Genomic DNA, 115,343 nt, shown 5'->3' on the forward strand with positions numbered 1-115,343 from the left:
AGGAAAAACAAAAATAAAATGAGCATCCTGGAAATTTTGTAAAACATTCAAACACCCTCTTTCTTAAAAAAGAACCTATCAATTTCTGTATGCTCGTATCCAGAAAACATACTCAAAACTACCGCCAACCACTTTAATGTTTTCGAACTTAGCTATTTTTTCAAGCGCCAAATTATTAACCTCATATCTCGGTGTTATGACGATATCATATCCTTCTTCCTCAGCTCTGAAACCTACCTCATATCTTCCAGCAATGGATTCATCTACATACCCGGCAGAATGTATGTTTTCCATCTTCAGTGTAGAAATCTTATGTCCACCACTTATGTACCTTCGCACAGCCTTTTCAACTAACTTCAATTCATTGTAGATCTCTTCAGCATCAGGATCCTCATCCAGATCTACTTTTGTTTCAGATCCATCTTCAGTTTTGTCAAATACTAATATAGGTATCAACGTACTATCGGTACTCTCCTTCTGAGTTTTCAGATTATCTTGTCCAAGATTATCCAATTTTGAATCTTGTTCTGGTAACATTTTGGAAGATGGATTTTCATCATCTAAAGCCACTGTGGTTTTATCATCTACGCTTTCTTCATTCTTTTGACTGGCTTCTAACATTTTTTGTTCATTTAGAGAATCCTGAACTTTCAATTCTTCACCTTTACTCTGTGAATAGTCCCATGTAATTTCCCTTCTTGAGTTGAGCGATATAAGGATAACTAAAAATATCAACACCGCAATCAGCACAATCTTTCCAAGTTCGCTCACAAAACCCCCCCTTTAAATATAAGCTAAACATTCAAAAATCTTATCTTGGCGTTGTTTCTCTCTTAACCACTAAGAAAGAAACTATCAGGAAGCCACACGTTAATGTTGTGATGACAGCTGAATTTTTCAGAAACATTTGCATATTTACGCTTCCTGCACCGAAAAGTTGTTCAAGCCTTAGTAGGTACACCGAATTGTATATAGGCACAAAATTCAACATATTTCTCACAAATCTTGGCAGTGAACTTATTGATGTAAGTATACCACTCGAAAAGATTAGGAGAATGCTGAGTGCTGTTCCAAGAAGGTTTGAAATTAGGTAATTCCTGGAGAGGCTTGAGACAAAAATACCGAGCGCGGAGTGAAAGAGCGAAGTGAATAGTATTAAGACAAGAACATCGTTAACGCTTACTGACATATCTGAAGGAAGAAAAACTAAATAAGCCACCAATCCAGATATGCATGAAATTGCCACAGTAACAAGAAACTTAGAGAGAAAATACTGAGAAAATCTGGCCTTTCCAACAGAAATTACTCTAATGAATTTCGTTTCCTTGTCACCTACAAAAGTACTTGCACCTATCATTAAAGCCACAAACATGGTTATTAACAATATAAGACTCGGGGCGAAAACACGGTCGAAATCGAGATCATTTTCAGTTACAAGTTTTGGGGCAGGAACGCTTGAAGAAGTATACATCTGTTGCAAAACTTTCGGATTAAAGAACGGCCCGCCGCTGAGGTCTTCAAACATTTTTTGAAAGACAAGATAAGCCGCAGCCGAAAGCTGCGTGTCTACAGGGCTTGGAATGTACTTTATCTCGGTTTGCCTCCCGGTGAAAAGTCCATTAGTAAATCCATTTGGAATAACAACAACTGCATGTAGTTCGCCTTTTTTCAAAAGTTCAAGATAATCCTTCCCAACGTACTGAATCGTTCCACCTCTGAAAAGCGACATAACAACACCAACTGTAAACTTAGAAAGAGGCGATTTGTCTTCACTGTAAACACCTACTTTTAGATTGCTTGAAGCAAGTGAATTAAAGAAAATTCCACCAATTAGCACAAATAGTACTGGAATAACGAAAAGAACAATATAAGTTGAAGGCTTAACAAAAATTCTTTTAAGCTCGTATTTTATAAATTGCATAGAGCCTCTCCATCACCTTTCTTAAAAATTAATCTGAAATTGCAGAGAGATGCTGTAACCGATGGTAGCTCTTTCTATGTTGGTTGTTGTATCAACAAGTTCTAAGTTGGGCATGAAGGGACCGTAGAGTGCCGTGGATATATAATAGCTCATGGACAAAAGAAGATTGTTAACATTCCTACTTGAAAGCGGAAACTGAACAAGCAGTCTTAATAGTCCTGTTAAATTTATGTTTTGAACAGTGTTGTAGTGTTTAAAATCATTCTGCTTTAAATCAGAAATATCGTTCGATTGTCCAACCAACAACTGTAAAGTTTCAATATCTGCTCCGACACTTCCACCGAATGAGAAGACAGTCTCGCGCGACGAATTTCCAATCCTTATTCCCAAAATCTTCGCGTATATATCGTAGCTAAGGCCGAAGAGCCCATAATTAAAGTCTCTGCCTGGTAAATAATTCATAAATGTCGACTTAAAAGTAAAACCACTTGAGAGTACGGACGGATAACGTGGGTTCGCATTCATCTCGAAAGAATAGACAAATGTCATTTTCTCGAAGATACTGATTTCTCTTCCGGCTATTTCTGCAATAGTTTGAACACATTTGCTTGGCTCAGAATATGATATCCCGTACCAGTCCGCAAAAGTATTTGTGTAAGCAAAAGAGATGGTGCTGAAAAACAAATAAACAACAGCAAACAACTTTACAATATTCAAAAATAAACTCTTTTTGAACATACCCCGCCCACCTCGCTAAGACAATTCTAATATCGATTACAATTTATTATACCATACTCTCTGCAGAAAACTTTCGAAAAGTATGACACCTTAAAGTGGGCAAATAAATGAAAAGAAGGCAAACCCCAAATCCCCCCTTGAAATTATCTGATTATATGATAAAATTTACAGCGTGCTAAGTTTAACGGAGAGATGGCCGAGTGGTCGAAGGCGCTTGCCTGCTAAGCAAGTGTGGAGGTTTCTCCACCGAGGGTTCGAATCCCTCTCTCTCCGCCAGACGCAGAGTTTCGGGTGATGAGCCATTATTTCTCATCACCCGTTTATATATGAAAAGATAAAGCACGAGAAGAATGGACGTGCCCGTAGCTCAACTGGATAGAGCGTCAGACTGCGGATCTGGAGGTTGTGGGTTCAAGTCCCGCCGGGCACGCCAAATTGTTTTGTATTAATCCAAACCGGTAAAAGAAGTCCAAAAAAGCTACACTCCAAAGTGTAGCTTTTCTTTTTTCATATGTTATAATTTTTATTGCTCTGTGAACATTCTTAATCTATTGTTGTTTAACAAAATTAAACAAGACAAACATGCGAGGGGTTCAGGTGAAAAATGCAATAATCTATTCAATAGGCAACGAATTGGTCGAAGGTCTCATAGTTGATACAAATTCTAAGTTTTTGAGCGTGCACCTCAAATCTTTAGGTTATAACGTAATTCGTATAGAGACACTTCCCGATGTGCTTGATATTATTGTTCGACGCATCAGTGAAGGATTATCCGAGGCCGACTTGTTGATTACAACCGGAGGATTAGGCCCTACTGAAGACGATTTGACACGCGAAGCTATTTCAAAAGTGCTCAATAAAAGTTTAGTTTTAAACGAAGAAATCGCAAATGAGTTGATTGAGAGGGCTCTGAAATACTATAACAAGGCTCCTGAAAGCGTCAAAAAACAAGCATTGGTGCTCGAAGGTGCTATCGTTTTGGACAATCCTGTTGGAACGGCTCCAGGTCAGTTAATTAAGCACAACGGAAAAACCATTGTCATTCTCCCAGGACCGCCTGTAGAGATGATACCAGTATTCGAGAGCATAAAGGGAGAACTTAAGACGGACGATGAACTATACACAAGAAGAATAAAAACGATAGGCGTTCCTGAAGCTGTTTTGATGGATGAACATAAAGATTTGTTGTACTCCAATCCTCAGATAACCATTGCCACAATGGCTTCGTATGAAAGAGGTGTAGAAGTCAGACTTACCGGAAGTGTGGTACTGAAAGAAGAGATAGACGGAATCGTGGAACAACTGACAAATCTTCTCGGAGAAAGTGTTTATGCACTAGATGACGATAGCATTGAGGATGTAGTTTATAAGCTCCTGAAGGAGAATAACCTGACCATTTCTTTCGCCGAATCGTGCACAGGTGGTTTGCTCTCAGCAAGATTCGTGGACATACCCGGTGTTTCTTCGGTCTACAAAGGTGGCGTTGTTGCGTATTCAAACGAATCAAAGGCAAACATATTACGTGTTCCTAAGGATATCATCGAAAAGCACGGAGCTGTAAGTGAAGAGTGTGTTTCATATATGGCTAAGAATGCAAGAGAAATTTTTGATTCAGAATTCTCAGTTTCAATTTCCGGAATAGCCGGTCCTACTGGTGGCACTCCTCAAAAACCCGTTGGTACTGTTTGTTTTGCGTTTGCCAGCAAGAAAGGTGTGAAAGCTTTCACTTACAACTTAAGGGGAGATAGGGAAATGATACGAAAAAGAAGCGCGTTAATCGGATTCGATATTGCAAGGCGAGGGATAAGAGAATGGCTAAGGCTAGAAGGAAATATCAAAGGGTAACAATAAAAGATGTTGCAGAATACGCTCAGGTTGGGGTGGGCACAGTTTCTCGTGTACTTAACAATAGCCCGCATGTAGATGAAACAACAAGGGAACGCGTACTCGAGGCAATAAAAAACCTTGGTTACATGCCAAATCCACACGCAAGGCGTCTTTCGACAGGCTCAAGCCAGCTGGTAACTGTCATCACTCCGGAGATGAAAGGCGACTTCTATCAAATTCTAATGTCATCTATAGACGAAGTTTTGGTCAAATACGGATATTCCTCTTTACTTTATCCTCTTTACAACGAGAAGAAATTCGAAGCTTTGAAGAAATCATCGGATATACTCTTATCAACTGACGGGTTGATCGTTGACGGTGTCAATGTCGATAGCGTTATGTCCCATATACTCAATCCTCAAACTCCCGTTATATGTCTTGAACAAGATTCAGACAAGTACGACTCGATTATGGTAGACAATTATTATGGTGGTGTGCTTGTTGGTGATTATTTCGCAGACCTCGACATGGACATATTTGTAGTAACTCACAGAAAATCTCACGAACTTGAAAGTACCGTATTTGACGAAAGATTAGAGGGCTTTCAAGAATCGCTTGAGAAAAAGGGAAGAAGTATAGACAAAATATACTACGTACCACTCGACTGGGAAAGCACATTTGAAGTTGCAAGAAGGATATTCTTCCGTTTCAAAAGATGTGCAATCTTCACCACTACTGACTATCTGGCAGTTCCGATTATCGAGGTTGCAAGAACCATGCAACTAGATGTAGGAAAGGACGTAAGGGTCTGTGGTTTTGATGACCTTCCAATTGCTCAGGTACTGGAGATCACAACTGTCCGACAACCGATAGCAGAAATGGGATATCTCGCTGCTGAGAGCCTTATTAAAAGAATCAATAAGAAGATAAAAGATAAGCCAAAGAAATACATACTGAAACCAGAATTAGTTGTAAGAAATACGTAATCAAAAGCCAAGTGAGAAATTAACCAAGGAGTGGAGAATAGTGAAAATTGCAGTTTTGCTCGGTGGAATTTCAAGAGAAAGAGAAATATCCCTTAGAAGCGGAAAGAGGATAGCTCAAGCTTTAAGAAATTTCGGACATCAAGTGGATGAGATAGATGTAAATTTTGAAAACTTCGACTCCTTAGTCTGGGCTAAGGATTTAAGAAATTACGATGTTGTGTTCAATATACTGCACGGAACATTTGGTGAAGACGGACACGTTCAAAGTATTCTCGATGCTATTCAGATTCCCTACACCGGTTCAGGCGTTGAAGCAAGCGTCATCGCCTTTGACAAATACTTATGCAATCTGTACGTGCAAGACATAACAACCGTTCCTGAGTTCCTGCTCATTACCAAAGAGGAGTTCCAAAAAGATAAAAATATATTCCAAAATACAATACAAAAAATAAACATACCTTGTGTTATTAAACCTAGAAAAGAAGGTTCAAGCATAGGTACTCATATCTGCTTTTCTCAAGACGAACTGTTAGAGAATTTGGAAAAGGAATTTGAAAAATACGACGAAATGATTATTCAAAAATATGTGAAGGGCACAGAAGTAACAGTATCGATTATTGATATTGACGGTTCACCGGTTGTTTTACCAATTTTAGAATTAAGACCCAAAAAACTTTTCTACGATTATGAAGCAAAATACACTGATGGCATGACCGAATTTGTCATCCCCGCAGAAATCGGAGAAGAGATGACAGAAATTGTCAAAGAAAGTGCACTTAAAATATACAAGAAATTGGAGTGCAAACACTTTGCAAGGGTCGACGGGATAGTTAGCGACTGTAAGTTCTACTTTCTCGAAGTTAATACATTACCTGGAATGACTGAATTGAGCGACTTACCTATGTCAGCTAAAGCATACGGCTTTGATTTCGAAGAACTTGTAAACACAATAGCAACTGAAGCGTTCAAGAAACCGTCGTTTAAAAAATTCAGGTGATTTTTTCATTAAACAGCAAGGGGAGAATTTCAGTCAACGCCCCACCCTGAAGTGGCAGGCTTGAAGCCTTCGTTGACTAGCCTCAGCCAAAGCCAATAGGCTTCTTGGCTACGTTAGATGGGCCATGACACCATGGAATGCTGCTCAAGTTCCATGCTCTGTCGCCTATCGTTAAACAGTTCTGGCGGGTAGGGACAGTGCGGTAGGCACGACAAGCCCATCTAACATTGGCGATGAGCACCTAACTCCGCAAGGAGACTTACTGTATGGTATATGTTATCTCGAAAGATGGAAAACCTCTCATGCCTACTAAAAGGCATGGCAAGGTGAGAAGACTTCTAAAGCAGGGACTTGCCAAAGTAGTCAGAAGAGAACCATTCACGATTCAGTTATTGTATGACACTACAACTTACGTGCAACCTGTGACAGTTGGCATCGACATTGGTTCAAAAACAGTCGGTGTCTCAGCCATAACAGATAAGAAAGAAGTGTTCTCAGCAAAAGTAGTACTAAGAACTGATATAAAAAGACTTATTGTGCGAAAGAAGAGAATACAGACAGTTAAGAAGGTATCGCAAGACGAGGTACAGAAAAGCAAGGTTTTTGAATAGGCGTAAACCAGAAGGATGGCTTGCACCAAGTCTAAGGTGAAAAGTAGATGCACATATTAGAATAGTCAACATGCTCAGCAAGATACTGCCGATAGAAAAAGTTGTTGTAGAGATAGCGTCTTTTGATACCCAAAAGATATTGAATCCAGATATCCAAGGAGAAGAATATCAAAATGGAGTGCAGAAAGGCTTTTGGGACGTAAGAGAATATTGTCTATGGCGAGCAGGATATAAATCAGAGCTATCAGGTAAGAAAGGAGTTTTGGAAGTTCACCATATAGTTCCAAGAAGCGGAGGTGGGACGGACAATCCGTCAAACCTGATAGTCTTAACAGCACAAGAGCACAAAGCAATACATGAGGGCAGGTTGAAGATACCAAAGAGCAAGATAGAGAAGGTAAGAATTCTCAAAGATGCGAGTCACGTATCGACAATAGGCTGGCATATAGTTAATGAGCTAAAGGAACTGTACGAGGATGTCAGAGTTACATACGGTAGTATCACCAAAGCAAAGAGAAGTGAGTTTGGATTGGAAAAGACGCACCGAAATGATGCATATGTCATAGCGGGAGGGACAGTTCAGAAGAGAGCGAAAGAATGGTATTTTGGTAAGTTTTTCAGAAGACAAAATAGGTCGTTTCATAAAGTCAATCCAATCAAAGGTGGTATAAGACCAGCTAATACAATAAAAGAGGCATATGGCTTTAGGCGGTATGACAAAGTAGAATGTGAAGGCAAAGAAGGAATCATAGCAGGAATAAGAAGCAGTGGATATTTTGTAATAAGAAGTCTTTCAGGGGAAAGAATACACGATAGTGGGAGATACAACAAACTAAAACTTTTGGAGAAATCAAAAACGGTGATGTTTGAAAGGAGGAAAGCGGCTCTCTCCTCACACGACTAAAGTTGCGTGTCTCCGAGAGCCAAGGACGATGAAAGTACAAAAATTGGAATTAGATAGAAAAACCTCGAACAAAATCTCATCTTACATAATCGCTGTACTTTTTCTGATCATAAGCATGTTATTTGGCACTGTTCTTGACACCATTTTAAGAACACAATCTCTCTTTACTGTCGTATTTGCGATATTCTCTTTACTGCAAATTCTCTTTGGGCTATCCGTTATTGAGAAGATTATAGTCAGATTATTCCAAAAACCTTTAAGTTCAGAAAACATCGAAGCATTGCAGAAAGCTCAAGAAAAGCTCGAAGAAGCTAAACGACACGTGCACATAGACGAAGATATAAATCTTGTCTTGATAGATTCACCTTCTATAAATTCTCTTTCAGTTGGAATGATAAAGCATTCAAGGACAATCTGCATCACAACAGGTGCAGTTGAAAGACTAAATTGCGATGAATTAAGCAGCCTTATTTATCATGAGCTTTATCATATAAAGAACGGAGACACTGACTATCTCACAACTGTAAGTGGCACATTTGGAAGTCCGCTATTAATATTTAAACTGACAAAAAGCAGCATAAGAAAACTTAAAGAAGTTACGAAAGAAGGGAAGTTAGAGCACGAAAGGTACTTAAAAGAAATCCTTCTAATGAATTTTATACTTGTTATCTCAGCGGTGTTCCTACCGCTCAGTTACCTTTCCAACCTCTTCGTGAGTACAAGAAAGGAATTCGACGCGGACATTTTCGCAGCAGAAAGAACGTCGCCAGATGTGTTGATTGGTGTATTCGAGAAGACAAAAAGCAATTGTATACAGCTGGATACTGAATACCATTTCATAAGATATCACTTTTTTGTACATCCTAACTGTGTCGATACTCATAAGAAGCCTAATTCAATAATAGATACATATCCATCTATTGAAGAAAGAATAAACAACATACTAAACACATTTAAGAAAGCAAATCTGTGAGAAGCGAAGGTGAGAATAATGCCAAATCTCCTTGTGCACCTCAGAGTTGGTATGATTTCATACCCAATATACCTATTAATATACGGTGCGATTTCGCACCTGTTAAACATCAAATTCGCGCCAACGCCGATTGATTTAGCAATAAGTTATGCTTTGTACATTTTGGGAAGTGACTTGCCAGATTTAGACAGCAATAACGCACCTCTCAGAAATTTTACAAAAGCTATATCTCTATCTTTCGCCATATACATATTCTCAGCTTTCCTATATGAAAAATTCTATTCTATTCAACAACTGAAATTTATACCACACCCCATCATGCTCTCGATTTCTGTAGCTTCAGCTATGTTAATTGGAGTAGCACTTGTGAACCTCTTCCTTTCCATGCCTATATTTTCGCACCGAGGTTTTGCCCATTCAATTACATTCGCAGCGATATATGGAATAATAATCTACCTCTTCTCATCAACAAAAAGCGAGTACGCAATATTTTTTGGTATCAGCGCATTTTCTGGAGTGATGAGCCACATGATTGCAGATTATTGGAGAAAACCGAGCAAAATCTTCAAATTTTATTGAGAACGAAAAATAAGGAGGAAGTATAATGAAATTCTTAGACGGAGTTAATGTAACTTATATCAAGAAAGGCGAGAAAAGTGCACTTTCAAAGATACTGAATGAATTATCAAAGCACGAAACAAGACTCAGCTTCAAGCCTATGAACAATGAATTCTACGGTGAATTCAGAATTGAATTCTACTCACCTATGGAAGGTTTCCCAACGATAAAACTAACAGGTTTAATTGTGATAGACGAGCCAATCGAATGGTTGATGACAAAAGATGACCAATCGGCAATGGCTATTGAAAAGATAATGCATGTAGTCGATACTGAAATCTTAGAATCGGACACGTCAAAACCGATACCTGTCGTAATCCTTGAACAGTCAAAGGTATACGCCGTTGTAAATGAAGAACTAACAAAAGACTACTCACTGAACCAGCTTGTAAATTCAGCACTTGAAAGGTTGTTTGAAGTGTACTTTGATAAGGAATTTATTCCCGACGAATATGAAATACAAATACACTCAGAACTGACCGACTACTTCGTATGACAATGTGAAGTAAATAGACGCCCCAAATTGAGAAAAATCGAGAGATAAGTCCGAAAAAGGCCGCTTAAACCCGTAATTGACTTTTCATGTTTTTTATTGTAAACTTTATCTTGGCTTTTTAAAATTAATTAATATTTGGAACCGTTTCGATAACAAATTCTGAACCAAAACAACGGAACAAGATAAGCAAAGGGGTGCATTAGAGTGTCTAAGTCAATTTCTAAGGTAAACTCCAACAACAAGAAAGATTTCGTCGAGAATCAATTTGAATACCACCTCAAACATACTTTGGCAGAAACCCCTGAATACTCTTCGATAATGCAAAAATTCTTTGCACTTTCCAACACAGTTCGGGACATCATTGCAGAAAGATGGTTACAAACCGAAGAAAAAATTCTGAAGAGAAGAGAGCTCAGAATCGTTAACTACCTGTCGATGGAGTTTTTGATAGGCAGGCTACTTTACAATAACATTCTCAATCTTCAAGTTGAAGACGAAATCAAAGAGTTGCTTTCAAGATATGATCTGACATTAGACGAAATAGCATTACTCGAAGAGGACGCAGCACTTGGGAACGGTGGACTTGGAAGGCTTGCAGCTTGTTTCTTAGACTCCCTTGCAACGCTTGGATATCTCTCGTACGGTTACACGATAAGGTACCAATACGGCCTGTTTAAACAAGAGATTGAGAACGGATTTCAGAGGGAAGTGCCCGATGACTGGATGAAGAATGGTTACCCTTGGGAATTCCCAAAACCTGAAGAAAGCGTAAAAGTTAAGTTCTTCGGTAGAAGCGAAGCTTACACAGACGAAAAGGGAAGACTCAGATTCCGCTGGGTTGATACATACGATGTCCTCGCCGTTCCGTATGATATATACGTAACTGGATACGACAGCGACATAGTCTCGGTACTGAGACTTTGGCAGCCCAAAGCACTCAACGAATTCAATTTTGCTGAATTTGAAAAAGGCAATTATGAAAAAGCGGTGTACGAGAAAAACCTTGCCGAAACGCTCTGCAAAGTTCTTTATCCGAACGATGCATTCTTCCAAGGACGCGAACTGAGGCTCAAACAGGAATACTTCTTTGTAAGTGCGGCAATACAAGATATAATCAGAAGGCACAAAAGAAGGTACAGAAACGACCTGTACAATTTAAGTAGCGCAGAAGTTATACAGCTGAACGACACGCATCCAACCTTGGCTATCCCTGAACTGATGAGAATACTCCTTGACGAAGAAGGATATACATGGGAAGAAGCATGGGAAATTGTGAAGAACACAATCGCTTACACGAACCACACAGTAATGCCTGAAGCCCTTGAAAAATGGGAAGCACCTCTGTTCCAGAATATGCTCCCAAGACATTATCAAATCATCGAAGAAATCAACGCAAGATTCTTGAATGAGGTTGCATACAAATTCGACGGTGACTTACACAAGATAATCAACATGTCTGTCTTCGAAGAAGGGAATATCAAAAAATTAAGGATGGCGAATCTTTGTTCCATCGCTTCATTCTCCATAAACGGAGTTTCTGAACTGCATACGGAAATCTTGAAGAAAACAGTTTTAAAAGACTTCTACGAAATGTACCCAGAGAAATTCAACAACAAGACAAACGGCGTCACGCAAAGAAGATGGCTTTTAGAATGCAACCCACCACTTGCAAAGCTCATTAAAGAAAGTATTGGCGACGGTTGGATCACAGATCTTTACGAGCTCAAGAAACTTGAAATATTCCAAGATGACCCCGAATTCTTAGAAAAGCTCGACAAAGCTAAGATGTGGAACAAAGAAAGGCTTGCAAAATACGTGAAAGAAAAGCTCGACATCGTAATTGATCCAAATACATTATTCGACATACAGGTAAAGCGCATACACGAATACAAGCGCCAGCTGCTCAACATACTCCACGTTATACACCTTTACAACGAAATACGGGCAGGAAAACACTTGAAAGTTCCAAGAACATTTATCTTTGCGGGTAAATCTGCACCTGGTTACAGGATGGCAAAGCTCATAATCAAGCTCATAAACAGCGTTGCAAATGTTGTGAACAATGATCCGATTGTCAGTAAGGAACTCAAAGTTGTATTTATACCAAATTACAACGTATCAGCAGCTCAAATAATAATTCCTGCAGCAAACATTAGCGAGCAGATCTCGACAGCTGGTACGGAAGCATCCGGTACAGGAAACATGAAATTCATGATCAACGGTGCACTGACAATTGGAACGTTAGATGGTGCAAACGTCGAAATGCTTGAAGAAGTTGGAGAAGATAACATACTTATCTTTGGTCTAAAGGCTGAGGAGATAGAAGAAGCGAAAAGGAAAGGAAAGTACAACCCGTTCGGTATTTACCTCGAGAACGAAAAAATAAGAAAAGTACTCGACATGGTCAGGACGGGTTACTTTACTCCGGAAACACCTGAACTTTTCGAAGACATATTCGAAACATTAATTTATGGGAAACACGCACCAATGCCAGATCAATACTTTGTACTCGCGGACTTCGATGCATACGCACAGGCGCACAAAAAAATTGAGGAGCTGTTCTTAAATAAACAAGAATGGAACAGAAAATCACTGCTGAACATCGCAAGAAGCGGAAAATTCTCAAGCGATAGAACGATAGAAGAGTACGTAAGAGACATCTGGAAGACGCAGAAAGTTTAATAAGTAAGGAAATAAACATAAGGCTCCGGATCAACCGGAGCCTTCTTGTTTAGATATCTGATCTATTAAAGCTTCTTGTGAACGAACCACCAATCGAATCCCTTGTACTCTTGCAGCCTCTTTGCTGCCGTTTCGCAGTCGCTTGCAGGTGGAATTATCACTTCATCACCGATAAGCTCGTTGTTCGGCCAGTTTGCAGGAAGAGCAACTTTGTACTGATCATTAACTTGCAATCCCTTAATCATTCTCAGTATTTCGTCCATATTCCTTCCAAGCTCCTGTGGATAATACAGGGACGCTCTAAGAACACCGTTCGGATCGATTATGAATACCGCCCTCACAGTGTTTGTACCCTTTCCCGGGTGAATCATACCGAAGAGTTCAGCTATCTGTCCCCTATCGTCTGCGATTACTGGGAACTTAATCTCAACACCGAGCACTTCCTTAATCCACTGCACCCACTTGATATGTGAAAACACCTGGTCGATACTCAAACCTATAAGCTCTGCGTTGAGCTTTTTGAACTCATCGTACCTCTTTTGGAACGCAACAAATTCCGTTGTACAAACTGGTGTGAAATCTGCCGGATGGCTGAAAAGCACTACCCATTTGCCTTCGTAATCCTTTGGAAAGTTTATAACTCCATGCGTTGTCTTCGCTGTAAACTCAGGAGCCCTTTCTCCAATAAGTGGCAAACCCATAAAAACACCTCCTCATAAACTTGTTATCTACATCGTGTTTGTTTTTAGACACAATCTAATTATATATATTATCCAAATCATTTTCAATAACGGAGGTGTTTCTGTTTAGTTACTTTTAAATTTATTAAACGACTATATCTTTTTCTAAAATTAAAGCAAAGCTATCAGATTTTCTATTGCATCTCTACATTCTCTTGGCAGTCTGTCGTATCCCTGGTTCTCGCCGTCTTTTTGGTTTATGAATTCTATCCTCTTTTCAAGCGAAACCCTTAAAAGTTCTCTGTATTCATACTCCGATGTCTTGACTTCGAATCCTGGTATCTCCATAATCTTAAGACCGCCGAACCACTCGATAAAGTTCGATTTCTTTTCGACAATGTTCTCAACAATTTCGAGAGTCACCTCTTTCGGTACCTTCTTGTTCAAATAGAATCCAGTGTTTATGATATAGCACTCCACACCTTTTTCAAAGAGTTTCTTAAATTTCTCATAATCTTCCGAAAGCGGATAAGTTCTAAACGGATTGGCGTACGGTTCAAAGACTAAAGCTTCTGGATCAACACCGGGGAGCAGCCTTTCCGCTGACGTGCGCTTTGTTGCAAGCGTTGCACCCATCGTCGATGCAAGGATTGGATCTTCTATTTTCACAACCGGTGGCAAAACAGGGTCTTTCATTATCCAGAAGATAGCATTCACTGGCTCATCTATCTTATCCACCCTATTTGGCGACCATAACCTTGACTTGATTGCCCTTCCGTTTCCGTTTCGGATATCTTCCATTACCGGAACAACTCGACCGTGTTCGTCAACAGTCGCTCCGCAGTTCTGTATGGTTAAAAGGAACTTATTATCCTCGCTTGTCAGCGGATAATCGGATGTCTTATCAAAATAGGAAGGTTCGAGTGCTATTGAGGACAAATCTTCAAGATTAATTACCAAAGCATCGTCGTGAAGAACTGTGATATTGTACTTTCCATTGTGCTTTGAATGTGTGAGAGTAGATTTTCCTGAGCCAGACAATCCGAAAAACGCAGCAACGTACCTTCGACTGTCAAATTCATACTTCTTCAAGCCACCATGACAAGCTACATACGATTGTCTATTTCCAACCGACCAACCGAGTGTGAGCGTTCCTTTCTTGAACTCCCCAAAATATCTCAAACCAAGCAGCGCAGCACAATTATTCTTCGGGTCAAATAACGCAAGCCCTCCGGGAAAGTCCGGATGAGTCCAATCCGGATCTGTGAATATGTATATGTCAGGCTCGTTTAAAACCTTAGATCTTTCGTACATCAAAGAATACTCAGGTGTTAAATCCTGAAAATTCAGAAGCCAATTGTATACAGTATTCTCAAAGCCCTCTGGTATAAGTATATGGTTCTTAACCATGAAATCTTCGTGAAGTCCGGTATAGCTTATTGCATGGTGCATCTTTCTAAATCTTGTTCCATATACTGCTTCTCTCACAACTTCCGCAAGTACATCTTCATTAACATTCGGCATACCGATTATCTTCCTTGCGCCTGAAAACCTTCCGACAACAGCGCCATCGTTGAAAAGTAAGATCTTCGTGCCTTCATCAAGATTCAAGAGTTCGGGTTTGTACACCGGTAAATCTGTCACTATCGTGCCGGGAGACTTCATAGCTTTTTTGTATGCTTCTCTCCTTGAGGTCAAAAGTTCAACGTTATTACCATAAAACGCACTCTCGATAGTCGTGCGGATCTTAGAAAAATTGGACTTGTTAACCTCACCCCACTGCCACCTTCCCTTAGTTGCCATAAGAAGCCTCCTCTCTAAGTGCGAATAAACAAAAGAAATATTCTTCGTGCATAGTGTATATATATTCTAAACCGTTTGTGAAATAAGCTTAAACTTAGCATAATTCCACATACTCGCGCATAACAAAGCATGTAAAAGTTTACACAAATAATTACCTCTAAATGCACTTAACCTACCATTTTCGAATGTTTATCACAAATTGACTAAAAAAATTAGTTTATCTTTTGAACTATTTAATAAATTAACAGTCTAATATAATGAAGAATGAAAAGTGCGTTAATCAATTGGAAGGGAGGATACATAGTGGTTAACAAAAGCTTGAATAGTAGTTTTGACATCTCGGCTGCTGAAAAATCAACAATTCACGAACCCGAAAAGCTATGGAATGCGCTATGCGTTGAAGAAGTGCTTTCGGACATACTAAACATAATCACGAACATGGTGAGTTTGCTTCCTGAATTTCAGGAAATTGAAGATATGAGCACCACTGAACTTTACGTTTTCCTATTCACCGCTATTTCGGATAACCAAAAAGATGTGTCAAACACAAACCTCTCTAAAAAGCTCCACATTTCAAAATCAGCAGTCAGTGTTGCTACGAAACTTCTAATAAAGAAAGGAATCATACAAGCAGTTCAGGATATCGAAGACAGGAGACATTCCTACCTAACCCTTACCCCAAGAGGAAAGGCTATATTTAACGAATTTAAGCGTTCTTTTGGAAATTTGTTGAATGAGGTAGTCTCGTCTATGAATGAAGGAGAATTAAAAAAACTAACAGAATCATTCAAAATGCTTGCGGAATTTTCAAAGAAAATGGAAATCAGAAATCACTAAGTGCAGAGGTGGTTTGCATGGTCCTTATCACTGGTGGTACGGGACATCTTGGAAATGTCCTCGTTAGAAAATTGATAGAGTCTGGCGAAAGAGTCAGGATTTTAGTCCATCCAACGGACAATTTGGTATCTTTGCAGTTGCTACCTGTAGAGATATTCTACGGGGATGTCCGCAACGACTTTTCTTATGCACTTAACGGTATTGATGCCATTTTTCATCTAGCCTCTTTGATAGCGATAACCCCGACTAAAAGAAAATTATTGTACTCTGTTAACGTTGACGGCACTAAGAACATAATCGAACATGCCAAGAGCAAATCGATACCTTTAATTTATGTGAGCAGTGTCCATGCTTTTGCAGAAATTGAAAAAGGAAGCACTATTACTGAGGAAACTCCAGTAGATGAAGACCGCGTGATCGACGACTATGCAAAGTCAAAAGCTTTAGCGACAAAGCTCGTTGAATCGAGTTTCAAAGATGGACTTGATGGATTCATCGTATTCCCAACTGGCATATTTGGACCGTACGATTACAAAGATTCTTACTTCTCTCGCGTAATGAAAAAGTACAGAGGTGGGAAGCTAAAATACACAGTCAGAGGCAGTTTTGATTTTGTAGATGTTAGAGACGTAGCCAATTCGATTGTGAAATTGTACAAATCACTAAAGTCTGGGAAGATATCGAAGGAAAGATACATAGTATCAGGACACGATATCAGATTTGAGGAGCTTCCAGCACTTTGTGGCGCACGTGAATTCAAAGTGCTCGATGACACAACAGCAGATATTCTAAGCTATGTTTCACTTATCGCAAACGTCATTCTCAAGATCCCTGCGGAATTCGTTCCATATGCTTTGCACACTATACGTCTGAACTATAAGTTCTCCAACGAAAAGTTGAAATCCACAATCCCGTACTCACTAATAAAAGTTGAAGATTCGGTACACGATTTTTTCAATTGGTTAAACGAATTGAATAAACACGGGAGAATGTGTTATAATATTATCTGAGTTCTACGGGAGGTGGATTTTTTGGCAAGATTAAGGGTTTACGAATTAGCAAAACAATTAGATATGGACACGAAAGAGTTACTCCACGAGTTGGAGGAGCTTGGCATTGAAGTCAAGAGTCACATGAGCTACATCGATGAAGAAACAGTGAATATACTCCTTGATATATACAAAGAAACTCTTGACGAGGAAGAAGAGATAATAGTTACCAAAGCAAAAGAGCCCGCAAAAGAAAAAGCGGAGGCAAAAAAGCCTCCTGTTCACATAACAGAAGACGATTTGAAGCTCGATAAATTTGCGGAGAAGATTAAAATTCCGCAGAATAGGATTATTCAGGACTTCTTCATGAAAGGTGAAGTTCTCAGACCCGGTCAGGCAATTTCTATTTCTTTGGCGAAGAAGATCGCTAAGATGTATGATGTCCGATTGACATTCGAAGAAGAAACGGTAAAAGAGGAAGTTAAACTAGAAAATCCGCTCGATGAATTCAAAAGACAATTCGAGATTCTCTATCAAGATAAGAGCAAACTTGTTAACAGACCTCCTGTAGTTACTGTCATGGGACACGTTGACCACGGAAAGACTACATTACTTGATTACATCAGAAAAACGAAAATAGCCGAAAAAGAAGAAGGTGGAATTACACAAAGTATAGGTGCATATCAGGTTCTGGTGAATGGTAAGAAGATAACATTCATAGACACGCCGGGCCACGAAGTGTTTACAGAAATGCGCGCACGCGGTGCTCAGGCAACGGATATAGTCGTACTCGTTGTCGCAGCAGACGACGGCGTCATGCCTCAGACAATCGAAGCGTATAACCACGCAAAATCTGCAAACGTACCTATAATTGTAGCGATAAACAAAATAGATAAACCAAACGCAAACGTAGACCTTACGAAACAAGACCTCGTGACAAAACTCAACCTCATTCCAGAAGACTGGGGTGGAGACACGATAGTTGTTCCTATCTCGGCAAGGAATGGAATCAACGTTGATACACTCCTTGAAATGATACTCCTTGTCGCAGAGATGCAGGATATCAGAAGCATTCCTGAATCTCCAACAAGAGCGGTCATAATCGAAACGAGACTCGATAAAGGATACGGTCCAGTCGCAAATGCCGTTGTTAAAGATGGCGTACTCAAAGTCGGAGATTACATAGTTGCTGGAAAATCGTTCGGAAAAGTAAAAGCTCTAATAGATGACAAAGGTAAAAGGATAAACCAAGCAGAGCCATCTACACCCGTGATGATTGTCGGTTTCGAAGAGCTGCCTGATCCGCACAGCATCATCTACGTCGTTGAGTCCAAAGAAAAAGCTGTAGAAATAGTTGAAAAAGTCAAAGAGCTCGAAGCAAGAGAACTCAGAAAGAAACGCCAGATAAAACTCGAAGAAATACTCAAGAAGATGCAGGAAGAAGAGAAAAAGGAAGTAAAACTGATACTCAAAGCTGACACGGTCGGTTCATTGCAGGCATTGCAGAATGCCATAGCAAAGATGAGAACAAACGAAATCGACATCGATGTTGTGCATGCGGCAGTCGGTGCGATAAATTCAAGCGACGTCATGCTTGCATCCGCATCAGAAGCGATAATCCTTGGATTCAGAGTAAAAGCAGACTCTCAATCATCAAGGCTTGCAGAGTCTGAAGGTGTGCAGATTAAGACATACACGATTATATACAAACTCCTCGAAGACTTGAAAGCTGCACTCGAAGGTATGCTTGAACCAGAAGAGGTAGAAGAGAAGACAGGCTATGGTGAGATAAAGAAAGTCTTCAAGATACACAAATACGGAAACATCGCAGGTGTCCAAATGTACGAAGGTTACGTAGAAAAGAGCGGATTCGTAAGGATATACAGAAATGGATCGCTCGTTTTCGAAGGCAAGATTGAAAGCTTGAAACACTACCAACAAGACGTCAACAAAGTTAGCGCACCGCAGGAATGTGGTATAAAATTCCAAAACTTTGACGACATAAAGGAAAACGACGAATTGGAATTTTACATAATCAAAAAGGTTCCAAGAAAACTTACCGCAGTTATTGAAGAACAGAAAGAAGATGAAAAAGAATAAAAAGCCACCGAGAAGGTGGCTTTTTCTATCATATTAGCACCATATAATCCTTTATATCGTTTACTTATTGAAATAAACCGTGAACTTCGTCCCAATCATATGCTGCGACTCAACTTCGACCTTGTAGTCAGCCAAATTTGAAAGGTGCTTCACAACGGCCAGACCAAGTCCTGATCCAGATGCCATTCGAACACCCGTTGGAGTTCTGTAAAAGCGCTCAAATATCCTTGGAAGCTCTTCGTCAGGAATACCAACACCAAAATCGCGTACTGACAAATAATCCTTCGTGATCTCAACAATAACTTTTGAATTTTCGAAAGAGTACTTCACTGCGTTCGACAGTAGATTTCTCAGAATCGTTCTCAGGATGAATTGATCACCGGTAAGAAAGTCTACTTTTATCTCTTTCAGAACCTCTATTCTCTTTGTGTTTATCAATCCTTCCAGATCATCCACAACCAAGTCAACAAGTTTTCTAACATCGATCTTCTCAACCTTCGGAGTGTAAACACCAAGCTGCGCCATCGTTATATACTCAATCTGTTGTATGATTCTTGAAAGTCGTTCTATATTCTTCTGTACTCTTGCAAGGATTTCTATCTTTGAAATGTCTTCCTCTTCTTCCATCAATTCAGACACAGCACTGCTGATAACTCCGATCGGATTCTTGAGCTCGTGAGCAATCAAAACCGACATATTCATTTTCGTGTCGTGAAGATACTTTTCTTGCGTTTTATCCTTCAAAATTAAAACTCCGACGTCTTTCAAATAACGAATTCGAAAGAAGAACCATCCGCCTTTCTTGCTTGAAAAAACTTTATCCTCAAATTCAACAATATCTTTATCTTCACCGTCATGAACCGCATCAACCAGCAAGTTCCCCTTTTCCAAGATCAACAAATCGAATATATCCGCACCGATGCATTCGCCAAAATATTCTTTAGCTTTCTTGTTTATTTCACTCACTTTAGTACCTTCTATTAAGAAAACCAACTCATCGACGTTGTCCAAAACCCTCTTTAAGAACATAATTTCATTCTTCAGAATCTTTATCCCCTTTCTTTGAGAACTTATAACCGACGCCTCTAATAGTGATAATCCAATTTTTGCCAAGCTTTTTCCTCAAGCTGTTTATGTGAACATCAACCACCCTGTCGTAAACTTCGAATTCATCCTTCCACAGCTCTTCCAAAATCTGCTCTCTTGAAAACACTCTGTCAGGCCTCTGGGCGAGCAATTTCAGTATCTCGAACTCCCTTGTAGTTAGTTCAATAGGTTCGCCATCGTAAGTAACAACATAATCATCTGGATAGATTTCCAACTTACCGTACTTTATGACCTCTTTCAATCCCCGAGTTCTTCTGAAAAACGCCTTCACACGCGCCGCTACTTCCCTTGGATTGAATGGCTTTCCTACGTAATCATCAGCCCCGAGTTCTATGCCGAGGATTTTATCAAGATCCGTATTCTTGGCTGATATAATTATAATTCCAATCTCCGGAAAATTCGACTTTATATCCTGAATTTCGTTCAAAGCATTCCCATCTGGAAGCATTAGGTCAAGAACTATCAAATTTGGAGAAATTTCTCCAAGCTTTTTGTACATTTCATTAATACCATACGCTACACTTACTTCAAATCCTTCGCCTTGAAGAAGTCTTGCCAGACTTTCAGCAAGAGCGCGTTCATCTTCAACAACGAGCACCGTCATAGTGACTCTTTAAGCTCCCTTCCGGTCTCTATAAACACGATTTCTTCACATATATTTGTTAAATGGTCTGCAACTCGCTCAAGGTCTCTTGAAAACAGAACGTTCAAAACAAGCTCATGCGCTCCTAACCCTTCGACTTCGCTCGTTATCCGTCTGTCGAGCTCGTCTATTACATCGTCCATCTTCCAAGTTTCTATTGCAAGTTCCGTATCCCTTCTTGAGAACGCAGTTACAGTTTTTTGGAGCATGTCGATGACTTTGCCGAACATCTCTTTTACAAGGAATGATGGTTTGAAGTTTGGTAAATTTTCGATTATCCAAAGAGTCCTCTCTGCAAAATTGCACGCGTGATCACCTATTCTTTCGAGGTTGTTTGCAAGCTTCATCGCTGCGATTGTGTATCTCAATTCCTTTCCAAGCGGGTTAAACCTTGCGATGATATCCAATACCAGCTCTTCTATCTCGCGGTTTATATTGTCTATCTCATCGTCCATTTCAATTACTTTTTTTGCCAAATTTCTATCCAAGTTTTCGAAAGCAAATGAGGACATCTCAATTGTATCCATCACAAGCGAGACCATTTTTGACAATTCTGCTCTCAGCAATGAGAATTCCTTTTCAAAATGGTGCCTTTCGCTGTTCATACTCACACCTCCTATAATCCTCCGAACACTCTTATCCTATTTTACCACTTAAGAACTGCTGAGTTAATTCGTGCTGTGGATTTGTTAAGAGCGAAGAAGTTAACCCTTGCTCTATTATCTCTCCTTTATACATAAAGACCGTATAGTCCGAAATTCTCGAAGCCTGCCCGATGTTGTGCGTGACAATAGCTATCGTAAACTTTTCTGCAAGTTCTTCTATCAACGATTCGATTTTCTGCGTCGCAATTGGGTCAAGTGCGCTTGTCGGCTCATCAAATAATATCACTTCCGGCTCAACTGCTATTGTTCTTGCTATACATAACCTCTGCTGCTGTCCACCTGAAAGCTTCAAAGCGTTCTTGTCCAAATCATCCTTAACTTCGTCCCAAAGCGCTGAAACTTCCAAAGACCACCTAACTTTTTCCTTTATCTCTTTCTTATCAGTAATCCCTATCAGTCTCAAACCATATGCTATGTTTTCAAAAATGGACATAGGAAATGGCGTAGGCTTTTGGAAGACCATTCCTATCCTTCTTCTCAATGCGTAGACATCGATATCCTCATCGTAAATATTTCTATCATGGAAGAGGATTTCCCCGCTCACTTTGAACTCAGGAATCAAATCGTTTATCCTGTTAATGCTTCTTAGAAGTGTAGATTTACCACATCCCGATGGTCCCATGATCGCAGTTATCTTATTCTTCATTATCTTCAAATTAGCATCCTTTACTGCCATTTTTTCTCCATAGTATGCGTTAAAATTCTTGATTTCTATAACGAAATCATCAGACGTCTTTAACGTTTCCTTCATCACTTTTCCCTCCTAAAAGCAAAAGCTATTGTGTACACGAGTATAACGAGCAATATTAAAACAGAAGTTGCACCTTCTGCCATCCAACGAGCCTCACTTCCGTACGAAGCTGTTAAGAAATACACGTGCGTCGGAAGAGTCATAACAGGTGACAACAAGTTTCTCGGTAATTGCGTTGCGTAGAAGACCGCTGCGGTGAGAATCAAAGGTGCGGTCTCTCCTATCACACGTCCAGCTCCTACGAACGAGACTGTCAAGATACTCTTTTTCACGGCTGGAATTAACATATCGAAGATAACCTCGCTCTTTCTTGCGCCCAAGGCGTACGCCGCTTCCCTAAGTTCTCTGGGGATAGATCTCATCACTTCGTAAACAGCAGAAGAGATAACTGGGATGACCATTATAGCTAAAGTTAATCCTCCAGCTAATATGGACGTACGCATGTTCATCAATATACAGAACAATCCAAGTCCAAACAGACCGTACACAACAGAAGGAATACCGCTCAAAATAGTCACCGCGAATTTTATATAACCAAGATTGTACTCAGACAACACAACACCGAGCAATATTCCCAAAGGAACAGCAATAGCAAGCGCTACGACTGTCAAGATAACTGAGCCAAGTATCGCTGGAAATATCCCTCCATTTCGCATCTGATTTCTCGGAAATTGCGTAAAAAACTCTATGCTCCAGTGTTTCAATCCCGGAACAAGAGCTAACAAAAACAGAACCACTATCATGATAACTATCGCATATGTCAACACTCTTAAAACATTTGCAGTTACAAAATTACTCTTTGCGAGTCCACGCTTTTTACTAGATAGCAACTTTTTCACCTCTTACTCCTCCTCAGCAGCATGATGGAGATAAGCTCAAAGATGGTCGAAAAAATAATCAGTACCAAACCTGCCACGAATAAAGCGCTGAAATGCGTCGAAAACCTAGCTGCCTCAGGCATTTCACTTGCAATAGCTGCTGTGAGTGTCTTCATCGGGTCAGTGAGTTTTTGTGGCACCATCGCAGCACCACCGCCAAGTAACAAAACAACGATCGTTTCTCCAACTATCCTGTTTGCTGTAAGGACCGCCGCATTCAGAATTCCTGGAAAAGCGGCTTTAGATGTAATTCTGACATACGTTTTGAACGGCAACGCACCGAGCGCCGCACTCGCTTCTTCCAACTCTCTTGGCACATTATCTAACGATTCCAATATCAGAACTGTGCTTATTGGAATTGTGAGGAAGAACAATCCAACAAGAGCGAGTAACAGATTTTGTGGCGAATAGATACCAAATTGGACAAACAGGGGACTGAAGTGTGTAAGGAAAACGAAAGCGATGACGACTGATGGCACGCCGGAGAGGTATTCAATGAACCTTCGAACAACAGCCTTTTCCTTTTTAGATGCGAAACCGTGGAGGTAGATGGCTATAAAGTAAGAAACTGGTAGTACCAAAATTGTACCGAGGACAGTCACGATAAGAGAGTTCAATATTAAAGAACGCATACCGTACTCGCCCGGTTCCCAGACGGGGTACCACTGATCAGACAAAAAGAGGTCCGCACCGACGGTGCGGATAGCAGGAAGCGATTCTCGTATTAGGTAGAAATACACACCAAAGAGTACCAATATCGCAAATGCCGACGTCAGCGTTAACAAAGCTTTTCGGGTTTTATCTTTCAATTCTCTTCTCACTTCTATCCCCTTTCTATCTCTAACACTTGCGTGTAATTAAAATAGAATGCTTTGCAATCTTTCTTTTACTTCTGATATGCTTCTAAATGGTTGACGCACTGTTTTTCTTTGCAAATTACTGACCAAGAGCTGCGACAAAACCTGCTTTTTCGACTAATTCCTGACCTTTCTTGGACATAATGAATCTTAAATATTCTGCAACTGGACCTTCTTCTGGCCAACCTTTTGTTATGTCAACGAATATGAAGAGAGGTCTTGAGAGTGGGTACTTGGCTGAGAGAATGTTCTGTTTTGAAGGAAGTACACCGTTTACTGAAACAACCTTAACTGAGGTGTCAACATATCCAACTCCGAAGTAAGCTATTGAATAAGGTGTCTTTGCAACCGTTTCGAGCTCTGCCATTGAGGATTCGAGCATTCTAACCCTTGGAGACATCTTTTCATCTAAAAGAACCTTTTCTTTAAATACTTCAAATGTACCAGAAGCTGTATTCCTTGAGAATGCAACTATATCTCTTGCTGGAAGGTTTGGATCAATCTGATTCCATCTTGTAACTTTTCCTGTATAGATATCCTTGATCTGCTGGATTGTAAGGTTCTTAACTGGTAAATCCTTGTGAACAACAACCGCAATTCCGTCCCAAGCTACTAAAATTGGTGTGAACCACTTTTTCTGAGAGAACATCTGCTGAACCTCTGAGTCTTTGAACCATCTGCTTGAATTGGCTATATCTGTTGTACCGTTGAAGAGAGCAGCAACTCCTGTAGAACTTCCTGCACCCTCGAGCGTTACTTTGATATTTGGATACATCTTACCGAATTCTTCAACCCACAACTGTGAAAGTTCGAGCATCGTGTTCGAACCTTTGATAACCAGACTGTTTGCAAAAACCGCTGAAGAAACAAATAAACCTACTAAAAACAGCAAACCTACAAACTTTCTTGAGAGTGACTTTGCCATACCGACACCTCCTAATTTTGTTAAGATTTTGTTAACCAAAGGTATTGATAAATTTCAAAAATCATATTATCTTCTTAAATAGGGGACACCCCCCAATATACTCTCAATAAGGAGGTATCCCGATATGGTTAATATCCAACCCAAATGCCCTCATTGCGGCTCTTCTAACTTCATCAAAAACGGTCATGATAAGTTCAAAAACCAAATCTTCTTTTGCAAAGACTGCAAGCGTTACTTTAAACTTACTTTCACCAAAAAACACAAACTTTTCTCTTTCCCTTATCCTCGTTGTGTTCATTGTAACCATGTCATGGAAATTTACAAAATCCGCCGTTATTTCGTTCGTTTCAGATGCAGAAAGTGCAACTTCAAAACTTCTGTTCCACTTTCTCTTCCTCAGCCTGTGCCTTTCAACTTTCATCCTTTCAAATTCTTTCGCTTCCCTATCTATATCGTTCTCAAAGCTTTCATCTTGTACTTCAAATACAACCTTTCTCTTCGTGCTATTAAATCTTGCTTGAATATCAATGTCTCTCATGTCGCTATTTACAAATGGATTATCAAGTTATCTTCTGTTATTTCGCTTTTTGAGTTTGAGAATGTATTTAAAGTTCATGGTGATGAAGTCTAAATAGAGTTAATAACCGACGGACTAAAAGCGTACGAGATAGCAGTGAAACTAAATTTTGATAATGTTGAGCACAGAGAAGTAAGACTAGGTAAAAACAACGAATGTGAATCGAAATTTTCGTTATTTAAGATGTTTGTTAGAGCGAAAAGGAGCTTCAAGAAATTTAGCAACATACGGTACTATGTAAATGGTTTTTGTGTAGTAAGGAACCTATGCAAGTTATATGAGAACGAAAATGAGATGATTACAGCTTTAGCTTCCATCATCATTACTAGTTAACAGCATCTTTGTTAAGTACCGAGTTCGCTTTAATTATTTCATTTAAAAATTAAGCTTTGATTGTAGAATGTTAAGAATTGTTAAGACAAAAAATAAAAAACAGCCACCTTTCGGTGGCTGTGAGGTAATTTGTGAGGTAATTGTAGAATTATAAATTTGAAATTTTGAACTTATCGATACCAGTTACAACATCTCCGAAAGACTTTTTCAGTTCACCCATTCTCTTAGTTGAGCTATCTACTGAATTTCTAATTTCTTCTATCTTTCGATTCACTTCTTCAATCTTGACGTCAGCTTTTTCAACTTCACCCGCAACGCCTTCCATAGACTTTACCAACTCTCCAATTGCGTTCACTATGTCTTCAACGCTGTTTTTCTCATTCTTACCTTCTGCAGTTAAATTCTTTATTATCTCGTATATACTCTCTATCTGTGAACTCACTTCGCTATAATGTTTAAGTGTTTGATTAAGCTTATCTCTACTCTCCATTATACTCTCCAATGTTCCTGTATAATCTGAATTTATATTTTGAATATCCTCGAAAATACTATTGAGCATAACCTTTGCCTGCTCTACAAACGATTTGCTCTGCTCAGCAAGTTTCCTTATTTCATCAGCAACGACAGCAAAACCTCTTCCCGCTTCACCAGCTCTTGCAGCTTCTATCGCAGCGTTCAATGCAAGCAAATTAGTCTGCTCTGCTATACTGGTTATACCTTTTAACATATCTTCGATCTTCTCATTCTTACTCGACAAATTCCCTATCAACTTTAACAATTCTTCGCCCCTCTCCTTAGTTTTCTCGAGGGCACTTGAAGTATTTTCCATAACCGTTCTTGACTCAGCGCTGCTCTTTGCAACACTTCCTAAATATTCCGATGCCTTATCTAAATTCTGAACGAACATCTCCAAACTGCTGTTTATACTCTCTGAAGCTGCATTAACCTCCTCAGTTGTTGCTGTAACATCGTTGATTGCCTTGAGAATATCTTTGAATACCTTCTCAAAATCATCTATGCTCTTTTCAAACTCTCTCTCGAAATCTTTAACAAGTGAGATATTTCCCTCAAATTCTTTAATAGCACCGCCCATATCTATCTTAATTCTTTCGATAATATCGATAAGTGCACTTCTAGCTGTATCAATATCTTTAAAAATTCTACTTATCTCTTTCATACCTTTCTTACTGATACTCACGCTCAAATTGCCTTCCGCGAAGCTGTGCATAACATTAGAAACATTCTTGAGTTTTGATAATATATAGAAACCCAAAAGTAGATACGCAATATTCACAACCAACAAAATTGCCAACGAAGGTAAAGATGCTCTAATAACCTTACCTCTAACAAAATTTGCATCAAAATCGCACGAAAGCCAAACATCCTTGCCCGAGAAGGTTCCAAATTTAACCCCAACTATCTTTAACTCTCCCCATTCTTCACTCCTATATATCGGTGTAATATAGAAATCATCAGCTTTTGAGATATAAGAAATAACGAAAGAATCTTCTTCTGTATCTCCGAGAGCTGAGAATTCTTCTGAATTTTTTGGCATCCCGTCAACTAAATAGACAATCTTCCCGTCGGTAGACACATAGAACGTATACAGATATTTAAACCCATACTTCTCTCTTACCTTGCTAAGATACAAATTAATCTTCTCATATTCTGGAATCGTATCATCCATACTCGCAACGACTTTTTGCATGTCTTTCTCATCAATACTCACCGATATTGCCCTTAAAGTCGCCAGTGCATCTTCCCCAATCTGCCCATCCATCGCACTGAAATTTGACCGATAGGTGAAAAATATCCCCAAAACTACACTGATGACAAAGATGATAAGTGTAAATACCCTGAGACTCATATTTTCACCTCCTCTGAATACAATTATACTGTTTTCAAATAAAATCTTTGTGAGGAATATGTTATTTACTTTTCAGCAATATAAAAACAAAACAATATCAACTTACGCTTCTTTCTTGAAAAACATGAACTCATCCAAATCTCGCGTCGCAAAGTTATTTTCGCATCCTTTTTCAACCCTGTCACGATATCCTCGATGCTAACTCTTGACTCAACCATGAGATTGGAACAATTCTTTGCAGAAATACCTCTTCTAATCAAAAAATGGAATCATTTCCAATTCTTTCTTTAAAAACTTTCGATTCCGTAGTATAATAACTTGTTGTGAAAATATCGAGAGTTTTCTTAAGACTATGACTTCTAAGGAGGTGTAGGGTATGCTAAAAAGGATTTCAGTGCTATTGTTGGTTTTATTTGTACTTACATTCGTTTTTGCAGAAACTGAGCTCATCATCCACTACCACAGATGGGATGGAAACTACGACGGTTGGAACCTCTGGATATGGTGGGTTGAACCAATCTCGAAAGAAGGGGCAGCTTACCAATTCACTGAAAAAGACGACTTCGGCGTTGTCGCAAGAGTTAAATTCCCTGAAACGTTGACAAAAGTCGGCATCATAGTTAGACTCAATGAGTGGGTGCAGAAAGACGTTGCTATGGACAGATTCATAACGATAAAAGATGGAAAGGCGGAGGTGTGGCTCTTGCAAGGTATTGAACAAATTTACACAACAAAACCCGACACAAGCCCAAGAATTCTCTTTGCACAAGCACGCGACCAGTACACGGTAGAAGCATATCTCACAGGTCAGATTGAAACAACAAAAGCAACCGCAAAAGTGACAGTGGACGGCAAGCCTCTCAAAGTAGCCAGAGTTGAAAAAGCAAACCCAACAGATATTTCCAAAACAAACCACGTAAAAGTAGTTCTTTCAGAGCCAATAAAACTCGAAGATGTAAACAAAGACATATACGTTGAAGTCGAGGGCTACAAACCTGCACGCGTTGTGATGATGGAAATACTCGACAAGATATACTACAATGGACCTCTCGGATTCGAATACACTCCGGAAAAAACAACAATCAGAGTCTGGTCACCAGTCTCCAAGACAGTTGACGTGCTTCTCTACAAAAACTGGGACGATAAAGAACCAGCTCAAGTTGTCCCTATGAAATACATCGGAAACGGTGCATGGGAAGCGGTATTGAACGGCAACTGGGAAGGCTGGTTCTACAAGATAAGATACTTCAGCTATGGCGAGTACAGAGAATCACTCGACTACTTCTCAAAAGCAGTAACAGCAAACTCCAAAAAGAGTGCAATCATCGATTTAAAGAAAACAAACCCACAAGGCTGGCTAGAACACAAAAAGCCACCATTTGAAGACCAGGTCGATGCAATAATCTACGAAATTCATGTTGCTGATATAACAGGGCTTCCAAATTCTGGTGTAAAGAACAGAGCAACGTACATCGGCTTGACGGAAAAAGGCACAAGAGGTCCGAACGGCGTAACGACAGGACTTGACCACCTTGTTGAACTCGGAGTGACGCACGTGCACATACTTCCAGTCTACGACTTCTGGACAGGCGACGAGCTTGACAAAGATTTCGAGAAATACTACAACTGGGGATACGACCCATTCCTCTTCACAGTCCCAGAAGGAAGGTACTCAACAGACCCAATCAACCCGTACACAAGAATCAACGAATTCAAACAGATGGTTAAGGTGCTCCACGAAAACGGTATAAGAGTCATACTCGACATGGTTTTCCCACACACGTACGGTGTAGGCGTACTTTCTCCATTCGACCAAGCTGTTCCGTACTACTTCTACAGAATAGACCAGACCGGCGCATACCTCAATGAGAGCGGTTGTGGAAACGTCATCGCAAGTGAAAGGCCAATGATGAGAAAGTACATCGTAGACACAGTAAAATGGTGGGTTGAAGAATACAAAGTTGACGGATTCAGATTCGACCAGATGGGGTTAATTGACAAGGATACTATGATAGCTGTAAGAGACGCTTTAAAGAAAATAGAACCAGCGATAGTCCTCTACGGTGAACCGTGGGGCGGTATGGGAGTATCTCCGAGATTCGGAAAACACAACCTTGGAGGCACAGGCATAGCTGGATTCAACGACGAATTCAGAGACGCAATGCGCGGTTCAGTCTTCAACGCAACAGTTAAAGGCTTCCTCATGGGTGCACTAGCAAAGGAAACAGGCATCAGACGCGGAGTTGCAGGAAGCATAGAGTATGATGAAATCATAAAGAGTTTTGCGAAGAACCCGCAAGAAACAATAAACTACGTCGAAGCACACGACAACCACACACTTTGGGACAAAAACTACCTTGCAGCGCAAGCTGATACAAATATCAAATGGACGGAAGAGATGCTCAAAGAAGCTCAAAAGCTCGCAGGTGCGATACTCCTAACATCCCAAGGCGTAACATTCCTCCACGGAGGACAAGACTTTGCAAGAACGAAGAAATTCGACGAAAACTCTTACAACTCACCAATCTCAATAAACGGATTTGACTACGAAAGAAAAGCGCAGTTCATAGACGTTTTCGAATACTACAAAGGGCTCATCGAATTGAGAAAAGCACACCCAGCATTCAGACAGAGAACAGCAGAAGACATAAAGAAAGTACTCACGTTCTTGCCGTCTCCAAGAAAAGCAGTAGCATTCATGCTCAAAGATCCGAAAGATTCATGGAAAGAAATACTCGTAATATATAACGGAGACACAAAAGAACAGACATTCACACTGCCAGAAGGTACATGGAACGTTGTAGTTGACAGCAAAAAAGCAGGTACAAAAGTACTCTATCAGCTCAGTGGACAGATTAAAATACCAGCAACATCTGCTCTTGTAATGTACAAATAAAAGCAACAAAAATTATCTAAAAATTGTTGAAAAACAACAAGTTCGTATGGTATAATATCCCCAAGAAAGGGGGTAGAAAATATGCCCAAGAGAATTCTTGTTGTTGAAGACGAGCCAAACATGAGACTCTTAGTAGCTGAAGAATTAGTAGATGCCGGTTACGATGTCGATGAAGCTGAAAATGGGGAAGACGCATTAAGAAAATTCCAAGAAAGAGTATACGATTTAGTTACAATCGATATAGAGATGCCCGGTATGAATGGTTTAGAACTCGCCGGTAAGCTTAGGGAAATAAGAAAAGAGGCGAAACTCGTACTCTTAACAGCTTATTCTCACTACAAAAGCGACATGGCTTCATGGGCAGCAGATGCGTACGTCGTGAAGTCTGCTGACTTGACTGAATTAAAAGAAGTAATTAGCCGTTTAATTAACATGTAATCGATGCCCACACCTGCTAAAAAAAGGGGTGGGCATCACCCCTTTTTTTCTATTCTTAATCTGGCAGTGTATAATATACATCAGAGATGCTTTAGGAGGTGTCTGAATTGGATTACAAAAATACTTTAAACCTGCCACAAACCAACTTTCAGATGAAGGCAAATCTTGTGAATAAGGAACCCGAGATGCTCAAATTCTGGGAAGAAAAAGAGATTTACAAAAAGACCCTTGAAACGCGCGAAGGTGCACCAACATACCTGCTTCACGATGGACCACCATACGCAAATGGTGACATACACCTCGGCACAGCGATGAACAAAATCCTGAAAGACTTCGTCACGCGCTACAAAACGATGCGTGGATACAGAGTACCGTACGTACCGGGATGGGACACGCATGGACTTCCAATAGAACACAGAGTAACGACCACTCTCGGTGAAGAGGCGAAGAACAAGACACCTGTCGAAATCAGAAAACTCTGTAAAGAATTCGCACTCAAGTTCGTTGACATACAAAGGGAAGAATTCAAAAGGCTCGGCGTCAAAGGTGATTGGGAGAACCCGTACATAACGCTTAACCCAGAGTATGAATACCATATACTCGGCGTCTTCAAAACGCTGGTTGAAGATGGAAACGTCTACAGGGGGAACAAACCAGTCTACTGGTGTCCAACGTGTAAGACCGCCCTTGCTGAAGCGGAAATCGAATACCACGACCACGATTCGCCGTCGATATATGTAAAATTCCAGATGGTTGATGACCCAAAAACGTACGTAGTCATATGGACAACAACACCGTGGACAATCCCGGCAAACGTAGCTATAGCACTCCATCCAGAATACACATATGTAAAAATCAGAGTTGGTGAAGAACATTGGATAGTTGCCGAAGGACTGCTCCAAAAATTCGCAGCGGATGTCGATATAAACTTTGAAGTTGTTGAAAAATTCCTCGGAAAGGAACTCGAAGGAAAACTCACAAAACACCCATTGTATGAAAGAACATCAGTCATAGTCCTCGCAGATTACGTCACGCTCGAAGATGGTACCGGCTGTGTCCATACAGCACCAGGGCACGGTGAAGAAGACTACCAGACTGGCTTGAAATACAACCTCCCAGTACTCTCGCCTGTTGACAACGAGGGAAAATTCACAAAAGAGGCGGGAAAATACGAAGGATTAAAGATTTGGGATGCGAACAAAATAATCGTAGAAGACATGAAGGCAAACGGAAGCCTCATCAAAGTTGGAAAGATAAGCCACAGCTACCCACACTGCTGGCGCTGTAAAGGACCGGTCATGTTCCGTGCAACACCGCAGTGGTTCATATCAGTCAACAAAAATAACCTCAGAGGCAAAGTCCTTGAAGAAATAAAGAAAGTCAAATGGTACCCGGCATGGGGAGAAAACAGAATCACTGCAATGGTCCAGGAAAGACCGGACTGGACAATATCAAGACAGAGAGTCTGGGGCGTACCAATCCCAGCAGTACAGTGTAAACACTGCGGAGAAGTCATACTCGATCCAAAAGTAGTCGAACGCTTTGCAAACATAGTCAAAGAAAAAGGCACAGACGCTTGGTTTGAAATGGACGTAATAGACCTGCTTCCGGAAGGATTCAAGTGTGAAAAGTGTGGAAGCACGGAGTTTGAAAAAACATACGACACGCTCGATGTCTGGATCGACTCCGGTTGTTCGTGGGAAGCGGTAATAAGGTCAAAAGGCGAGAAATTTCCGGTTGATTTGTATCTTGAAGGTGACGATCAGCACAGAGGCTGGTTCCAGAGCTCAATATTCTTAGCAACAGCAAAAGCCGGGACAGCACCATTCAAGAGCGTCGTAACGCACGGATTCATAAAAGACGAACAAGGAAGAAAGATGAGCAAATCGCTCGGAAACGTAATAGATCCACTGGAAATAGTCAACAAATACGGCGCAGATATACTAAGACTTTGGGTTGCAAGCACCGATTTCTTTGACAACATAAGGGTTGGAAAGAACATAATCGAACAGCAAGTTGAAGTATACAGAAAACTTAGAAACACCATCAGATATCTACTCAGCAATCTGAACGACTTCACAGAAAAAGATATATTGCCATACGAAAAACTACTACCACTTGACAAGTGGGCACTCGCAAGGCTCCAGAAATTCGTCGAGCAAGTTACTCTGTACTACGAAGAATTCGAATACTCGAAAGTATACAACGCAACGATCAAGTACTGCACAACGGAGCTCAGCTCTGTCTACCTCGACATACTCAAAGACAGATTGTATGTCGAAGCCAAGGACTCAATCTACAGAAGGTCAGCACAAACCGTGCTCCACTACATACTCGAAGCACTTGTAAAAATACTTGCGCCGATAATTCCATTCACAGCCGAAGAAGCGTATCAAGAGAGTCACTTGAAGAGATTCGAAAGCGTACACCTTGAATACTGGCCAGAAGTTAAGAAAGCATTCATTGACGAGCAACTGCTTGAAGAATTCCAGCAATTGATGCTCATACGCGACGACGTGCTCAAGGCTCTTGAAAACGCTCGTGCTTCGGATGTCATAGGCCACTCCTTAGACGCACACGTGGTATTGGAACTGAAGAACAATGACCTTAAAGCACTTGCAAAGAAATACGAATCGCTCCTCGAAGAATTCTTCATCGTCTCAAAAGCCACGCTCAGCGAAAACGTATCTGGCTACAACGGCTTGGTTGCAAACGTCGAAGTCAAACGCGCAGAAGGAGAAAAATGTCAGAGATGCTGGAAATACCATCCAGAGACAGGAAAAGACAAGCAACATCCGGAGACATGCCCAAGATGTGCAGCAGTACTAAGAGGTGAGAGGAAATAAGGCTGATGAGCGAAAAAGCACTTAAAAAAAAGATTTTGTTACTAACAACACTACTAATGCTTTTCATCTCGGTGGTTGGGCTTCCCGCCACCGATTCTACTTCACAAACAACGCTAAAAATCCCAGCAAAACTCGGAATCCAAAAGATAGACATCGATAAGAACATCAAAGTTGATGGCAAAAACTACCCGTTCACATTCTTAGACGGAATGCTCCTTACCGACGGGACGAGAAAAATTACAATCAACAACCGCACCTATACGATACAAGTAAAAACAATGCCAGATCCAGTGAAAGCCGATGGTTCAGTTGAATACTACACATTCGTCCTCGAAAGCACCGCAACATTTTACGATCCTACTGTCCGAGAATTAAAAACTGTTGCAACAAGCAAAGAAATGTCGATATCAGAAAAAATGTACATCGGTGTAATAAAAGATGATTTTGGTAACATATCGGACATTGCGTTCGTACCGCCCACACTTGAAAAACTCGACATACTAGATTCACAAAACCCGATATCAAACATCTCAGGCAGGAAATTCCTTCTGTCGTCCAAATCGCCATACAGGATAATAAGCAGGACGATAATCCCGGAAAACAGCGCACTAATACTCGAAAATGGCGTCACGCTCATAAACTCGCTAAACGCTGAACTTAACATCAAAGGCTCGCTCGTAACAACCGGACCAGCAACAATTCTTGGTAGTGGAACGTTGAGTGTTTCTGGAAGCGGAATACTCTATGCAAACGTCCTGGGGACTGAATTGAAAGTCACGTCAGACCGCGGCGCATTGGTGTTCTTAGATGGTTCTGACATCCTCGAAATGAACCTCACGATGCCCAATTTTGTGGTCATACGCAACTCATCACTTCGAAGCGTCAAAATAAACGGGGCATACGCAGTTTACATAATCGATTCGAACATAGGTGATTTAGAGCTCAAAAACTGCGGAAACGTAATTATCAACAACTCAACGGTAAACAACGCAAACATGGGCATTGTTACAAAAGCCATCACGTACAATTCTAACTTCTCAACAATCAACGTTTCTGACCTATCCGTAGTTTCGCTCGTGTCTTCTGACACAAATACAATAAGTGCAGACAGAGGTGGGGTTGTAAAAACAAAAAACTCAGAAATAACAAGCATAATTCTTCAAAATTACTCAGTTGCGTACCTTTACAAAACCACATTACAGATGCTAAAAACAGAGAACTCTAAATACTACATCCTTGAAAGCAAAATTGGCAATATAATAAAGTAAACCCAGCAAACACAACTTATCAGGGGGTGTAAGAAATGAGCGACTGCGTATTCTGCAAAATAATAGCCGGGCAAATACCATCGGAAAAGGTATATGAAGATGAAGAATTCATCGTCATCAAAGACATCAGACCTGTCGCACCAACGCATTTACTTGCGATATACAAAAAACACGTTCCGACAATCAACGACTTGGAACTCGAAGACAGCAAAAAGATGTGGAGATTGTTCGAAGTAATAAAGACCGTAACAAAGCAGCGAAACATAGAAAGCTACAGAATAGTCCAGAACAATGGAAAAGACTCAGGCCAAGAAGTCCCGCACATACACTTCCACATCATAGCCGGCAGAAGACTCGGAGCGCTTGGATGATCAACAACACAAACCAAAAGCGAGGTGGACGAAATAAAAGCGATAGTATACTTACCGATAAAGCCGGAAATTGCGAAAAAGCTCAACCTTCCGGTTAAACTTCCAGTACTTGCCGAAGACCTATTACTCATTACCGACCAGAACAATATACCTATAGACGTTCTCGTAAGAGGGCTTGAAGAACAATTTAAAATCGAAAAAGACGAATACTGGAAATCTTACCTTGTGTACTTTTATTACGAAAAATTCAAAATCCTGCTCAATGCAAAACAATACAACGACGCACAGGAACTTCTCAACAAAGTCAAAAACATAGCAACCGACTACAGATACCACTTCTACACCGCATTGCTCCAAGCAAAAGTTGGAAACTACGACCTTGCGGAGATAGAATTCAAACAGGCTCTTGCCCTTAATCCAAATTTCTCATTGGCATACTACGAACTTGGAAACTTGCTCTTTGCCAAAAAAGACTACGACGAAGCTGTTGAAGCGTACACAAAAGCTTACCAGATTGACCCGAACTTCCTGCTCCCATTGTTGAAAATCGGGGACACATACATGGAACTCGGACAACTCGATGATGCAGAAGTAGTCTACAACTCAATAATCCAAAAACTCGAATCCCAGCCGCTTGCAAGCGAAGGGCTCGAATTCCAGCCCATGCCAGAGGCATACTTACGACTTGGTGTACTCTACAACATTCGCAACCAATATGAAAAAGCAGAAAAGACATTCAGAAAGGGATTGCAGAGCGCAAAAATGCCTGAAATAATATACAACTTAGCCTACACGCTCACAAAACTCGGAAAACACTTTGAAGCGTACAAAATGCTCTACGAACTCTCAAAAGAATACGAAACCCCAGAAGTGCTCAACGAGCTCGGCATCTTGCAAAGAAGGCTCGGATTGTATGAAGAAGCCTATGCAACGTTTGAAAAAATCCAGGAAGATTTTCCGGAAAATTTTGAAAGAATACAATTTTATGTGGGCAAAAAGCACTTCGACGACGAATACGAAAACGAAATGAAAAAATCAGAAGACAAACTCGAGCAGATAGAATTTCCATTCCAAAAAGAACTTGAAATAATAATAGAATCGACAGACGATGAAGGACAGATAATAACAGAAAAATTCATCGAACTAACAAAAATCACCCCAAAACTCCAAGACACACAAAGCGCAAGTACTGAACACTTTTCATACATACTTGCAGGAATCTACATTGCAGGAACTGAACCAATAATAATGGAAAAAAACGCAACGCACATAACACTCACAACCATGGGTGCAGGACTGCCGCTCGCATGTTCAACAACGATATTAAGATTGCACCAAAACATACTGTCAGGCGAAACAAACATTGACCACTTCATAGAAGACATAAGAGCAGAGATTGAAGAACTACATTTCGAATTTGCCAACGAACTGACGTCGCTACTCGAACAACCACTCGACGACTTTTTTGACAAAGACTGTAAAGACTACGAAAAATTCACGGTGAATCTCATAAAGGCAATCGGATATCAGCCTACGAAAGAAGAGATAGGACAAATATCGGATGAAATCCTTAGAAAGACTGTTGAGTTTTACATGCGAATAATCGGATGAAAGAATTTACGGAATTTGAATGATGAAACACAAACACCCCCTTGTGAATTAAAACCAACGGGGGTGTTTTTCTTTTGCAAAAGTGGCAACAGATTGGGTTATAAAACATGGCTTTGGTGAAGTAACGAAGCCATGTTATTTGAGAAGTTAATAGAATAATTTTTGTATTTTACATTTTCAGTGGTAAGTTAATTAATATCCTTCCTTCATGTGTTAGCGCAATTTAACCCAATCCACCTCTGAGACTTCCCAACTTGGAAAGCAACTCTTTCAGAATATTGTACTCTTGAGAATCACTATTAAGTATCTGAGACTCTTTCCCGAGAAGATGTAGAAGTATTGGCCTTGCTGTCTTCAAAAGGGTATGATAGAAGCTGTTTTCTATGTTCGCCTCCATATCAAAATCAATTCCTAAAATCTCTCTTGTGAGCGAAATATCTAGTTCATACTCTCTTCTTGTTTCTTCATCGATAAATCGCTTCGAAATATTTGGATTAGCATACCTCAAAGCAAATTCCATATCAACGTTGATTTGCGGATAAATTTCTTTAAGCATTTCTATTCCGAAATCGCCGTACTTATCTCTGATTTCCTTGAGAGCTCGACCAGTTCCCAGAAATTCTGGGGGCATGCCAATCGTGTACATCGAAGCATTAAACGAAATAGCTCTTGGGATGTTAACGTTCAACGAAGTATCGATTCCTAAAATCTCTTCCTTTATCTTTTCATCTTCAATTATCGTCCCTAACTTATGAACATCAACAAGCTCCCTGTGATACGATAATCCCTTTCTTGAAGCTGCTAACCTATCACGATTCTTGGGAATAAACACAGAAACATTTGCAACCACGTCTGCGATTTTTAGGAATGACCTGAGATAGTATTTAGTGAATATAGAAATGAAATCCTTAATAATAGAAACTTCTTTCTCGGAAAACTTCTTTGCCTCATGCTTGTCTATATTTTCTTTCAAATAATTCACAAGCTTTTTCGTCTTTTCAGCACCGTGGTCATACCTTAAAGCTGACTGGATAGTTAGTGTACTTACGCCCGAGTAGGTCTTAAGAAAATTCTCCACATTTTCGAGAGTAAGCTGTCCCCTAAACGGCAAGCTACCACAACCCATTATTGTGTAAATCTTTACCTGATAATTTTTTTCCAATTCCTTCGCTTTAGAAATAGATAAAATGACAGCCAACACACTTGAGACCATTCCATATAACAAAGCCGAATCGGACCTTCCTATCATAAACCTTACATACTCAGGTTTCTTTTCCAAACCGTCTATGAACTCGCCCAACAATTTATCCACATTCACAAGGGACACTACATCCTCGTACAGTGGAATCACACTTATTGAATTCCTGTCAAACTTTATGTTGAAATTCCTATTCCCAAGTTCTGTTACAAGTTGAATCCGACCGACCGTATCGAACAGGTCGTTTGAACTCTCGACCATAGGCACTATTACTTCTTTGATAGCTTGGCATTGCGTTTTTTCAAACATAGAAAAATTCGTTTCGACCGCTGCCATAATGCACATTATTTGCCTAAACACAGTTTCTTTATCAGCACTTGACAGCCTCGGGGTTATAAACACATCCCTTCCCGGTATTAGACCATTGTGAAACAACTCAGCTGCCACCTGGAGCGGCTGGTGGTACGGAGTCAACTTCCCTTCAAAATCGATCATAACCTCGTCTATACCGAGTCCACCGGACTCTTGAGGCAAAAGTGAAAAAACCGCTTCATTAGGTTCTTGTTGGACGGATATGTACTCTATTGCATTATCTGGATGTTGCGTCATCATAGTAATTGGTATCCTCATAAAATCCCCCCTAAATCGATAAATCGTGCTGTTGGCCTAATCTCTTACGAACGTTGATACCTCTTTCATAGAACTTAAAAACATCTTGTATTATTAATCGCTAATTAATCATTTTTTCAATGTTTAGGCTAATGTATAAGCTCGTATCTTTTGTTTTTTCATTCTTTCTAATTTTATCACAATTTTACACGGTATTACAAATATTTGTCAAGTCAGCCAAGACTAACAATGTAAACATTTGTTCTACTTTAGAAAAGCTGAAAGACCAACGCATGTAAAAATTACAACATTACAGTGTGTGAAAAATTCTGCACGAAGTATGAACTATTAACTGAAGCGCGAATCTTTGAGAGACCTTAAAAAATTCTTGAAACCATCTTGCTAAACTACCTACTCAGGATATTCTTAAAATTAACCACGTTGAATTTTCAGCACAGTTAATTAACTATTCCCTCACGAACAGATATAACCCGCAAGAAAAACAAAGCATTCAAGTCCAAAGATTAAGCAAGAAAATATATGCCCTCCTACATAAAAATATGGTATAAATAATTTAGCTTAAAAAAATTGAGGGCAGGACAACTTATGTCACCTTGGCTTTTAAGCCATTTAAGGAGTCTGTTGCCTGCCTTTAACCATGATTAGTTGGTTGGGCTTTCAGCCCTCGTCAGCATGGAGGATTGGTTCAGCAGGCTCCCTGCCCTCATCATTCGAAAGGAGGATTTTTCATGGATAACTTCCCTGTTTTCGTCGGCATCGATGTTTCCAAGGATAAGTTCAACGTCTGCGCTATCTCTAATCCCAGTTCCATCATCTTCGAATCTTCTTTCGATATGTCCCAGCAAGGCTTTTCCTCCTTCGCAAACAAACTCTCTGCCTTCCCAAAACAATCCATCATCATCGCTATGGAATCTACTGGCTGTTATCATCTCAACCTTCTGGCTTTCCTTTCTTCCAACGACTTTGCTTGCGCTGTTTTTAATCCTCTAACTGTTAAAAACTTTGCTTCTCTTCGAAAGACCAAAACCGACAAAATCGATGCTCGCATTATCGCTACTGCTTTGTTTTACCTACAACATCAAATTCCTTCTTCTGCTTTTGTCAACTCTGAGCTTCGTGATATTGTCAGAGCACGCGAAAACATTATCCACCGCATCGCAAAAGTTAAAGGCAATATCGAAAAACTGCTCAACGTTCTTTTCCCTGAACTCGAAAGAGTTACCAATATCTACAGTGACACTATCCTCAATCTTCTTTCTCATTTCCCTTCTGCCAAGGCTATTCAAAAGGCTCGTAATCTGGATGTGTTCTTTTCCAAAGACCGTGGCAGAAGTACAAAACTTAATGCTCAAAAACTTAAAGAACTCGCTAATAACTCGATTGCTCAATATTGGCCGATGAAAGAAAAGATTCTTGTGCAAAATATCAAAGAACTACAATTTTTACAGCAACAGCTTGAAGAACACGACAAGATGATGAAAGAATATTGCGAATGTAGTGCGATAAACCTTGATATCGAGATACTCACGTCAATACCAGGTATTGGTGAAAACAGCGCGATGCATTTCTTGGCAGAAGTTGGAGATATCTCAAGATTTAGTACATACAAAAAACTCATTGCGTATTGTGGACTCGATCCAAGCATTGCCCAATCAGGCAAAAGCAAAGTAGAAGGACACATATCGAAAAGGGGCAATGCCCACCTAAGACGAATACTATGGCTAATGGCAGTGAGTGTAGTGATTCACAACGAATATTTCCGAACATACTATGAACGAAAAAGGCAGCAAGGTATACCGTACAAAAAAGCGATAATGTCAGTAGTACACAAGTTATTGCGAACGTTGTACGCAATGTTGAGAAAGAAAGAGAAGTTCAATATTGATTATGCTATCTCACACTCAAAACAAAAATTTAATTTTGCATAGTTGACTACTTAATAAGAAAATAGATTTTTTGTATTTAGAACAATCATTTTATTGTGAAAAATATAATTTAATCTCTTGACACTTTTCAAGGAGCGTCTTATAATACTTATGCAATTGAGACTCAGTTGCAATAAGAGTCAATAGTAAAATTTTTTATCTACAAGGTTTTCAAAAATTCTATTAAGTCACATTAAGACTTTTTTTATTTGCCTATTAGTGAAAAATGTAACTTTAATAAATGTAATTTGCAGGTTATCCTTCCGAAATTCCCTGTGGGGGTGTGAAAGATGAGTGCTTTAATTATTGGCGGTGACTATCTTGGAAAAATAGAAGAAAAGTTGAAAAGTTTTGGATTTGAAAGGATAAAACACTGTCCTGGAAGGTGGTGTTCCCGAAGCGGAAAAATTCATCTAAGTAATTTCGACATAGTAATCGTTCTTGTTGATTTCATCGACCACAATACTGTTGAGATTGTCAAAAGAAAAGCTAAGGCAGCTAATGTAAAAGTCGTCTTTTCTAAAAGATGTTGGAGCTGTTTACATTGTGAGCTAAGGAAAATTTTTAAGAACTAATTCTTTAATCATGCTCAACACAGTGGGAGGTGTGTACTAATGAAAGCAAGATGGGAAGTATTTGGAAAGTTCTTAGTTATTGCGATTCTTGTCTTAGGTATCTCGCTTTTCGGCTCTTCGTCAAATCCAAAAAGGATAGTTGCAGGTACAGTTGCAGTTACTGAGGTCCTTGTCAAACTTGGTATAAGTCCTATCGGTGTTCCAACTACAAGTTACGAGCTTCCCAAGGAAGTTAAGAATGCAACCAAAATAGGTCAACCCATGAATCCAAGCATTGAAGTAGTCAAGAGTTTGCAACCGGATCTATTCGTCTCTGTGGACTCATTAAAACCTTCCTTAGAGCCAAAGCTCCGCGAAGCAAAAATTCCTTACCTGTTTGTCAGCTTTTCCACGTATGACGATTTCTATTCAGCGGTAGAAGAAATAGCAAAAGCCGTGGGGCGACCAGGTGGTGGAAAAGTTCTACTGAATTTGTGGAAGAGTAGAGAAAAGAACGTTCTTAATTTGATATCTAAGAAAAGCAAACCTAAGATTTTGATACTATTCGGAGCACCAGGTTCAATAATGGTAGCAACAGAGAACTCTTATGTTGGTTCATTAGCCAAAAAACTCGGTGCGATAAATGTTGTTGAAAGCAGTAAGGAAGCATATATTCCAGTAAACGTTGAATATCTCCTCGCTCAGCAGCCTGATGTAATACTTAGACTCACGCACGCTGACCCTGAAACCAGCAAAAAGTTGTTTGATAAAGAGTTTAAGGAAAACAGTGTATGGAAACACTTTAAGGCGGTATCCGAAGGTAAGGTATACGATTTACCGAATACTTATTTTGGAGTAAGTGCTAATTTATATGCAATAGACGCTTTGGAAAAACTAGCCGAGTTGTTATATAACATAAAGATAAGATGAACGAAAGTACTCGGAGGCGATAATTTGAGCTATCTTAGAAGAAGAACTTTATTGTTTTCGATAAACATTACCTTACTACTGTTAACATTTTTCGTATCTTTAAACACCGGAGCTGTTAAAGTCGCTCCGGCTGAGATTCTGAAGTCTCTCTTTTCTGAATCTACTGGGACTTCGGGTATTGTAAGAGACATTCGTCTACCACGCTTGCTCATAGCAATAATCGCAGGAATGAACTTGTCTATTTCAGGGGTTATGTTACAAGCAGTTATGCAAAACCCGTTGGTTGAACCGGGAATAACCGGAATATCAGCAGGCGCAGCACTTGTGACCATTATCTTTTTCCTATACTTTCCACAAAACTATTACTATTCTCCAATATTAAGTTTTTTTGGTGGGATACTCGCAGCTGTGGTGGTTTACTTCATGGCTTGGAAGAAAGGATTAACTCCCGTACGGATTGTTTTGTCTGGTGTTATTGTCAATTCACTACTCGGCAGCATGATCTCGCTCATATCTATTTTAAACAGTGAAAAAGTTGGGAGTATTTTGTCATGGCTAAACGGTTCACTCGCTGGACGTGGGTGGTCGCAAGCTAAGTCCTTAGCTATCTACTCACTGTTTGGATATGTGATGTCCGTTTTGGTGCTAAAAGCTTGCAATGTAATCCTTCTTGGTGACAAAAATGTTCAAAATGTTGGCTACAATGTCAATCTTCTTCGAGTAGTAATTTCTGCAGTTGGTATCTACTTGGCTGCAGTCAGCACCAGCATAATAGGCATAGTTGGTTTTCTTGGTCTTGTCGTGCCACACATTTCTAGGTTCATTGTTGGCAGCAATTATTACGTTCTCGTTCCTTATTCGGCGATTTCCGGGGCTCTTTTGTTGCTTGTAGCAGACACACTTGCAAGAACTCTTTTTGCTCCAACAGAGCTTCCTGTTGGAATCATAATGTCACTCATCGGCGCTCCATTTTTCCTGTTTCTTTTGAGGAAAAGGAGCTAAGAAAAGGGGGTAAGTCATGAATAAAAGTGCTTTCGTTGTGGAAAGCTTAAGCTTCTCCTACTCAGAAAAACCATTACTAAAGGATCTCTCTGTTCTTTTTCATGAAGGTAAAATAACTTCTATACTCGGTCCAAACGGTTCGGGAAAATCAACCCTTCTTCACATCTTGGGAAAGTATTTATCACCAAAGGATGGCACAGTCTACTTAAACGGAAAAGAACTAAGGTCTTTTCATAACAAAGAATTATCAAAAATTTTATCTATTCTTTTTCAAAAAAATCACGTATTTTCTGACATCACTGTTGAAGAATTGATACTCCAAGGAAGACATCCACATAAGAATTACTTTGAAACGTTCACCGAAGAAGACCGAAAACTAACTGAGAAATATATGAAGCTGTGCAGAGTGCATCATTTAAAGGACAAGAGTATTACGAAATTATCAGGAGGCGAACAACAACGCGTATGGCTGGCATTTGTGCTAGTAAGACAACCGAAGGTTCTCCTGCTTGACGAACCAACAACATACTTGGACATTAGACACCAGCTGGAAATATTGAATATTGTGCGAGAGCTCAATAGAAAAACACAAACAACAGTGATAATGGTGCTCCATGATATTAATCACGCAATCCATTTTAGCGACTACTTAATATTCTTGAAAGACGGAAAACTCATCGCCCACGGAATTGCTGAGGAACTCAATTTCAAAAGAATAATAAAGGAAGTTTACAACGTAAATGCTGAAATACTGACGATAGACGGGAGTAAATATATAGTTACAAGATACTTAGAGAGGGGGGAAAACGATGAAAATTCTAATAACGTATTCGAGCTCGACTGGGAATACGAAAAAAGTTGCTGAGGGAGTCTTTAGCTCACTCTCGGAGAAATTTACTGATGTGGAATTAAAAAGAGTCAATGAAGTCGACAACATTGATGAATACGATATTATTATACTTGGCTGCTGGATTGACCGCGGCTTACCTAATGCGGAATCGAAAAGATTCATAGAAACCATGCGGAATAAAAACGTTGGATTTTTCATAACACTCAGTGCAAGATTAGAATCCCAACATGCAAAGGATGCTCTTGAAAAAACCGAGGAATTGTTGCAAGCAAATGGTAATAAAGTTTTCGCAAGGTACATGTGCCTCGGAAGATTAAATCCCAAACTAATCGAATACTTTAAAACCCTTCCGAAAGACCATCCGCACGCACTAACCGAGCAAAAACTAAATTGGTACAAAGAACTGGAAGAACATCCTAACGCAGAAGACATAGCAAAGGCACAGCTTGTGTTTTTACAAGGAGTTGAGGAACTATGGAACAGCAAAGTAGAATAAAGACACATCACGGTGCTATGGGGGACTTGGGTTTTCTGATAAAGGGACAATTCACGTTAGAGGAATATCTTGAAAAATATACAAATAAACCAAAAAAAGCTGGAAATATATATATACACATTCCTTTTTGTGCCAAGACCTGCTCATATTTCCATCTCTTTCAGAGAGGAGTGCCTTTCCTACGATGGAGGGTTCTATCAAGGTTCGACTAACGTGAGGAAGATTTCCATCTCTTTCAGAGAGGAGTGCCTTTCCTACTGCTCTTGTTGATGAAAGCAAGTTCAAACAATTGTCCGAAAATTTCCATCTCTTTCAGAGAGGAGTGCCTTTCCTACCCTGAGAATGAACTAATAACGATTGAAATTCAGGAAATGAATTTCCATCTCTTTCAGAGAGGAGTGCCTTTCCTACAGTAGAAAGGGAGGAATGACGATGGACACACTACTCAGAGATTTCCATCTCTTTCAGAGAGGAGTGCCTTTCCTACTCTTGCCTTCCAGAATAGGCATAAATAGATGTAGTTTGGAATGCGATTTTCTCTACCTCCAAAGTTAGACTGTCTAAATTTTGTTTTAGTATGGCTAACAGTTGCAAATTTTCTTGAATCCATGCCGATTCCCTACCTGTTTTTGCACTTGTTCCTTAATACGTGCTGATGAATAAATGATTTGAGTTAGCTTTTCACTTTGAAATATGTTCGTAACAATAGGTAGAGAATTTTTTATATTATGTCTAATCACAAGCGGAGAAGCAAGAAGAATACGTATGAGAAAGAAGAAAATAAAATCACTTTGTGAAATGAAATACCTAAAATTCAACGGAGAAGCGCATGAATAGAAGGGGTTTTGAAGATTTTAATTCAAGCAAGTATTAAGATGTCAATGACCGAAAATATAGTATTTATGAGAATTTATGTATTATTGAAGGTGGTGCATTTTTGATAAAGTCTCCACGTGTCGGGCGTTTGTAAAAGAGTTTTTGTTGATATTTTTTTCATGTCAAATTTTATCCTGTTGGGTAGTGTATGAAGTATCAAGGGAGAATGCGCCAGTCTTGTGACCGGCGCGTCAGGATGAAAAGCGGTCTAAGATAGCGGGTCGAGATTTTTGAGGTAGTATGGTATGTAGTGTTTCTCTTCGCCGAGGACTACACGTGAGTAGTGTCTTGCTTGTTTTTCAAATATCGTTCTTATATAATTTGTCTCATCATCAAGATGGTATGGCAGCTTTTGACGTATGTGTTCTTCAAATAGTGCAATGAATTTTTTCATTCCCTCTTTGCTAAAGTAACATATATCATTTTCTTTGTACTCGAAGTCAGATTTCGTGAATATTCTAAGGTTTGATGCGTTTATTACAAAGTTGTCGACGATAATTGCCCTGTATTCTTCGATTAAGTCAAAGAGCAGGGCATGTTTTGAGACGTCCAACGTATGGAGATTGCCAAAGTATGGATCCAGCCCTACTGCGTTCATTGCTAAGAGCATCTCAACATATAGAAAGTGGTAGCCCATCGAAAGCATGGCGTTGATTTCATCTTTTGGTGGATGCGCTGTTCTTCCGTTGAATTGTAATTCGTCATTCTTTATACATTTCTTCACTCCTAAAAAGTAGTATTTCGCCGCTATTCCCTCGTAGCCCCTCACCTGATCAACATTTTTTGCACTTTTCACTTTGTTCATTATCGCCTGTATTGCCGCTTTTTCTTCGCCGAGTAATCCTTTTGGAAGTTTTTTAGCTTTTTGGTTGAGGAGATTGTAACTGTTTTTCAATTTTCCCAATACTATAGCCTTTGCAATGTCTGTTTTGAATTTCTCATCTTGTGCACGTGCATATTGAGCAAGTCTCAACAACACGTTTCTGTATTCATCAGTGTAGAGTTTCCCTCTGTATCTTCCGTGTTTTGTCATGAAGATAACTTCTATTTTGTTGTCAAGGCAGTAGTTTGTCATCGCAGTAGTCAAGGTTATGTTACCCAATATCATTATCCTTTCAATTTTCTTTAGTGGAAATTCTTCTATTTCCCTTTGCCCTTTTTGAATTACAAGTCTTCCTTCTTTCTTATGCAAGACTGCACCTTGTTCTGTCAAATAAAGAGTCATTTATACCACCTCTTATTATTGGCTTATATAAAATAAGGTACGTAGAATCTCCATTCTCCCCCAACTTTCGATATCTTGTCGTTTATGTACAGCGGATACGGTAGTTTCAAAGTCATGTATGGTGAAGGATGGTGCAGGAGCGTTGATAGGTACGTTTGTTTTGCTATATCGTTGTTCTTCAGCTTTGTTGCGTTTTTAACAATTTTAATTTCCACACTTTTTTGCGATTGGTACGTTTTCGGAAAGTAGATGTAGTTCGTCTCGTTGAGTTTGATTATTTTATCTTGTAGGTTGTAGTGGCTGTTGTACATTGAGTTTTTCTTGATTTCGACAAGTGCATATTCTTCTATCCTTGCTTTAAGTGTCTCTTCTATCTCTGATATCTCTTCAAGGAACATACCATCTCTGAAGATTATTATCCTTTTTGGTTCTCTGTTGTACTTGATTTTGTATGTCTCTATTGTCTTGATTATCTCTGACTCTATGAACCTTTCATCTGCCTTCTCTGTGAGCTTCGCGTTTTTCCTAACCGCTACTCTCAAGACTTTGCCAAGAAAGTCAACAGATGAGAATATTATATCCGATGAGTCTTGCATTGCACTGTGTGCAATATCTATACCAACAAATACGGTTCCAGGTTCAATTTTTAGGTAGTACATGATATTCCTTTCGTTTGTGAAATTCACAATCTTGTAGGCAAAGCTGTTGATTGTGTAGGCTTTTGATTCGAGAATCGTCTTCTCAAGCACAGGCATTAGTATAAAGTTTCTTGGAAAGTTACGTATGATTGGGACTATGTTTCCGTAGAACTTTTCGAGGAATATAATAGCAACGACTTTCTCGTTTGTTTTGAATGGCATGCTTGGAGTGAACGTGCTTTCGTCGTACGTGAAAAAATAGCTCCCATTTGCCGGATTCTTGAGAAATGACAGTTTCTTTATTCCAAGATTCTTGAATGCTTTTGTAAATATTCCGTTGGGATGGAATAGTGTTGTTAGGGTTTGCTTGAGTTTCATATATTGTTCTTTCGACTTAAAGAAAAATGCAATTTTTATACTCCCCTCTGTCTTTATCGGGTGGAGCTTGAAAATATCGTTTAGTCTGTCAGAAGTACCATCTTTAAGTTGTATCTCATAAAAATTCTGTATAATGTTTTCATTTGCCATTTGTGTTTGGGAAGATATCTCAATGGCGTCTTTCAAGAATTGCAAAGTAGAAAGCTTCTTCAACTGCTCGGGAAGTACTTCTTTTTGAATCTTTATAATCTCTTGCAAAAAACCGTATTTTTCAGCATCTGTAGACGTGTACGAATAATAGTACGCGGGTAAGTCTTTCACCGAAACTATATTCTCATTCACAAATATCTTCAATTGGTTCTTGTCTGCTTCGATGACTCTAAATGATTTCCCTGTTTTGAAATTGAAAGCCAAGACAGATTGAAGATTTGACTCAACTGTCGGTTTTGCCGAGAGGAATTTGAGTTTTGGAGCAACAAGCAAGTACCATTTTTCATCCAGTTTCAGCGTTCGGATTAGGTACATTAGATAATAGCTTACCTCACCGTTTGCAATACTGCCTACTGGGCGTGGGTTGACAAATATATTCTTCGAATAAACTTTTAGATATCCGTTATCCTGGAATAGTTTCCCTATATACGCATCAAAGACTTTTGTAAACAACCTATCATCATTCTCGATTATTTCCTTCTTATCAATCTCATATTTTGAGGCTTCTAACGGAAGAATCTGCACCTGGACTAATGGTGTATCAACCCAAACAAGGTCATTCGAATAACTGAAATGGATGTTGTTTACCCTTGAAAGGTTCGATGCAAAGATTTCTGGTTGAGTTGTTTGATTGAAGTAATACGTTCTTTTAACTACTGGTGGAAGTTTTATTTTGAAAATATTTAACGGAATTCCGTATGATTCATATCCCATTTCGTCACCTCCTCACACAATATATATGTCCTTGTCGTAGAAACTACCTTTATCCGTTCCGATAGTTAAGATCTTCTCTCTGAATTCCTTTGGAATTGCATATATTCGTATTGTGTCTTCAGATTTCTTTATCTTCTTTTTCAAACCCTTTATCATGCTCGACAACTGCTGTTCATTTAGCTCCGTTTCGAAAACGGAATACTGCACTCTGACGCCATAACTCTCAAGGTACTTTGCCACATGCCTTCGCCTCTTATCATCGACTATGTCATAGCTCACGACATAGAACATTCACATCACCTCGCTTAAATTCTTTCTGTACTTTACGCGTTTCAAATAAACTCTATTCTTATTTCTCCTCTATCATCTACAACAATCCTTCCGTCTTCAAATTCAATAACTTTGGAATCACTTAGCTTTTGTTTCAGCAACTCTTTTAGCTTTCTCATCTCGACTTCAATGTGTACCTTTTCGTGGGCTTTGACAATGAGCCTTTCCGCAATTTCTTCAGGTTCCAACCTTTCTAAGTACTGAGATTCGCTAAACACGTAATTAAGAGGTGTATTAAAAACCTGTTTAAATCGGCAAACACATTTGCTCAGATCTAATGGGATATTCAAACTCGTTGCCAATGCCTTTATCTCTTCGCATGTTGCTGGGATGTTCCCAACCTCGTCAAACAGATTTCTCACCTTTTCCTCGCTGTAATCTATTGTTTTCTCAAGAACTTTTTTTGCAACACCATAGCCATTTGGAAGGTGCTTCAATAAACTTACAAGAATCTTTTCTTCTTCAGCAGATATGTGGGCAAGTGTTTCGATTTTTCTCATAATCTGGTCAACTACGAAGCAGGAACTCTCAAGGAGTGTTAGTTCTGCACTGTTCCTTGATGAGTGAATCTCGTTTCTAAGAATCTTCTTGAAAACTTTGGATGACGAAATAGTGCTCTTTTGAAAAGTACTCGTTTCTTGCGAGATAGTAATTACCTGGTTGCTTTCTTTCTTAACCTTTGAACTTACTTTTTTTGTTTTAATACTTTCAATTTCGCTATCTTGGATATCGTAATCTGTGTCGACGTATTCTCTGAAGAGTGATTCAAGAAGATACGATGAATTTGGCGAAATATTCAACAAGAAGTCTAACTGATTTGAAATTGGCGATAGTTTTTCATCTAAAAATACACATCTTTTCTTCGTTTTCGCATGGACACCGAACGGAACTTTTATCAAATTGCCAAGTCCACCGTTGAGTTTATCTTGCTTAGGAAATATCTCTACCTTAACTGATTCTGGGACTTGCAATTTTTCCAAGATCTTTGCAAGTACAACCCTAACCTTAAATGCAGCAACCGGAATATCAAAGAAAATCCACAAGTGATAACCCTTTCGACCACTGAATTCGATATATGCATTCAAATTATCAGAACGCAAGAGGTAATACAACATCTTAGCGGTCTCTTTACAATGAAACTCACTCGACAAATCGTTCTCAAAATCTTTTCTTACGTCCACGTCATACGCAGCAAATTTTACGGTATCATCACTTCTCAAAACGTACACGCCTAAAGTTTTGCGACCTGCGAAGTGCTCAAGAACATCTGAAGAATTCATAGGTCGCCTAACGGGATAGTATCCTTCTGGGGTTTGAACAGCGAAAACATCCTCGCGTCCTGAAAATAGCGACATGAATTTATCAACATACGATTTTTTTGGATGACTAATTTCTCTCTCTTGCTCAAGCTCTCTGACCTTTTCCTTATTTCCAACCTTCTTGTACAGCACTATTGCCTTTTCGGTATAACCAATGTTTTCGTAAACCGTAGCGAGCATCGAGACAAGCTCTTTTGTGTAAACTTTCTTGTTTAAAACTATTTTCTCAAGAACTTCTTTTGCCTCACTGTATTCCTCAAACTCGACAAGCAGCTTTGCAAACCTGATTAAAGAACCATCTTCCACGGTCAAATAGTCCCTGAGCTCCTTGTATACCTCTAAAGCCTTGTTAAATTCAAATTTCTTCTCATATGAAACTGCCAAGTTCAGCTTTTCCTTTACATCTTTCGGGAAACTCATCGAAACACCTCCTTTCGTCATGTTCCATCATACTCAGGTCATATAAACAAGCTTAGCTTTACATTAACAAAATCTCCGAGTTCTATCTTTTTTAGCTCAAGACCATAGTACTTTTGGTAATACATATTAACTAAATAAAGTGCCGAATCCAAAATTACCCTACTAAGCCCATCTAATATTGCAGGCTCAACATTTGCTACCTTTTCTCCGTCAGCTTCGAAAACACAAACCACTTTATTGCTTCTCAAATCCCAAACACGGATCGAGAGCTTTGTACTCTTCCCGCTAATATCGAAACTCCTCAAACTAACAAAACAACCATATTCAGGACACACATTACATAAGCTTTTACTCACAACAGAAACAACGACCGGCGTCGCAATGTGCTCTACGACTTTTGAATCTTCAAAAACAAACAACTCGCCATATTTACCGAAAAACACATTAAATTTCAAGCAAAAATGCATATCCGAGCAACTAACATATAACTTCTCAGTGAAAACTTTTTTTCCCTTTTTCACATCAAACACCTCCCTTTGTGCAATCATAAACTACCACGAGTCTTCCATATTTACACTTGACATTTATATAGCTTAAAAGTGACATTATAAACAAAAAGCCTTGGTCAGACGACCAAGGCTTCTATTCAGTTCTATATGTACTTAAATTGATTATCGTTCATATTTCTGCTGCAAACATAAATAAAGACAAACTCATACTTTCTAATCCCTTTCAAAGAGAACAGCCTTTCCTACTTCTTCGGCCAGGAGTTAAAAGTAATTAACAAATTTTTCCATCTCTTTCAGAGAGAGGTTCCTTCCTGACCATTTATTCAACAATTACTGCTGGGTTCACTTAGTGAACCGTTTCCATCTCTTTCAGAGAGAGGTTCCTTCCTGACGTTAAAAGGTTTTTAAATTCGAAAGTGAAGGAAGTTTTCGGTTTCCATCTCTTTCAGAGAGAGGTTCCTTCCTGACCTAAAAGTATTATATCACAGAACAACGAGTTTGAAAATAAGTTTCCATCTCTTTCAGAGAGAGGTTCCTTCCTGACTTTTATGGCAAACATAAGAGAAAGATTTGTTGAGGAATTGGTTTCCATCTCTTTCAGAGAGAGGTTCCTTCCTGACAAGTTTACTTCCCTGTCCTTATCGGCAGACAAAATTTCTTGTTTCCATCTCTTTCAGAGAGAGGTTCCTTCCTGACTTTTACCAGAAGGAAGAAACAATACTCGATATAAGAAAGGAGTTTCCATCTCTTTCAGAGAGAGGTTCCTTCCTGATAGCTACAAGAAAGGAGGCGAGGCAGGTGAGTGAGGCTCAGTTTCCATCTCTTTCAGAGAGAGGTTCCTTCCTGACTTGAGGTTATTGATTTGGAGTTCGATGGGGATGTTGTCCCCCGTTTCCATCTCTTTCAGAGAGAGGTTCCTTCCTGACATTTTACGAGTACAGATTACTACCAGGAAAATATGTTTGGGTTTCCATCTCTTTCAGAGAGAGGTTCCTTCCTGACCTCTGGATATTCAGTCTCTTCTCAAAGAGGTGGTACTCCAAAGTTTCCATCTCTTTCAGAGAGAGGTTCCTTCCTGACCGAAGACAGATGGGAATGGGAAGAATACGACACGGTAGACGGTTTCCATCTCTTTCAGAGAGAGGTTCCTTCCTGACTGGTGAAGCTATATTCATACGAACATGGAAACGAAATCGGGTTTCCATCTCTTTCAGAGAGAGGTTCCTTCCTGACATTAAGATCCAGGTGAATAACAAGACGATCGACATTGGCAGTTTCCATCTCTTTCAGAGAGAGGTTCCTTCCTGACAAGGCGCAGGTAACGCCTTCCTGTTGGGAGGCTATAAACCTGTTTCCATCTCTTTCAGATAGAGGTTCCTTCCTGACCATTCAAATCCAAAAAGCGTCCAACGGGCGCTTTTGGATTCGTTTCCATCTCTTTCAGAGAGAGGTTCCTTCCTGACAGAACCACTTGAACTCATTGACACACGAGGAACTTGCTCGTGTTTCCATCTCTTTCAGAGAGAGGTTCCTTCCTGACACACTGCGGGATTTGAACACAGAAGGCGACGAAGACGTCGTGTTTCCATCTCTTTCAGAGAGAGGTTCCTTCCTGACAAATGGAATTAAGCGATTATGTAACGAAATTACTCGAAGGTTTCCATCTCTTTCAGAGAGAGGTTCCTTCCTGACTTTTAGAGGGCAAGGTAGAGAAGCGGAATGACGATACCGTTTGTTTCCATCTCTTTCAGAGAGAGGTTCCTTCCTGACTGAATACCGCTTCATTGCTAATAGGAGTAGAAGAAGTAGGTTTCCATCTCTTTCAGAGAGAGGTTCCTTCCTGACATTTCGTTGTGCGTTCACTGAGTTCTACAATGATATTTGAGTTTCCATCTCTTTCAGAGAGAGGTTCCTTCCTGACCACGTTAACAAACAAGACAAAGGAAGTGGTGAAAGCAAATGTTTCCATCTCTTTCAGAGAGAGGTTCCTTCCTGACTGGTTACAGCAAGGGAGTGATAAGTGATTGGTTGAAGTATCGTTTCCATCTCTTTCAGAGAGAGGTTCCTTCCTGACGAATGAGATTGTAACAATAACATTGGATTCTACAGAGTTTGTTTCCATCTCTTTCAGAGAGAGGTTCCTTCCTGACATAACAGACCAAGAAATAATTAATAAAAAAATCGAAGAACTGTTTCCATCTCTTTCAGAGAGAGGTTCCTTCCTGACATACAAACATTTTTCGGAGAAGCAAATCTATACGAATTCGAGTTTCCATCTCTTTCAGAGAGAGGTTCCTTCCTGACTTCCAGAAATAGTCAAGCTAGTAGTCCAAGCAGGGCTTGTGTTTCCATCTCTTTCAGAGAGAGGTTCCTTCCTGACTATCTTGACGTAACAGTAAAAGTGAATGGTAAGGAAAAAAGTTTCCATCTCTTTCAGAGAGAGGTTCCTTCCTGACAAAGATGTAGTTATGTTGAGCTTTGTCCGTTGAGGGAGTAGTTTCCATCTCTTTCAGAGAGAGGTTCCTTCCTGACATACTGACTATGACAAGTTTATATATGAGTATGCACAATGGGTTTCCATCTCTTTCAGAGAGAGGTTCCTTCCTGACGAGCAGACAATTGCTTTTCCTAATGGCAGTGTGTTTGTTTTGTTTCCATCTCTTTCAGAGAGAGGTTCCTTCCTGACTCAGATAGAAGAAAAGCATCAAGTCTTATTCTAACGGGGTGTTTCCATCTCTTTCAGAGAGAGGTTCCTTCCTGACATACTGACTATGACAAGTTTATATATGAGTATGCACAATGGGTTTCCATCTCTTTCAGAGAGAGGTTCCTTCCTGACGAGCAGACAATTGCTTTTCCTAATGGCAGTGTGTTTGTTTTGTTTCCATCTCTTTCAGAGAGAGGTTCCTTCCTGACTCAGATAGAAGAAAAGCATCAAGTCTTATTCTAACGGGGTGTTTCCATCTCTTTCAGAGAGAGGTTCCTTCCTGACAATTAATAGAAGAAATAGTTAATCAAAAGATTGAAAAGCTAGTTTCCATCTCTTTCAGAGAGAGGTTCCTTCCTGACTACATTGAAGTTAAGGTAGCGGTAAATGGTAAGGAAAGAAGTTTCCATCTCTTTCAGAGAGAGGTTCCTTCCTGACAAAAGGTGTTGAAAAATCAAAGGTTAAGAATGCAATATGTTTCCATCTCTTTCAGAGAGAGGTTCCTTCCTGACACGGCTTCGGAGTACGGGACGAAAATACACGATGAGCTTAGTTTCCATCTCTTTCAGAGAGAGGTTCCTTCCTGACATACAAACATTTTTCGGAGAAGCAAATCTATACGAATTCGAGTTTCCATCTCTTTCAGAGAGAGGTTCCTTCCTGACTTCCAGAAATAGTCAAGCTAGTAGTCCAAGCAGGGCTTGTGTTTCCATCTCTTTCAGAGAGAGGTTCCTTCCTGACGGGATGAGATTTGAAGAACTTAGAGCGGAATTCGTGCCCGAGTTTCCATCTCTTTCAGAGAGAGGTTCCTTCCTGACTAGCCAAGATACACCAAAGAACTGTCAAAATGCAGCTCCGCAAGTTTCCATCTCTTTCAGAGAGAGGTTCCTTCCTGACAGATTCGTGATTTCTTTAAAATTGTAAGTGAGTCATGGAAGTTTCCATCTCTTTCAGAGAGAGGTTCCTTCCTGACTTACGTACAACATATTCAACATGGCTGATTATGGTGTACCAAGTTTCCATCTCTTTCAGAGAGAGGTTCCTTCCTGACAAGGCTTTTTGTACTATGGATGGGAGAAACTTGAATTCATGTTTCCATCTCTTTCAGAGAGAGGTTCCTTCCTGACACAAAAGGTTAGCAAATTATACATATACGAAACAAACAAAGTTTCCATCTCTTTCAGAGAGAGGTTCCTTCCTGACGACAGTTCACAAGAAGTGCAACAAAACAAACAACAAGACGGTTTCCATCTCTTTCAGAGAGAGGTTCCTTCCTGACTGATGGTAAAAAAGGTTTTAAGTTACTTGAAGATAGGAAAGGTTTCCATCTCTTTCAGAGAGAGGTTCCTTCCTGACTTTGTATTTCGATACATGGAAGCTCATCACCGTTTAGGACGTTTCCATCTCTTTCAGAGAGAGGTTCCTTCCTGACCAATCGATGTGATGAAGGGGCAGGATTTGATATTTGAAGATCGTTTCCATCTCTTTCAGAGAGAGGTTCCTTCCTGACAGGTGAAAGGCATGAGCAGGTGAACGAAAATGCTAAACACGGTTTCCATCTCTTTCAGAGAGAGGTTCCTTCCTGACAAAAGAATACGGGTCTTTGAAAATTGAATAGCCTTCGGGAAGTTTCCATCTCTTTCAGAGAGAGGTTCCTTCCTGACAAAGTAACAGTCAACATACGCTTAGCTTGATTACAGATCCGTTTCCATCTCTTTCAGAGAGAGGTTCCTTCCTGACTAACATTAGAAGTAGAAAGCTTTAAAGTGAAAGGAATGAGTTTCCATCTCTTTCAGAGAGAGGTTCCTTCCTGACCAAAAAAATAAAAAAAGGACGGTGTTAGGTATGAAAAGACGTTTCCATCTCTTTCAGAGAGAGGTTCCTTCCTGACGAAAAGATTGTACTTGGAAATTCAAGTTATTATTAACGGGTTTCCATCTCTTTCAGAGAGAGGTTCCTTCCTGACTTAATAAGAAAATTCAGGAATTACAGAAGTTAAAAGAATTAGTTTCCATCTCTTTCAGAGAGAGGTTCCTTCCTGACCTCACCAAGGTTAACAGTCAACACACCCTTGTGTTGATTGAGTTTCCATCTCTTTCAGAGAGAGGTTCCTTCCTGACAAAAAAAAGAGAGGAGAGTGGGAGTATATGAAAAGGGTTTCCATCTCTTTCAGAGAGAGGTTCCTTCCTGACGCAAGAGATTGCGGATTTTATTAAGTTCGCCCGTGCAATGTTTCCATCTCTTTCAGAGAGAGGTTCCTTCCTGACATGACAGCTTTGTTGTTAATCGTGCCAAAAAGAGTTGTGGAAGTTTCCATCTCTTTCAGAGAGAGGTTCCTTCCTGACATAACGATTGAAATTCAGGAAATGAAGGTAAAAGGCATTAGTTTCCATCTCTTTCAGAGAGAGGTTCCTTCCTGACGAATTATAGGCTACCATCAACAAAATAACCGTGCATGTGATGTTTCCATCTCTTTCAGAGAGAGGTTCCTTCCTGACACCGACCAAGGTAAAATCGAGGAGGTGATTAACAGAAAAATGTTTCCATCTCTTTCAGAGAGAGGTTCCTTCCTGACTGTGAGGTATGAAGAGGTTGTACTTGGAGATTATGGTAACAGTTTCCATCTCTTTCAGAGAGAGGTTCCTTCCTGACTTAAGAGTATGAAGAGACTATACCTCGAGGTGAAGGTACTTGTTTCCATCTCTTTCAGAGAGAGGTTCCTTCCTGACGTGCGATGATGCGCAGAGCATATTTTGTTGTTACTGACGCAGTTTCCATCTCTTTCAGAGAGAGGTTCCTTCCTGACAACACAACAGCGCGCATACATTGGCGCTGATTGATGATCCAGTTTCCATCTCTTTCAGAGAGAGGTTCCTTCCTGACTCTTGCCTTCCAGAATAGGCATAAATAGATGTAGTTTGGAATGCGATTTTCTCTACCTCCAAAGTTAGGCTGTCTGAATTTTGTTTTAAGTTAGCTAACAGTTGCAAATTTTCTTGAATCCATGCCGATTCCCTACCTGTTTTTGCACTTGTTCCTTAATACGTGCTGATGAATAAATGATTTGAGTTAGCTTTTCACTTTGAAATATGTTCGTAACAATAGGTAGAGAATTTTTTATATTATGTCTAATCACAAGCGGAGAAGCAAGAAGAATACGTATGAGAAAGAAGAAAATAAAATCACTTTGTGAAATGAAATACCTAAAATTCAACGGAGAAGCGCATGAATACAAGATTTTTCGACGATGTAGCTTGCAAAAATTATCAACTTGCCAATGACCGGACGTATAGTATTTATGCGGTTATTAGTGAGTATCGTGGTGCGAAATTTGTCTTTTGGTCTCCACGGTTTAGGGCGTTTTCATAAATAAAATATCGTATTCACCTCACATATTATAACATTATATTTTTTCTTTTGCAAATTAGTGCTTGCGCTTTTATATGTCGAATGTTTGTAGACAAATTAGCAAGCATCTCTATTGCTACGAGTTTATTATCTTATTGTCTTTATAAATCATTGAAATTCGCCTGCGTCGGTTCGGTAACAAGCAAATTTTTAGCGAGTTTGAGGGGGTTGTTGGTCTCAAGAGTTGTTTTGCATGGTCGCACTGGACTAGAAAAATAATACCCCCAAGTATGGCAAAAACCAACAACCAACAAGGAGGTGTTTTGCTTAGATTCGAAACTGATTTATCTCTTAACAATGGGGCACAACTATTTACTGACGTTCTGTTAACCACTGAAAACACGATTAGTGCTAATGATTGTATGAAAGTTATTCTTCCTTATTAAGAATTCTTGAATGTGTCAAATTCTTTTCGCCTAATAACCCAGATCATCCAAGATTTGACCTAGTTCTTGAGGAGTTAAGTCATGTAAGTCTTCATAATCAGTATAGTATGATACTATTTCGCGCCAAAAGTCCCAGTCATCATAATCGTCTTTATAATCGTGTTCCGGTGGCGTATAGTCGTTTCCTTTCTTGTAATTGTGGTGTTTGTGAAATCTTACTTGATTATCCTCTCCTATATGATCATTCCAATAAAAATGCCAACCGCAATCAAAACATACTTTTGCACTATCTGGGACATACTTCCCACATCTGGGACAACACTTATTGTAGAAAACCCAGCCGCAATTATCACAAACTTCGACATCATCCCTAAATTCTTCACCACATCTTGGACATTTCTTATATCCTACTGGCATTTTATCACACTCCTATGAAATATTCTCAGCATTATGGTACAATCGCGCAGTTACAGACGATATTTTGAAAAATGAAAGGTGCTTGACCGAGAAATTTGCCTTTACATCTTCTAACTATCTTTCATTAAACAACGTCCCCCTTCTTCCCGTGGTAGAGCCTTTGCTATCTAAGTGGTATATAAAATTCTCAAAACTTTCCGGATCTAACCTCGCATAAAACCCGTTGTTACTACTGAGTTTGTATCCAGGACGTGGGGCATGGATCGTTCCACAATTAGCACAAGCAAAGATTCTCGGAATCTTAGCACTACCTTCTTCGGTCACTATTTCTAAATCGTTTGGAAAAACCGTTTTGACCATATGATTTCCACACTCCGGGCAGAGATAAGATGAAATATAGAAGTTCAAAGTTAAAAATGACCATTCAACGTAAACACTTCCAATGGGTTTCCAAAGAGCAGTGACCTCAACGTACTGAAAATTGGACCTTCTAAAGATTATACTGTTCACTAAAATCCCCCCTCAAAATTTTCTTTAAGAGATACATGATGTTCAAATTGTATTCTATCGCACACACTTAATAAGCAGGAGAGGTTAGTTTCCATATCTTTAACAGAAATATTTCCTGACAAGGATGAAAACAAAATCCCTTGCAAGGGGACATTCGTTACTATCTTCCTCTGAGAGGAAGTCCTTCCTCACGCTATACAATAATTCCTATTGCTTTTTCCTCGTGAAATTCTTTAAGAAACCCTGCTGGATGTTTAAAACATCCAGCAGGGAAGATATTGTTTGTTAGTCTTTAAATCTTCCGTATCCGTAGTTTGTCTTTGCGCCTATCCCGTATAGTTTGAGCATTTTTCCGAATTCCAATTTTATCTTTTCTTTTTCTTCTTTTGTTAACTTACTATCGTTTTCAATTAATATTGTGAAGCGGTAGCTTGTATTCTCAACAGCTATGAATTGTACAGGAACAGGGTTGTACCAGTCGTTTGGTGGATTGTCTGTTTCCATGTAGTATGGTTGAAAGTGGTTGTTTACAATATCGACTGTGTATTTGACAGCAGTATCGGGTATTGCGTCAAGGAATATCAGTGTTCCTCTGATGTTTTCTCCTTTTGTTGTTAGGTCTGTTCCAAATAGCCTTTTGTAGGTTTCTTCGTCAAAGATTTTCTCTGATTGGACATAATTTGCAAATGTACCTTTGATGGATGTCGATGGAATGATTGGAATACCATAGTTTCTCGAAAAAGTCATTCCAACTTCTATTGGTGATGGCAAACCGCTTCCAACAAGGAGTTTTGTTTGAATAGTATAAACTTTGTCCAAAACTTTTGAAAATTTGCTCGAAACCTCATTACGTCTTTGTTTAAGTTGTTCAATAACTTCCTTTTCATTCTGCTGTTTTTGTAATATGTACAAAATATCTGATACAAGTCTGGCTTTGTTTTCTGAGGAGCTCAATACAAGAGATTGTTTATCTTTGTAGACAAGTTTATTCCAGTAAAGTCCTTTATTTGCTATGTTTCGGCTATTTTCCATCTTCTTCACCTCCGAGATATATGTCAGCATATCGTCTTAGCCATTTCACCCCCTCAAGTGCAGCATACTGAATTTTGAAGTATTGTGGGTTTTGAAGTGCTTCTGCGCGTTTAACTTTTTCCGAGAAGTTTTCTTCACCAGTTTGCAGTTTGATAACTCTATCAAGGTGTTTTACGACATCATCATGACCTTTAACTAATAGAAATAAAATTGTTCCGTAAAGTCCGTTTTGAATAATCATGCTTCCGAGTCCTTTGACAGTACTAAGGTATTTTTCTTTCTTTTTTGGGTCATTGCATTTATAAATCTCTTCTACGCAACTGACAACTTCTTGTACAAGTTTCTTCATTGTTCATTCACCACCTTCAGTGCAACTAAGCCTTTTCCAACCGTTTCTTTTCCTCCGATTGTGATAACTGCTCTGTCAATGGCTTTTTGCAATGTTTCAAGAATCTGGTCGTTGGGATTTTTGTTTGAGAATATTGTTTCTCTTGCTACAAAATACATTACCGTGTCTTGCGGTAAATACTCCTCATACCAAAGTGCTCCGCTTTTGACCGTGCCTGTTTGTTTGTCTATCGCTATTCTTGGAATAACTTCTGTCATCATCTGACAAATCGCCGAGAATCTGTTATCATCAACTATTACTATGTCAGTTTCCAGTTTCTTCTTGATGTAATCAACAGTCGCCACATTTCTGGTTATTATTTCGGCAATTTCCTTTACAACATCATCTTGTTTTGTTTTAAACTGAAAGTCTTCTAAGAGTATTTCTCCAGCTTCTTGTAAAACTATCGCTTCGTCTTCTGCTATTTTTAGAGTTTCTAATTTCTTGATAAGTTCTCTTTTGTTTTCTAATTCCTTTAAGAATCTTATTAGTGCTAAAGGAGATGTAACCCATACGAATAGCTTTTCAATATGCCTGACTGGAAATAGCAGGATTTTTGCTTCAGAGAAAGCTACTTTTCCCGGTTTTGTTTCATCACCTTGACTTTTAGTATTGTCACTCCCGAAAATCTCTTCTTCATTATCAAGCTTCAGGTTTGCTCTAAGGGCACCTTTTACTCCTTGAATGATAGGAAATGCTGTGGTTCTTTCTCTTTGAATTGGCAAATCAACAATTCCAACATCCATACCTTTACCTGCATGTAGTTGTGATTCAGCATACATCGTTACAATCAGTTTTCTCGCTACTTGATTTTCCATACCTTTCAACCTCCCTATGTTCAGATTTTCTTAGTTTCATATGGTATGTAAATACATTTTCCAAAACCGAATAGATTGAGCTTACTTTTATTTGATACGGAATCTCTTAATGATGGTTTATGGCTAAGATAGTAAACTGTTCCTGGACTTACCGCATGATGCAACGTTTTTGGTCTTCCGTTCATGTAGTCCCAACCCGATATACCCATTTTCCTTCCACCTGCAACGGTCAGTATCTCTGCGTTTCCAAATTTCAAATCTTTTGGAACAATTCCACCATCGTAAATTGCAGGAGTAATGAGCATTGCCGCAATGTTCTCGAAGTTAGGTTCATCGAATACGGTCGTTTCCAACTCTTCAACAAAGACTCTTGCCCAACGTTGTTTTGCACCAAGGAAAACACCGTCAAGTTTTTCTATCTCGTTTTTTGTTTCTTCACTATCTGTAAGCATGAAAAATCCACCGTTTTTGAATCTGTAAATTGATAGTGCGTAAAGCATACCTTCTTTTGTTTTCTTGTCATCATCAAGAGCTATTCCCAATTTTGTTTCGACAACGTAGTTTTCAGGATTTTCTAATTGAAACTCTTCGTTGTGCTGCAATTTTTCGAGCTCATTGAGTTCTATAAAAGATTTATCCGGAGCATCTACATCTTTTACTTCAGGAATCCAAGGTAGTCCTTTGAAGATATGTTCACCTACTCGTGTTTCATATTCAAGCAATTTCATCACTTTGTACTTTTTACTCTTAACATAGACATTTTTTGGTGCTGGAAAGTAGTGCTTTCTTTTTCCACTTTCTTCTGAGTATATGAACGGACCGAAGAGTTTGATTTTCCCAGGGCTGTTGTCATCTCCCAAAAGTTCTTGATATTTTCCTAAGTCTGGCTTTTTATGATAGCTAAGTTGTATGCCGTATAACTTCATTAAAGCTGTTCTTATAGCACCATAGAACGTTAGTGGAGATGGAAACGTTGATTTTGCGGCACTTCCTGCTCCGAATCTTCTTATTTCTCTAAAAGCTAACCAATCTTCAGGTTCGAAATAAATAGCATATAATTTCATCAGTTATCACCTCGCTTGTCACCGCGTTTTGTCAATCTAACGGTAAGGATTAAATCGAACGGTCTTCTCAATGAAACTTTATCATTTTTCAATAATATTTTGATGTAGTGTTTAAACTTTAGCGCAAGCTCTTTGAAATCTTCTGAATCTTTTTTGACAGCATCAGACCTTCTGAGCAAGTAATCTGCTATCTTTTCTATTATCACATCATTTTTTGAGTTCTTAACAATTGCAATATCATCTTCCGTCAGTTTGTAGAACGTCCTATGAGACATCTTGAGTGCTTCACTGAGTTCGTATATCTCCACAGTTTCTTTAATAACGTCCATTCCATCTATTTCCCATTTTGCTCCAACCTCTTCGATTTGTCCTGACCTTCTAACAACCGCTACGCTGAAAGCATTTCTTCCAAGTCTTTCCTTTGCTCTGTGTTCTTGCTGTCTTGCGAGCTCTATCATTGTCTTTAGTGGTACTTTGTGGTGTGCTATGGATATACCTGCGCTCATTGTTGCTCTGTCTCCCATCATCAACGCTATCGGTTCTCCGTTTTTGTACAGAAGCTCGTGTTCAAATTTGTATGTATCTCCATTAACATTTATCTCAATTCCTCCAATTCCAGAGTACATTTTCCTAATGTCGTTAGCGCATTGCAGTACTTTATCAGCTGGTAGTATAGCTAACACATCGTCTCCGCCTGCATACACAAGCATGCCGTTGTATTTCTCTTCGACAACGTAGCTCACGAGCGATGAGAATATACCGAGCATTCTTGAGATTGCTTTTTGGTAAGATGGTGTGAGCATTCTTTGCCTGTAAATTTCATGTCTCAGTTCTTCACTAATGCCTTGTTCACTTTCAAGGACTTCCTTTAATCTTTCGTGTGCAATCTTTTCGAATTCTGGCGCTTCATCTCCTGAAACTAATTTTCCCATCCTGTCTCCATCAAGCATTAAAACAGCAACATATCCATTTACCATTTTGCCTTCTTTCTTGTTTACTTCATTTTCTGCTGCCATTTCTTGTAAAGATTCGTATCTAATCTTTTCAATAAGTTTGTCTCTTAAGGTGTCCCGCAAGAATCTCTTAGTAGCGTTAAGTGTACCAAGGTAATCTTCTTTGTCTTGGTCTTTAACTTTAACACACGCTCTCACTATACCACCAAAATCATCAGGAATTCTCTGACCATCAATCATTGCATCACTTTCATACATCGGAAAATGGCTTATCGCTTTAATAGCGTTAAGTCTTGCTGTGAGAGTTTTGAAAGTGTGCCTGTAAAAACTGCCTGCGTTGACTTTGTATCCTCCAAGTTTTTCTATTTCTTGGACAAATGCTTCATAGTTCTCTATTTCTCTTATGAAATCTTCATCTTCAAACAGTGTCTCTATAGTTGTTTTAACTTGCTCAACTGTTTTTGGTAGTGGCATAAACGTTGCATTTACTGTCGGGAATATCTCCATTTGCTTCTTGTACTCTTGTTCATTTACTTCCATCGACTCTTTCTTTAAAATCCCCAGAGTTTTGTTAGATAGTTCTTCCCATTTTTCCTTAACTTTCTTGCTACATTCGTCTATAACCTTCTTAGCATCGGATATTGGTACAATTGCAAGGAATACATTTGGAATCGAAGCAACTTTTTCATTTGCAATAGGTTTCGTAAGCAATTTAACTCCGTGGCGTTCAAGCGTTTTGTAAACGAACTGATTGCCTCTGAGATATGGGTAGACGATACTATCAAAACCGTATGTAAGACCTATATACTCGATCGCCTGATAAGTTAGGTAAGAAAGAAGATAACTTCCAGCCCATAGGTCAACAGTTTTTCTTGCTTGAGCAATGACTTCCTGGACAGGTCCAATGGCGAACATAACGAGTGAAGCATCAATTTCGTTGTTAGAATTAACACATGAAGTCAATGCAGAAGCCATATCAAGATGGTCAACAATAGAGTGGTTCGGAATTCTGGTGTCAGCCGGCAACAGTCCTGAATATTCTAAAATGTATGCAAGTTCCCACCAAAGTGCATGGTATATTTTTTCGTATGAATCGTTTTCATCTTTTAGAGCTTTTAGTTTTCTCTTGATTTCATTTATTAATGATGGCAAGTTTTCTTTCTTCTTAGTGTAAAGTTCCTTGGTCTGTGGTATGACTTTCCCACTGATTGGATGATAAAATCCGGGCAAGTTGTCTATGGAAATTCTAATCTGCTTACCATATCTTTCATGTGGCAATGGAATTCTGTCAAACGCACTTGAGACAATATCTTCCTCGCCTCTTAGCATTTCAACACCAACCAAATCACAAAACTCTTTCGAAAGATTCTCGTGTCCTTTTATATCGAATGCCTTAATTAAAGGATCGTGCAGCAAAACGGATAATTTATCCTTCCAAATCTTATTTTCCATTCACATCACCTCTCTCGTTTTTTAAGTTTTTCTTAAGTAAGCTTTCAACATTGTTCCAGTTAATATTTATATGTCCGTTGACTTTCGAATTGTCCGATTTTAAAGTGTATCTTATCGTACTGTCAGCTTGTTCTACGAACTCATCTGATAGATGGCTTTTCAGAATCAAACAGTAAGCAGCATATTCTTGCCCTGTTTTAACAAATATTATCCTTAGCGGGGATGTCTTTCTGCCATTTTCCGTTTTGTCGCTGAGTTTGACAATTGAATAAAACGTGACTTTATCAACAGAACCCTTGACTTTCAGCCTACTATATTGAATTGGCAAACCAAGAAATGCGGACCTTACTTCAACATCAACTGAGTCTTTACCGTTAAGCCCTTTTATAATTTCCTCAACTGAATCTTTTGATATAAAATTGTTTTCTGGTGATACGTTCTTGTTCTCGCGGTTTTGTACAACTTCCTGATAGTACCTCAATCTTCTTTTCAATGCCCTGTACCAGCCGAGTTTTTCTGGATCCTGCGAAGCACGGTAAAGGTTTCTTATAAGATTAAGTGGGTCTCTATCTGGTTTGACTTCTTCTTTATCAAAAACTATATAAGCATTGTTGGTGAAGTTAGGAAATTCCAAAAGAGTAATATTTTGCTCATCTTTAACCGATTTTTCGAAACCTAAGAACTTAGAAACATTTTTTGCATCCAGAAGTTTGACAGTTTGAATTCTCACTTCTTTAAGTACTTTATCAATTTTTTCTTGGAGGGGTTCATTAGGATCTAAGACCTTTTCAAACTTTATACCCAACGCTTTATCGTTTTCATCAAAAACATCGACTATCTCAAATTGCCCAAATCCTTTTGTTGTCTTGGCTCCAAAGCCACCGACCAAACTTGTCAATTTCAACAGTGCGAAGATTACATCAAATACTTCCTGACTTTCTGCGGTGATATAAATTTCAAACTTGCTACCAGCTCTAAGCCATTTTGCAGAACGCTCAACTTTATCATCAGGAATTTTTACGGTCCCGTATACACTGTATGCAAGGCTATAATCAGTTCTCGTCCTTTTACTTCTATTGTCGTAATACTCTACAATGTTTATGATTGGTTCTAAATCTCTTTCTTCAAACTCAACCCACATTCCGAAAGGAGCTCTTTTGTTCTGGCTTCCAAATATTTGTTCCTCAAGAAATTTCAATCCTTTGTATTTTTCGTTTTCAAATCTCTTGCGCAGTTCTTCTATCTGCTTTTCTAACTTCTTCTTAGCTTCTGGGTCCATTCCTGTTGTATCTTTTGGAAAGCTAAGCTCGTAGATATTTATAACCCTCGGAGCAACTGCCCTAAACCAATAGTGCAGAACACCCTTTATCGACTGTCCTGTCAAACCAAAATCGTACGTTTTTCCTTCTTTGTTCGGACCTTTTGAGATAATAGGAGTTACTGCCTTACATACAACTTTGCGATATATCATATAATCACTCCTTTCAATGATTTGTTCTATTTTAGCATTAAAAAGTAACTTTTTCTTTACAAAAAAAAGAAAATAACGCCCCGATGTGACATGGGGCGCGAAGAACAGAAGAAGAGAAATGTTTGAAAATATATTAATGGAAGCATATTAACCTATCCAAAAATCTCGTCTACGTTCACTTCCTGGTTGCTCCCAACTGCTTGATTGTTGATTCTTGTAGTCTGGTTTGAAGCTACTATCAGGTATTTTTGTGATATTTTACCGGTCCTTATAAGCTCTTCTAACATATTTTCGTACATCTCCTTTAAATTGTAATCACCGATTTCGTCCGCTTTCTTAATTATTTCATTTATCAAATCTTTTGCAGTTTTTCCATCACCTACTTTCAGCTTTTCATTCATTAACATATCAAGTTTATTTATCTGGCATTTAATGTAGCTCTCGTAAACTGATGCGTATTCTGAATATGTCTTTTCTATGTCTCCTGTTAGCTCAACTATCAAGTCCTTCTTATCGCTTATGCGTTCTCCTGTTGCTGTTAATTCATATTCCAGAGTTACTTCTCCAGCTTTGAAAGGTCCTTGATACTCTGTGACTGGTTTTGGTATTGCTACTTCGAATAGATACTCGTACACTTTTCCTAACTCAACATCGCCAAGGTCTACTTCGAGCAATCTGTCTTTGCCAAGTTCAAGTTTTCCCATGTACGTTGTTTCAGGAAGTGCTCTGTAGAAATCTTTAACCCTTACTCTTTCTGAGAACTTGAATTTAGCGGTAACGTTCTTAACTATTGTATTCTTAGCGGACTGGAATACTTCTTCAAATATTTTAACAGCATCATCGAGTGATTTCATGTGGTAAGTTGTTCCTCTTGTCTTCTGAGCAAGCTTTTCGATGTAGACGTAGTTAAAATCATTTCCGACACCAAGTGCGTTTATTGTAATCTTCTTTTCTGCAATGTCTGATGCTTCTCTTAATCCGTCCTCTTCTGTGTCTTCGGTTGGTAACCCGTCTGTCAAGAATATGATTCTTTTGATTGTACCTTTTCCTAAATGGAGTATCTCTTTTCCTCTTCTAAGACCGAGTGTAATATTAGTTGCACCCGAATAGTTTCTTGCCGTATCGATCAACCTCTCGTACTCATCTCTCCTGATGTTCGTTCCCTTGTCTAAAATCGTATGTACTTTGTCGCTGTAGAAGACTATACTTATCGTATCACTTGGACCTATGAAGTCATAAACTTTCTTTGCTGCCTGTATTGCTGCGTCGATTTTCTTTTGGGTGCTGCCAGATGTGAATGGTTCTTGCATGGAACCTGACACATCTAATACGATACAGAAATCAACACTTTTTGTGCCCGCATCACTTGAAGTGAATTTTTCCGATGGCTTGAATTGAACTTGCAGTATGTTTTCGACATCGTCCCTAACCTTAGAATATATGTACGGCTTGTGAAACCTCGATTCAAATACTAACTTCTTTTCCATAATTTAACACCTCCTAATTTTAGTGTTATTTGTTCCGTTTATACATATGACATTTAAACATGAATCTTTCAAAAAGCTTTTATTTATGAATTTCTAACCAACACACCGATTTTGTTACCAAGTATTATTCTGTCGCCGTCGTAGAGCGGTATAGGTAAATCCTTTGGAATAACTTTTCCGTTAACTCTTACTGGCGATTTGTCGCTGACATTCACAAGATAATATTTACCTTCGTACTTGACTATCTTTACGTGTTTTCGACTTGTAGTTTTTTCCTGGTCAAAATCTTTAAGGCTTATATCTGTCTCAAATTTCTCCAACCCACGTCCGATTATTATTTCATCAAGGCTGAACGTTCTTTCGATAAGCACTTTCTTATTCTTGTAAATTGATATATCAATTGAATCCTTTATTTGCTCACCGAAATTGACATTACCTATTGGAACATTCGTCGAACTACTTAAGGCATCATCTTGTGTTTCGTGTTGAACTCCAGATTCCTCTATCATGTTTTGGAGCTTCGCACCATTGATTTGTGCCGTATTCTGCAATTCATTATCATCTTGTATCGAGAAATCATCCGGAAAAGGATTAAAATCTTCATTAAACTCAACAACATCCTTAAGAGAAAAGCCTGGTACCTTTACGGATGCAAAAACTATCGTCTCTTCCTCAACTTCTTCATCTAATGGTTCTAATGATTCCTCTACAAGTTCCGGGACGAATTCCGAATCAATTTCTTTTTCAGTCTCAATTTCTTCAATCTCACTCTCGAATTCCTCATCAAATTCTGGGATAGAGTTTAGTTGTTCAAGTACATCGTTATCTTCATTATCAGTAGCCATTGTTGAAATATCGGTTCGCTCTTGTTCTTGCTGAGCGTGTGACGTATCTTGACTATCATCCAGCTTGTCATAAAGATCAAGTTGCTCATACATAAAGTCATTAGCCTCGTCTTTTTGTTCGTTATCGATATCAACGATAGGACCACCGCAATCGCAGAAATCTAAAGTTAAATCCGTGTACTCTTTACCACAATTAAGACACTTTCTCATTTTTATCACCCTCCTCTTCGGATTCTATTTTCGTAAACTCAGGTTTTATAACGCACAAAGTTATGTTATCACCCGCTTGTTTGTTAAGTTCGTCCAGAACGTCCTCAACCGTTTCTTTCAGCATATTTGTCTTGTTGTATTTATCAATGAATAGTGAATGGAAGTACTTTTCCTTATCGTTCTCCGTATTTCCGAGTGAGAAGTCTATTACACCATCTGACATGACCATAATGAACTCATCAGGCATCAACGTGCTGTGCAAGAATTCGCAACTTGGTTTCACCGGCTTAATTTCATTGTTTTGAATCGTTGCCATTCCTAAAGCTTGTGTAAGGCTATTTAACATAGGGTCACTTTCATCGAATCTCTGCCCACTTAGTAATTTCTCTAATCTCAAATTGTGTTCTATGTTTACCTTTTTTGCTGATTGTTCGTTTAGCACGTAGCAGGGTGAATCTCCAACAGAGCACATGTAAAACTCATTTTTCACCATTAGTACACCTGTAAACGTAGTTGCCATCATAACTGAGGTATCAGTTATTTCAATTTCCATTTTCTCAGCTTGGTTAAGTGCTTCAGCCACTATGTTTTTGTTAGCTTCGTTGACGAATTCTTCGAAAAACTTCTTTACTTCCTTTTCTGTAACTTTGCCGTTTTCCTCGTATTTGGCTTCGAACTCTTCATATTTACGCTTGAGAATCTCTGCTGCGAGGCGGGATGCTATGTTTCCGTTTCCGACTGCAGAACTGGATATACCGTCAAACACCGCGACAATTGCCATTTCTCCACTTTTTTTTTCGAAATATGCATCTTGATTAACCGAAGAAGTTTCCTTAAAATCATCCTCAGGCTTTAACTTTCCTTTGCCTATCTTAGAATATGAAGCTAATCTGTAGCCGCGAAAATTGGAACCATCAAAGCCTTCGGCTCTTTTTTTTGTAAGCTGTATTGCTTCCTTGTACTTTTCCGAACACTCTGCGAATGTATACTTATTGTTGTAGGATTTATTAAACCAGTGGTTCAAGTCAAACTTACCTTGCATAAGAAGAGTATTCCTTACGTATTCAGCCCTATTTCTAAAATCGATCTCGTTTTCTGAGAACCGCATTAAGAATAATCTTGAAAATAGATCTGCTAAGAGCCTGGAGTTCTTGCTTTCTAACGACATGTTTGACGGAGAAATGAATATTGGTAAATCCAAATTTGTCTCGGCTCGCTTGCCTTCCACAAAAAGTGGATAATAAAGATAGAGTAAAGGTTCAAGGTCATCGTCGAGGAATATAGAATTCGGAGCTAAGCAGTAGAATTTGAACAAATCCTTTTCCACGTTACTGAGAAGTTCAAGAACCTTTCCAAACAGCTCAAAGAACACTTCATCGGAAATCGTCTTGTCTTTTGCTAAATCGACGAGACTTCTTTGATTACATTCTTTGATAAAGTACGCATAACCATCCTTGATAACTATCGGTAGCCGGACTCTGTTGTTCTCAACATCATTAGGTATCAAATCAAGACGATAGTTGGACTTAACTTCAAACCTCAGCACTGTCACCTCTTCGGGAATACTAATACCTATACCTGCCATAATATCACTCCTTTCGTACATATTATGATGTACTTTCCCATCCACGATTACATTTGACATTTACTTGTGTATCGTTCAATTTCTCAATGTTTAGGAGCTATTTTTATAATTTTGTCGGTTATTCCTGACATAGTTTTCAATTGTGGATAGAGTAACAAACGGATTGTTTCTCTTACGATATCTACGTACTGCTTTGGAACGGAATAATCTACTTTTTTCAGCAGTTCTTTAACATCCTCTGCATCTTCCAAATCCTTTGTGGTTAGACCTGTGAGTACATAAAATAAAAGCTCGCCAATTTGGCGAGCAAACAGTTTTGTTACATTGATAGTAGCGTTCTTATTCATTTGATAGACCCTGGCCAAAGTGGGATGTGAAATTGGAGGGATGAGTTAACAAATAAAAAAAGAGAGTTAACAAAAAGGGGGAACCGTGCCAAAATTGTACCGAACACCAATCAATACGAAAGGAGGCACAGTTCCCCGTGATCAAAGTTATTATACCAGAAAAATCATTAGAAGCTATTGCGAAAATTGTCTTTAAGAGGTCAAGGAGGATGTTTACGAGGAAATATTCGGATTTAGACATATTAAGAGTCATCATTGCAATGTGTTTGACGAAATGTCAGTATGTGAGGGAGTTCTACGATGAAGTCAAGAGAGGGAATATCTATTATCCATACAAGTTACCAACTCGGCAGACGTTAACGTATCGGATGAAATATATAGACAAAGCGAAGATATCAGGAATAATGAAGAAGGTAGCAGGGAGCATACTTGCGATAGATTCGAGCGAGTTGAGAAATAAGAAAGAGAGATTGCATGCGTTGTACAACAGCAAAGAGAAAGTAGTAGTGGACTTCGAGGTAAGTGAGAGGCGAGAATGGGACGTAGGGATAGAAATGACGAAAGGGTGCAAAGGTAGTTTAATAATAGGAGACAGGGGATATCACGTTAAAAAGTTCAGGGCAGAAGGGGAAGGAGAAAAGATAATCAGGCCGAGGGGAAAAGCTGGTGAAGAATTCATGAAAAGTGAGCTGATGAGGGCGATATACAGGAAGAGGTGGGAGATAGAGTACTATTTTGAAAGGTTGAAACTGGGATTAGTGATAGAGAAGATAAACAAAGCGACGTTGTTTACGAAGTTAACGATAAGGTTAATTGGGCAGGAGTTAACATACTTGATAGGGATGCTGAAGAAACAACCGAAGCTATACACAGTTCTGTTCACTTAGATTTTACATTGGCCAGGGTGTAAAGAAATTCAACATCAATTTAAGGAGGGAACAAGGATGGCAAAAAAGACGATTATGGTAATTGACGACCAACCCGAGATACTCGAACTGGTCAGCTTTACTCTTCAAAAAGAAGGATACGAAGTCGTACCCGTTGAAGACGCGGAAAAAGCACTCCAAGAGCTTAAAGAAAAAGACGTGGACATGTTCATCGTAGACATCATGCTCCCAAATATGGATGGTTTTGAATTTGTAAGAAACATCCGCGCAAGCGACAAGCACAAACTTACTCCCGTAATATTCCTCAGCGCAAAGGGAGAAGAATTTGACAAAGTGCTCGGATTAGAACTCGGAGCTGACGACTACATCGTCAAGCCGTTCAGCATAAGGGAACTCCTCGCAAGAATAAGGGCAGTATTCAGAAGAATACAGCTCGGAACAGTTGTCAAAGAAGAAAAACCGAAGAAGATAGTTGCAAAAGACTTGGAAATCGATATCGACAAGTACGAAGTTCGCGTCAAGGGCAAGAAAGTATCTCTCACGCCGCTTGAATTCGACCTTCTAAGGTTCCTCGCCGAAAACGAAGGTAAAGTCTTCTCAAGAGACGTTCTGCTTGACAAACTCTGGGGTTACGACTACTTTGGTGACACAAGGACTGTAGACGTGCACATCAGAAGGCTCAGAACGAAGATAGAAGATGACCCATCAAATCCAAGATACGTTGTCACGGTTAGAGGAAAAGGTTACAAATTCAGAGACCCAGGAAAGGAAGAATAATTTATAGATGGCACTTTTAATTGCGTCTATACTACTTGCACTTGTTTTCTTAGTGCTGTTTATTAACGAGCAGCGTAAGAAAAGAGTATATTCCAAATACTTCGACAAGATAGCGATAAGTATAGGAGAGGAGGCTGGCACTCCTCCCCTATATATCTATGAGCGATTAAGGAAGCGCCTCGAAGAGCTCGAGAAAAAGATAGCCGACAGCGAGCGCGAGAGGAAAAATGTCTTTACGATACTCAACAACATAACAGACCCAATAATCATCGCTCGTGGTGATGGAACGATAACATTTGCAAACATAGCCGGTAGAGACATCACGCGCCCCGGCGTTGAGGGAAGGAAAGTCTTCGAAATCATAGAGAATTATGTCCTTCTCGAGATGTTTGAAAAGGCTCTCCAAACTGGCGAGCTGCAGAGCGGTGACGTTGCGCTGAACGTCGATGCTGAGACACGTCATTACGATGCAAAAATCGTCCCGATTAAGTTCGACGAAGAAAGCGAGCGATACATCATCGTCTTGCACGACACAACGAAAGAAAAACAACTCGACAAGCTTAGACGAGAATTCATCTCCAATGTATCGCACGAACTGAGAACGCCGCTTACATCAATTCACGGTTATGCTGAAGCGTTGCTCGACGACGACCTCTCAAACAAAGAGCTTGTTAGAAAGTTTCTTGCTGTTATCGAGAGCGAATCTGCAAGGATGACAAGACTCATAAACGACCTACTCGACCTTGAAAAACTTGAATCCGGCGATGCGAAGTTCATATTCGGTCCTGTTGAAATGTGTCACGTCATGGACAGAGTTTACAACATCTTAGAACCTCTCGCAGAGGACTATGGCGTAGAGCTTCAAATAGAGTGCGACGAGCCAAAGACTGTCTACGGTGACCTCGACAGGCTTGTGCAACTTGCTCTCAACCTTGTCGACAACGCTGTTAAATACACGTCTATAAAAGAGGCAGGCGAGAAGAAGGTCGTTGCAAGATGTTATGAAAAAGAAAACATGATAATCTTCGAAGTAAAAGACACAGGTCCGGGCATACCTGAAGATGCGCAGCGAAGGCTCTTCGAAAGGTTCTACAGAGTTGACAAAGCGCGCAGCAGAAAGGTAGGCGGAACTGGTCTCGGGTTGTCGATTGTAAAGATGATTGCAGAAAAACACAATGCAAAGGTGACATTTGAAAGTAAAGTTGGGGAAGGTACCACGTTTAGGGTAATATTCAATAAGTACACGGAAGACCTCAAAGAGCAATCAGAAAAATCAAATGAAGCTCTTCAGAATAACAGAAAGTAGATAAAATCTTGGAGGTATCAAAATGAGAGCTTACGATATAATCCTCAAAAAAAGAAATGGCGGAAAACTCACGAAAGAAGAAATTGAGTTTATGGTAAACGGCTATGTCAAAGGTGAAATTCCTGATTATCAGATGTCCGCGTTCCTCATGGCTATCTATTTCAGGCACATGGACACAGAGGAAAGGGCAATCTTCACAGAAGTCATGGCGAATTCTGGAGACAAAGTTGACCTCTCATCTATCCCTGGCATAAAGATAGACAAGCACTCGACAGGCGGTGTTGGAGATAAGACAACGCTCGTCGTTGGACCAATTGTCGCATCTCTCGGCGTACCGGTTGCAAAGATGTCAGGGCGTGCACTTGGGCACACTGGCGGTACGATAGACAAGCTCGAATCGATACCGGGATTTCGCACATCGCTAACAGAAGAAGAATTTTTCGAAAACGTCAGGAAAATAGGCATTGCTGTTGTAGGACAAACTGCGAACTTGGTTCCAGCGGACAAGAAGATATACGCTCTCAGAGACGCAACAGCAACAGTTGACGAAGTCTCGCTCATCGCTGCGAGCATCATGAGCAAAAAACTCGCAGGCGGTGCAGATGGCTACGTGCTCGATGTCAAAGTTGGAAGCGGTGCATTCATGAAAACCATCGAACAGGCAACAGAGCTTGCCGAAGCGATGGTCGGCATAGCCAAATCGCACGGCAAAAAGGCAGTCGCTGTTCTCACCAACATGGATGTGCCACTTGGAAAGATGGTCGGAAATTCACTCGAAGTCCTTGAAGCGATTGAAACATTGAAAGGCAACGGACCAGAAGATTTCACCCAGCTGTGCATCACGCTCTCTGCGTGGATGTGCCACCTTGCAGAAAAAGGCACTTACGAAGAGTGCGTACAACTTGCAAAGAATGCACTTGAAAGCGGAAAAGCATTTGAAAAGTTCAGAGAATTCGTAAAATACCAGGGCGGAAATCCTGAAGTTGTCGACAAACCAAAAGAGATACTCCCGATGACAGACAAAATAGTCGAATTCACCGCGCCTGAAGATGGATACATCACAGCGATAGATACTGAAAAAATAGGCATTGCATCGAACTACCTTGGTGCTGGAAGGAAGACGAAGGAAGACACGATAGACTACAGTGTCGGAATAGAAATCATCAAGAAACTTGGCGATTACGTCAAGAAAGGCGAACCGATTGCAAAGATGTACGTATCAGAAAAAAGCGACACAGAAACCGCGAGAAAATTGCTCTTAGAAAGCTACAAATTCAGCCCAGAAAAGCCTGAACACAAGCCGATAATCCTCGGTATTGTGAAATAACAACAATTTACGAGAAAAAACGAGGGCACAACCTAAGCATGTGCCCTCTTATTTTTTCAGTTGTATAACGGCCTTATAGATGTTATAATAATCACAGAAAAGACGAAGAAAAGAGCGCAAAGGGGTGTAAGCGGTGCACAAAAAAGTAGCCTTCAGCTTTGTTTTCTTAATATTGATAGCGATGGCATCCTTGTCGGTTGCCCAGATTTTTTTAATTTCTGACAAAATCATAGAACCTGCTAACGGATACTTCACAGAACAACAACTGCGCGAAATAGGGTTCAGCATAGTTAAGAACGATAAAGTATATCTCATATACGGCAAGAGACTCGTTATAGGCTCTTCAGGTGATTTTATCGTAGACTTTGACCAATTCGTACCGAACGCGTACACCGTCTCGAACGGCCAAATACTCGTGAAAGCCGATTTCATAGCTAATTTCCTGAATCTCTCAAAGCAAAACGACATATACTACGACAAACCAATTACCATAACCTCTGTCACGTACACAGAAGACGAGTTGTGGATAACATCGTCCATTCCGATGAGGAAAGAGTTCTTCACAACATCATTGTCGAACAACACACTTACTATCAAATTCTTCCCGGCAACAAGCACTGCAAAACTTCCTGAAGGGTTAACGCTTTCAAAAACTAACAACACGATTTCTATATCCTTTTCAAAACCAATCTCAGAATACGATGTAAGCATTTCAAATGGTGTGCTGAGGATCTCATACGTGCCAGTAATAAAAAAGATTGACTACCTAAAACGCACTGAATCATTTGCTGGCAGAACGTTCACTGTTAACTACATCATCGTTGAGCCAAAATATGTAAACATCACACCACTCCTTCCTGCAAAAGGCATAGGCTCGACAGCTACACTGCAGACTATTCTTTCACAGAACGGATATTCCAACGGTGTCAATGCGAATTACTTCGATCCTGCAACTGGACTGCCGATAGATATAATCATCGCGAATGGAAAAGTGCTATCTCACAGGTACGGTTTGAGGCCCATGTTCATCCAGACGACAGACAACCAAGTCTTCATCAAGAAAGCGTATGTTGATATAACTGTCAGAATCGGTGATGTTCTCTTACTTGTCAAAGGCGTAAACACAACCGCACTGGGAGAAGTTAATATATACACCGAAGAGTTCAACTTAAAAATCCCGAACGACAGGACAAAAACCTACGTTGTTGTCAAAAGTGGAAAGATATCCTCAATCGGATATGTTCAGTACGTACCGGACAAATCTCAAGTGATAATGCTCAGCACAGAATTGGTAAAAAAACTCCTTCCAAACCTTGCTGTTGGTCAAACTGTTTCTGTAGAGCTCTACACCGACAACGGTTACAAAGTTAAGAACGCAGTAGGTGCAGGTCCTCTGCTCTTACAGGACGGCAACATAATCCCGGACGCTGCTGAAGAAAAACTCAGATACGGCGGAGGAATCCCAACGACAAGGACGGAGAGGACTATAATAGCCATAAAAGACAACAAGGTGCACCTCATAACCATAGAAGGTCTCAGCGGTTCAGGTATGAACTTCGACGAAGCTGCCCAGTTCCTCAAATCGAAAGGTTATATTTCAGCGATGATGCTCGACGGTGGCGGCTCGACTGCGATGGTCTACGCAGGAAAGTATGTAACAAGCGGTACACCAAGGAATATCCCCGTTGCTCTGGGTGTGAAATAACTCGAGTAATTCCAAAAATGAAGGGCGGATAAAACCGCCCTTCTTTATTGTCTAAAAATTCGCTATGAATATTGAAAATTCTCAACAAGATCTTCAAATTCCTCAAATAACGGGGCTTCTTTCTTTTCTTCTAAAGCCATCTTAGCAAGCTTGTCAGCTAAATTATTCAGCGCATTTCCTCTGTGCGCTTCAACCTTGACAAACTCTATTTTCATCGCTTTTTTTAAATGCTCGACAAAAGCTTTGTATAACCTTGTCACTTCCGTATTCGCTTTCCACTCTCCATTTGCCCAGTGAGCCAATCCAGAATAATCGTGGAATATCTTAATACACTTGTACCCATTCTTCCACGCCCAGAAAATCGAATACATCACCGCATAAATCTCGCCTGAAACATTCCTGTGTTGTGCAAGAGGTTCGGAATAAAGCGGAAAGGAAAATTCTACAATCACAGTACGTCCATCACTGATAATTCCCCCAGCACCGATTACTCCATCTTTAAAACTCCCATCGGTGTAAGCTTTCAAACAAACGTTATCTTTCAAAATACTGAAACCCTCCTGTACAGTTTGCTCTACTTCTCATATATTATTAACGTGCATTACTTTTCATATCTGACGCACCAAGGACATAGAACCTCCAAAAACTACGAATGAACAACAATATCGGTAGCGCAATCAAAACACCCACAAACCCGAGAATGCTTCCGAGCAGGAAAATCGAAATCAGTATCACGAACCAGTGTAATTTCAAATTATTCCCCTGAATCCTTGGACCGTAAAGCCAGGATTCCGTTTGATTGACACCTACAAGAAGAACTGTGAGCCACACAATACCAATCAACCCTCGTGAAGTGAACGCGAGTAAATACATCGGAACAGCCGTGAAGAGCAAGCCGACGAACGGGAAGAACCCACCGATGAAACTCAGCACGCCCAATGTGAATGCCGAAGGCACACCGATAGCGTACAGCCCTATTGTTGTCAGCGTTGCGCTAATAAACGACACAAGCACCTGCCCTCGCAGATAACGTTTGACTTCAGAAAAGAACGTTCTTGCAAACAACTCGCCGTATTTTGGATCATCAACGAACAGCAAATTCACTTTCCTTCCGAAATACGCACGTATACTCTCTATTCCGATCATCGTCACAACCAGAAGCATAACCATCGTTATCAACGACGGCACGATTCCGACAACGTACTTAACTATCGAACCCAAAAACGACGAAATGTTGGCTTTAACCTCGTTTAAAAGCTCCGAAACCCACTTTGGCAGTTCAAAGTTCAGATGCGTTTTCTCTGCACTCGCTACAATCTCTCTAATCTGGTTTATTATCATCGGAAAGAAAGACACAACAGCATACACGAACACAAGAACGACCAGAACATAAGATGCAACAGCCAAATATTTCTTATTCGTCTTTCTCAAAACGTAATCGTACGGCACGCTGAGAACTGTCGAAAAATAATACCCCAGCACTAAAGCGCCGACCACAAACGGCACTTTGGCAGCAAAGAAGATGAAAACAAAAAAGTATATCAAAACCAAAACTGCATCGCGATTCTTAAAAATCCCGTTCTTCCTCTCAGCTATACCCTCAGTCATCTCTGGCCTTTCATCGTGTATCTTATTCTGCCTCTCACTCTTCTTCCCCATCAGCATTCTGCCCTTTCGTGATCTTCTTTTCTATTTCCAGCACGAGCGCTTCAGCGGTAGCAAGATTTGTTGCGAGTGGTACGTTGTGTACGTCGCACACTCTAAGGAGCGCGCTCACGTCTGGTTCGTGTGGCTGGGCAGTGAGTGGGTCTCTGAGGAATATCACGAAATCTATATCGCCATTCACGATCATTGAACCGATCTGCAAATCCCCACCGTACGGACCTGACTGGAACTTATTCACCTTAAGCCCGATTTTCTCTTCTATAACCTTCCCTGTCGTGCTCGTTGCAAAAAGCTCGCACTTTGAAAAGACATCCTTCCACTCCTTAACGAACATCGCAAGATCTAGTTTCTTCTTATCATGCGCGATAAGCGCAACTTTTATTCTTTCCATAACCCTACTCCCCTTTCGCATTCACAAACAAATATGCTCCATCAAGCTTTCTTTGCGCTGCTAAGTGTCTTTGCACGTACTGACCGCAGTTGCTCCCTATCTTATTTTCCTCAAGCTCTCCAACGCTGATAATAACTTCAAATCCGTTTTCTCTTAACTTCTCAACAAAAGTCCTGTGCTTTAAAACCAAACCGTTATCATCCACATCCGAATTCAACCCATTCTCAACTGCTCTGTACGTCGGGTTCACCGGCGTTATCTTTATCAAAAACTTCTCAGGATTAAAATACTTGATAATAACGTCAGCATCAGCCACATTCTCCTGAGCTAACGCAAAATTGAGCGTAACCTTCCTATCACCTTCACAAACAAACCTTTCGCCGTAACTTGCCATCCGCTCGAAATTCCACTTTTTCACCGGTATTATCTTATCTCTTTGCTCTGCATCCGTGCTGTGGATTGAAAACTGCATTTGGAACCGCCCAACGTACAACCTATTCTTAATTTCCAACAACCTTTCAAACCAGCTATCCCTGCCTATTGGAGCAACTGTGCTTATTGAAGGCATAAGACCTGGTGCGTTCAAAATGCTTGGCAGCTCTTCAAGCACGTCAAGAACCGTGTCGTTCAAAGCAGGTTCCCCAACGCGCGCAAATTGAATCTTGAACTTCTCGACGGGAATATAACTTCCAAATCTCTTATTCGTAAGATACAGAATCTGGCTCAAAATCTCCTCTTTTGATAACTTTCTTCGATAATATCCTCCAGCATCGCACATCATACAACCAACAGGACATCCGTCCATCGTTGAAACTATCAGTACCCACTTCTTCTCTCTTGGAATGGGGGGCTGAACTGACTCTACGAACTCGATCAATGCGCCGTCTTTACTCTCAGCCAGATACACCATCGCTATATCTTCTCGTCCATAGCTTTCGATTACTTTAAATTCCTTCAAATCGTTCATGAGGCTACCCATATCCACGTCACACCTCCACAAGTCTTCTGATTATCTATTTCATCTCTCTTAAAATCTCCATCGCACACCTTACCCCATCGCCTATCGCTATCGAAGACTGCCTCAAATCAGGATGCGCACAATCGCCGATTGCGTAGACCTTCATCTTCGAAACATCTATCTCGGGCACATTCAACTCCCTTCCGATAGCTATCAACAGCGCATCGAACTCGTATCTGCCACTATCTGAGAAGATGACTATTCCGCTATTACCTTCCTCAACACGCTTAATAGCATCCCCAAGCTTGATGTGTATATTTCGTTCTTTCGCATACTCAACAAGCTTACTTACCGCCTTCAACTCGTTATTTCTCACGAACACTGTAGGCATTATTTCATCCTCAAAAGCGTGGATAGCATAATCAATCGCCACATCCCCACCGCCGTAAACCGCAACTCTTTTAGTATCTTTTGGAAGATTAATGTACTCGTACAATACCCGCTCGCTTACTTCGAACTCAGGAATCCTTCTCGGCTTTGTCCCCGTTGCGACAACTGCGATATCGCAATCGTACGTCCCACTTCGCCCACGCAACTTTAAATCCTCAATCCTTAAAATCTCATCGTGTACGATTTCTAAACCGTACTGTTCAGCATACCATTCAAGTTGTTTTACAAATTGCTCTCCAGAGATAAAACCAAGCGGCGGAAAATTCTCAACCCGCCAAGCGTTCCGTATAGTCCCTGCAATTTTGCCTTTCTCAAAAATTCTAACATCAACACCGTATCTTTTCAACAAAACCCCGCAAGCAATCCCTGCAGGACCCGCGCCGATTATGGAAATTTTCAAGAACTCAGCCTCCCCATCATGTGGACACCGGCATGATAAACAAAATGAGCAAACGCTAATTCATTATACCACATTAAATATTGTAGAAAATCGAAGGAAAGATTCGGAAATTTTCACGATAGTTCATAAACTTCTCTCTTCTCTACGGAACTTCACAAAACTTGTGATAGCATCATTTTGTTTTCCAAAATATATGTGTTATCTTTTTACTGAAAACGTTTTCGAAAACGTTTTCAGAAAGAACAAGAGTTCAGAAAAAGGGGTGATAGATATTGAAAAAATCAGGTATTTTTAACTCGCAGATAGCTAAAGTTGTAGCCTCCATGGGGCACAAAGATACGATAGCGATAGTCGATATGGGTTTTCCCGTGCCTGATTCAACGGAACGGATAGACCTGGTGTTAGACTATGGAAAACCCACATTCTTTGAAGTCCTTGAACAGATTTTGAAGGAGCTCGAAGTGGAAGAAGTAATAATCGCCAACGAATCAAAGGACGAGTTTGTGCAGGAAATTCAAAAAAGGCTTCCAAATGCCAAGATCAAGAGAACCAGCCACGAAGAGCTGAAAGAACTGAGCAAGAAATGCAAAGCAGTTATAAGAACAGGTGATGTAAAGCCGTACAACAATGCAATATTCGTTTCTGGAGTGATATTCTAAAATGAATGAAAAGATTTTAGAACTCGAGGGCATAACGAAGTCATTCCCAGGTGTGGTAGCTCTAAAGAATGTGAGATTTGACCTGTATTCCGGTGAGGTCCATGCACTCATCGGCGAAAATGGCGCAGGAAAGAGCACACTTATCAAGATAATAAGTGGTGTCCACCAACCAGATGCTGGAAGAATAGTGTATAACGGAGAGCACTTGTTGTTCAAAAGTCCAACGGAGGCAATAGCAAAGGGCATCTCCACAATCCACCAAGAACTAAACCTATTCGAAGAACTGACCGTTGCGGAGAACGTTTTTGTTGGAAAGTTGGAAACTTTCAACTTCTCAAAGAGGAAGGCAATTGCCATTGTCCAAGGATTTCTCGATGAACTGAACTTCAATCTCCGTGCAGACGAGAAAGTCAAGAATTTGAACACATCAGAAAAGCAACTCGTGATGATTGCAAAAGCACTCTTTTTGAATTCAAAGGTACTCATAATGGACGAGCCGACGGCAACGATAACCGAATACGAAACGGAAAGACTCTTTGGAATTATTAAAAATCTTAAAAAGAAAGGTGTATCCGTTATTTTCATCTCCCATCGCTTAGAAGAGATATACGAAATAGCAGATAGGGTTACTGTACTTCGTGATGGAGAATATATCACCACAGGTAGAGTTGATGAAATCAGCAAAGACGAGCTCATACGCCTTATGGTTGGCAGAAAGATCGAAGAGATGTATCCCAAGTTCAATAAACCCACAGACGAAGTGCTATTCTCCGTCGAAAGCCTTACAATCGAAGGTTTGGTGGAAGATGTGACGTTCTCAGTTAAGAGAGGCGAAATATTCGGCATTGCAGGGCTTGTCGGCTCAGGCAAATCGGAAATAGCCTTAGGTATCTTTGGGTACTTACCAGCGAAATGGGAAAAGATGACCTTGCTTGGTGAAGACCTAAAGCCACAGAAGAACATGTTAGAACACGGAATAGCGCTCGTACCGGAAGATAGGAAAAAGATGGGACTGATTCTTGATCTCGATGTCGTGAAGAACATCACCTTGCAAAATACAGACGAAGTATCTAAACTTTGGCATATACTCTGGAAAAAGGCGAAGTCGATATCCGCAGATGAGGTGAAGAAATATTCGATTAAGGTCAGCTCGATAAAGCAAAAGGTGAAGACTCTTTCAGGGGGAAACCAGCAAAAGGTAGTGCTCTCAAAAGTACTTAGAAAGACTCCGAAACTTGTGATTTTGGTAGAGCCAACAAGAGGTATAGATGTTGGCACAAAAGTTGAGGTGTACAACATAATCAACGAGCTTGCGAATTCTGGAGTTGGCGTGATTTTCATCTCATCGGAACTGCCCGAAATCGTCAATTTGTGCGATAGAGTCTTAGTGATGCACAGGGGTAAATCTATGGGAATATTGGGGAGAAAAGATGTTAACGAAGAGAACGTAATAAAACTAGCTACGGGAGTTGATATGTAATGGCATCTAAGAAGGTACTCAGGAAACTGAAAGACTATCCTGCAATAGTTGGACTTATCGGACTTGTCATACTCTTTTCTATCCTTTCAGACAGATTCTTCACGGTTTCGAACTTCATCAACGTTCTCAGGCAAGTCTCGATGCAGGCTATTATCGCCTTTGGAATGACCGTTGTCATCATTTCTGGAGGAATAGACCTTTCCGTAGGTTCGGTCTTTGCACTTTCAGCCGCCATACTCGCTTCGATTGTTAGCAAAAATTCAATAGCACTGGGCATCATCGCTGCACTTGCAACCGGAGCTGGCTTTGGGCTTGTGAACGGCTTCATCATTGCGAAAGCAAAACTACAGCCGTTCATAGTGACGTTGGCAACGATGGCGATTGCAAGGAGTTTGACACTGGCTTACACGGAAGGAATGCCCATCACTGGCTTTTCTGATGCTTTCAGATTCATCGGTTCAGGCGACATTGTCGGTATCCCCGTTCCTATACTCATCATGTTCGGATTTTTGGCACTGATGTTCTACATAACAACTTATACCAAGTTCGGTCTGTACGCTTATTCAATTGGTGGAAACGAAACAGCAGCACGTCTCAGCGGAGTCAAGGTTGATGTCTACAAAATCAGCTTTTACATGCTGAGCGGTCTTTTAAGCGCCGTAAGTGCGATTATCTTAACATCGAGGCTCAACAGTGCCCAGCCTACCTTTGGTGTTGGATACGAGCTCGACGCTATCGCTGCTGTTGTTCTTGGTGGTGCGAGCCTTTCAGGAGGTAAGGGCTCGATTATAGGCACATTCTTCGGGGCACTCATAATGGGAATTTTGAACAACGGAATGAATATCCTCAATGTTTCGCCATTCTATCAAGATGCAGTCAAAGGCATAGTTATTCTAACGGCAGTCTTGGTCGAACGTGAGGGTTGACAAACTCTTTCAGGAGGTGGAAGGTATGAAAAGGTGGATACTCGTACTGATGATGGTTGTTTTTGCGGTTTCAGTTTTCAGCTTCAAGGTCGGACTTTCATTATCGACACTTAACAACCCGTTCTTTGTCACATTAAGGGATGGTGCGCAAGCAGCGGCAAAGGAACTTGGCATAACGCTCTTAGTGGTTGATGCTCAAGACAAGCCAGCAAAACAGCTCAACGACATAGAAGACCTCATTCAAAAGAAAGTAGATTTGATAATAATCAACCCAACAGACAGTGCAGCGATAGTCCCAGCTATCGAAGCAGCGAACAAGGCGAAGATTCCTGTAATAACAGTTGACCGTGGTGCTGCAGGTGGACAAGTTGTTGTGCACATAGCTTCTGACAACGTCGCAGGTGGTGCGATGGCAGCAAGGTTCATCGCTCAACAGCTTAAAGGAACCGGCAAAGTCGTTATGTTAGTTGGTATCCCAGGAACATCTGCAGCGCGTGACAGAGGTGCGGGTTTCAAGAACGAATTGAAAAAATACCCAAACATCAAACTTGTCGCGGAACAAGTTGCGAACTTCAACAGAGCAGAAGGCATGAGAGTCATGGAAAACCTTCTCCAAGCATATCCTGATATCAACGCAGTATTTGCTCAGAACGATGAAATGGCACTCGGGGCAATAGAAGCCATTAGAGCAGCAGGAAAACTTGGAAAGATAATCGTTGTTGGATTCGACGCAATACCTGACGCACTTAATGCTGTGAAGAAAGGCGAAATGGCTGCAACAGTTGCACAACAGCCATATCTTATGGGACAACTCGCCGTCCAGAAAGCTCACGAATACTTAACAAACAAAACGGTTTTCATCCCAGTTGAATTGGAACTCGTTACTAAGTAAAATAGATACAATGGTTCAGCCGGGAGGGGGAAAATCCCTCCTGGCCTTTTGAAATCTTAATTTGGAGAGTGGACGAATGGCGAAAGTTAGCATTAAAGATGTAGCAAGAAAAGCAGGTGTATCCATCTCAACAGTTTCGCGTGTACTAACCAGTTCAGCACCCGTTTCTGAGGAGCTAAAAAAGAAAGTAGAAGAAGCCGTCCAAGAACTCGGATATTCCCCGAGCATGCTTGCACGCAGCTTGCGACACGGTAGAACAAAAACGATAGGATTCATACTACCGGATATCTCAAACCCGTTCTTTGTCCAAATAGTCCGAGGTGCCGAAGATTATCTTTGGGAACACGGATACACGCTGATCTTTGGCAGCTCTGACCAGAACAGAAAAAAAGAAGACACAATACTTAATACGCTTTTATCAAAACACATAGATGGTCTTCTATTTACGGGCACGGGAGAATCGAACCCGAAACTTTTGCGGAGCATACAACACGGACTCAACGTTGTCTTCTTAGACAGGCTCATAAAGGACGTCAACGTATCCTACGTGGTTGTTGACAACTTCAAAGGCATAACCATGCTCGTTGACTATTTAGTAGACACCGGTCACAGAAATTTCATATTCATCAACGGTGACAAAAACACATTCAGCGCCAAGCAAAGACACGACGCGTTTATTTCTAAAATGCGCGAATACGGATTGCAACACGAACATCATTACGCAAGCTTTTCGTACGACGCAGGGTACGAATTTGGAAAGAACATAACAAAAAGTTTGCCAGATGCGATCTTGTGTGGAAACGACTTAATAGCATTCGGTCTCTTGGATGCTTTAGAAGAGAAAGGAGTACGTATACCCGACGATGTCAGCGTGACTGGATATGACGACATACCATTCAGCAAATACTACAAGCCTGCGTTGACAACTGTCCATCAGCCCACGTACGAAATGGGAAAAACAGCAGCGGAAATATTGTTGAAACTCATAAACGGCGAGATGACCACCATTGAAGGCATAGTCCTCGAACCAGAACTCGTTGTCAGAGAATCTACAAGGAGGAAATAAAATGATAGCCGTTATCGGAAGCTCGAACATGGATATAGTCTTAACAGTTGAGCACTTTACCAAACCCGGTGAAACACAGAAAATCTTAAATCTTGAATACTTCCCTGGCGGAAAAGGTGCCAACCAAGCAGTTGCGGTTGCTAAACTTTCTAAAAGCAACGTATTTTTTTTAACTATGCTTGGAAACGATTCATACGGAAGCGCACTTGCAAAAAGCTATGAAAAACTTGGAATATCAGGTTACAAATTTGTCGACACGAACACAGGCCTTGCGTTCATCGAAGTAACGCTTTCTGGTGAAAACAGGATAATGATCACATATGGAGCGAACGCATATCTTACACCAGAGGTTATCGAAGAGTGTAAGAGTGATATACTGAGAAGTGACATTCTCCTTTTACAAAACGAAATACCTTTCGAATCAACCCTCCTTGCAGCAAAGCTATTAAAAGACGCTGGAAAATTAGTAATCTTCGACCCTGCACCAGCTATAGGAATTAACCCAGAGATATTCCCTTACGTAGATATACTCACACCAAACGAAGAAGAATTAAAAACACTCTCAGAAAACATCATCGGCAGATACGAATCAATAGAGAAAACGTTCGAAGCATTCAAAGAAAAAGGACTAAGAACTATGGTTGTAAAACAAGGTGAAAAGGGTGCAACGTATATAGATGAGAAAACGATGATCTCAGTTCCGACTATCAAGGTTCAATCCGTGGACACAACCGCAGCCGGCGACGTCTTCAACGGTGCTTTAGCCGTTGCACTAAGTGAGGGAAAGGACATACAGAGTGCAATCGAATTTGCAAACACCTGTGCGGCAATATCAGTAACACGAAAAGGTGCACAGCCTTCCATACCTAACCGTGAAGAAGCCGAACAATTCAAATAAAAAAGACCGTGGCGGAAATGCACTGAGTCCCAATAACGAAAAATGAAAAAGAAAAGCACCCCCGAGTATGGTAAAATAAAACCAACAAGGGGGTGTTTTTCTTGGCAAAGAAAGGACAGAAATTCAAGAAGTATTCTGCTGAACTGAAACAAGAAGTCATTAGACTCTACTTGGAAGAGCATCTTCCAAAAAGGACAATTGCATCTCTTTTGGGCATCGACGAAGGTAGAGTACGATTGTGGATAAAGAACTACCTTACTCATGGAAGTGTCGAACTGAAAAAAGGCAGACCGAAGAAAGAAGCACATGAACTTGAGCTTGAAAGGTTAAGAGCAGAGAATGCATACTTGAAATTATTGATTGAAAAGTTGTTTGAAGAGAGTGATAAAAAAAACAAAGATTGAAGTAATCAAGCAATTAAGCAGTGAATTCAGCATTAGCCTATTGTGTGAAATAGCGGACATATCAACAAATGGGTATTACCGAGCGATAAATAAGAAGGATAAAGATAAGCAGATAAAAGAAAGGATAAGAGAGATATACTTCAAGTACAATGGAATCTACGGATACAGAAGGATAACGATGGTGCTAAGAAGAGAAGGAAAGATAGTAAATCACAAAAAGGTATACAGGCTAATGTGGGGCTGTATGCAAGGATAAGGAAGAAGAACTACATAAGCAGAGCAGCAAAAGAAACATTGTATGTAAGTGATAACATACTAAGAAGGAACTTTAGAAGTGAAAGTAAGTATGAAAAGTTTGTAAGTGATATAACAGAGATAAAGACAAAAGAAGGGAAATTGTACTTAATGATAATACAAGACCATATTCACCCCATGAAGGATTTGGAGGGAAATTAGGAGAGTGATAAAATTCATCTTAGAGGGGTGAGTCGTATGCAGAGCAGGAAAGAGTATTCTCCAGAGTTCAAACTTACTGTCGTCAAGGAATATCTTAACGGTGATAAGTCACAAGCGCAGATTTGTGAGAAATATTCAATCTCTCCCAGCATATTCTTCAGATGGTTGAAGAATTACAAGGAATCAGGATACGATGATTCAGTATTCAATGTCAGCAGAGGAAGGCCGGGATCAATCATATCAGATTATTCAAAGATACCGCCATTCATCTTTGAATCGGCAGGTGTTCGGAGAGACGATTCAACCAATCCGAACGACACAATTGCCTTGAAACGGAAACTTGAATACTACGAGAAGATACTGCTCGAGAAGGAAGTACAATTGAGGATAGCATTAGACCAAATAGAGTTATTAAAAAAAACAAACAGCAAGAAAGAGAATCAACAAAAGTAAAATCGACAAATGTTGGAGAATTGTTAATAAGTTTGAAGTACAAGAGAATTGGAGTATGCCTAAGATATCTTTTAGGGAAGTTTCAAATGAGTTCAAGCACATTTTACGCAACAACACGAACGTTCTTTTCAATAGATTGGATAAAGGGAAAGAGCAAAAGAAGATGCAAAGGCTACTCAACAAAGGTAACAGGGGAAACAATCAGTGACGAAGAAATAGAGGGACTTTTAGTTACGATATACGAGAATGAGAACTGTAATGATCCAGAATACTACATCAAGACACTTGGAGACAAGAAGCTCTCGAAAGTACTGAAGAGAAGATACGGAATAATAGTAAATCACAAGAAAATATACAGAATGAGGAAAGAACTCGGACTAATACGTAAGTACAAGAAACATGCAAAACATCCAAAGAAAAGGCCAAAGGATCATGAAATAGGAGAGACAAATAGATATTGGGAAGCAGACATTAAATTCATACCGACAAAGAAAGACGGATACGTACCGATGCTTGACATAATAGACGTGAGAGACAAAACGATAGTAGGGACACATTTGGGACAGAAGAGCAAATCGAAGAACTTCATAGAATGCATAGAAAGAGCGATAGAATACAGGAAAGTAGATACGAAGAAACTGACGATAAGGACAGACAATGGGCCACAATTCAAATCAAAAGCAACGGAAGGATACCTGGAAGAAATGGGAATAGAGCATGAATTTGGATACAAGAACAATCCAAACAGCCAAGCATACATAGAGTCACATCATTCAGTAGTAGAGAGAGAATTCGTACAAATGAATGAATTTGAGTACATAGAAGACGTATACAATGCATACAAAGCATACATATACTTCTACCAAGAGATAAGGCCGCACGGATCATTAGGATATATGACACCGAGCGAATATGATGAACTATTAAACGAGCAAGAAAGTAGGAAAGGCGCAATTAACAGAGTGGTGGTTGTGAAAAAATGAGACTCGCTTAATTATTCTCCAAAAACAGGGGGTTTAACCGCGTCGAACTTAAGCGGATCACCATCTGGATCTGAAGACTGCCACGAGAACTTTGGAATTCTGTTCGGCTGATTTATCGCACCGTTAGCCGGATACGGCGATGTTGGCTTTGTCGGCGGATTATTCTCATACGTTTCGAATGTGAACTTTTCGCTCTGCGTCTTTCCGCCATGCGGATCCTTAGCGACGACATACCATGCATAAGTCTTGCCGACGTCTAAGATACTTTTTGGGTCAGAAAAGATTTGAGAAGTTGAATTTATACCCTCCCTGCTCACCACAACGTTTCCTTCCGACTCAATAACAAAATCGTACGAAACTGTGTCTTCATCGGGATCAACTGAATTAAGCCATCTAAACGTCAAAGACGTTATCTTTGCAAAATTCACCCTTGAATTGTTAGCAGGTTCTAACAACGTTGGTTTGTTTGGTGGCGAATTTTGCTTCGTTGTGAACGTGAATTCCTGAGTTTTCGAAAGGCCGTACGTATCGATAGCGGTTATCTTTAACCTATAGAGAGTATCTGGTTTCAGCCCAGTTACCCTGTACTGAGTAAGCGTCGAACCGCTGAGCAAATTCTGACTATCGTTCAGCGAGACGTTGTACTTTAGCTCTTCGTAATCTTTATCGTATCCTTCCCATTGTAGTAGCAAGTTGTTGAACTTAACACCAACCTGCCCGTTCTTTGGGTTCAAAAGCTCAATATTTTGCGGTGCCTCATTTGTTTTCGTTCTGAAAGTTGCCCTTGTCAGAGAGCTCTCGCTTCCCCATGGATCTTTGGCTTTAACAGTCCATTCATAATCCTTCTGCTGTTCTAAATTCTTTACAACAGCAGAATTTGTTGCAACTGTAGTTGTGAAAACAGGTTCAGTCTTGCCAAGTAAATACACCTTTACCTCAAAAGTCAAATCGTCGTTATCTGGATCAGTTGCGCTCCAAGTTAACGCCAGAGCTCCAAAAGGATGATCAGAAGTCTTATCAGGTTTCAGGTTGCTCACAGAAGGTGGTGTATTATTTTTTGTATTGAAATACCATACGTCACTTGCAACTGAATCGTCATCCCTCAACCTTACGTACCACTTATATCTTACTGTAGGCTTGAGCTTTCCTTTTGGAACAACAACTGATACCTCGTCTCCGTTACCGTCAACAACGGTTTTATAAACCTCTACATTATTAACTGCTTCCTTAACTACCAATTCGTACTTTTCGTTAGTGGGCGTTCTAAACTTCAAAACTGCATTATTGAATTCGACATTCACAGCCTCATCCTGAGGGCTCAGAAGTAACGGCTTGTTGCTGTTCGCACCGCCGTTATTATTCGTTGGCACACAACTAACAAGCAGGAATGCAGAATATAAAGCCAAAGCGAAATAAAGCAAAGAGCTTGCCTTCTTTATCTTTGTAAATCTCATACAACCCCTCCCTGAAATTCTGTATTTTTCTTTCAAACCCTTTCAAAAATCATTATACCACACCTTCTCCCCAAAATCCTATACAAAAAAAGCATCTCCGAATTGGTTCGGAGATGCTTTCATAACATCACAATTCACTATTAGAGCAGTATCACGTTCTCGTATTTTCCTTTCGTCACATTCTTCGTATCGAACAAAAACGGCACGTTCTTCGCGACGAATTCATAGTCTATTCCGGTTGTGTGGCCTGATGTAACTATAGCCCCATCCATCTTCTTCAAATTCTCCTCAGTCAATTCAATTCTCTTGTAGTGCTTCCCGTTGTGCGTGAACTCAGGAACAAACGGATCGTAGTAGAACACATTCACTTTCTTTCGTTCAAGAATCTCAATCACCTTCAACGCAGGACTCTCCCTCAAATCATCTATATTCCCCTTGTACGTCACGCCAAGCAAAAGGATATTCCTTCCGTTCAAACACTGCATCCTGTCGTTCAAAATATCCGAAAGCCTGTCGACAACATAGTACGGCATATTATCCGAAATCTCGCCCGCAACCTCAACGAGCATCATGTGCAAATCGTACTCTTTCGCCTTGTAGACCAAATAGAACGGATCTATCGGAATACAGTGCCCGCCGATGCCGGGTCCAGGATAGAACGGCATATAACCGAACGGCTTCGTCGCAGCCGCATCTATAACCTCCCAGATGTTTATATTCATCTTATTCGCTACCTTCGTCATCTCCTGCACGAGGGCTATATTCACAAGCCTGAACGTATTCTCCAAAATCTTCGTCATCTCAGCAGCCCTCGGCGAAGAAACTGGGAACACGCCAGCTTCAAGCACGTTCTCATACAGCGCCACCGCATGCTTCGTACACTCAGGAGTCATACCGCCGACAACCTTAGGGGTATTTCTCGTCTTGTATCGTGGATTTCCTGGGTCAACTCTCTCAGGGCTGAACGCAAGATAGAAATCCTTACCAACTTTCAAGCCAGTTTCTTCCAAAATTGGCAGTACTACCTCATCCGTTGTCCCTGGGTACGTTGTACTTTCCAAAACGACAAGCTGTCCTTTTCTCAACCTCTTCTTTATCTCATTTGCGCTGTTGATAATATAGCTCAAATCTGGCTGCTTGAATTTATCAAGCGGTGTTGGCACGCATATACTTATTACATCGCAACTTTTCAATTCATCGAAATCCGCCGTCGCTCTTAACTCCTTCGACTGGACAAGCTCTTTGAGTTCAGCATCATCCACATCTCCTATATAATTCTCCCCGCGGTTGATCATATCAACCCTCTTTTGCTGTATATCAAACCCAACAACCCTGTAACCTGCCCTCGCCTTCTCAACAGCCAAAGGCAGCCCAACATATCCCATCCCAATAACGCCTATTACCGCATTTTTGCTTAATATCTTTTCGTACAAACTCATTCTCCATCCCTCCCAATCATTCATTCACTGAATGAATTTTACCATATCTATTATCGGAAGTCAAAGGGAAAAGTTTAGTGTAACCGAAGGATATATTCCGTCCATTATTTTTGGAATGTTTTCGGTTGCTGGAAGTGGCTTTATAGTGCAGTGGGCTGCTATGATTGTAACAAAACTGGAAATTTTAACTATTAATCTCTGAGTTGTGGTATGATATAATTCAAATGAAGTGGAAAAACAAATTGAATATTAAGGGGTGGTAAGAAAGTGATGAGAAAGTGGATTATCGGCTTTCTAAGTATTATTTTTGCGCTGAGTATCTTTGGGTACACGCTCCGTGTTGGTGATACTATCGCCATTGAAGTGTTTGGTCAACCACAATTCTCCCGAACAGTGAAAGTCGCATTTGATGGAACGATTCCATATCCGTATGCAGGAAATATCAAAGTGGAAGGATTAACAGTTGATCAAGTGAAGAACCTAATCGAACAAACTGTCAGAAAATTCATAAAAGACCCTGTCATAACCGTCTATATCGTCGACTACGCACCGATGTATGTCTACTTCCAAGGTGCAATGAACCGCACTTTTGACATTTCGAATTATCAAAATCTCACTATCTCAAAACTCTTCTCAATTCTCAACCTTTCGCCAACAACAGAAATCGATTTTGAGAATATCCAGCTCAAACGAGCAGGTAAGACACAGACGATAAACATGCTCCCGTTCTTCTACGAAGGCAAGATAGATAATGATGTTCTTCTTCAAGAAGGAGATGTAATCTACTTCCCACCGGTGAAATACAGTCAGACGATTCAAGTAAGTGGCGCATACTCTGCCATATTCAAATACGAACCCGGTTTGACATTGAAAACTCTACTTCTGCGCCTCGGCACACTCAACGAACAAATCGCTGTGATAGAGAATTCTTACCTTACAACAGCAAACAAGACAGTTACCGTAAACCTCAAAGACGTTCTCAGCGGAAAAACCGATTATTCTCTCACACAGGGAACTTCTTTGTACATCCCCAAAAGAGACGATAGATATGTTTACGTTCTTGGCTTCGTTCCGAGTGCGGGAGTCAAAACATTCGCAGTTGAAGAACCACAAAACCTTGCACTTGCGATAGCGAAAGCTGGAGGGATATCGAAAGACAACGAAAAGTGGATAGAAAAAATCACAGTCACCACACCGGATGGAAAGACTCAAGAATTCTCACCCACAATACTAACCATGGCAGCGAACGTCATCCTTCCAAACGGTGCGATAGTGAACGTAATAAAATACGAAGAGTTCAAAATATACTTAACGGGTGATTTCTCAACTGGAATAATCACATTCGAACCAAATGAACCAAAGATGCTAAAGACGCTACTCACGAAAATCGGTGGTCTCAAAACTGAACAATTCAAATGGATAGAATCGATAAAGATAAACGATACTACTGTTGACCTCTCAAAGATAGACACATACTCTCTCAAGAACAACGACACAGTTCAAATAAAAAAATACCCAGAATTCAAAATCTACCTCACGGGTGATTACAAACCTGGCATAGTCACGTTCGAACCAGACGAGCCAAAGACACTCGCAGGCTTGTTTACAAAAATAGGCGGCATTCCGACAGACCAACTGAAATGGATCGAATCGGTGAAGATAAACGGAAAAGCTGTCGACATATCAAAAGCTCAGGAATACACGCTCAGCAACGGTGACAAAGTCGAGATAAAGAAATTCGACGAATTCTACGTATACGTCCAAGGCTTTGCAAACCAGAAAGGTAAAATACCATTCGAACCGCAAGAGCCAAGGACACTCAAAACATTGCTGAACAAAATCGGACTGCCAAACTCAGATGTTGAAAACGAAGGAAAAGCACTGATAAATAACCAAATCGAAGTCAACCTCAGAGATATAATATACAACAAGAAAGACGTCAACCTGTCGCTTGGCGATACAGTGCTTGTATCGTACGAACCGTTCCTGATTTACACCACAGGCATATCAGGACCAGGCGTACTCCAGCTCTCATACTACGAACCGAAAACGCTGAGCTATGTGGTCAAAAAACTCATAACCCAGCCAGAAACCGTTGAAAAGATAACACTCTTGAGAAATGGAAAACAATTCGAATACGAACCTGAAAAACTCATCTACGGTAAACAAGACCAAATACTTGAAAAACACGACACATTGATCTTCAAACAATCCGACGTCAATGCCGTGTACCTTGTTGGAGATGTCTCCTCATACGTCACGTTCGCACTCAACGAACCGATAACCATCCAGAAAATACTTGCAAAAGTAGGACTGAGCGATTTAAGAAAGATAGATAAAATCACCGACAATGCAACAGCGATAGACTTCACAAAAGACACGCCGATTCAAAAAGGCGCGATACTCAACGTCCAGCTCAAAAAGCCGGTCTACGTAACGGCGATGGGGTACATAAGAAGCACGGGCAGAGTGCAGTTCGACTACTACGAAACGCCAGACTTGAAAACGCTCTTTGCTAAACTCGGCGGGCTCATCATCGGACCGGAACTCTATTACGCATCTGACAAAGTTTTAATTATTCGAAACGGTGCGTTGGCTGGACAGTACGATGCAGAGAAAATATTCAAAGGCATAGAGAACGCGCAAGTTGAAGATGGAGACTTTGTATACGTCACGCAGAAAGAACCGAACCAAGTCTATGTGTTCGGTAAAGGCGTACCGAATGGACTTGTGAGATTCACCCAAGGCGAAGAGTTTGACTTAAGAACGCTCATGGGAAAACTTGGAGGGTTAAAAGAAGGCATAAGCAACAAGATTACTGTGATAGACGATGAAAAAGTTGAGCAGATAGAATGGAGCGAATTTGCAAACGCAAAGCTTACTAATAACAGCATACTCCTCTTTGACGTCGACAAAGAAAACTACATATACGTAATCAACGCAAACGGAAATCCGAGCATGATTTACTCAGACAAACCAGTAACGCTCTACGAAATACTCACAAAAGCAGGAATAGACAAAAATTACAGAAGACTTGAAATTACAAAAGGAACGGAAAAACAAACAATCGAGCTCAAGGACCTTACCCAGGCAAGAGGGTACAACATCAATCCAGGGGACATCGTAAGGATAATCGACGCGCCGCAGAACTACGCGTACGTGCTTGGCGAAGTGAACAGGCCAGGAATAGTCCAGCTGACAGAAGGCACAACGGTGCTGCAAGCGATAATCCAGGCTGGATACTTCAGCACAAAAGCAGCGCCATCAAGCGTATGGCTCTACAAAGGTGGAATCAATGGAAAAGCGGAACAGATAAACCTTGCGGGTGCAATGAGCGGTGGAAAGATAGAATACAATCCTGTGATTGAAAGCGGAGACATAATCTTCGTGCCGTCTGATATATTCAGAAGTGCACTTGAATGGATACCGGTTATAAATAACCTAATAACCTTCTACAACAACGTATCCGGACTTTTCAAATAATGGCATCAAGGAGGAATAAATGATGGATCAGGAAATGACAAGAGACGAAATCACGTTAGAGGATCTTCTTAGAATATTCAAAAGGCGCTTCTGGTGGTTCTTTGCAACAGTTATAGCTGTTTTTGCTGTAACAATCGTGTACCTCATGCTTGCAACACCGATTTATGAAGCAAGCGTGACCATAAACATCGAGCCGAAATCAAAAGGAAGCCTTACAGATTTATTCTCAGCAACAGGATACACTTCATCAAGGCCTGATATATCGACAGAAGTGGAATTGATAAAGAGCAGAACAAACATTGAAACAGTGGTAAAGAACCTTAACCTCGTTGAATATTTCAAGAATAAATCAAAAAACAGTGAAATAGACACATACGATGTGATCAAATCTCTTTCAAATATGATAACCGTTTCACCGGTTAAAGATACGAGTATAGTCAAAATAAGCGTGCAAAACCCAGACCCAGAACTTGCAAAGAACATTGCAAACGAACTCGCAAGCGTCTACAACGAGCTTCTTCAGAGACTCTCAAGGAACGAATACACTGCACGAAGGGAGTTCATCGAACAGCAGATACCAAAAGTAGAAGAAGAACTCAAACAGGTAGAAGACCAACTCAAGAAATTCAAACAGACGAACAAAGTCTACGTGTTAAATGTAGAGTCTCAAAACCTTCTCAACACGCTCTACAACCTTGACACGCAAATCAACACTTACAAAATCAAAGTTGAAGAAGTCAAAGCAAAAATTTCAGCATTGACTCAGCAGCTCAAATCTATGAATCAAAAGATAGTCTCTTCAGAGACAATATCAGTCAACCCAGTTGTGAGTCAATTGAAAGCAAAGCTTGTCGACTTACAAATCCAGCTTTCAGCATTGCTGAATACGTATTCAGAGAACGACCAACAAGTCAAATCTCTCCGAAAACAAATCGAGGAAACAGAGAAGATGTTAAAAAACCAAGTCGAGAGCATAGTAACATCCCAAGTTCAAACAACAGACCCAAACTATGCATCAATGTACTCCGAACTCATCCAGAGCAATACGGAATTGTTAGTTTACCAATCAACAATAAGCTCAATTGAAAGCATCAAGAGTAAATACGAGCAAAAAATCAGTACGCTGCCAATGCTTGAGCAGCAACTATTCGAACTTGAAAGGGACAGAAAAGTCAAAGAAAACCTCTACAGCATTCTTCTTGAAAAACTTGAAGAAACAAGGATATCCGAAGCCGGCGTTGTTGGAAGGGCAACACTTGTGGATTCAGCGATTACGCCAACCCAACCGGTGAAACCGAACAAAAAACTTACACTTGCAATCGGAGGCGTGCTTGGAATCTTCTTAGGCATACTCCTTGTCTTCCTCCTCGAAGCATTTGACAAAACGATATCTGATGAGGAATACATAAAGCACATGCTTAAAGGTTCGCCAGTGCTCGGAAGGATACCGAACATAGAATTTCCAGAAACGAGCGAATCACCAGAGCTTGTTGTCGTAAACTCACCAACATCGCCGCAAGCAGAAGCTCTGAAGCTAACTGCAACAAATATCGAATATTCAAACACCCCGGCACCGAAAATTGTTGCTGTTACAAGCTCAGGACCTGGTGAGGGTAAAACACTTATTGCAGCTAACATAGCTCTGGCGTACGCTCAAAATGGAAATAGAACGCTCCTGCTTGATCTGGATATGAGGAAACCCAGAATCGAGAAGGTTCTTGGAATTGAAAGGATAAACATAGGTGTAACGAATCATATACTAAAGGACATTCCAGTTGAAAGAATTATTGTGAATTATGGTGAAAATATAGATATAATCCCAGTTGGACCGATACCACCAAATCCAACGGCATTACTAACGTCGAAAAAGATGGAAGATTTTATCCAGAAATTGAGTGAAAAATACGAAAGAATCGTTATCGACCTTCCGCCAATCCTTGCAGCAGCAGATTCATTGATAGTCTCCAAATATACCGATGGCATTGTTCTTGTAGTGCGTGCCGGTAAAACGCAAAAACCATCTTTAAGAGTTGCATATGAAAATATACAGACGTCGTCGGCAAAACTCCTCGGCGCTGTTATAAACGACATAACAGCAAACCAGATGGGTTACTACTACTACTATTACTACTATTACACGACAGAAGGCAAAAAGAAGAAAAAACGAAGGAAAAGTAAAGAAAAATAGTTCTCAAGGCTCCGCAATCAAATGCGGAGCTTTATTTTTAATATTATACATCATGTGTAAATAAGGTGAAATTTTGATTACACAAATATGTATCGAGAATTGGCCTAAGTTCATCAAAAAAAACGAATTTAACACCAAAGGCTTTGTTCAATCAAACAACTCTTAAGTCATTTTGTTAAGCAGTCTGAACGAATGTGAATCTTGTTTCTGAATAAGTTAGGTAATCGGCATGCAGACAGGAGAAGTATTGTCCAGAATCGCTTAAATACTACACTTACGAATTATGCCAGGAGACAGACTTTTGAGGTTAAATTTGGTTGAAGTTCCGAAACATTAATGTGCACTGGAAGAAAATATATAGTAACACGATTGCGATAGTGTATCTTTTGTGGTATGATATTTCTGACTAATACATATATTCTTTAATTCTTGCTTTAACTTCCAATTTGGGGGGCGTGTGTATGTACGACATTCACAACCACATTCTTTTTGGGGTAGACGACGGGGTTGAAACGCTGGAAGAGTCAATAGAAATTCTGGAAGATTACAAAAGGCATGGAATAGATTTTGTGGTATTCACTCCCCACGTAAACCACCCAACAGTAAAAAGTGACATTCAAAAAATAAAACAGCACTTCCAAATTCTGAAGGAAGAGTGCAATAGGATTGGAATTCGCTGCGAGCTTGGAAGCGAACTCTACTTGAAACCAAAATTCCAAGATTTCATACCTATACTTGATAGGTTTGTGCTCGTCGAGCTTGACACATTAAATTACCCTCTATATCTCTTTGACCAAATATTTGAACTGCAACTTGAAGGCTATGATGTCATCCTTGCTCACGTTGAGCGGTACGCGTGGCTTGAGAACAACAGACATGTTGTTCGCAAATTGAAAGAAATGAATGTTTATTTCCAAATGAACATCAGCGCACTTGACAAGAAAAACTACTTTATCAAGAACGATTACGTTGATTTCATCGCGACAGATTACCATGGAGTGAAAAGGGGAAAACTAGATTGGGAAAGACTTAAAGATTACAAGAGCCTTATTGAAAAAGGGCATAGGATTTTAAGACTTGCGAAAGTATAGAACGAATTTTCTGGTTACGCAGTCTAAAATGTAGAATATCTGAACGTAAGGGGGTATTTTGTGGAAAGGATAAAGATAGGGATCTTCGCCTCTAACGTAGCTTTGCTATATCTATTGTCAGATATTATTCCAAAAAATACCACATTTTCAACCTTAGTTTATCTACTTATATTATTGCTTGCGTACTATTCGTTCAGATTATACGACACAGAATACCTCTCTTCTTTTAAGTCGCAGCTTTTTAGGACGTTCATTGCAGGAACAATAGACATTGTGCTGTTTTACTTTCTTGATTTAATCTCGGAGTTCACATTCTCGCCTCGATACGTATGGTTCACCCTATCGGCAAGTCTTTCAGTTTCCATTTTGAATGTTGTGTTGTTTGTTGGCATAAAATCTTTACTTAAACCGCAGAAATATGTTATAATAGGAAAGCAGGAAGAATACAGTGATATAATTGATGAACTTACAAAAAACAGTGGCTCAATGTTTTCAATCTCAGGCTACGTTAACCCAGATTTATCACAACTTAGGGCACTGATGCAAATATCAAACGGCGTGCTTATAGGTAATCTCAAATTCGCAAAGACGATAGAAAACGATTTCAACGCCAACTATTCAAACAAACAAATCAAATATTTGCCAGATTTTATCGAACAAAAACTTAAGCGGATTCCTTTGAATCTAATTGAAAAATACGAACAATATTACATCCTTGAATTTTCAAAACCGAAAGACACGCTTGCGATAAGGCTGCTTGACATATTCGTCTCAATAGTGGCGATAATCTTGACATCACCACTATGGCTAATTATCGCATTGGCGATACTCATAGAAGATGGAAGACCGGTGATATTTAAGCAGAAGCGTGCAGGAAAAGACGGGAAGTTGTTTACAATGTACAAATTCAGAAGTATGAGAAACCTTCCGCAGAACGATTCACAGCCAAAATATCCGGATCAGGAAAAGGGCCGTATATTGAAGGTGGGTAAAATAATTCGGAAATACAGATTAGATGAATTACCGCAGCTGATAAATGTACTTAAGGGTGATATGAGTATTGTTGGTCCAAGACCTGAGCAAAAAGAGCTCCACGAGATATATTCACATGCGGACATACCTTATTACGAATACAGACTCAAGGTAAAACCTGGTATAACCGGCTGGGCGCAAATAACGTACCAATATTCGTCATCAGTAGACGAGGCGGCAAAGAAATTAGAGTATGATTTGTGGTATGTAAAGAACAAGAGCTTTTGGTTGAATGTAAAGATAATCATGAAAACGCCTGAGACGATGTTGTTTAGAAGAGGGGCGAAGTAATATTATAATAAATCAGGTCCTGCATCCTTGGGAAAACAAGCTTCATATCATGAGGTACTTCGTACTACAAATGAATAATTACTAGACGTTATAGAAACACCCTGGCCAATGTAAAATCTAAGTGAACAGAACTGTGTATAGCTTCGGTTGTTTCTTCAGCATCCCTATCAAGTATGTTAACTCCTGCCCAATTAACCTTATCGTTAACTTCGTAAACAACGTCGCTTTGTTTATCTTCTCTATCACTAATCCCAGTTTCAACCTTTCAAAATAGTACTCTATCTCCCACCTCTTCCTGTATATCGCCCTCATCAGCTCACTTTTCATGAATTCTTCACCAGCTTTTCCCCTCGGCCTGATTATCTTTTCTCCTTCCCCTTCTGCCCTGAACTTTTTAACGTGATATCCCCTGTCTCCTATTATTAAACTACCTTTGCACCCTTTCGTCATTTCTATCCCTACGTCCCATTCTCGCCTCTCACTTACCTCGAAGTCCACTACTACTTTCTCTTTGCTGTTGTACAACGCATGCAATCTCTCTTTCTTATTTCTCAACTCGCTCGAATCTATCGCAAGTATGCTCCCTGCTACCTTCTTCATTATTCCTGATATCTTCGCTTTGTCTATATATTTCATCCGATACGTTAACGTCTGCCGAGTTGGTAACTTGTATGGATAATAGATATTCCCTCTCTTGACTTCATCGTAGAACTCCCTCACATACTGACATTTCGTCAAACACATTGCAATGATGACTCTTAATATGTCTAAATCCGAATATTTCCTCGTAAACATCCTCCTTGACCTCTTAAAGACAATTTTCGCAATAGCTTCTAATGATTTTTCTGGTATAATAACTTTGATCACGGGGAACTGTGCCTCCTTTCGTATTGATTGGTGTTCGATACAATTTTGGCACGGTTCCCCCTTTTTGTTAACTCTCTTTTTTATTTGTTAACTCATCCCTCCAATTTCACATCCCACTTTGGCCAGGGTCTTATAGAAAGCGTCCAGTAAAATAGTAACATTGGTGAAAGTTTTTTGCCTTCCCAACGAAATTTATACTAATGTGCTTTATCAATCTGGTTTCAGATAAGCTCTCGGAGGTTAAGCTGATGCAAAAAGATAAATCTTTAGACTATAGGCCGACAATAAGTATTGTTACGGTAACCTACAATTCTGCAGAGTTCATCGAAGAGTGTATAAAGAGTGTTGCTTCGCAAATTTACAAGAATGTTGAATACATAATAATAGATGGTGACTCAACCGATGGAACTTTAGATATCATAAAGAAATATTATAAACTTGGGATTGTTACAAAATATGTTTCAGAAAAAGATAATGGAATATATGATGCAATGAATAAGGGTATTGATTTAGCTACTGGCGATGTAATAGGATTTCTTAATTCAGACGACAAGTATGCTGATGAAAGAGTCCTAGAGGACGTAGCAACAGAGTTTATGAAGATTGGTGCCGATTTTGTTTACGGAGACTTAATTTATGTCAAGAGAAACAAAAACGTTCCTATTAGGTTTTGGAGAGTAGGTGATGTTAATCTGAGAAAACTTAAATATGGGTGGCAAATATGTCATCCTACTTTTTTTGTGAAGACTAATATAGCAAAGGCTGTAAGGTATGACCTGACGTATCGTATAGCCTCAGACTATGATTTCATTCTTAGGATACTAAAACAGACAGAGCGGTATGCATATATTAGACGCCCACTTGTAATGATGAGATTCGGGGGGACGAGTACTAAAAGCCTTCGTGCTATGGTACTCCTTAACAAGGAGAACATGACCATAATGAAAAGAAATGGCTTTCAGCCCTCAAAACTTTACTTTTTTTACAGGTTTTCGACAAGGTTAATGCAGCTACTTCAAGCTACCAAACTTAGATTTACGGGGTGGAAAAGATGAAGAAAGCACTTATCACAGGCATAACCGGCCAGGACGGAAGTTACTTAGCAGAACTCTTACTTGAAAAAGGATACGAAGTTCACGGACTCATTCGAAGGTCAAGCAGTTTCAACACAAGAAGAATTGATCATCTCTACAAGGACCCCCATGATAAAGATAATCGGTTCTTTTTGCATTATAATGACCTAACAGATTCCACAAACATTATTAGGCTTTTGCAAGAAATACAACCTGACGAGATATATAACTTAGCAGCTCAAAGCCACGTTAAGGTTAGCTTCGAGCTCCCTGAATATACAGCAAACGCAGACGCACTGGGAACTCTGCGTCTTCTTGAAGCGCTTCGCATCTTGGGAATGGAAAAGAAAGTAAAATTCTATCAAGCATCAACAAGTGAATTGTTTGGAAAAGTTCAAGAAATACCTCAAAACGAAAAAACGCCATTTTATCCACGAAGTCCATATGCAGTAGCAAAGTTGTATGCGTATTGGATAACGGTTAACTACAGAGAAGCATACGGAATCTTCGCATGTAATGGGATTCTCTTCAACCATGAATCAGAGCGTAGAGGAGAAACCTTTGTCACAAGAAAAATAACAAGAGCGGCAACGAGAATATTAGTAGGCAACCAGGAAAAGCTTTACTTAGGTAATCTGAACGCTAAAAGAGACTGGGGATATGCGAAAGATTACGTAAAAGGCATGTGGATGATGCTCCAGCAAGATGAACCGGATGATTACGTACTTGCGACAGGTGAAACGCATGAAGTAAGAGAATTCTGCGAAAGAACATTTGAGAATCTTGGGATAAAATTAGATTGGGTTGGAGAAGGAGTGGAAGAAAAGGGGATAATTAAGGAAATAGATAGATACAAAACACAGGAGGTTATTTCCAAACTAAAAGAAAGACATCCAGATTTGAGAAACTTTGATTTAAATCTTGAGCGTTTCAAAGTTGGTCAAGTAGTTATAGAAGTTGATCCAAGGTACTTCAGGCCAACAGAGGTTGACATACTGTTGGGGGATGCGACAAAGGCAAGAACCAAACTTGGATGGAAACCAGAGACAACGTTTGAAGAACTTGTAAGAATAATGGTGGAATACGACTTAGGGCTTGCAATAAAAGAAAAACACAGAAACGAAAGGATAAAAGAGTAATAGGGCAATCTGAACAGAACTGAATAGAAATAGTAAACAGAAGAAGGTGAAACAATGGAAAAGGATGCCAAGATATATGTTGCAGGACACAGAGGTTTAGTTGGTTCAGCTATAGTGAGAAAACTAAAAGAGAAAGGATATACAAACATAGTAACAAGAACACACCAAGAGTTAGACCTAACAGACCAAAAAGCAACAAGAGAATTCTTCGAAAAAGAAAGGCCGGAATATGTATTCTTAGCAGCAGCCAAAGTTGGTGGTATATTAGCTAACAACACATACAAAGCAGATTTCATCTATCAAAACATCATGATAGCGGCAAATGTGATAGAAGCTTCGTATAGATATGGGGTTAAGAAGTTACTTAACCTTGGTTCATCATGTATATATCCAAAATACGCTCCACAACCAATGAAAGAAGAGTATCTCCTGACAGGAGCACTTGAACCAACGAACGAACCGTATGCAATAGCCAAGATATCTGCAATAAAGCTATGCAGATATTTCAACGAACAGTACGGTACAAATTTTATTAGCGTAATGCCGACGAACCTTTATGGGCCAAATGATAACTTCAATCTTGAAACATCGCATGTACTACCTGCACTCCTGAGAAAGTTCCACCTTGGAAAATTACTTATGGCTGGTGATTATAAAGGAATTCTAAAAGACATACGAAAATATCCGTTAGGATTTGGACTGGATAAAGAAATAGATGAGCATGATTATACAACTATAGACAGAGCTCTTGAGAAAGTAGGGATTACAAGAAATACCATTAAGGTATGGGGAACGGGAGAAGTTTACAGAGAGTTCCTGCATGTGGATGACTTAGCAGATGCGTGTGTATATTTGATGGAGAAATATGATTACAAAGACATAGGTGAATTTGTGAACGTCGGAACTGAAGAAGATGTGAAGATAAAGGATTTGGTGTATATGATAAAGGAGATAGTAGGTTACGAAGGAGATGTTGAATGGGATACAAGCAAGCCAGATGGAACACCAAGGAAGTTGTTGGATGTGTCGAGGTTGCGTGAGCTTGGGTGGAAACATAGACTCAGTTTACAGGATGGAATCATACAGCTTTATAACTGTTATGTACTGCAATTAAGTTGAAAACGAAACTTCAATGTCTATGCAAGTGAAGAACTCATACGCCCTTCCACCACGTCAGAATATACTTGAGCACAGGACTCATAAACTCAGCAGCTGTTTGAAAAGTACGGTAAGCTTCAGTTAGTACAACTACTGCACATATGCTGAGTAACAAAATCGTGGTCATAAGAGGTAATGTATGAAAGTAACAGTTTTTACCTGGAACGACTTTGGTTATACATATGGTGGTACTGAGAAGGTAATCAGTACGTTTTAGAGAATCTTTAAAGATAAATATAAGGCTCAGGTAAGAATTTTGGCTGTTCAGAGTAAGGAAAGAAATCAAGAGTTAGTGGAAGACGCAAGAGCTTTAAACATCATTACTCTTAGCAAATACAGGAATAGGTTACATCACTTTGCAAAGAGGATAAAGAAACTCTTCGATATTTTTCGTGGAAAACCTATTCTAACAGATGGATTCTCGTGTAAGATTATTCCCTATGAACTTATTGACTCCGATGTGTTTCTTGTAACAAAAGCACAGCTTTTACCTCCACTGGTATGGCTTAAATCTATGTGGGTAATAAGTGGTAAAATTGTTTGGTGGGATCACGGGACAGCTAATCTTTTGTTTTACTTGGATACGGAGAAAAAGAATGGTACTGATTTATCCTGGGTAATTCATCGTAAGGAAGCGGAAGAAGTAGTTGCTTCGTTGAATAGCGTTGATGGTGTTCTTTGCATATCGACATTTGTTGAGGAAACAGTAAGAAAGGCTTGTCCAAAGCTCAAGACATACATCGTTTTTAATCCTGTCCAGAAATACCATGGCAGGCTTTTCCAGCGTGTAAGTAGGAACAGGTTTGTTTATATTGGAAGAATACATGAACAATCGAAGAACCTATCCTTTATGCTAAAAGGTCTAGCATTTCTCAAGTCTGAAAACTGGGAGCTGAAAATCATTGGTAAGGGGCCGGATGAGAAAAGATTGAAACGCTTGGCCGAAACACTAAGAATATCAGAAAGGATACAGTGGACAGGTTTTAAAAATGATCCCTTTCAGGCTCTAGAAGACGTAACCTGCTTACTCTTAACATCCAATTCTGAAGGTTTACCGATGGCCTTAATAGAAGCAATTCAGCGTGGGATACCTGTTATTTCATCAGATTTCCCTGGTGCTCGTGATGTTGTTGTAGACGGTGTGAACGGCTACTTATATAAAAGGGGAGACTATAGAAGCTTTGTAGAAACTGTTCGAGGGGTAATTGATGGAGAGCTCAACTTCGCAAGCCCAGAGGAAATAGCGAAAACGGCCGAAAAATTCGAAGAAGACAAGGTAATAGATCGAATATACGACGCACTATCGGAAATTTTACGAAAGAAGACATGACATTGAATACACACTTTCCTTAAAGTGTTCGATTTCTACACTGCGAACCACATCCAATAGCTTTAACACTCTGTCTGAGAGAGCGTTTTTGTTAAGAATATTCTCGTTTTCCTTTTGCAAAAGTCAGCTGTGTTGCGTTAAATCATCAACCTCAATTTTTCCTATGGAGGATAAGACCCTGGCCAAAGTGGGATGTGAAATTGGAGGGATGAGTTAACAAATAAAAAAGAGAGTTAACAAAAAGGGGGAACCGTGCCAAAATTGTATCGAACACCAATCAATACGAAAGGAGGCACAGTTCCCCGTGATCAAAGTTATTATACCAGAAAAATCATTAGAAGCTATTGCGAAAATTGTCTTTAAGAGGTCAAGGAGGATGTTTACGAGGAAATATTCGGATTTAGACATATTAAGAGTCATCATTGCAATGTGTTTGACGAAATGTCAGTATGTGAGGGAGTTCTACGATGAAGTCAAGAGAGGGAATATCTATTATCCATACAAGTTACCAACTCGGCAGACGTTAACGTATCGGATGAAATATATAGACAAAGCGAAGATATCAGGAATAATGAAGAAGGTAGCAGGGAGCATACTTGCGATAGATTCGAGCGAGTTGAGAAATAAGAAAGAGAGATTGCATGCGTTGTACAACAGCAAAGAGAAAGTAGTAGTGGACTTCGAGGTAAGTGAGAGGCGAGAATGGGACGTAGGGATAGAAATGACGAAAGGGTGCAAAGGTAGTTTAATAATAGGAGACAGGGGATATCACGTTAAAAAGTTCAGGGCAGAAGGGGAAGGAGAAAAGATAATCAGGCCGAGGGGAAAAGCTGGTGAAGAATTCATGAAAAGTGAGCTGATGAGGGCGATATACAGGAAGAGGTGGGAGATAGAGTACTATTTTGAAAGGTTGAAACTGGGATTAGTGATAGAGAAGATAAACAAAGCGACGTTGTTTACGAAGTTAACGATAAGGTTAATTGGGCAGGAGTTAACATACTTGATAGGGATGCTGAAGAAACAACCGAAGCTATACACAGTTCTGTTCACTTAGATTTTACATTGGCCAGGGTGTATGGAGGATAACACTGAGGGTTGAAATTAGAGAGGAAGAGCAAGAAATGCAACGCTATGTTAAGGATTTTGTCAAATACTCGCTTGGAATTTGGATACGTGCAATCGTTAGTTTCATAACAATACCTATAACGACGTATCTAATAGCTCCCGATGAGTTTGGAAAAGCAGCAATGTTCTCACTTGTTTCCATCATTGCTAAAGTTGTTTCCACACTTGGATTGGACAAAGCTTCGTAAGATATTATTACCAAACTGACGAACGTGATAAACTTTACTGGAACTGCCTTCTGCCACAATTGTTAACTGGTGTGCTTATGTCATCAGTGTTTATACTGTTTGAATAACGTTTAAACATGTTCCTCTTTGGTGGCAATTACAAGGGAATAGGAGTATTGTTTGGCCTCCAACTTCTTACAAGCCTCATCCAGGATTTCGAGGGAAATTCTGTTAGAATGCAGAAAAGAAGCATATTATTTTCAATAATATTCGCCACAAATTCAGTAGCAAACACAATCTTCACAATAGGATACGCTATAATAGTTTCGCGCAGTTTTTATGCTCCTATAGTAGGAGGAGTAATGGCGAATATTCTGACGTTAGCCATCGTATTATTCATATCATATGATATTCGTAAATTCTCCAAGGTAATGTTTTCCAATGTCATAAAGCATTTACGGTACGGTTTGCCATTTATACCATCTGCACTTCTGTTTTGGTTCTTTTCTTCTATAGATAAGATATCGCTCAGACAATACTCAACATTTTATGAGATAGGGTTTACACTGCAGCATTCAAAATTGTTGGAGTAATGCAGCTTTTTCAGAATGGCTTCATGGTTTTTTGGACACCGATTGTGTACGAAAAACACTGGAAAGTTTCTCAAGAGAAAGCTTCTCAAGAGAAGGAATTTTATAAAAAGGCCAATATGGTTGTCAGTGTTGGAATGTTTTCTCTTGGGCTCTTGATACTTGGAGGCAAAGACTTAATCTTTATGCTCCTAAGCAAGAGTTACAGAGAGGCTGCATATGTTTCTCCGTTTTTGTTACTGTATCCGACAATGTACACCATCTCTGAGACAACGGTTATCGGAATTAACTTTACTAAAAAGACCTACTGGCATATAGTAATAACAGGTGTTAGTGGTGCTGCAAACTTTTTCGGCAATACACTACTTGTGCCGCACCTTTGTGCGAAGGGGGCGGCTATATCAACAGGGGTGTCGTACATGCTATTCTTTGCGATGCGAACAATAATTTCCGAAAAGTTGTACAAGGTTGGCTTTGAACTGCGGAGGATTTACTCTGCTACCATCATTCTAGTCTGTGGCACATTATTAGGAACGTTTGTGAGAAGTTTTGTTTTGAATCTTGTTGTGGCGTTCGTGGGCATTGTAGCTGTCATGTTGATTTACAAGGATTACGTTCCGTATGTCTACAAGCGAATTAGCTCTTTTGTCAAAAAAAACTTAATTTGCGATGATATTGAGAGCACCACAAAGTGTCTAAATTGTGTGTAAAGTAATCCAAGCATCAATCTTATAATAGTTTTTGTTGAAGCGAGGTTAATGCTATACTGAACATATCACAAAGGGCATAGTTGACTAACCATGAATTTCTTTGTATCACCATTTTCTAAATTCAAAAGCCATAAACTGCTTAAAAGCGGAGGTCTCCCGAATGAAATCAATCATCTTAGCCGGAGGTAGTGGAGAAAGATTTTGGCCACTTTCGACGAAGGATACCCCAAAACAGTTTTTGAAGCTCTTTTCGGATAAAACACTCATAAGGCAAACTTTTGAAAGGCTCAGTTGCATACTGAGACCTGAGGATATATATGTGGTTACGAACCAAATGTATGCCGAAAAAACATACGAAGAACTTCCCGAAGTTCCAAAGGAAAATATCTTACTCGAGCCGTTGAGGAAAAACACAGCACCTGCGTGTGCGTATGCTACGCTTAGGTTTGAGGATGAAGAAACTGTCTTTGTAGTTCCTGCAGACCATTATATACCCGATGTAGAGAAATTTTGGGAGCATGTGGAACTTGCGGAAAGGTTTCTTGAGGATAACGAAGGCATAGTAACATTCGGTATAGTTCCAACACGCCCAGAGACGGGGTATGGGTATATTGAGGTGGATGAGAAAATAGATGAGAAAGTTTATTCAGTAAAAATGTTCAGAGAAAAACCAAACTATGAAACAGCAGTAGAATATATCAACTCAGGCAGATTCTTCTGGAACAGCGGAATGTTCATGTGGAGGAAGGGCTATTTTGTAGAGCAGATGAAGAAACACGCTAAGGAAGTTATTGAAACTTTCTTAGATTGCGAAAGCATTGAAGAAATATACGCCCAAGTTCCATCGATAAGTATAGATTATGCACTGATGGAAAAGGCGGATAAGATTTACACGATAAAAGCCGATTTTGTTTGGTCGGATGTAGGGAATTGGAAATCGTTGCAAGAGCTTGGTGTGGAGAACTCAGTGAAGGTGGTGCTAATAGACAGCAACGCATTCGTCCAGACGACAAAGCCGACGGTTGTGATCGGTGTAAACAACATCGTCGTAGTCGAAACAGAAAACGGAATTCTTGTCGCCAACGAAAGCCAGTTGGAAAAAATAAGGGAAGCGCTGAAATGGATTTGATTTTTGGATTCAAATTGTTGGTACAAATAAACACAAAAGCCATCCTCTCGGATGGCTTTTTTCTGTCATTGTTACCTACAGACTCTGGCTGCAACGCCAAGGCATTGCTTTGCCGCAATGTTATCGAATTGAAAGTAGTTTGCTGTTGTGAATGTTCTTTACAAGAGCGTTCATTTCACTCTTCCTTCTCTATCTTCTCTACGCGACATTTATCAAGAGTGTGGATAATGCTTTCAAATAACGTGGGTAGCTGCTTCAGAACAGCTATAGTTTTGTTATGTTTCCTTTCGTATCGTAATTTTTGTCTCTCACCTTTACCTATCAATCTGCACGAAGCAGTGTAGCCAACTTTCTTACACTTTTCCGAAAAACTTCCTCTTTTAACATACGTGTTTTTACGATATTTTTCAGTTTGGTAATTAAGGTTACGTACTGACTTTTGAATTTGAGCAGTTAAGTTATTTCTACCTTGTGGTGTTAATATACATATAGATTATTGAGAAACTTGTCTCGGGTAGTACGGATGATTGATGCACGAAATTTTTCAAAATTTCATTATATGTTTGGAGTGACGAGTATGTCTAACGAGAAAAAGTAGACTGTTTTGGTTATTATCTATACAATTCTTACGATAGTTCATCCTGTTCAAACATGTGCGTTGAATGCTGGACAAGTGGAAAGTCTGGAGATTAGAAGGAAGGATAGAAGAAAATATAAGTGAGTTCTGGGAAAACGTTATGCAGATTGTTTCAAAAGTTGTAAAAGAACTTACGATGACGGATTATATCCACCGTTATCGTAGGAAAGTAAGAGTTAAGAGATAAGAAATAGGTCAGAGGACGGGATTGAACTTCACCACCATGAAAAGGATGTGAAACTGTGTCAGGGTCAAAGTCAAAAGTTTAGATGTTCTTCTAGAAAGCCTTGTTGATAACCCTCATCAGAACTACCATATCCTCGATGTTTAAACAATATTCTTCATTGTTTTCACTCGAAAACCTCCTCGCAGATTTTCTCATAGATTTGATAGAGTACTTGTAGGTCTTTTTGATTGAAAGACTAGATTAGGAGCATTATGCTCTTCCTCTCGATAAGAAAAAATTGATTTTCATAACACATGACTCCTGCACTCCGAGGAGCCAAGTTTTTTAGTTTCTTTTGACACCTCCCTCGACTGTGCCTTTCAAGTTTGTAAACTTTTAGGTCATGTTCTTCAGTTTTCGAAAGGGCTTTGTGTGCAGCAACTAAGCATTCATAGCTATGGCTTGTTGCAAGAACTTGCACGTCCAACTTGTGTGATAGTGTGCAATGTGGAGCCAGAAGTTTTCAAGAACTGAATAATGGATTCCGTCTTCTATTTTGTCAATTAATAGAACTCCTCCTTTGGCTTTGTACATCGATAGTTCTAACCAGTCCATCACCAAGATAATAAATTGGATGAATTTTCTTTCCCAACATTTGAATCAGTGATATTATGTTGGATAGATTATATTTATCAGAAACCATAGTACTGTGTAATTTCTAAATGAGCGCTTCTCCTTTTGACTTCAATAAAAATACAAGGAAACTGAGGTGGAGGCGTTGAAGGGAATCCTCTAACTCCAAATTGGTCAGTGAACACATATTCTGTGATTTCTCATTGTTATGAGTACTTTCCAGTTCCAAGACGTTGAAAGATTTGGCAGAAACTGAACCGATGTCAATTGCAGCATTCCCTACGCTGCTTAACGTATTTTTTGACCGGACTTACTGTGCAATTTCGGATATTTCTTCAAGTAATCAATCTTTTAACTTGCACCCAATGTTTTGTAAAAGAGTTTTCGACAGATCCAGTCAATGAATGTGGTATAATCAGATTGGAACAAATAATCAAAAGGTACGTTCTTGTTCTTAAAGTATACTTTATCGCTCGTTTAGTATTCTTTGAAAGAGGGTGGGTGGAATTTGAATAAGAAAGTGCTGATCATTGGTAATTACAACAGCATATATATCAGAAAACTATTAGAGAGCTTGTCACGTGCAGGAGGTGTACACTTGAACTTTTATGTGCTGAGTGGTCTAAGGTATATACATAACGGTCTTGAAATCTATGCTTTGCCTGAGACGAAGAATCCCTTCAGAAAGCTTACCAATACCAGAGAAATCATAGATAGAGTTGCAGCTGAACACCCAGATATTGTTCACATACACTATTTTAATGCTCCGACTATTTTGTACGTTATGTGGAGTAAACTGTTTAGAAAGGGCAAACTGGTAGTTACTTTTTGGGGCTCGGATCTTTATAGAATTTCGGGAGCTCCAATGCTAAAGAAAATCATTCAAAAGAGTATAATAAAACGTGCTGATGTGGTTACTGTAACTTCTGAAAAAATGATAGATGATTTCTATAAGATTTTTGATGTTAGGGATAAAAAGGTCTTTCTAACAAAATTTGCAGTTCCAATTGACTTGAAGATTTTCGATGAGGTAAGTATAGACCAAATTGAAGAATTTAGACAAAGGTTTTCGATAGGAGCAAATGATATTGTTCTGACGCTTGGATATTCAGCAGATCCAGGAAAGAATCATATGTATATGATTGATGAGGTTGTCAAGCTATACAATACCTTTAGAAACATTTTCGTCTTCCTCCCATTGACCTATGGCGATGTCGAACACAGAGAAAAGGTAAAGCAATACTGTGAGGAAAAGTTTAAACCGCGGGGTATAAAGTACTTCATTCTGGAAGAGCGAATGTTGGATCGGGAAGTGGCGGTTTTGAGGAGAGCAACAGACATAATGGTGAATGTTCAAGTTTCGGATTCTGTGTCTGCTTCCATGCAAGAAAGCTTATATGCTGGGAACATTGTTATAAACGGTGAGTGGTTAGATTACAGTGAACTGAAAAGAGAAGGCGCATATTTTGAGACTATCCCACGGCTTGAACCAGGATTGTTGTTCGAAAAACTTGTTTATGTTATAGAAAATCTTGCTGAGTTAAAACAGAAAACACATGTCAACAAGAAGGTTGTTGCCAAAAGGTGTGATTGGGAAGAGGTTGCTAATAACTTCTTGACAATATACGGCAATCTATTGGAGGGAAAATTATGAAAATCTTGGTTACAGGTTCCGAAGGGTTTATTGGTTCTCATTTGGTTGAGCTTTTAGTAGAAGAAGGTTTTGATGTTAGGGCGTTTGTTAGGTATAATTTTAAGAACGATTGGGGTTGGTTAGAGACTTTAAAATGCTTGGATAAAATAGAAGTATACACTGGTGATGTCAGGGATTTTGATTCTGTGTACGATGCAATGAAAGGCGTTGATGTTGTCTTCCATTTAGCAGCATTGATTGGGATTCCTTATTCATACATTTCACCATTAGCATATATAAAGACGAATATGGAAGGAACGTACAATATTTTAGAGGCTGGAAGAAAGCTGAATTTGCAAAGAATAGTTATAACCTCTACAAGCGAGATATATGGCACTGCACAGTACGTGCCGATTGACGAGAAGCATCCGTACAATCCGCAGTCTCCATACGCGGCAAGTAAAGCAGCGGCCGATTTGCTTGCACTTTCATATTACAGGTCATTTGATACGCCTGTGACCATAGTTAGACCCTTCAATACGTATGGTCCAAGGCAATCCGCAAGGGCTGTGATTCCAACCATAATAACGCAGATACTTTCGGGAAAGAGGGAAATTAAATTAGGAAATTTGGCTCCAACACGTGATTTGACGTATGTAAAAGACACTGCGCAAGGTTTTCTGGCTGTTGGGCTGCATCCTGATACAATCGGAGATGTGTATAATCTCGGCACAGGAACTGAGATTTCTATCGGCGATTTAGTAAAAAAGATAGCAAGTATTATGGGTGTTGAGACTGAAATTATCCAAGAGAAAGAGAGATTGAGGCCTGAAAAATCTGAAGTCGAGCGTTTGCTTTCTAATCCGCAAAAAACGAGGGAGATAACGGGATGGCAGGCGAGGTACAGCCTTGATGAAGGATTAAGGGAAACGATAGCGTGGTTGAAGGCTAATCTTCAGTATTACAAACCTGATATATATAACGTCTAATTGGAGGGGCGTGGAATGGTAAAGGTATATCTTGACGATCCAAACGTTGGTGAATTGGAGAAGAAATACCTGTGTGAGTGCATAGATTCAGGTTACGTGTCGTCAGTAGGACCAAATATTGGAACTTTTGAGAATAGATTTGCAGAATACCTTGGCGTGAAGAGAGCTGTTTCTACACAAAGCGGAACGAGCGCACTGCATTTGGCTCTGTACGAACTGGGTATAGGTCCGGGTGACGAAGTCATTGTTCCTGTTTTGACTTTTATTGCCACGGTGAATCCAATAATGTATGTTGGTGCAAGACCTGTGTTCGTTGACGTAGATCCTGAAACTTGGACTATCGACCCTGATGAGATAGAAAAGTACATTACCCCACGCACAAAAGCGATAATTCCGGTCCATCTGTACGGAAATCCGTGCGATATGGATAGGATAGGGGATATATCAAGAAGATACGGAATACCTGTAATTGAGGATGCGACGGAAAGTCTCGGTGCAACGCACAAAGGAAGATTTACCGGTACGTTTGGAGTAATGGGAGTTTTCAGTTTTAACGGAAATAAGATAATTACAACCGGCGGCGGAGGTATGGTAGTAACTGATGACGAAGATAAGGCAGACCACATAAAATTCCTTGCAAATCAGGCAAGAGACACATCGAGGGGATACTACCATCCAGAGATTGGATTTAACTACAGAATGACGAATTTAGAAGCAAGTTTAGGACTTGCACAGTTTGAGAGGTTTCCGCAGTTTCTTGAAATGAAGAGAAAATTCGCACAGATTTACACCGAGGGGTTGAGAAACAACCTCAACATTGAATTCCAAGGCTCTTATCCCGGAGCTGAAAGTTCTTACTGGCTCTTCTCAATAAAGTTGAAAGGTGATAAATCTGTTCAGGAAGTCCAGAAACTTCTTGCCGAGAGAGGAATACCAACCCGCAGGATATTCATACCGATAGTGGAGTTTCCGATGTACCAGCAGTACAGAGAGGGAGAGTACGAGAATGCATATGATATTTACGAGAGAGGGCTCAACCTTCCAACTTCTACACTGAATACAGAAAAGGGGATAGAGTACGTTGTGAAAACGTTGAATGAAGTTCTTTAATGGTGGTGCATGTGTGATGTTGCGTAATGCAATTGTCTTATTAGGTGGCGGTGGACATTGTGAAGTGGTGCTGGACGCTATTAGAGAGCTGAATATGTTTGATGAGGTAATGATTAGCGACATGCCAAGTAAGATAGGGGAACGGGTTTTGGATGTTAGGATAGAATTCACCGACGAGCAATTAGAAGAGATTTACCAAAGTGGAGTGAAGTTTGCATTTGTTACGCTCGGTATGGTTGGTGTAAGCCATGCGCGAGCTAAGTTGTACAGAAGACTGAAAGAGATTGGGTTTCAATTGCCTGTGATAGTCTCTAAATCTGCGAGTGTTTCAAGGTATTCTCTTGTAGGAGAAGGTACATTTATTGGAAAGAACGCGGTTGTAAATGCGGGAGCGAGAATTGGTGAAAATTGCATAATAAACACAGGGGCTATTGTTGAACACGATTGTGTGATTGAAGCGCACAGTCATATTGCTCCAGGAGCGATATTGTCTGGCGGAGTGCATGTCGGAGAAAATTCATTCATTGGTGCTGGTGCGGTGGTGTTACAAGGTGTTCGAATCGCACCTCATGTTTTGATTGGTGCTGGAGCGGTTGTATTAAAGGATGCGGATATTGAAGGTGGAGTGTATGTAGGCAACCCAGCGAGATTGATCAAAATCAATGATAGCTTTGCAGGGTATGGAAGGTGATAGGTTGAGTATTAAGCAGGACGAGAGAGTTAGAGAAATAACGATTCCACATGATGCTAAGATATTCGAGGCTTTGAGAAGGATGGATTCAACGAATAGAAAACTTCTTATTCTTGAAAGGAATGGGAAATTCTTTTCTCTCCTAAGTATTGGAGATATACAGCGTGCTATCATTCGAAATGTTAGCTTAGACACGCCTGTTTTCAAAATTGTCAGGCAGAACATACGGGTTGCAAATGCTACTGACAGTTTTCAAACGATAAAAGACATGATGTTTGAGCACAGAATGGAATTTTTACCAGTTATTGACAATGGTGACATTGTCAGTGTTTACTTTTGGGAGGATGTATTTGGTAAATCGCAAGTAAAGACAAAAGGCGAGATAGATGTTCCTGTAGTTATAATGGCAGGAGGAAAGGGGACGCGTTTAAAGCCAATAACGAATGTTATTCCTAAACCTTTGATACCAATTGGTGAAAAGACGATATTGGAAATGATAATAGATAGGTTCCACAAATATGGAGTAAAAGATTTTTATATTTCTCTTAACTACAAAAGTGAAATGATTAAGTACTACTTGGGAAATTTGAATCTTAATGATATAAATATTCACTATTTAGAAGAACAGGCACCACTTGGAACTGCGGGCAGTCTCT

General features: G+C 39.9%; 101 protein-coding genes, 2 tRNA genes, 2 pseudogenes and 1 CRISPR repeat array (2 of these 106 only partly in view). Of the genes and pseudogenes, 63 read left to right on the forward strand and 42 right to left on the reverse strand.

Going from position 1 to position 115,343, the window contains the following annotated elements:
- The 4 genes in view from IB67_RS01025 to IB67_RS01040 are tightly spaced (at most 40 nt apart) and all read right to left on the reverse strand, a layout consistent with a single transcriptional unit that may run on beyond the window.
- Positions 1–47 carry the 5' portion of a CotH kinase family protein gene (locus IB67_RS01025; RefSeq protein WP_498875344.1) on the reverse strand. 1,522 nt of this gene lie to the left of the window's left edge, so 47 of the gene's 1,569 nt are visible here — the first part of the coding sequence; it begins with the start codon at positions 45–47; its stop codon lies beyond the left edge, outside the window.
- Between the two features lie 31 nt (positions 48–78).
- Positions 79–771 carry a hypothetical protein gene (locus IB67_RS01030; RefSeq protein ID WP_072757778.1) on the reverse strand — a complete coding sequence of 231 codons (693 nt, stop codon included), beginning with the start codon at positions 769–771 and terminating at the stop codon, positions 79–81.
- A 40-nt stretch (positions 772–811) separates the two neighbouring features.
- Positions 812–1,921: an ABC transporter permease gene (locus IB67_RS01035; RefSeq protein ID WP_072757780.1), complete on the reverse strand. Its 1,110-nt coding sequence runs from the start codon at positions 1,919–1,921 to the stop codon at positions 812–814.
- Positions 1,922–1,942: 21 nt separating this feature from the next.
- On the reverse strand, positions 1,943–2,659 hold the full coding sequence (locus IB67_RS01040) for a hypothetical protein (RefSeq protein WP_072757782.1): 717 nt from the start codon (positions 2,657–2,659) through the stop codon (positions 1,943–1,945).
- 186 nt (positions 2,660–2,845) lie between these two features.
- Here IB67_RS01040 and IB67_RS01045 point away from each other — a divergent pair.
- From IB67_RS01045 to IB67_RS01100, 12 genes and pseudogenes are all read left to right on the forward strand, one after another.
- Positions 2,846–2,935, forward strand: a tRNA-Ser gene (locus tag IB67_RS01045).
- A gap of 80 nt (positions 2,936–3,015) precedes the next feature.
- Positions 3,016–3,092: transfer RNA gene (locus IB67_RS01050), tRNA-Arg, on the forward strand.
- A gap of 164 nt (positions 3,093–3,256) precedes the next feature.
- On the forward strand, positions 3,257–4,504 hold the full coding sequence (locus IB67_RS01055) for a competence/damage-inducible protein A (protein ID WP_072757784.1): 1,248 nt from the start codon (positions 3,257–3,259) through the stop codon (positions 4,502–4,504).
- Positions 4,471–5,472: a LacI family DNA-binding transcriptional regulator gene (locus IB67_RS01060; protein WP_072757785.1), complete on the forward strand. Its 1,002-nt coding sequence runs from the start codon at positions 4,471–4,473 to the stop codon at positions 5,470–5,472. The genes IB67_RS01055 and IB67_RS01060 overlap by 34 nt, the downstream gene beginning before the upstream one ends.
- Positions 5,473–5,512: 40 nt before the next feature.
- Positions 5,513–6,469 carry a D-alanine--D-alanine ligase gene (locus IB67_RS01065; protein ID WP_072757787.1) on the forward strand — a complete coding sequence of 319 codons (957 nt, stop codon included), beginning with the start codon at positions 5,513–5,515 and terminating at the stop codon, positions 6,467–6,469.
- Between the two features lie 266 nt (positions 6,470–6,735).
- Positions 6,736–7,080, forward strand: a complete 345-nt coding sequence (locus tag IB67_RS01070) for an RRXRR domain-containing protein (protein WP_281246560.1) — start codon at positions 6,736–6,738, stop codon at positions 7,078–7,080.
- Positions 7,004–7,198: pseudogene (locus IB67_RS01075) on the forward strand (RRXRR domain-containing protein); the annotation flags it as partial. The gene IB67_RS01070 and the pseudogene IB67_RS01075, both read left to right, overlap by 77 nt.
- A gap of 60 nt (positions 7,199–7,258) precedes the next feature.
- Positions 7,259–7,984 (forward strand): HNH endonuclease, encoded by a 726-nt coding sequence (locus IB67_RS01080; protein WP_434223579.1) that lies wholly within the window; start codon positions 7,259–7,261, stop codon positions 7,982–7,984.
- A 28-nt stretch (positions 7,985–8,012) separates the two neighbouring features.
- Positions 8,013–8,957, forward strand: a complete 945-nt coding sequence (locus IB67_RS01085) for a M48 family metallopeptidase (RefSeq protein ID WP_072757789.1) — start codon at positions 8,013–8,015, stop codon at positions 8,955–8,957.
- Between the two features lie 18 nt (positions 8,958–8,975).
- On the forward strand, positions 8,976–9,536 hold the full coding sequence (locus IB67_RS01090; protein ID WP_072757791.1) for a metal-dependent hydrolase: 561 nt from the start codon (positions 8,976–8,978) through the stop codon (positions 9,534–9,536).
- Positions 9,537–9,561: 25 nt separating this feature from the next.
- Positions 9,562–10,071: a hypothetical protein gene (locus IB67_RS01095; RefSeq protein WP_072761133.1), complete on the forward strand. Its 510-nt coding sequence runs from the start codon at positions 9,562–9,564 to the stop codon at positions 10,069–10,071.
- Between the two features lie 204 nt (positions 10,072–10,275).
- Positions 10,276–12,753 carry a glycogen/starch/alpha-glucan phosphorylase gene (locus IB67_RS01100; protein WP_339745834.1) on the forward strand — a complete coding sequence of 826 codons (2,478 nt, stop codon included), beginning with the start codon at positions 10,276–10,278 and terminating at the stop codon, positions 12,751–12,753.
- A 65-nt stretch (positions 12,754–12,818) separates the two neighbouring features.
- On the opposite strand, the gene IB67_RS01105 is transcribed toward IB67_RS01100, so the two are convergent.
- On the reverse strand, positions 12,819–13,454 hold the full coding sequence (locus tag IB67_RS01105; protein ID WP_072761131.1) for a peroxiredoxin: 636 nt from the start codon (positions 13,452–13,454) through the stop codon (positions 12,819–12,821).
- Positions 13,455–13,604: 150 nt separating this feature from the next.
- A complete protein-coding gene (locus tag IB67_RS01110; protein WP_072761129.1) occupies positions 13,605–15,236 on the reverse strand; it encodes a phosphoenolpyruvate carboxykinase (ATP) in 1,632 nt (543 codons plus the stop codon).
- A gap of 303 nt (positions 15,237–15,539) precedes the next feature.
- Between IB67_RS01110 and IB67_RS01115 the strand changes: the two genes are divergently transcribed.
- The 3 genes from IB67_RS01115 to infB are packed head-to-tail and all read left to right on the forward strand — an operon-like array spanning position 15,540 to position 19,162.
- A complete protein-coding gene (locus IB67_RS01115; RefSeq protein ID WP_072761127.1) occupies positions 15,540–16,073 on the forward strand; it encodes a MarR family winged helix-turn-helix transcriptional regulator in 534 nt (177 codons plus the stop codon).
- 17 nt (positions 16,074–16,090) lie between these two features.
- Positions 16,091–17,083 (forward strand): NAD-dependent epimerase/dehydratase family protein, encoded by a 993-nt coding sequence (locus IB67_RS01120; RefSeq protein WP_072761125.1) that lies wholly within the window; start codon positions 16,091–16,093, stop codon positions 17,081–17,083.
- 21 nt (positions 17,084–17,104) lie between these two features.
- Positions 17,105–19,162, forward strand: a complete 2,058-nt coding sequence (infB, locus tag IB67_RS01125; RefSeq protein ID WP_072761123.1) for a translation initiation factor IF-2 — start codon at positions 17,105–17,107, stop codon at positions 19,160–19,162.
- Between the two features lie 60 nt (positions 19,163–19,222).
- On the opposite strand, the gene IB67_RS01130 is transcribed toward infB, so the two are convergent.
- From IB67_RS01130 to IB67_RS01160, 7 genes are all read right to left on the reverse strand, one after another.
- Complete coding sequence (locus tag IB67_RS01130) at positions 19,223–20,275, reverse strand: sensor histidine kinase (protein WP_464309306.1); 1,053 nt, start codon at positions 20,273–20,275, stop codon at positions 19,223–19,225.
- Positions 20,196–20,873 carry a response regulator transcription factor gene (locus IB67_RS01135; protein WP_072761121.1) on the reverse strand — a complete coding sequence of 226 codons (678 nt, stop codon included), beginning with the start codon at positions 20,871–20,873 and terminating at the stop codon, positions 20,196–20,198. Before IB67_RS01135 ends, IB67_RS01130 begins: the two co-directional genes overlap by 80 nt.
- Entirely contained in the window at positions 20,870–21,517 is a 648-nt protein-coding gene (phoU, locus tag IB67_RS01140) for a phosphate signaling complex protein PhoU (RefSeq protein ID WP_072761119.1), read from the reverse strand. The genes IB67_RS01135 and phoU overlap by 4 nt, the downstream gene beginning before the upstream one ends.
- A 31-nt stretch (positions 21,518–21,548) precedes the next feature.
- Positions 21,549–22,328, reverse strand: a complete 780-nt coding sequence (gene pstB, locus IB67_RS01145) for a phosphate ABC transporter ATP-binding protein PstB (protein WP_464309305.1) — start codon at positions 22,326–22,328, stop codon at positions 21,549–21,551.
- On the reverse strand, positions 22,328–23,167 hold the full coding sequence (gene pstA / locus IB67_RS01150) for a phosphate ABC transporter permease PstA (RefSeq protein WP_498875345.1): 840 nt from the start codon (positions 23,165–23,167) through the stop codon (positions 22,328–22,330). Before pstA ends, pstB begins: the two co-directional genes overlap by 1 nt.
- The gene (locus tag IB67_RS01155) at positions 23,164–24,027 is read right to left on the reverse strand and encodes a PstC family ABC transporter permease (protein ID WP_464309303.1); all 864 of its coding nucleotides are present in this window, start codon (positions 24,025–24,027) and stop codon (positions 23,164–23,166) included. Before IB67_RS01155 ends, pstA begins: the two co-directional genes overlap by 4 nt.
- Positions 24,028–24,142: 115 nt before the next feature.
- Positions 24,143–24,988: a phosphate ABC transporter substrate-binding protein PstS family protein gene (locus IB67_RS01160; RefSeq protein ID WP_464309302.1), complete on the reverse strand. Its 846-nt coding sequence runs from the start codon at positions 24,986–24,988 to the stop codon at positions 24,143–24,145.
- A 124-nt stretch (positions 24,989–25,112) separates the two neighbouring features.
- Here IB67_RS01160 and IB67_RS01165 point away from each other — a divergent pair.
- Positions 25,113–25,898: pseudogene (locus IB67_RS01165) on the forward strand (DDE-type integrase/transposase/recombinase).
- 148 nt (positions 25,899–26,046) lie between these two features.
- Here IB67_RS01165 and IB67_RS01170 read toward each other — a convergent pair.
- Positions 26,047–27,765, reverse strand: a complete 1,719-nt coding sequence (locus IB67_RS01170; RefSeq protein ID WP_498875346.1) for a methyl-accepting chemotaxis protein — start codon at positions 27,763–27,765, stop codon at positions 26,047–26,049.
- A 376-nt stretch (positions 27,766–28,141) separates the two neighbouring features.
- On the opposite strand from IB67_RS01170, the gene pulA reads away from it, so the two are divergent.
- The 6 genes from pulA (at position 28,142) to IB67_RS01200 (ending at position 37,195) form a co-directional block, all read left to right on the forward strand.
- Positions 28,142–30,661, forward strand: coding sequence for a type I pullulanase (pulA, locus tag IB67_RS01175; RefSeq protein ID WP_464309299.1), 2,520 nt, complete (start codon positions 28,142–28,144; stop codon positions 30,659–30,661).
- A gap of 81 nt (positions 30,662–30,742) precedes the next feature.
- A complete protein-coding gene (locus tag IB67_RS01180) occupies positions 30,743–31,099 on the forward strand; it encodes a response regulator (RefSeq protein ID WP_464309298.1) in 357 nt (118 codons plus the stop codon).
- A gap of 107 nt (positions 31,100–31,206) precedes the next feature.
- Complete coding sequence (gene ileS, locus IB67_RS01185; RefSeq protein ID WP_464309297.1) at positions 31,207–33,945, forward strand: isoleucine--tRNA ligase; 2,739 nt, start codon at positions 31,207–31,209, stop codon at positions 33,943–33,945.
- A 5-nt stretch (positions 33,946–33,950) separates the two neighbouring features.
- Positions 33,951–35,213 carry a hypothetical protein gene (locus IB67_RS01190; RefSeq protein ID WP_464309296.1) on the forward strand — a complete coding sequence of 421 codons (1,263 nt, stop codon included), beginning with the start codon at positions 33,951–33,953 and terminating at the stop codon, positions 35,211–35,213.
- Between the two features lie 35 nt (positions 35,214–35,248).
- Positions 35,249–35,584, forward strand: a complete 336-nt coding sequence (locus tag IB67_RS01195) for a histidine triad nucleotide-binding protein (RefSeq protein WP_464309295.1) — start codon at positions 35,249–35,251, stop codon at positions 35,582–35,584.
- 24 nt (positions 35,585–35,608) lie between these two features.
- Complete coding sequence (locus IB67_RS01200) at positions 35,609–37,195, forward strand: tetratricopeptide repeat protein (protein WP_464309294.1); 1,587 nt, start codon at positions 35,609–35,611, stop codon at positions 37,193–37,195.
- A gap of 223 nt (positions 37,196–37,418) precedes the next feature.
- On the opposite strand, the gene ppcA is transcribed toward IB67_RS01200, so the two are convergent.
- Positions 37,419–39,023, reverse strand: a complete 1,605-nt coding sequence (gene ppcA / locus IB67_RS01205; RefSeq protein WP_464309293.1) for a phosphoenolpyruvate carboxylase — start codon at positions 39,021–39,023, stop codon at positions 37,419–37,421.
- A gap of 728 nt (positions 39,024–39,751) precedes the next feature.
- On the opposite strand from ppcA, the gene IB67_RS01210 reads away from it, so the two are divergent.
- The 6 genes from IB67_RS01210 to IB67_RS01235 all read left to right on the forward strand — a co-directional run bounded on the left by IB67_RS01210 (position 39,752) and on the right by IB67_RS01235 (position 44,780).
- Positions 39,752–40,951 (forward strand): IS110 family RNA-guided transposase, encoded by a 1,200-nt coding sequence (locus IB67_RS01210; RefSeq protein WP_498875160.1) that lies wholly within the window; start codon positions 39,752–39,754, stop codon positions 40,949–40,951.
- Positions 40,952–41,238: 287 nt separating this feature from the next.
- Positions 41,239–41,523, forward strand: a complete 285-nt coding sequence (locus tag IB67_RS01215) for a DUF2325 domain-containing protein (RefSeq protein ID WP_498875347.1) — start codon at positions 41,239–41,241, stop codon at positions 41,521–41,523.
- A 39-nt stretch (positions 41,524–41,562) separates the two neighbouring features.
- A complete protein-coding gene (isdE, locus tag IB67_RS01220; RefSeq protein WP_498875348.1) occupies positions 41,563–42,432 on the forward strand; it encodes a heme ABC transporter substrate-binding protein IsdE in 870 nt (289 codons plus the stop codon).
- A gap of 24 nt (positions 42,433–42,456) precedes the next feature.
- Positions 42,457–43,434 carry a FecCD family ABC transporter permease gene (locus tag IB67_RS01225; protein WP_498875349.1) on the forward strand — a complete coding sequence of 326 codons (978 nt, stop codon included), beginning with the start codon at positions 42,457–42,459 and terminating at the stop codon, positions 43,432–43,434.
- Positions 43,435–43,450: 16 nt separating this feature from the next.
- Entirely contained in the window at positions 43,451–44,299 is an 849-nt protein-coding gene (locus tag IB67_RS01230) for an ABC transporter ATP-binding protein (protein ID WP_498875350.1), read from the forward strand.
- Positions 44,244–44,780, forward strand: a complete 537-nt coding sequence (locus IB67_RS01235; RefSeq protein WP_498875351.1) for a flavodoxin family protein — start codon at positions 44,244–44,246, stop codon at positions 44,778–44,780. Before IB67_RS01230 ends, IB67_RS01235 begins: the two co-directional genes overlap by 56 nt.
- A 445-nt stretch (positions 44,781–45,225) precedes the next feature.
- Here the strand turns inward: IB67_RS01235 and IB67_RS01240 are convergent, their stop codons facing one another.
- The 18 genes from IB67_RS01240 to IB67_RS01325 all read right to left on the reverse strand — a co-directional run bounded on the left by IB67_RS01240 (position 45,226) and on the right by IB67_RS01325 (position 70,479).
- Positions 45,226–45,390, reverse strand: coding sequence for a hypothetical protein (locus tag IB67_RS01240; RefSeq protein ID WP_498875352.1), 165 nt, complete (start codon positions 45,388–45,390; stop codon positions 45,226–45,228).
- A 474-nt stretch (positions 45,391–45,864) separates the two neighbouring features.
- Positions 45,865–46,881: a CRISPR-associated endonuclease Cas1 gene (cas1, locus tag IB67_RS01245; RefSeq protein WP_072761040.1), complete on the reverse strand. Its 1,017-nt coding sequence runs from the start codon at positions 46,879–46,881 to the stop codon at positions 45,865–45,867.
- Positions 46,882–46,904: 23 nt separating this feature from the next.
- Complete coding sequence (gene ago, locus IB67_RS01250; protein WP_072761037.1) at positions 46,905–48,821, reverse strand: protein argonaute; 1,917 nt, start codon at positions 48,819–48,821, stop codon at positions 46,905–46,907.
- A gap of 12 nt (positions 48,822–48,833) precedes the next feature.
- Positions 48,834–49,112: a CRISPR-associated endonuclease Cas2 gene (cas2, locus tag IB67_RS01255; protein ID WP_072761035.1), complete on the reverse strand. Its 279-nt coding sequence runs from the start codon at positions 49,110–49,112 to the stop codon at positions 48,834–48,836.
- Between the two features lie 41 nt (positions 49,113–49,153).
- Entirely contained in the window at positions 49,154–50,890 is a 1,737-nt protein-coding gene (locus IB67_RS01260; protein ID WP_072761032.1) for a CRISPR-associated primase-polymerase type A1, read from the reverse strand.
- A 38-nt stretch (positions 50,891–50,928) separates the two neighbouring features.
- Entirely contained in the window at positions 50,929–51,411 is a 483-nt protein-coding gene (locus IB67_RS01265) for a hypothetical protein (protein ID WP_072761030.1), read from the reverse strand.
- A 268-nt stretch (positions 51,412–51,679) separates the two neighbouring features.
- A CRISPR array of direct repeats spans positions 51,680–56,989; the repeat unit is 36 nt; unit sequence GTTTCCATCTCTTTCAGAGAGAGGTTCCTTCCTGAC.
- A 941-nt stretch (positions 56,990–57,930) separates the two neighbouring features.
- The gene (locus IB67_RS01270) at positions 57,931–58,317 is read right to left on the reverse strand and encodes a double zinc ribbon domain-containing protein (protein ID WP_072761069.1); all 387 of its coding nucleotides are present in this window, start codon (positions 58,315–58,317) and stop codon (positions 57,931–57,933) included.
- 114 nt (positions 58,318–58,431) lie between these two features.
- Positions 58,432–58,827, reverse strand: coding sequence for a hypothetical protein (locus IB67_RS01275; RefSeq protein WP_072761067.1), 396 nt, complete (start codon positions 58,825–58,827; stop codon positions 58,432–58,434).
- Between the two features lie 285 nt (positions 58,828–59,112).
- Positions 59,113–59,859, reverse strand: a complete 747-nt coding sequence (gene cmr6 / locus IB67_RS01280; RefSeq protein WP_178137770.1) for a type III-B CRISPR module RAMP protein Cmr6 — start codon at positions 59,857–59,859, stop codon at positions 59,113–59,115.
- Positions 59,849–60,208: a type III-B CRISPR module-associated protein Cmr5 gene (gene cmr5, locus IB67_RS01285; protein ID WP_072761063.1), complete on the reverse strand. Its 360-nt coding sequence runs from the start codon at positions 60,206–60,208 to the stop codon at positions 59,849–59,851. Before cmr5 ends, cmr6 begins: the two co-directional genes overlap by 11 nt.
- Positions 60,205–61,065, reverse strand: a complete 861-nt coding sequence (gene cmr4 / locus IB67_RS01290) for a type III-B CRISPR module RAMP protein Cmr4 (RefSeq protein ID WP_072761061.1) — start codon at positions 61,063–61,065, stop codon at positions 60,205–60,207. Before cmr4 ends, cmr5 begins: the two co-directional genes overlap by 4 nt.
- A 20-nt stretch (positions 61,066–61,085) precedes the next feature.
- Positions 61,086–62,129 (reverse strand): type III-B CRISPR module-associated protein Cmr3, encoded by a 1,044-nt coding sequence (gene cmr3, locus IB67_RS01295; RefSeq protein ID WP_072761059.1) that lies wholly within the window; start codon positions 62,127–62,129, stop codon positions 61,086–61,088.
- Complete coding sequence (cas10, locus tag IB67_RS01300; RefSeq protein ID WP_498875353.1) at positions 62,129–64,534, reverse strand: type III-B CRISPR-associated protein Cas10/Cmr2; 2,406 nt, start codon at positions 64,532–64,534, stop codon at positions 62,129–62,131. The genes cmr3 and cas10 overlap by 1 nt, the downstream gene beginning before the upstream one ends.
- Positions 64,524–66,005 carry a type III-B CRISPR module RAMP protein Cmr1 gene (cmr1, locus tag IB67_RS01305; protein ID WP_072761055.1) on the reverse strand — a complete coding sequence of 494 codons (1,482 nt, stop codon included), beginning with the start codon at positions 66,003–66,005 and terminating at the stop codon, positions 64,524–64,526. Before cmr1 ends, cas10 begins: the two co-directional genes overlap by 11 nt.
- Before the next feature lie 152 nt (positions 66,006–66,157).
- A complete protein-coding gene (locus IB67_RS01310; protein WP_339747761.1) occupies positions 66,158–67,492 on the reverse strand; it encodes a vWA domain-containing protein in 1,335 nt (444 codons plus the stop codon).
- An 83-nt stretch (positions 67,493–67,575) separates the two neighbouring features.
- Positions 67,576–68,547 (reverse strand): FHA domain-containing protein, encoded by a 972-nt coding sequence (locus IB67_RS01315; RefSeq protein ID WP_072761051.1) that lies wholly within the window; start codon positions 68,545–68,547, stop codon positions 67,576–67,578.
- Entirely contained in the window at positions 68,531–70,132 is a 1,602-nt protein-coding gene (locus tag IB67_RS01320) for a PP2C family protein-serine/threonine phosphatase (protein ID WP_072761049.1), read from the reverse strand. Before IB67_RS01320 ends, IB67_RS01315 begins: the two co-directional genes overlap by 17 nt.
- An 83-nt stretch (positions 70,133–70,215) precedes the next feature.
- Positions 70,216–70,479, reverse strand: coding sequence for a hypothetical protein (locus IB67_RS01325; RefSeq protein ID WP_498875354.1), 264 nt, complete (start codon positions 70,477–70,479; stop codon positions 70,216–70,218).
- A 137-nt stretch (positions 70,480–70,616) separates the two neighbouring features.
- Here IB67_RS01325 and IB67_RS01330 point away from each other — a divergent pair, with 137 nt between their 5' ends.
- The 5 genes from IB67_RS01330 (at position 70,617) to IB67_RS01350 (ending at position 76,481) form a co-directional block, all read left to right on the forward strand.
- Positions 70,617–71,366 (forward strand): transposase, encoded by a 750-nt coding sequence (locus tag IB67_RS01330; RefSeq protein WP_498875164.1) that lies wholly within the window; start codon positions 70,617–70,619, stop codon positions 71,364–71,366.
- 57 nt (positions 71,367–71,423) lie between these two features.
- The gene (locus tag IB67_RS01335; RefSeq protein WP_072757311.1) at positions 71,424–72,143 is read left to right on the forward strand and encodes a winged helix-turn-helix domain-containing protein; all 720 of its coding nucleotides are present in this window, start codon (positions 71,424–71,426) and stop codon (positions 72,141–72,143) included.
- Between the two features lie 7 nt (positions 72,144–72,150).
- Positions 72,151–73,449 carry a sensor histidine kinase gene (locus IB67_RS01340; protein ID WP_072757309.1) on the forward strand — a complete coding sequence of 433 codons (1,299 nt, stop codon included), beginning with the start codon at positions 72,151–72,153 and terminating at the stop codon, positions 73,447–73,449.
- Positions 73,450–73,471: 22 nt separating this feature from the next.
- Positions 73,472–74,776 (forward strand): pyrimidine-nucleoside phosphorylase, encoded by a 1,305-nt coding sequence (locus IB67_RS01345; protein WP_072757307.1) that lies wholly within the window; start codon positions 73,472–73,474, stop codon positions 74,774–74,776.
- 133 nt (positions 74,777–74,909) lie between these two features.
- Positions 74,910–76,481 (forward strand): phosphodiester glycosidase family protein, encoded by a 1,572-nt coding sequence (locus tag IB67_RS01350; RefSeq protein WP_245789406.1) that lies wholly within the window; start codon positions 74,910–74,912, stop codon positions 76,479–76,481.
- Positions 76,482–76,543: 62 nt separating this feature from the next.
- Here IB67_RS01350 and IB67_RS01355 read toward each other — a convergent pair whose 3' ends face one another.
- The 5 genes from IB67_RS01355 to IB67_RS01375 are packed head-to-tail and all read right to left on the reverse strand — an operon-like array spanning position 76,544 to position 80,345.
- Positions 76,544–77,026, reverse strand: a complete 483-nt coding sequence (locus IB67_RS01355; protein WP_072757305.1) for an RNase H family protein — start codon at positions 77,024–77,026, stop codon at positions 76,544–76,546.
- Between the two features lie 46 nt (positions 77,027–77,072).
- Positions 77,073–78,140 carry an AI-2E family transporter gene (locus IB67_RS01360; RefSeq protein ID WP_245789404.1) on the reverse strand — a complete coding sequence of 356 codons (1,068 nt, stop codon included), beginning with the start codon at positions 78,138–78,140 and terminating at the stop codon, positions 77,073–77,075.
- Positions 78,124–78,537 (reverse strand): methylglyoxal synthase, encoded by a 414-nt coding sequence (locus tag IB67_RS01365; protein ID WP_084634281.1) that lies wholly within the window; start codon positions 78,535–78,537, stop codon positions 78,124–78,126. Before IB67_RS01365 ends, IB67_RS01360 begins: the two co-directional genes overlap by 17 nt.
- A gap of 4 nt (positions 78,538–78,541) precedes the next feature.
- Positions 78,542–79,516 carry a radical SAM protein gene (locus tag IB67_RS01370; RefSeq protein ID WP_143145240.1) on the reverse strand — a complete coding sequence of 325 codons (975 nt, stop codon included), beginning with the start codon at positions 79,514–79,516 and terminating at the stop codon, positions 78,542–78,544.
- A 34-nt stretch (positions 79,517–79,550) separates the two neighbouring features.
- Positions 79,551–80,345 carry an NAD(P)/FAD-dependent oxidoreductase gene (locus tag IB67_RS01375; RefSeq protein WP_072757301.1) on the reverse strand — a complete coding sequence of 265 codons (795 nt, stop codon included), beginning with the start codon at positions 80,343–80,345 and terminating at the stop codon, positions 79,551–79,553.
- 272 nt (positions 80,346–80,617) lie between these two features.
- Between IB67_RS01375 and rbsD the strand changes: the two genes are divergently transcribed.
- The 11 genes from rbsD to IB67_RS01430 all read left to right on the forward strand — a co-directional run bounded on the left by rbsD (position 80,618) and on the right by IB67_RS01430 (position 88,562).
- Positions 80,618–81,004: a D-ribose pyranase gene (gene rbsD, locus IB67_RS01380; protein ID WP_072757297.1), complete on the forward strand. Its 387-nt coding sequence runs from the start codon at positions 80,618–80,620 to the stop codon at positions 81,002–81,004.
- A gap of 1 nt (position 81,005) precedes the next feature.
- Positions 81,006–82,484: a sugar ABC transporter ATP-binding protein gene (locus IB67_RS01385; RefSeq protein WP_072757295.1), complete on the forward strand. Its 1,479-nt coding sequence runs from the start codon at positions 81,006–81,008 to the stop codon at positions 82,482–82,484.
- The gene (locus IB67_RS01390; protein WP_072757293.1) at positions 82,484–83,410 is read left to right on the forward strand and encodes an ABC transporter permease; all 927 of its coding nucleotides are present in this window, start codon (positions 82,484–82,486) and stop codon (positions 83,408–83,410) included. The genes IB67_RS01385 and IB67_RS01390 overlap by 1 nt, the downstream gene beginning before the upstream one ends.
- Positions 83,411–83,435: 25 nt before the next feature.
- Complete coding sequence (locus IB67_RS01395; RefSeq protein ID WP_072757282.1) at positions 83,436–84,302, forward strand: D-ribose ABC transporter substrate-binding protein; 867 nt, start codon at positions 83,436–83,438, stop codon at positions 84,300–84,302.
- Between the two features lie 76 nt (positions 84,303–84,378).
- Positions 84,379–85,368 (forward strand): LacI family DNA-binding transcriptional regulator, encoded by a 990-nt coding sequence (locus tag IB67_RS01400; protein ID WP_072757280.1) that lies wholly within the window; start codon positions 84,379–84,381, stop codon positions 85,366–85,368.
- A 1-nt stretch (position 85,369) separates the two neighbouring features.
- On the forward strand, positions 85,370–86,266 hold the full coding sequence (gene rbsK / locus IB67_RS01405) for a ribokinase (RefSeq protein ID WP_072757278.1): 897 nt from the start codon (positions 85,370–85,372) through the stop codon (positions 86,264–86,266).
- A gap of 101 nt (positions 86,267–86,367) precedes the next feature.
- Positions 86,368–86,670: a transposase gene (locus IB67_RS01410; protein WP_072757276.1), complete on the forward strand. Its 303-nt coding sequence runs from the start codon at positions 86,368–86,370 to the stop codon at positions 86,668–86,670.
- Positions 86,648–86,926: an IS3 family transposase gene (locus IB67_RS01415; protein ID WP_245789402.1), complete on the forward strand. Its 279-nt coding sequence runs from the start codon at positions 86,648–86,650 to the stop codon at positions 86,924–86,926. The genes IB67_RS01410 and IB67_RS01415 overlap by 23 nt, the downstream gene beginning before the upstream one ends.
- Positions 86,905–87,126, forward strand: coding sequence for a hypothetical protein (locus IB67_RS01420; protein ID WP_498875355.1), 222 nt, complete (start codon positions 86,905–86,907; stop codon positions 87,124–87,126). The genes IB67_RS01415 and IB67_RS01420 overlap by 22 nt, the downstream gene beginning before the upstream one ends.
- Before the next feature lie 36 nt (positions 87,127–87,162).
- Positions 87,163–87,579, forward strand: coding sequence for a transposase (locus tag IB67_RS01425; RefSeq protein ID WP_011993257.1), 417 nt, complete (start codon positions 87,163–87,165; stop codon positions 87,577–87,579).
- 32 nt (positions 87,580–87,611) lie between these two features.
- Positions 87,612–88,562, forward strand: a complete 951-nt coding sequence (locus IB67_RS01430) for an IS3 family transposase (RefSeq protein WP_187146486.1) — start codon at positions 87,612–87,614, stop codon at positions 88,560–88,562.
- Positions 88,563–88,573: 11 nt separating this feature from the next.
- On the opposite strand, the gene IB67_RS01435 is transcribed toward IB67_RS01430, so the two are convergent.
- A complete protein-coding gene (locus tag IB67_RS01435; RefSeq protein ID WP_498875356.1) occupies positions 88,574–90,016 on the reverse strand; it encodes a fibronectin type III domain-containing protein in 1,443 nt (480 codons plus the stop codon).
- A gap of 140 nt (positions 90,017–90,156) precedes the next feature.
- Complete coding sequence (locus IB67_RS01440) at positions 90,157–91,455, reverse strand: nucleotide sugar dehydrogenase (protein WP_498875357.1); 1,299 nt, start codon at positions 91,453–91,455, stop codon at positions 90,157–90,159.
- Positions 91,456–91,725: 270 nt separating this feature from the next.
- On the opposite strand from IB67_RS01440, the gene IB67_RS01445 reads away from it, so the two are divergent.
- From IB67_RS01445 to IB67_RS01460, 4 genes are all read left to right on the forward strand, one after another.
- Positions 91,726–94,938 carry a polysaccharide biosynthesis/export family protein gene (locus tag IB67_RS01445; RefSeq protein ID WP_072757826.1) on the forward strand — a complete coding sequence of 1,071 codons (3,213 nt, stop codon included), beginning with the start codon at positions 91,726–91,728 and terminating at the stop codon, positions 94,936–94,938.
- Between the two features lie 22 nt (positions 94,939–94,960).
- A complete protein-coding gene (locus IB67_RS01450; protein WP_498875358.1) occupies positions 94,961–97,126 on the forward strand; it encodes a GumC family protein in 2,166 nt (721 codons plus the stop codon).
- A 461-nt stretch (positions 97,127–97,587) separates the two neighbouring features.
- Positions 97,588–98,217: a CpsB/CapC family capsule biosynthesis tyrosine phosphatase gene (locus IB67_RS01455; protein WP_072757268.1), complete on the forward strand. Its 630-nt coding sequence runs from the start codon at positions 97,588–97,590 to the stop codon at positions 98,215–98,217.
- 60 nt (positions 98,218–98,277) lie between these two features.
- Positions 98,278–99,540 carry an exopolysaccharide biosynthesis polyprenyl glycosylphosphotransferase gene (locus tag IB67_RS01460; protein ID WP_498875359.1) on the forward strand — a complete coding sequence of 421 codons (1,263 nt, stop codon included), beginning with the start codon at positions 98,278–98,280 and terminating at the stop codon, positions 99,538–99,540.
- 117 nt (positions 99,541–99,657) lie between these two features.
- Here IB67_RS01460 and IB67_RS01465 read toward each other — a convergent pair whose 3' ends face one another.
- On the reverse strand, positions 99,658–100,407 hold the full coding sequence (locus tag IB67_RS01465; protein ID WP_498875164.1) for a transposase: 750 nt from the start codon (positions 100,405–100,407) through the stop codon (positions 99,658–99,660).
- A gap of 248 nt (positions 100,408–100,655) precedes the next feature.
- Here IB67_RS01465 and IB67_RS01470 point away from each other — a divergent pair, with 248 nt between their 5' ends.
- The 10 genes from IB67_RS01470 to IB67_RS01515 all read left to right on the forward strand — a co-directional run bounded on the left by IB67_RS01470 (position 100,656) and on the right by IB67_RS01515 (position 109,652).
- Positions 100,656–101,462, forward strand: coding sequence for a glycosyltransferase family 2 protein (locus tag IB67_RS01470; protein ID WP_424695182.1), 807 nt, complete (start codon positions 100,656–100,658; stop codon positions 101,460–101,462).
- Positions 101,459–102,619 (forward strand): GDP-mannose 4,6-dehydratase, encoded by a 1,161-nt coding sequence (gene gmd, locus IB67_RS01475; RefSeq protein WP_424695181.1) that lies wholly within the window; start codon positions 101,459–101,461, stop codon positions 102,617–102,619. The genes IB67_RS01470 and gmd overlap by 4 nt, the downstream gene beginning before the upstream one ends.
- A gap of 54 nt (positions 102,620–102,673) precedes the next feature.
- Entirely contained in the window at positions 102,674–103,738 is a 1,065-nt protein-coding gene (locus IB67_RS01480) for a GDP-L-fucose synthase family protein (RefSeq protein WP_424695180.1), read from the forward strand.
- Between the two features lie 295 nt (positions 103,739–104,033).
- Positions 104,034–105,107, forward strand: a complete 1,074-nt coding sequence (locus IB67_RS01485; RefSeq protein ID WP_498875360.1) for a glycosyltransferase — start codon at positions 104,034–104,036, stop codon at positions 105,105–105,107.
- A 304-nt stretch (positions 105,108–105,411) separates the two neighbouring features.
- Entirely contained in the window at positions 105,412–106,161 is a 750-nt protein-coding gene (locus IB67_RS01490) for a transposase (protein WP_498875164.1), read from the forward strand.
- A 67-nt stretch (positions 106,162–106,228) separates the two neighbouring features.
- Positions 106,229–106,420, forward strand: coding sequence for a hypothetical protein (locus IB67_RS01495; RefSeq protein ID WP_424695178.1), 192 nt, complete (start codon positions 106,229–106,231; stop codon positions 106,418–106,420).
- 215 nt (positions 106,421–106,635) lie between these two features.
- Complete coding sequence (locus tag IB67_RS01500) at positions 106,636–106,992, forward strand: hypothetical protein (RefSeq protein WP_424695177.1); 357 nt, start codon at positions 106,636–106,638, stop codon at positions 106,990–106,992.
- A complete protein-coding gene (locus tag IB67_RS01505) occupies positions 106,992–107,699 on the forward strand; it encodes a lipopolysaccharide biosynthesis protein (protein ID WP_424695176.1) in 708 nt (235 codons plus the stop codon). The genes IB67_RS01500 and IB67_RS01505 overlap by 1 nt, the downstream gene beginning before the upstream one ends.
- A gap of 160 nt (positions 107,700–107,859) precedes the next feature.
- Positions 107,860–108,828 (forward strand): mannose-1-phosphate guanylyltransferase, encoded by a 969-nt coding sequence (locus IB67_RS01510; protein ID WP_498875361.1) that lies wholly within the window; start codon positions 107,860–107,862, stop codon positions 108,826–108,828.
- Positions 108,829–109,490: 662 nt separating this feature from the next.
- Positions 109,491–109,652, forward strand: a complete 162-nt coding sequence (locus IB67_RS01515; protein WP_498875362.1) for a hypothetical protein — start codon at positions 109,491–109,493, stop codon at positions 109,650–109,652.
- A 420-nt stretch (positions 109,653–110,072) separates the two neighbouring features.
- On the opposite strand, the gene IB67_RS01520 is transcribed toward IB67_RS01515, so the two are convergent.
- The gene (locus IB67_RS01520; RefSeq protein ID WP_498875363.1) at positions 110,073–110,225 is read right to left on the reverse strand and encodes a hypothetical protein; all 153 of its coding nucleotides are present in this window, start codon (positions 110,223–110,225) and stop codon (positions 110,073–110,075) included.
- 547 nt (positions 110,226–110,772) lie between these two features.
- Here IB67_RS01520 and IB67_RS01525 point away from each other — a divergent pair.
- The 5 genes in view from IB67_RS01525 to IB67_RS01545 are tightly spaced (at most 16 nt apart) and all read left to right on the forward strand, a layout consistent with a single transcriptional unit that may run on beyond the window.
- Positions 110,773–111,918 (forward strand): glycosyltransferase, encoded by a 1,146-nt coding sequence (locus IB67_RS01525; protein WP_498875364.1) that lies wholly within the window; start codon positions 110,773–110,775, stop codon positions 111,916–111,918.
- Positions 111,915–112,886: an NAD-dependent 4,6-dehydratase LegB gene (locus IB67_RS01530; RefSeq protein WP_498875365.1), complete on the forward strand. Its 972-nt coding sequence runs from the start codon at positions 111,915–111,917 to the stop codon at positions 112,884–112,886. Before IB67_RS01525 ends, IB67_RS01530 begins: the two co-directional genes overlap by 4 nt.
- Before the next feature lie 15 nt (positions 112,887–112,901).
- Positions 112,902–113,996, forward strand: coding sequence for a LegC family aminotransferase (locus IB67_RS01535; protein WP_498875366.1), 1,095 nt, complete (start codon positions 112,902–112,904; stop codon positions 113,994–113,996).
- Between the two features lie 16 nt (positions 113,997–114,012).
- Positions 114,013–114,687, forward strand: a complete 675-nt coding sequence (locus tag IB67_RS01540) for an acetyltransferase (RefSeq protein ID WP_498875506.1) — start codon at positions 114,013–114,015, stop codon at positions 114,685–114,687.
- 4 nt (positions 114,688–114,691) lie between these two features.
- Positions 114,692–115,343, forward strand: partial view of a nucleotidyltransferase family protein gene (locus IB67_RS01545; protein ID WP_498875367.1) — the 5' portion only. The gene runs 446 nt beyond the window's last position; 652 of the gene's 1,098 nt are visible here — the first part of the coding sequence; it begins with the start codon at positions 114,692–114,694; its stop codon lies beyond the right edge, outside the window.

Origin of the sequence: Fervidobacterium riparium, assembly GCF_025370035.1 — a bacterium.
Lineage (GTDB): Bacteria > Thermotogota > Thermotogae > Thermotogales > Fervidobacteriaceae > Fervidobacterium > Fervidobacterium gondwanense.

Coding starts and splice junctions, on each gene's coding strand:
- IB67_RS01535 (WP_498875366.1), top strand. CDS start 112,902: ATGGTAAAGGTATATCTTGACGATCCAAACGTTGGTGAATTGGAGAAG.
- IB67_RS01440 (WP_498875357.1), bottom strand. CDS start 91,455: ATGAGTTTGTACGAAAAGATATTAAGCAAAAATGCGGTAATAGGCGTT.
- IB67_RS01240 (WP_498875352.1), bottom strand. CDS start 45,390: ATGGATTCAAGAAAATTTGCAACTGTTAGCCATACTAAAACAAAATTT.
- IB67_RS01180 (WP_464309298.1), top strand. CDS start 30,743: ATGCCCAAGAGAATTCTTGTTGTTGAAGACGAGCCAAACATGAGACTC.
- IB67_RS01260 (WP_072761032.1), bottom strand. CDS start 50,890: ATGAGTTTCCCGAAAGATGTAAAGGAAAAGCTGAACTTGGCAGTTTCA.
- IB67_RS01135 (WP_072761121.1), bottom strand. CDS start 20,873: ATGACGGTGCTCGTTGTTGAAGATGAACGCGCTCTTGCTGAAAGTCTG.
- IB67_RS01215 (WP_498875347.1), top strand. CDS start 41,239: ATGAGTGCTTTAATTATTGGCGGTGACTATCTTGGAAAAATAGAAGAA.
- cmr5 (WP_072761063.1), bottom strand. CDS start 60,208: ATGAAGAAACTTGTACAAGAAGTTGTCAGTTGCGTAGAAGAGATTTAT.
- IB67_RS01105 (WP_072761131.1), bottom strand. CDS start 13,454: ATGGGTTTGCCACTTATTGGAGAAAGGGCTCCTGAGTTTACAGCGAAG.
- ppcA (WP_464309293.1), bottom strand. CDS start 39,023: ATGAGGATACCAATTACTATGATGACGCAACATCCAGATAATGCAATA.
- IB67_RS01395 (WP_072757282.1), top strand. CDS start 83,436: ATGAAAAGGTGGATACTCGTACTGATGATGGTTGTTTTTGCGGTTTCA.
- IB67_RS01505 (WP_424695176.1), top strand. CDS start 106,992: ATGCAGCTTTTTCAGAATGGCTTCATGGTTTTTTGGACACCGATTGTG.
- cmr1 (WP_072761055.1), bottom strand. CDS start 66,005: ATGATATATCGCAAAGTTGTATGTAAGGCAGTAACTCCTATTATCTCA.
- IB67_RS01360 (WP_245789404.1), bottom strand. CDS start 78,140: ATGGGGAAGAAGAGTGAGAGGCAGAATAAGATACACGATGAAAGGCCA.
- pulA (WP_464309299.1), top strand. CDS start 28,142: ATGCTAAAAAGGATTTCAGTGCTATTGTTGGTTTTATTTGTACTTACA.
- IB67_RS01340 (WP_072757309.1), top strand. CDS start 72,151: ATGGCACTTTTAATTGCGTCTATACTACTTGCACTTGTTTTCTTAGTG.
- IB67_RS01510 (WP_498875361.1), top strand. CDS start 107,860: ATGAAATCAATCATCTTAGCCGGAGGTAGTGGAGAAAGATTTTGGCCA.
- IB67_RS01345 (WP_072757307.1), top strand. CDS start 73,472: ATGAGAGCTTACGATATAATCCTCAAAAAAAGAAATGGCGGAAAACTC.
- cmr6 (WP_178137770.1), bottom strand. CDS start 59,859: ATGGAAAATAGCCGAAACATAGCAAATAAAGGACTTTACTGGAATAAA.
- IB67_RS01425 (WP_011993257.1), top strand. CDS start 87,163: ATGCAGAGCAGGAAAGAGTATTCTCCAGAGTTCAAACTTACTGTCGTC.
- IB67_RS01210 (WP_498875160.1), top strand. CDS start 39,752: ATGGATAACTTCCCTGTTTTCGTCGGCATCGATGTTTCCAAGGATAAG.
- IB67_RS01230 (WP_498875350.1), top strand. CDS start 43,451: ATGAATAAAAGTGCTTTCGTTGTGGAAAGCTTAAGCTTCTCCTACTCA.
- IB67_RS01040 (WP_072757782.1), bottom strand. CDS start 2,659: ATGTTCAAAAAGAGTTTATTTTTGAATATTGTAAAGTTGTTTGCTGTT.
- cmr4 (WP_072761061.1), bottom strand. CDS start 61,065: ATGGAAAATCAAGTAGCGAGAAAACTGATTGTAACGATGTATGCTGAA.
- IB67_RS01370 (WP_143145240.1), bottom strand. CDS start 79,516: ATGGGTAGCCTCATGAACGATTTGAAGGAATTTAAAGTAATCGAAAGC.
- IB67_RS01235 (WP_498875351.1), top strand. CDS start 44,244: ATGAAAATTCTAATAACGTATTCGAGCTCGACTGGGAATACGAAAAAA.
- ago (WP_072761037.1), bottom strand. CDS start 48,821: ATGGGATATGAATCATACGGAATTCCGTTAAATATTTTCAAAATAAAA.
- IB67_RS01450 (WP_498875358.1), top strand. CDS start 94,961: ATGGATCAGGAAATGACAAGAGACGAAATCACGTTAGAGGATCTTCTT.
- IB67_RS01325 (WP_498875354.1), bottom strand. CDS start 70,479: ATGAATAAGAACGCTACTATCAATGTAACAAAACTGTTTGCTCGCCAA.
- IB67_RS01070 (WP_281246560.1), top strand. CDS start 6,736: ATGGTATATGTTATCTCGAAAGATGGAAAACCTCTCATGCCTACTAAA.
- IB67_RS01320 (WP_072761049.1), bottom strand. CDS start 70,132: ATGGCAGGTATAGGTATTAGTATTCCCGAAGAGGTGACAGTGCTGAGG.
- isdE (WP_498875348.1), top strand. CDS start 41,563: ATGAAAGCAAGATGGGAAGTATTTGGAAAGTTCTTAGTTATTGCGATT.
- cas1 (WP_072761040.1), bottom strand. CDS start 46,881: ATGACTCTTTATTTGACAGAACAAGGTGCAGTCTTGCATAAGAAAGAA.
- IB67_RS01500 (WP_424695177.1), top strand. CDS start 106,636: ATGCAGAAAAGAAGCATATTATTTTCAATAATATTCGCCACAAATTCA.
- cas2 (WP_072761035.1), bottom strand. CDS start 49,112: ATGTTCTATGTCGTGAGCTATGACATAGTCGATGATAAGAGGCGAAGG.
- IB67_RS01035 (WP_072757780.1), bottom strand. CDS start 1,921: ATGCAATTTATAAAATACGAGCTTAAAAGAATTTTTGTTAAGCCTTCA.
- IB67_RS01390 (WP_072757293.1), top strand. CDS start 82,484: ATGGCATCTAAGAAGGTACTCAGGAAACTGAAAGACTATCCTGCAATA.
- pstB (WP_464309305.1), bottom strand. CDS start 22,328: ATGAAGGAAACGTTAAAGACGTCTGATGATTTCGTTATAGAAATCAAG.
- IB67_RS01445 (WP_072757826.1), top strand. CDS start 91,726: ATGAGAAAGTGGATTATCGGCTTTCTAAGTATTATTTTTGCGCTGAGT.
- IB67_RS01530 (WP_498875365.1), top strand. CDS start 111,915: ATGAAAATCTTGGTTACAGGTTCCGAAGGGTTTATTGGTTCTCATTTG.
- IB67_RS01095 (WP_072761133.1), top strand. CDS start 9,562: ATGAAATTCTTAGACGGAGTTAATGTAACTTATATCAAGAAAGGCGAG.
- IB67_RS01470 (WP_424695182.1), top strand. CDS start 100,656: ATGCAAAAAGATAAATCTTTAGACTATAGGCCGACAATAAGTATTGTT.
- IB67_RS01540 (WP_498875506.1), top strand. CDS start 114,013: ATGTTGCGTAATGCAATTGTCTTATTAGGTGGCGGTGGACATTGTGAA.
- IB67_RS01160 (WP_464309302.1), bottom strand. CDS start 24,988: ATGGCAAAGTCACTCTCAAGAAAGTTTGTAGGTTTGCTGTTTTTAGTA.
- IB67_RS01110 (WP_072761129.1), bottom strand. CDS start 15,236: ATGGCAACTAAGGGAAGGTGGCAGTGGGGTGAGGTTAACAAGTCCAAT.
- rbsK (WP_072757278.1), top strand. CDS start 85,370: ATGATAGCCGTTATCGGAAGCTCGAACATGGATATAGTCTTAACAGTT.
- IB67_RS01310 (WP_339747761.1), bottom strand. CDS start 67,492: ATGGAAAAGAAGTTAGTATTTGAATCGAGGTTTCACAAGCCGTACATA.
- IB67_RS01435 (WP_498875356.1), bottom strand. CDS start 90,016: ATGAGATTTACAAAGATAAAGAAGGCAAGCTCTTTGCTTTATTTCGCT.
- IB67_RS01520 (WP_498875363.1), bottom strand. CDS start 110,225: ATGTACAAAGCCAAAGGAGGAGTTCTATTAATTGACAAAATAGAAGAC.
- IB67_RS01400 (WP_072757280.1), top strand. CDS start 84,379: ATGGCGAAAGTTAGCATTAAAGATGTAGCAAGAAAAGCAGGTGTATCC.
- IB67_RS01120 (WP_072761125.1), top strand. CDS start 16,091: ATGGTCCTTATCACTGGTGGTACGGGACATCTTGGAAATGTCCTCGTT.
- IB67_RS01315 (WP_072761051.1), bottom strand. CDS start 68,547: ATGAGAAAGTGTCTTAATTGTGGTAAAGAGTACACGGATTTAACTTTA.
- IB67_RS01090 (WP_072757791.1), top strand. CDS start 8,976: ATGCCAAATCTCCTTGTGCACCTCAGAGTTGGTATGATTTCATACCCA.
- IB67_RS01195 (WP_464309295.1), top strand. CDS start 35,249: ATGAGCGACTGCGTATTCTGCAAAATAATAGCCGGGCAAATACCATCG.
- IB67_RS01335 (WP_072757311.1), top strand. CDS start 71,424: ATGGCAAAAAAGACGATTATGGTAATTGACGACCAACCCGAGATACTC.
- IB67_RS01085 (WP_072757789.1), top strand. CDS start 8,013: ATGAAAGTACAAAAATTGGAATTAGATAGAAAAACCTCGAACAAAATC.
- IB67_RS01060 (WP_072757785.1), top strand. CDS start 4,471: ATGGCTAAGGCTAGAAGGAAATATCAAAGGGTAACAATAAAAGATGTT.
- IB67_RS01495 (WP_424695178.1), top strand. CDS start 106,229: ATGCAACGCTATGTTAAGGATTTTGTCAAATACTCGCTTGGAATTTGG.
- IB67_RS01455 (WP_072757268.1), top strand. CDS start 97,588: ATGTACGACATTCACAACCACATTCTTTTTGGGGTAGACGACGGGGTT.
- cmr3 (WP_072761059.1), bottom strand. CDS start 62,129: ATGAAATTATATGCTATTTATTTCGAACCTGAAGATTGGTTAGCTTTT.
- cas10 (WP_498875353.1), bottom strand. CDS start 64,534: ATGGAAAATAAGATTTGGAAGGATAAATTATCCGTTTTGCTGCACGAT.
- IB67_RS01515 (WP_498875362.1), top strand. CDS start 109,491: ATGCTGGACAAGTGGAAAGTCTGGAGATTAGAAGGAAGGATAGAAGAA.
- IB67_RS01385 (WP_072757295.1), top strand. CDS start 81,006: ATGAATGAAAAGATTTTAGAACTCGAGGGCATAACGAAGTCATTCCCA.
- IB67_RS01365 (WP_084634281.1), bottom strand. CDS start 78,537: ATGGAAAGAATAAAAGTTGCGCTTATCGCGCATGATAAGAAGAAACTA.
- IB67_RS01190 (WP_464309296.1), top strand. CDS start 33,951: ATGAGCGAAAAAGCACTTAAAAAAAAGATTTTGTTACTAACAACACTA.
- phoU (WP_072761119.1), bottom strand. CDS start 21,517: ATGAACAGCGAAAGGCACCATTTTGAAAAGGAATTCTCATTGCTGAGA.
- gmd (WP_424695181.1), top strand. CDS start 101,459: ATGAAGAAAGCACTTATCACAGGCATAACCGGCCAGGACGGAAGTTAC.
- IB67_RS01270 (WP_072761069.1), bottom strand. CDS start 58,317: ATGCCAGTAGGATATAAGAAATGTCCAAGATGTGGTGAAGAATTTAGG.
- IB67_RS01170 (WP_498875346.1), bottom strand. CDS start 27,765: ATGAGTCTCAGGGTATTTACACTTATCATCTTTGTCATCAGTGTAGTT.
- IB67_RS01480 (WP_424695180.1), top strand. CDS start 102,674: ATGGAAAAGGATGCCAAGATATATGTTGCAGGACACAGAGGTTTAGTT.